The organism is Ruegeria sp. YTSC192 (assembly GCF_059609705.1).
This window is the reverse complement of sequence record NZ_JBXWMG010000003.1, coordinates 55,887-163,960: the sequence shown is the minus strand read 5'-3', so window position 1 is coordinate 163,960 and position 108,074 is coordinate 55,887. Positions and strand designations below refer to the sequence as shown.

The window sequence follows — 108,074 nt, the reverse complement described above, 5'->3', positions numbered from 1 at the left end:
TCGAACGGGTCCTTATCATCGCTCTTTGAGGCAAATGGATCAATTTCAGGGATGCTCTCAAACATTTGCTTTTGGCACTCCATTACTTCCAACATCGCAGCATAGGTGCCGCTGAGCTTCAAAGTTGCTATGCTTTTCCCTTCGTAGCCGATGTCCACGACAGACAACCGCATAAACTCATCAATAAACTCTGATGCCTGTCCATTTTCAAATGGAACTTGCAAAGAAAGGAATGGGGATTCGCCAATCCAGAACCCATTCGCCTCACCTGTCCATGGCGTTCGGCTACCAAAGGTAGCAGTCAGGTCATAGAGCTTTCCAGACTCAATAGAGCGCCAGTCTGTATTACCAATCATAAGTGCAAAAGCCTGCTCAGACGGGAGTATTTGACCGCGTAGATAGGTGCCACCTTCGTAGGCCGTAACCATGAAACAGCCATCGCCTGTAGTCCTATCAACCGCAATGTGCCATCCCTTTACGTCGTCTCGCCAGACTATTGTCTCTTCAGCATCTACAGTTGAGGCAATCAATGACAATTGGAGTGCAGACACAGCGGTAGCCAAACAAGCCCAAATAGAAAACCGTCTCATATCAAACCTTTCAACAACTCTCGCAATCATGCCTAGCCAACAAGCGCAAAGCAACACTGCCCCCTCGCGAAGTGTAAATGTGCATATCGACACCAATTGCCGATTTTACCTTGCAATTGGTGACCTATTGTCGAAACTCGATACAAGTTATCCAGTTTTGTTGTTCTCGGAGGCTTTTTATGAGGCGTTTGCCGCTTCAACAAACTTGTGAAAGCCTGCCAAGCCACCAACGGCTGAAATCCAAGCGCATTTCATGCTATGTAGCCCAAATCGTTCACCCTGACTTTCCCGCAGATTGACCAAAAGACAGCCAATCAACATGATGCTACATAGCATGTGATTGAAATCATTGGCTGTGGATTTTGCGCCGATCCCGTGCTGCCCGCTTTCTACAACCCTCAGAGCAATACTTGGCATCTACCCTGAGAAAGTCGGGCAATTCATCACCCCACCGACGACAAACCCATGTGCCTTGCTTAAGGGAAATGGTCTTGGGAGCCTGGTGTCGATGCACTCAATGAGCTGGCCGAGAACGTTCGCGACAAACCATCCGCTTAGAATATTTATGAAAACGGAGGAATAGCCCTGCGGCGAACAGTGCTTAAATTAGCCTTTGCGGAGCCTCTGAGCTATAACCGTAAGAGTGGCTATCGAACCGCTAGAACCACCTTTCCCTTCAAGGTGTTAGCGGATTTTTCATCCCGAAAGTACGAGATGGTGGGCGACCCTGGAATCGAACCAGGCGTGCGTCTCCGCGAGGGAGTTACAGTCCCCTGCCACACCTTGCGGCCTGTCGCCCACTGTCAGGCGTTGCACCTGACGTGGAGGCGTGATTACTAGCGCACCAAAGGAGCGTCAACAGGAAAATACCGCTTTGACGCAGGAAATCGAATACCCGGCCCGGAGGTCAATAAAATGAAGAAACCCAAGTGGGTCGTGGAAAAGGAACAGGCGCGTAAGGCAGCGGCTGCAGAAACTGTTTGGCTGTTTGGTCTGCACGCTGTGCGCGATGCGCTGATGAACCCAAAACGGCAGAAGCTGCGCCTGATTGTGACCCGAAATGCGCGCGACAAACTGGCAGAAGCCATTGCTTTTGCAGGGATTGAGGCCGAGATGGTCGACCCGCGCAAGTTCAACGCGCCGATTGATCAGGGATCGGTCCATCAGGGCGCAGCGCTTGAGGTCAAGCCGCTGGAATGGGGCGGCTTGGCGGAAAACTGTATCGGCCGTGAACACCCGCGTGTGATCTTGCTGGATCGGGTGACGGACCCGCATAATGTGGGGGCGATTCTACGCTCGGCCGAAGTGCTGGGTGCCAGCGCTGTGATTGGCACACGGCACCATTCCGCGCCCGAGACAGGCGCGCTTGCGAAAACCGCAAGCGGCGCTTTGGAGCGTCAGCCCTATTTGAGGGTCCGCAATCTGGCAGATGCGATCGTTGAACTGCAGAACATGGGCTTTCTGGTGCTGGGCCTGGACGGTGAGGCCGAAGATACGATCGAAGCCGCCATTGGGGATCAACGCGATCATCCGGTTGCGTTGGTGCTGGGTGCAGAAGGCCCCGGGCTTCGACAAAAGACCAAGGAAACCGTCGACAAGTTGGTGAAAATTGACGCAGCCGGAGGTTTTGGGTCCTTGAACGTCTCAAATGCAGCGGCGATTGCCCTATATGCCTCTCGGTACACAGGATAGGAGCGCATCATTTCTGGCCCATCGAAAATCGCTACTTGTTGTTATTGCGGGACCCGAGCGGCGCTTGTCCTGAAGGGAAAGCAACGGCATGAGCTGAGCTGTTCCAACTGCGGCGCGCCGTTGCATGACCTCAAGATGCTGCCCAAGCGCAAGGTGACCGAAAGCGCGCCTAAGAAACATGCTGTGTCCCACACCGCCTTGCCAAAATCCAAGCGCAAGAAAAAGAAGAAAACGCTGTTTTCGCGCGTGATGGATGAGGCCTGGGATGTGATCGAGGATATCTTCGACTGATCCTCGTGCCATGGGTTGATCACAACCGCGTCATCTGGGGTGTCTCGCCACGCAAAACATTGCAGATTGAGATGTTGAGTCCATGATTCCGTTGTAACTATGCCAATCCGCCACGCTCTCATTGGCGCACTAAGCGCCACTATTCTCGCTTCTGCCGCGATTTCGCAGCCCATGCCCGTGTATTTCGCGCCCGAGGGGGCTGCGATGGCGGGATACGATCCAGTGTCCTATTTTCAGGGCGACACACCCGTACAGGGCCGTCCCGAGATTTCCGTGACGTGGAAGGGGGCGGAATGGCATTTTGCATCCCTCGAAAACCGCGCGCTGTTTGAGGCGAACCCGCGTGCTTTTGCGCCTCAGTTCGGTGGGTATTGTTCCTATGCGATGGCAAAAGGCATCCTCAAGGGAACCGATCCGGGGGCCTGGCAGGTCGTGGATGGGCGCCTCTACTTGACGTTTTCGCCGGAAATCAAGCAGAGATGGCGTCAGGATCAGGCAGAATACATCCATCAGGCTGAAGGAATCTGGCCTGAGATTCTGTACTTGGAATAGGCCAATCTCCGCCGTTTGTGAAAAGTCATCACAAAAACGAGCGCACCCTCTTTTTTTTATCCAAAACATGCCTAAATGTCACAGTGACCGCGGAACGGAACTGCCGCGGGTCATTTCACTGTCCCTCGTTCCAACAACTGGCGCCCAAGGTTTCTTGGGCGCTTTTTTCTTTGTCAGCCCTCGCATAGGGTGGCGGTATGACTGACTATTCTGATGAGTTCCTGAAATCCGTTCTGAAGCGCACCAAGACCGTTGCCGTGGTCGGGGTATCCATGAACGAGGTACGCCCCAGTTTCTACGTGGCCCGGTATTTATCGCTGAAAGGCTATACTGTCATCCCGGTCAATCCTGGCCATGCGGGAAAGCAACTGTTCGGCCAGACCGTGCGCGCCAGCCTGTCAGACATCACAGAAGATGTTGATATGGTGGATATCTTCCGCCGTTCCGAGGCCGTGCCTCCGATCGTGGATGAGGCGCTTGAGGCGTTCCCGTCCTTGCGCACCATCTGGATGCAGATCGGTGTTGAACACACCGAGGCCGCCGCCAAGGCGGAGGCGCGCGGCGTGGATGTGGTGATGAATCGCTGCCCAAAGATCGAATATCAGCGCCTGTTCGGAGAGCTGCGCATGGGCGGCTTCAGCACCGGAATCATTTCATCCAAGCTATAACGTCACTGCGCCTGGTAGGGTTTGAGGCGCGCCACCTGCTCTTGCCTGCGCTTTTCCAGAACAACCTCACGCGGGACCCAGTCATATCTTGTGTCTTCCGGCAGCGGCGACCAGAACAGAACTCCGCCATAGCGCCACGGATCCAGTACGACGCCGTCATACAGTGACTCTCCCCGCGCGCTGATGATGGCAGTGCTGTGATCGATTCGCAGTGGATTGTCGGCGTTGGCGATGGCGCGATGCATGTCCAGGGTTTGGAAGTTCTCTTGCTTCAACCGCCGTTCGATATCTTCGGCCCAGTGCCAGCATAACCCACGCGGGCGCAGGCCCTTGTTGACCTTAGCATTGTGGATCAATGGAGGGTCGGTGATCTCATATTCCTGCGCCAGCTGCGCAGTGTAAGAATATGCTATGCGGGCGGCTCGGTTGGCCTCAGCCGGGTCGATATCGGGGCCGAGGCTTTGGATTTCCGAGGCAAGCCGCTGAACCTCGTCCCCTGTGGGCGGTGGCGGGGCTGCACATGCGCCCAACGTCACGAGGGCCAGAACGCAGGCCAAAGCTCTGATCATTGTGATGTCCCTCGACCGATAGACCGTGAAACATGATCATAGAACCGCTTCGGCGCGGACGGAAGACTGAGCTTAGCTTTTGGGGCGTGCGGCCTTTTCGGCAATACCGCTTACGCCTTGACGCCGCGCCAGCTCCGCCAGCACATCATCCAGCGCAACGTCGCGCGCGGCCAGCATGACCAGCAGGTGATACAGCACGTCGGCGGCCTCGGACGTAAGCCCGTCTTTGTCATTCTTGACGGCTTCGATGATGGCCTCAACGGCTTCCTCGCCGAACTTCTCGGCGCATTTTTCCGGGCCCTTGGCCAGCAGCTTTGCCGTCCAGCTGCTGTCAGGGTCCGCCCCTTTGCGCGCCTCGATTGTGGCGGCCAGATCGTGCAGGATGCTCATGTCAGCCTCATCGGGATGCCGGCGGCGACCATGTGTTCCTTCGCCTCGCGGATGGTGTATTCGCCAAAATGGAAGATCGAGGCCGCCAGCACGGCGCTCGCCCCACCTTCGGTAACGCCCTCGACCAGATGATCCAGAGTGCCGACGCCGCCCGAGGCGATCACTGGCACATCCACGGCATCGCTGATTGCGCGGGTCAGCGGCAGGTTGAACCCTGATTTGGTTCCGTCCCGGTCCATCGAGGTCAGCAGGATTTCCCCCGCACCTTTGGCAACCACGGTTTTCGCGAACTCGACCGCGTCAATGCCGGTGGGTTTGCGTCCGCCATGAGTGAAGATTTCCCATTTGCCGGGGCTGACGGTTTTGGCGTCGATGGCGCAGACGATGCACTGGCTGCCGAACTGGTCTGAAGTTTCAGCAATGACATCCGGGTTGGCGACAGCGGCCGAGTTGAAGCTGACCTTGTCCGCCCCCGCCAGCAGCAGGGCGCGCACGTCATCCTTGGTACGCACGCCACCACCTACGGTCAGGGGGACAAAGCACTGTTCCGCCGTGCGCCGCACCACGTCGAACATGGTGCCGCGGTTTTCATGCGTTGCGTGAATGTCCAGAAAACAGATCTCATCCGCGCCGGCGGCGTCATAGGCCTTGGCCGATTCCACCGGGTCGCCTGCATCGCGCAGACCCACGAAATTCACACCTTTGACCACACGGCCATCGGCGACATCCAGACAGGGTATGATACGGGTTTTAAGCATGCGCTTTCCTTTGTTGCCCGCACCCTTACCGGCAAAGCCCCGCCGATGCCAGACTTGTGATTGCCACCCCTCTCAAACCTGTGAAAACTGTCCCCAAATTCATCAGGAGATCAATAATATGCGAAACCTCATTCTGACCACCACCATCCTTTTTACAGGAGCAGTTGCCGCAATGGCTGAAGATATCATCAAAGTAGAAACCACTAAATCCGTGCCCGAGGCGCTGGATGCCATCGAAGCCGCTGTGGGCAACGCGGGCGCGACCGTCTTTGCGCGCATCGACCACGCAGCCGGGGCCGAAAAGGTCGGCACGCCGATCCCGCCCAATCAGGTGTTGATCTTCGGCAACCCGGCACTGGGGACGCCTGCAATGCAGATCGACCCGCGCGCGGGCCTGTTCCTGCCTTTGAAAGTGCAGGCCTATGAGGATGCGAACGGGCAGGTCTGGCTGGCCTATGAAGATCCAAAAGAGACGATGGATGATCTTGATGAGGTCGAAAATTCGCCCGTGATCGAGAAAATGCGCGGCGCGTTGAAGAAACTGACCTCGGCTGCGGCGCAGTAAGACGTTTAGCTCAGGGCGCGAATGGCCTCGGCCAGGTCAATCGCGCCATCATACAGCGCCCGACCCGAGATCGCGCCGTTCAGCTCAACTCCGCAATCGCGCAAGGCGATCAGATCATCCAAGGAGCTGACACCCCCAGAGGCAATGACCGGGATGGAGACGGCCTGGGCCAGTGCCGCCGTGGCTTCGATATTCGGGCCCTGCATCGCGCCGTCGCGGTTGATGTCGGTATAGATGATTGCCGCGACGCCAGCGTCCTCAAAGCTGCGGGCCAGATCGGTGACCTGCACGTCGGTTTCCTCGGCCCAGCCTTTGGTGGCGACCATACCGTTGCGGGCGTCGATGCCTACGGCGACCTTGCCGGGGAAAGCTTTTGCGGCCTCACGCACAAGATCAGGGTTTTCGACCGCAACGGTGCCCAGAATAACCCGCGCCAAACCCTTTTCGATCCATGTCTCGATGGTGGCCATGTCGCGGATGCCGCCACCCAGCTGAGCGGGCACATCGCAGGCCTTCAGGATCGCCTCGACCGGAGCGGCATTGACCGGCTCGCCCGCGAAGGCACCGTTCAGGTCGACAAGGTGTAGCCATGCACACCCGGCCTCAACAAAGGCACGGGCCTGCGCGGCCGGGTCTTCGTTGAAAACGGTGGCTTTGTCCATTTCTCCGCGCAGCAGGCGAACAGCGTTGCCGTCTTTCAGGTCGATGGCGGGATACAGGATCATGTCGGGCGGCCTTATCTGAATGTTACACGGGCGGCGTATCGCACAAGCGGGATAGCGACGCAAAGTCAATCTTGCCCGTAGCCCGACACCGGGCCAGAGTGAATCCAAATCAGGGAGGTTATCATGAAGAAACTTGCACTTTCGATTGCTTTTGCATCATTGGCCACTGGCGCGATGGCGGCAGATCCGGCGGATGGGCTTTGGAAAACACAGCCAGGCGACACAGGTGGGTACCTGCACGTGTCGATCGGCGAATGCGGCAGCGCAATTTGTGGCACCATCGACAGCGCCTTTGATGGCAATGGCGACCAGATACTCGACTATGAAAACCTGGGCAAACAGATCATCTGGGACATGGTTGCAGAAGGCAGTGGCAGCTATGATAACGGCAAGATCTGGGCCCCGGATCGCGATAAGACCTACAACTCCAAAATGACGCTGGACAGTCAAAACCAGTTGACGGTCAAAGGCTGTGTCGCAGGTGGATTGGTTTGCCGCGGGCAGACATGGACCCGCGTTCAGTAGCCCCTTAGGGCGCCCAAGTCAGGAAGTTGCCGATCATGCGCAGGCCAACATCCTGGCTTTTCTCGGGGTGGAACTGCATCCCAAGCATTGTGTCGCGGCCAACCACGGCCGTGACGTCCTGCCCATAGTCCACATAAGCCAGCCGCTGCGCCGGGTCCGCGACGCGAAAATGGTATGAGTGGACGAAATAGACGTGATCCCCGGATTTCACCCCGTTGAACACCGGATGGTCGCTGCCCAGAACCAGATCGTTCCAGCCCATATGCGGCACCTTGAGCGAGGTGTCCGAAGGCTCAATCCGCAGCACGTCCCCAGCGACCCAATCCAGGCCATCGGTTTCGGTATATTCATGGCCTTTCGAGGCCATCAACTGCATCCCGACGCAGATCCCAAGGAAGGGTCGGCCTTTCTGTTCAACCGCCTCGACCATCGCGTCATAGATGCCCTTGTGACCACGCAACTCGGCTGCGCAGGCCGGGAACGCTCCGTCGCCGGGTAGAACCAACCGGTCCGCGCGGGCGATGACATCCGCGTCCGAGGTCACAGCAACCTCACCCGCGTTCAGCTCTTTCGCCATACGCAGGAACGCTTTTTCAGCCGAGTGCAGGTTGCCGCTCTCGTAGTCGATGATTGCGGTAAGCATCTACAGCGCGCCCTTCGTTGACGGAATCGCATCCGCCTTGCGCGGGTCGGTTTCAACCGCATCCCGCAGGGCGCGCGCGACGGCCTTAAAGGCAGCCTCGGCGATGTGGTGGCTGTTGAAACCGTGCAGTTGGTCGATGTGCAGAGTGATGCCTCCGTGGGTGCTGAGCGCCTGAAAGAACTCGCGCACCAGTTCGGTGTCGAAGGTGCCGATCTTCTGGGTCGGCAGGTCCACGTTCCAGATCAGGAACGGGCGTGCGGACAGGTCCAGCGCACAACGCACCTGCGCGTCATCCATGGGCAAGTGACACTCGCCATAGCGGCGAATGCCCTTCTTGTCGCCCAATGCCTGCGTCAGAGCCTGACCCAGCGCGATGCCGGTGTCCTCGACCGTGTGGTGGTCATCGATGTGATAGTCGCCCTTGGCGCGGATCGTCATGTCGATCAGCGAATGGCGCGCCAACTGATCCAGCATGTGGTCAAAGAAGCCAACGCCGGTCTGGTTGTCATACTGGCCGGTGCCGTCCAGATTGACCTCAACCGAGATCTCGGTCTCGGCGGTCTGACGGCTGATCTTTGCGCTGCGCATGGGCGAATTCCTTTTGCTACAGGCGCGCTTATAGACGGGGTTGGGCGGATTGATCCAGAGGTCGTATCGCGATCACTTCAAACTGTTGCAGGGGATTGCACACAGGTCCGGGCCATGCCAGCCTGCCGGAAACTCAAGTCAAAAGGCCCGGCACATGTCCACCTGCGTTTTCATCCAGATCCGTTGTACACCCGGCACCACCTACAAGGTCGCCGAAGAGATCGCCCTGCGCGAGATTCACTCGGAGCTTTATTCCACAAGTGGCGAATATGACCTGCTGCTGAAGCTCTATGTCCCCGAAACCGAAGATGTGGGTCATTTCATCAACGAACACCTGCTGGTGATTCCAAACATCGAACGATCCTTGACCACGATGACATTCAAGGCGTTCTGAGCTGAATTTGAGATCATGGCGCCGTCGTGGCCCGCTTTCGAAAAACACCCGGGCCAATACAACCCGTCACGAATGCGCGGGCCGCGCATTTTCAATGAAATAGACCTGTGAGAAGGTTTGTATCTGGAGCGGGCGAGGCGATTCGAACGCCCGACCCTAACCTTGGCAAGGTTATGCTCTACCCCTGAGCTACGCCCGCATCAGATACATATTTTGGTCCGAAGACCTCTCAATGGAGCGGGCGAGGCGATTCGAACGCCCGACCCTAACCTTGGCAAGGTTATGCTCTACCCCTGAGCTACGCCCGCGCCGTTGAGTGAGGAGGGATGTATAAATTCCCGCGCGAGCCTGCAAGCGGAAAAAGACAAAAACCTGCAAAAATCTTTCGACGGAATTTCGAGGCTGATGCGTTCAAGGGGTAGTGAGGCTTACAAGGCGAAGGGACGCGTGATGAAATCAAGGGCTTTGGCAGAAATGAAGACGGCACTGTTGGCGGCGTTGATTGTTTTTGCATTCGTGCTTTGCCCGCCCAAGGATACTCCACTGGCCGAGGCCCCCTCCCCCATGTACGAGCGGCAGGATTTGGCGGGTTAATCAGTCTTGCCGAGTTACGCCAAAGAAGGAACCGCATTCCGCGCTGGCAGAGTTCAAGCTGCCCCCTGCGGAGGGGCTGCGAGCCTCGATTCCTTTAGGATGTCCCCTGAGGCCCCCATCCAATTTCCTGTTACAGCATTTACCGACGAAGGCGCAGGATGTAACACCGAAAAAGGGAGCCCGGAAAGAAAAGGACGAAGATGCAGGTTGTTATACACGCAGGCGTGGCCTTTTCCGACAATGACCAGTTGATTGAAACCCTGGGCGCGAACACTGCGGTGCTGAACCAGCAGCGGATCATCCCTTTGGATTTGGCGCAGGGTCGGCAGTTTGTGAAGGTCGCCTCGGATTCCATGACAACCGGGGTGCCGCTGCCAGAGGTCCTGATGGGGCTGAATGAGGTTCTTCCCGACCGCACAACCTGTGACCGCGTTGTCCTTTCCAGCGACAAGGTTTTCGGCCCCAGACGAACCGCGATTCTGCAAGGGCGGCTATATCCCTTTGCGGCAGAGCGGGTTGCGTTTCTGGACCGGGTTCTGGAGGCGGATCAGATTGAATTGTGTTTCGCGCTGGTGAACCCGGCCAGTTTTATCTCGAAACTGTTGATGTCGCTGCCGGAAGAGCGCCGGAAAGCCATTCTGGAGAGCACAGACCTGAGCAGCCTGAGCTGGCTGAACATGATCAACGATCTTCGGGAAGTGGCTCCGGCCGTTCAGATCACGCTCTGGGCCAATGAAGACACGCCGCTTCTCTGGGGCGATATCCTCAGAACGGTGGCCGGACTGCCGGACAAGGCGGCCCTGCAGCATGAATACGCGTTCCTTGCCTCGGTGCTGACGGATGCAGGCCGCGCAGAACTGACGCAACTGCTGGAACAAATAGCCTGGCAGGATCGGGATATGCTGCGGGAAAGTCTGACCCATCTGTTCGATGAACATGCCGATCCCGCGCAAATCGAGGAAGAACTGGAGATGCCGGGCTGGAATTCAGACGTGGTCAGCGCATTTTCCGAGATCTACGAACAGGATCTCGCGGCATTGCGGACCATGCCGGGTGTACAAGTGCTGCAGCCCTGACACGGGCTGCATCGCATTACATTCCAAGTGCTTCCTTGTACATTTCAAGAACCGCCTCTTCTTCGGCGATATCATCCTTGTCGCGCTTACGCAGAGCGACCAACTTGCGCATGACCTTGGTGTCGTAACCGCGTGCCTTGGCTTCGGCCATGACCTCTTTCTGCTGCTCGGCCAGATCTTTCTTTTCGGCATCCAGACGCTCGATCCGTTCGATGAACTGGCGCAGCTCGCCTGCAGTCACGCGATAGTTGGCGGCGGCCTGATCTTCGGTCATGTCTTCCATGTTGGTCTCTCCCAGAGGCTGAATTGCGGTGCCGAGATATCGGGCATGGTGCCGGATACATCGCCGGTGCGCGGGTCGCAAGCACCCAATCCCATGGGCGGGCTTGTCGACAGGCCCCTGATCCGCTAAGCGCAAAACCACGGCACCAGCAGAGGCAGGCAACCATGTTCGAAATCATCACCTGGGGCGGCGCCGCCCTGTCAGTGGCCGGTCTTGTCGGTCTGGTCTGGTGTATTCTGCGCGTGATGAAGGCCCGCAAAGCAGGCCTTTCTGATGACGAACTGCGCGCTGTTGTTCAGGGTGTTCTGCCCTGGAATCTGGGGTCGTTGTTTCTGTCGGTCATGGGGCTGATGCTGGTCATCCTTGGCATATCGCTGGGATAATCCGGGCGATCAAATCGGCAAATTGTCGAACCGCGCCTCCATGGCGTCCTCGCACAGGGCCGCATCCAGGAGACGTATGCGCGAAGGCACATGCATGCCCTGCTGACGCATGCGATCAACGATTTTGCTAAAACTGGGTTGTAGCGCCAACCGGGTATCCAGACTCGCGTCCTGAAGTTTTTGCTCCAGTTGCTGCGCTTCGAAATAAAGATTGCTCGTCATAAAATTGATCCTCCCAACTGTCAGTATCCCAGATATAGGTAACGCGGATGCGACACGAAGATGCTATCGGAAACGCGGGCGGTTTATTGCCCGCCAAAACGGCCTATTCGGCAATTCGACGTATCTGGGTTAAAGTTTAAGCGATTTTCATCTGTTGTGCCTTGACGGAGATCAAAAATCGAACTGGCCCTTGTATCACATTCTATTTTCCATATATGTTGTCCAGGTGGAGGAAGCCATGAAGCCAATAGTGAAAGCGTTCTTCGACGATCAGACCTTTACGGTCTCGTATGTCGTTCACGAAGACAGCAGCCGTGCCTGTGCAATTGTCGATAGCGTGCTGGATTTCGATCATGCCTCGGGTCAGACAGGGACGGCATCTGCCGACCAGATCATCGCCTATGTGCGCGCCAATGACCTGAAGACCGAATGGATTTTGGAAAGTCACGTACATGCAGACCACCTCTCGGCTGCGCCGTATCTGCAACAGGAACTGGGAGGCAAAATCGGGATCGGAGACCAGATCGTCGAGGTGCAAGAGACCTTCGGCAAAATCTTCAACGAAGGGACCGAGTTTCAGCGCGATGGCAGCCAGTTTGACGCCCTCTTCCGCGAGGGCGACAGCTTCCACATCGGTCAGATGCGGGGCGATGTGCTGCACACTCCCGGCCATACTCCGGCCTGCCTGACCTATGTGATTGGGGATGCCGCTTTTGTCGGCGATACACTGTTCATGCCCGATTTCGGCACCGCGCGATGTGATTTTCCGGGCGGCTCGTCCGAGGAGCTTTTTGCTTCGATCCAGAAAATCCTGTCTCTGCCCGATGAGACCCGCATATTCGTGGGGCACGACTACAAGGCTCCGGGCCGGGATGAATATGCGTGGGAAACAACGGTGGGCGAGCAAAAGGCATTGAACATCCATATCGGACAGGGTCGCAGCATCGAAGAGTTCGTGGAAATGCGAGACGCGCGCGATGCAACCCTTTCCAAACCCCGGCTGATTCTGCCGTCGCTTCAGGTCAATATGCGGGCGGGTCAGATGCCTCCGGCGGACGAGCAAGGCGATGTTTTTCTGAAATTGCCGATCAATAAGCTGTGACATGCACCACCGGAAAAGGATGAATTTGGAATGAACCCTGATTGGATATGGGGCCTGTGTGGCGGCGTTCTGATCGGCTGCGGCGCTGCGCTTTACCTGCTGGGCAATGGCCGGATCATGGGGGCCAGCGGCATTTTGGGAGGTCTGATCGACGGTCCGGCAAGGCGCGAGAAACTTGCGTTTGTTGTGGGGCTGATCGGGATGCCACTGATCCTGAGCCGTCTGATGAGCGAACGACCCGAAACGCATCTGACGGAAAATCTGGGCCTTCTGGTCGCGGCCGGGCTGCTGGTCGGCATCGGCACGCGGTTGGCAAACGGGTGTACATCGGGCCACGGGGTCTGTGGTATCTCTCGGTTTTCTCTGCGCGGGGTTGTTGCGACCTGCGTCTATATCGCAGCCGGAGCGGTGGTTTTGGCCCTGTTCCGCCATGGATTGGGGGTGATCTGATGCGGCTATTGATCGCTTTTGTTTCGGGCGCGCTGTTTGGCGCGGGGCTGTTGCTGTCAGGGATGACGGATACCCAAAAGGTTCAGGGTTGGCTGGATATCTTCGGCGCCTGGGACCCGACCCTGGCCTTCGTCATGGGCGGCGCGATTCTGCCCATGTTGGTCGCGTGGCGCATGACCAAGACCCGCCGACCGTTGACCGGCGGCACCTTTCCCGCCCCTGCTGCGGCCGAACTTGACCGAGGGTTGATCCTCGGTTCGGTCCTGTTTGGCGCTGGCTGGGCGTTGGTGGGCCTATGTCCCGGTCCGGCCATGGCAGCACTGTCCTATGGCGGGACCAGCAGCGCTGTCTTTCTGGTGGCGATGGCGGCAGGGATGCGCCTGGCACCGGGGCTTCGTGCGCAACTGGACAGGGCGGTCAGCCCGGCCTAATCAATTGCCATGGAGATTCGACCTATAACCCCCCGCTACGCCGTGTCGCCGCAGATCACTGTCGAGGACGTGCCCACCATTGCCGAGGCCGGTTTCGTCAAGGTTATCTGCAACCGACCCAATGCAGAGGTCCCCGAGATCATGCAATCCGATGCCATCGGCGACGCGGTCCGCGCTGCCGGGTTGGAATACGAGGTGCTGGAACTGACCCACCAGACCATGACACCCGAAAATATCACCCGGCAACGGGATATGGCCGAGAACTGCTCTGGCCCGGTGCTGGCATATTGCGCGTCGGGCACGCGTTGCTCGGTCGTTTGGGCTCTGGGTCAATGCGGCCAGATGAGTACGGATGAGATTCTGACTGCCACCACCAATGCCGGGTATCAGTTGGAGCAACTACGCCCCACTCTGGATCAACTGCGCAGCACGTCGGACTAGATCAGGCCTCTCTATCCTCCAGGCCGTCAAGGCCCGCCAATTGCGAGATTTCCGCGGCCATTCTATCAGGCTCAACAAGGCTCAGGTCCTCGTCGAACGGATCGCCAACCGGTAGAGCCGAGGCAAGGTCGATCGGATCCGTCGGGATGTTTACGTTTGCGTCAGTCTGGTCTTCGCTGGCGCTGGCCGGTCGGCTTTCTATGAACTCGGTAGATTCCAACGCATCCAACGCAGGCTGCGCTACGTTTTCATTCAACCGAACGGCACGCATTCCCCCTGACTGGCCCAAGCGCCCGACCGAGGCGCGGGTACGTTCGATCGTCAGGACCTCAGTCCGGTCCAGCCGCGCACCGGTCAGCGGCAACAGGCTCCCCTCTTCAAGCGCGGACAGATGCGCCAGTGGCAATTTCATGCGGCACACCACTGCGTTCAGTTCGGCCCGGACAACACCTGATGACTGCTCCAACCGAGGGCCGATATCGGCCTCCGGCTCGATCTCTGCCTCATCTGACGCAGGCGCATCAGGCAGCACAATCGTGATCCGGCCCTGACGCAACCCGCCTGCAAGGTCCACGGTCAGGTCAAAAACGCGGTAGCGGTCTGCCACCAGCGACAAGGTCAGCCCACGCAAATCCGCCGCTCGCGAGGTGTACTCATACCCCGCCAGACTCGGCTGATCCACCGCATCAACCAGACCGACGGCACGGCGCAGCGCATCCTCGACCAGCGGTGCGGCCATGGCGGCGTCTGTATCCGTAAACCCCCGCGCAACTGGTGCATCCGGTGCAACCTCACCAATGGTTTGGGTCTGAACGATGGCTGAAACGCAGTTCAAATCCAGACAGGCTGTTGCAACCCCATCAGGCCCCGTGAATTTCAGCAGCAACCAATCCTCGGCCAAGGTGGCCGCAAGGCCAGCCTGCGCCCGATCCGTCTGTTTTGCCCCGATAACAGCCAGCGGAAGATTCAAACGCTCACCCGCGGCCCGGGCAAAGCCCAGCCGCAATGCCCGCAGGATCGAGCGGGGTCGATCCCCCAGATCCCCCTGCCCCAATGACAATTTGCGCGCCAGAGCGGCGCCGGCCGTGTGTGCCATGGCTTCGGTACCATCCGATTTCTTGTCGTGAGTCTTGGTGTAACCCGGCAGAGGTTACGAACTTCTTTAAACCGAGCTATTGCGCCGCTTGCCGGTAGGCCAAAGGCAGGCTGACCCGGAACGCCGCACCGCCCTGCCCCGGCAGATAGGTGATATCACCGCCCAAACGGTGCATGATCTCGCGGCAGATCGCCAGACCCAGCCCGGCACCGCCAGCCTTGTCCCCTCCGACCCGCGCGAATTTTTCAAAGATCATCGACCGCGCCTGAGGTGGTACACCGCTGCCATTATCGATGAAGTCCACAACCAGCTGACCACCCACATCATGTGCCGAGATCGTCAGAACCCGTTCCTCGGCATCGCAATATTTCTGCGCGTTGGAAATGAGGTTGATAAACACCTGCCCCAAGCGATCCAGATCGGTTTGCAGGGGGATACGCTCGGATGCCTTGCTGCGACGTACGACGAGCTGTTGATCCGTTCCCGCCAATGCGCTTGAGATTGCCCGATCCAGAACCGACCGCAGCGTATCGTCGCTGACGTTCAACCTGACCTGACCGTTTTCCAGAACGCTGAGGTCAAGCAGATCGTCCAGCAGACGCGTCAGGCGCAGCGCCTCGTCGTGAATAATGGCGGCATAACGGGTCTGTTCTTTGCCGCTCAGCCCTTCGGTGTCGCGCATGATCTCGGAAAACGCCCGGATCGAGGTCATCGGCGTACGCAACTCGTGACTGACCTGGCTGAGGAAACTGTCTTTCTGCTCGGATATTTCGGTCAATTTGGCGTTGGCATCGCGCAACTGGCGGGCCGTGCGGCTGAGTTCGGCAGATTTCACCTCCAACTGGCTAGAGTATTCCAGCAATTGCGCCGATTCGTCGGCAACGGCCAAAAGGTCCTCGACTGAAACCGAGGCACCGCCCACGATCTGCCCGATCATCGCATGCGCCGTGGCCGCCCCTACTGAGCCGCTGAGTTCCCGTTCAAGCCGAGCCAGAAAACCGGGCGTCGGCTCGGGCATGGGCGAGCGCCCGCCCTGAAGCTCAGCCTCGCGCTGGAACAATTCCTGGGCAGGCGATGTGCCCAGAATGCGCTGCGTCATGATCATCAGGTCTTCGCTTTGCGCAACCGACCCGGTCCAACCGCGCGGTGCGACCGAGTGGTCAAAGACATTGACGAATTGCGCCCCCTGAAGCCGCTCCAGCGGGCTGGGAAAACTCAGCAGGGATGCGACGCAGAACACCACGGCATTCAGGGAAATCGACCACATCACGGAATGCACCATTGGGTCGATACCTTCGATCCCGAACAAGGCCTGAGGTCGCAACCATGCAATGCCAAATGGTCCGTTCAGCAGCACACTCTCGGGCATCCAGGCCGCCCCCATTCCGGGAAGAAGCAATGTGTAGATCCATAGAACAAAGCCCACGGTCAAACCTGCCAGGGCACCAGTTCTGGTGGCCCCGCGCCAGAACAATCCGCCGACCATCGCAGGCAGGATTTGCGAAATTCCACTAAAGGCCACCAACCCGATCGAGGACAGCGCCGTGCCTCCGCCAGACAGGCTGTAATAAAAATACCCAAGCGCCATAATCGCAGCGATCGAGATACGCCGTGCCATCAATACGATGTTGCGCACGTCACCGGGCACAGCCCCAACGCGCTCATGCGTGTTCAGCCAGATCGGCATTACAACGTGGTTCGACACCATCGTCGACAGGGCCATTGCCGTTACGATCACCATCGAGGTCGCTGACGAGAACCCTCCGATAAAAGACAGCATCGCCAGCCCGTCCTTGCCCTGAGACAACGGCACGGTCAGCACGAACAGATCCGGGTTGGACCCTTCCGGCAGCATATCAAGACCGACAACGGCAATGGGGACGACAAACAGGCTCATCAACAACAGATAGAGCGGAAAGGCCCAGGCGGCGGTGCGCAGATGGCCCTCGTCATCATTCTCGACCACCATGACCTGGAACATGCGCGGCAGGCATACAAAGGCGGCGGCGGACAGAAAGATAAAGGTCGTCCAGCGCCCGGCATCCACTTGCCACTTGCCGATTTCCGAAGCGTCGATACGCTCCATCATCGGGCCGAAACCACCCGCTACACCCCAGACGACGAAGATGCCGACAGCCACCAGCGCAAACAGTTTGACCACCGACTCGACCGCAATGGCAGTGACCACGCCGTGGTGGCGTTCATTGGCATCCAGATTGCGGGTGCCAAAAAGGATCGCAAACATCGCCAGCCCGGCCGCCACCCAGAACACGCTGGAGCCTTCGCGGTAGAGGCCCGAAGGGTCGGCCTCGGCAAAGATCGAGAAAGACAGGGTTATCGACTGCAATTGCAGCGCGATATAGGGCGTGCCGCCAATCACGGCCAGAATCGTGACGCATACCGCCAGTGTATTCGACTTGCCATAGCGCGAGGACAAAAGGTCCGCGATTGAGGTCACGCGCTGGCTGCGCCCGACCCGCACCAGTTTGCGCAGACCCCACCACCAACTGATCATCACCAGCGTCGGCCCGAGGTAGATTGTCACGAACTCCAACCCCGACCGCGCGGCATTGCCGACCGCGCCGTAAAAAGTCCAGGCTGTGCAATAGATCGACAGGGACAGCGTGTAAATCAACGGGGAACGCAGCCATTTACCCCGCCCTGCTGCCGCCATCCTGTCTGCGGCAAATGCCACGCCGAACAGAAGAACGACATAGCCCAGACAGACCAGAATCAGAACGTTCAGCGTTGCCATCAGCCTGCGTCCGCCTCAGAGCTGTCATCCGCGCCGGTGCGGCGGGCAACGAAGCCAAAAAACAGGCTGACCAGAATCAGACCGATCCAGCAGGCGAAGATGTAGAAGATGGCTGAAGACAGCGGCACACCGCCGGTTCTAGATTCGGCGTCTGGCCACAGAAGCGGCAACACCAGAAGCGCGCCGCCCAGAAATGGCAGTAGCCGAGCCGAATCCGCCAGCCTGCGCCGGCGATAGCTTTGCCGTTCCAGAAACAACGAGGGCCGCGCACCGCGCGACGTGCGGTCCTGACCCTCGGGCGACGTCATAACTGCGTCGCCTGTGCATGCAAATCGCGTACAGCGGTCAGCACCTCGGCGTTGGAAAACGGTTTGGTCATGAAGCGGCTGACACCCGCATTCTCGGCCATCTCACGATCTCTGGACTGCCCGCGAGCGGTCAGCATCAGAACCGGCAGGTCCTGCATGTCGTCCAAGGCGCGCAAATCGCGCAGAATGTCCATCCCGCTCTTGCCCGGTAGCATCACGTCCAGAATCACCAGATCGGGCTCTGCGCCCCGGATCACCTGAAGCGCATCCGCACCATCGCCATGTGTCTCGACTTGCCACCCCTCGCGAGTCAGCAAGAACCGGATGGCCTCGGCGATGTTCGGCTCATCCTCAATCAACAGAACCTTACGGCTCATTTGTGTATATCCTCCCGATGACTGGCCTCCACCCCGGAACCGGTCAACGCCAGATTAAGCGGTTGTTCGGGAAACTGTCAAAAGCCTTCGCTGAGAATTGACGGCTCGCGACGAGACCGGCAATCGCCGCTTGGGCAAATCCGGCAGCTTGGTCCGACCTGTATCGCCGTCGCATTCGGTTCGGCATCGGCCAGCGGCAGTATCAGCATGGCCGCGCGATACGATGGTTCCTGATCGTAGCCGGACAGGCCATGCGGCCAGGCATAAGCGTGGCATTCGAACATTGCAGCGGCCCGCCCTTGCTGCGCAACTTGCCGTCTGATCGGAACCAGAGGCCGGTTTAACGCGGAATACATCGGCCAATGGGGGCAGGCCTCGCCATGGCGTGGCAGTGACAGGCCGGGAACGGGCTTCAGAAACAGGATGCTGCCCGAGCCGTCGCAAATCACCAGCCCCACCGGTCGGTTCAGCACCTCGTCCGGCAGGCTGGCCAAGCGCCGGAACACTGTCGGCAGATCAACCGAGAATTGCTGCGCCAGCTCCAGAGGGTTCGGATCACCTTCGCCCAACACGGTCTTGAGCGCGTCAAGCGGCATGGCTTTGGCATCCACCTCACTCTGTTTTAACCATTCCTCTGCAAGGCTGCGCGCGGCAGAGGTGTTCAGCCCCTCAAGGTCAATACCCTCAGCCCCTTGCCCGGTTTCAAGTTCGGGAAAGCTGTAGCCGCGTCTTTCAAGAAACACCTCGACCTCTTCCAGCGGCGCCCCACGTGGATCTTTCGACTCGTCGCTTTCGTCCAGATAGGTCACCAACGCCTTGGAGCTGTCGGCCAGACGTTCAGCATCTTGATGAAGGTTCTGGTGGAATCGGTCCTGCCACTCGGCGTCGATATCCTGCGCGTCGGCCAGAATCGCTGCGGTTGACCGAATCGCCGCCGCGGTCGACAGCACCTCGTGCATCGAGGCCGCCAGATGCGGGTCATGGGTCAGCCGGTCCGACAGGGTTTCAACGGTCCGCTCCAACGACACCACACGGCGATGCATCTGCGCCAAAACCCCCGACCAGCCGGGAAAACGGCCTGCAAACTCCTCCAGCGTTTCAATTTCGGCCTGCTGGCCAACCGCGTCAGCCGCCGCTTCGCGCAGAGCCGAGATCAGGGTCGCTTCGATCCCTTGTGTCAACATCGAAGGTTCAACCGACAGCGCCCCGGCGATATTGACCAGCAATTTCCCCCCGATCCGGCGGCGGTTATGTTCGATCAAGTTCAGATACGAGGCCGAGATCCCCACCTGACGCGCAAGTTCAGCCTGCCTCAGACCCGCGATCTGCCGCCGTTCGCGGATCCGGCTGCCCGTCAGCAAATCACGCATGATCAAGGTCCTCAGTCACGTTTAGCTATCTCTGGTTGGTCGTATTTTCAGTTTATTCTATCAATTTCTTGATGTTATGCACCAGTTTTCAGATCGCCTTAACAAGATTGACAGTGTTCGGCATGCGACCTTCCTGCGCGAAACGCTTCGCCCCTTCTCATTTCCTGCATTTACCGCCACCATACAGGGATGAGCGACCCAGCTTTTGAATATGCACCCATCGGTCTTGTCGAATTGGAAAACCGCATCATCCGGCGGTGCAATTTGCAATTTGCGCGCACCTTTGGCGGGGATGAGGCCGAATACAACAACATGCCCCTGCTACATCTCTACCCCTCGGTCGCGGATTGGGAAAGAATCGGACAACGCAGCCTGCAGGTGATGCGCGATACCGGCTACTACACCGATGAACGGGTGATGCGCCGCCGGAACGGAGACCTGTTCTGGTGTCGGGCACGCGGACGCTCGCTTACCCCAGACGACCCGTTTCGCCATGGAATCTGGAGCTTTTCCGATATCTCGGAGGAACGCCCGCTGGTCGAACTAACCGTGCGCGAGCGAGAAGTGGCAATCCTTTCTTGCCGTGGTCTGTCCGCCAAGGAAATCGGGATGGAACTGGGCCTGAGCTATCGCACAATCGAAGCCTACCGCGCCCGGCTACTGGAAAAATTTGGCGCCCGGAAGCTGTCCGAGTTGGTTGCAAAACTGTCCGGCATGCCATTGTAGGCTCTATCGCCTGTGATAAACCCACCAAACCTCCTGTTTTCAACTTATAACGACGCTTTTCATGACTGCTTGCTTGGCTTATAACCCTGCGTAATCAGATCGAAGCCCGCGTAAATACAGACGGGCCAAAGGGGAACCTTCGAGGATACTCATGAAAGATACCAAACACGAAGCGGATGTGGCGTTCATCAAAGCCTTGGCCGAACTGCTGCGCGAAAACGACCTGACCGAGCTGCAGGTCAAACGCGAATATGGCGAGGAAGACAGCCTGAACGTGCGCGTCAGCCGCGCCGTGCAAACAGTTGCCGCACCGGTTCAGGTCGCCGTTCCGGCCCCTGCTGCTGCTCCGGTTGCTGCTGCCCCTGCTGCCGCCGCTGCGGCGCCGGCTACTGAAACGGACGATCCGGCCAGGCATCCGGGCGCTGTGACTTCGCCCATGGTTGGCACGGTCTACATGCAGCCCGAACCCGGCGCGCCGTCCTTCGTCTCGGTCGGGGCGTCTGTTTCCGAAGGCGACACGTTGCTGATCGTCGAGGCGATGAAAACCATGAACCACATCCACGCGCCCAAATCGGGCACCGTGAAACGCATTCTGGTCGGTGACGGCGACGCGGTGGAATTTGGCACCCCTCTGGTCATTGTTGAGTAAGGCGGGCCCATGTTCGACAAGATCCTGATTGCCAACCGAGGCGAGATCGCCCTGCGCGTCATCCGCGCTGCCCGCGAGATGGGGATTAAGACGGTCGCCGTCCACTCCACCGCGGACAGTGACGCGATGCATGTGCGCATGGCAGACGAATCGGTCTGCATCGGTCCTCCGCCCAGCCCGCAAAGCTATCTGTCCGTCCCCGCCATCATCTCGGCCTGTGAGATTACGGGCGCGCAGGCGATCCACCCCGGCTATGGCTTCCTGTCCGAAAACGCAGAGTTCGTGCAGATCGTCGAAGATCATGACCTCACCTTCATCGGCCCCACCGCCGAGCACATCCGTGTCATGGGCGACAAGATTACCGCCAAGGACACGATGAAAGCGCTTGGCGTGCCTTGCGTTCCCGGTTCCGACGGCGGCGTTCCGACGCTGGAAGACGCCAAGCGGATCGGCGAAGAGTTCGGCTATCCCGTCATCATCAAAGCCACCGCAGGTGGCGGCGGACGCGGCATGAAAGTCGCGATGAACGCGGATGAGATGGAAAGCGCCTTCATGACCGCACGGGCCGAGGGCAAGGCCGCCTTTGGCAACGATGAGGTCTATATCGAAAAGTACCTCACCACGCCGCGCCATATCGAGATTCAGGTCTTCGGCGATGGTAAAGGCAAGGCGGTCCATCTGGGCGAGCGTGACTGTTCACTGCAGCGTCGCCACCAGAAGGTTTTCGAAGAGGCTCCGGGCCCCTGCATCACCCCCGAGGAACGCGCCAGGATTGGCAAAGTCTGTGCGGATGCGGTCGCCAAAATCAACTATATCGGCGCGGGCACGATCGAATTCCTGTACGAAAACGGAGAGTTCTATTTCATCGAGATGAACACGCGTCTGCAGGTGGAACATCCCGTCACCGAGGGTATCTTCGGCGTCGATTTGGTGCGCGAACAAATCCGCGTGGCCTCGGGCCTGCCGATGTCGTTTGGTCAAGATGATCTTGAGATCAACGGCCACGCGATTGAGGTTCGAATCAACGCTGAAAAGCTGCCCAACTTCTCACCCTGCCCCGGCAAGATCAGCGCATATCACGCACCCGGTGGTCTGGGTGTGCGGATGGATTCGGCGCTTTACGATGGTTATTCGATCCCGCCCTACTACGATTCGCTGATTGCCAAGCTAATCGTTCAGGGCCGCGACCGGGCTGAAGCTCTGGCCCGTTTGGAACGCGCCTTGGGCGAGTTGATCGTAGACGGCATCGACACCACAGTGCCGCTGTTCCACGCGCTGTTGCAGGAGCCGGACATTCACAGCGGCGACTACAATATCCACTGGCTGGAGCATTGGCTTGCGGAGAATTTGGCCGACTAACCCCATTGGGCCGGTTGGCATACGCCGCCCGGCCCTTGGATGTTTCTTATGAGCCTGTCACCAGAACTTCTGCTGCATGGCTATTCTATCGGCATCTTCCCGATGGCCGAGCATCGCGATGACCCGGACCTGTTCTGGGTTGATCCCAAATTCCGCGGGATTTTCCCGCTGGACGGCTTCCACATCTCGCGCAGCCTTGCAAAGCGGATACGGCGATGCGGCTTCACCGTCTTGATCAATCAGGATTTCGCAGGAGTCGTCGATGGATGCGCCGACCGTGCGGACACATGGATCAACGCCGAACTGCGTGACCTGTATCAACGATTGCACGCCACAGGCCACGCGCATTCCCTGGAAGTATGGAAGGACGACCAGCTTGTCGGTGGCGTTTTCGGGGTGACTCTGGGGGCTGCGTTCTTTGGCGAGAGCATGTTCTCGCGTCGCACCGACGCATCGAAAATCGCGTTGGCCTATCTGGTGGACCGGTTGAGGCTGACTGGGTTTCAGCTGTTTGATACCCAGTTTCTGACCGCGCATCTCGCCTCACTCGGCGCGATTGAGGTTCCTCGAATTGAGTACAGAAACGCGCTGGAAGAAGCCATTGGCGCAAGCGCAGACTTTGCGGCCGAAGTGCCTCAATCCGCTGATGGGGTAATACAGCGGATAACCCATACGTCGTAGCGCGAATGATCCAAAGCATTCAACGCCGGAGAGGTCGCGATCATCCAGCCGTCAAACAGCTGCTCGGCCTTGCCCTGTTCCCAAATGGTCAGGAAGGCAAACGCATCCCCTGTCGGGTTGTCGACCGGATAGCGGCAATCTCCCAAAGCGACATCCAAACCGAAGACAGCCTGTGTTTGACCGCTCTGCAGCTCAACATCAACGGTCTGACCGTTGACTTTATCCAGGCCGCGCAACATCGCGCCGGGTCCGGACTGAACCATTTGCTGGGCCGTCGCAGACGTCGCCGCCAGCGCCAACGCAAATGCCAGAGCGCGCATCATTCGCCGCCGTCTCCGGCGACGAACTTCACCAGCAACGAGATCAGACTGACCGCGCCCTGCGTATCTTCGATCTGGTCGCCGGGCTCAAAATAAAACGGGGAACCGCCGGGCATCACCTCGACAAAGTTACCCCCCAACAGCCCCTCGGACGAAATAACGATGGCACTGTCATCAGGCACCAGGACGCCATCCGCGACCGAAAAGGTCGTGTCAGCTCGGTAGGTGTCAGAGTTCAAGGTCACATCAGTGACGGTCCCGATTTTGACACCCGCAAGGCGCACATCGGTACCAACATTGACCCCTTCCAGCGACCGGAAGGACGCCCCAAGTTCATACCCTGCACTGCCCTGCGACAAGCCAGTGGATTGGCTGGCATAAACTCCAAACGCGACGGCGCAGGCCAAGACGGCACCGCCGACAAATACTTCGGTCCAATTGTGGGTCGACATTGCTCGCCTCGTCTTATTCCGGGCTCCAGGCCTCGTAGTCTTTGCGCTCAACAGGCTCCGCCCGGCGCAATGACCCCGCCGGGGTGTATGCAAGTGCGGTGCCTGTCAGGTTCTCCTGATGTGGTTTTTCCCAGGCCTTGTGCGCCAGCGGTTTATCTGTCGGCGGCTCATCCCAGGTCCGGTGGAGCCACCCGTGCCATTCGGGATCAACCCTGCTGGCCTCGGCCTCACCGTTGAAAATCACCCAGCGTTTGCTGTCGTCAGCGGTTCTGTAGAAGACGTTGCCTTCATTGTCCTCGCCAACTTTAACACCTTTACGCGCGGTGAAAATCTGCGTGTTCAGGGTTGCCCCGTTCCACCAGGTTACGGCCCGCAAAAGAGTGTTCAGGATGCCCATGATCCGCCTCCGGCAATTCGGTCCCGAGAAGGTATGACCCAAAGGCGCGCCAAGGTCCAGTACCCGCCGCGCGACTGCGTCACTGCGGCAATAATGCGGTCACTTCGATCTCAATCCGGTATTTGGGGTCGATCAAACCGCATTCAATCATCGTCGCGGCTGGAGGGTTCGGTCCAAAAACCTCGGACAACACAGGCCAGCACGGCTCGAATTCTGTCCGGTCGGGCAGCATGTAGGTCACACGCACTACGTCCGAAAAACCTGCGCCAGCTTCTTCCAAGGCCTTTCCGATGACATCCAGAGCTGATCTGCATTGATCTACAACGCTCTCACCCTGTCCTACAGTGCCGGAAACGTGAACCCACCCTCCGGCCACCACGGCACGGCAATAGCCGACTTTCCCTTCAAATTCCCCACCTGACGAAATACGCTTGATTGCAGTCACGGCTCAATTCTCCGAGGCTTGGGCTTCTTTGCTATTAGCGAGGCTCTGCCTCGCGCTCCGAGGTATTTTTGGCCAGATGAAGTACAGGATCCTCTATTCATCTGGCTGAAAATATCCCGGGGGAGGCGCCTGAAAGGCGGCGGGGGCAGCGCCCCCTTCACCCTTAGCCGGCAGACGCTGATTCCGGTACTGCATCGGCATAGATAATCAACGGCTGGGAATCAGAGGTCACGGCCTCGTCGTTGACCACCACTTCGGTCACATTCTTGAGGCCCGGAAGTTCGAACATCGTGTCCAGCAGGATATCTTCGAGGATCGAACGCAGCCCCCGAGCGCCGGTTTTACGTTCGATTGCTTTCTTCGCGATCGCCTTCAATGCCTCATCGGTAAAGGACAGATCGGCGTCTTCAAGCTCGAACAGACGCTGGTATTGTTTGACCAGAGCGTTTTTGGGCTTGGTCAGGATGGTGACCAAAGCATCCTCATCCAGGTCCTCCAACGTGGCCAGAACTGGCAGACGACCGACGAATTCCGGGATCAACCCGAATTTCAGCAAGTCTTCCGGCTCAAGGTCCTGGAATATTTCGCCAACGCCCCGTTCGTCATTGTCGCGTACGTCAGCGCCAAAGCCCATTGCCGAGCCTTTGCCGCGTTGCGCGATGATCCTATCCAGACCGGCAAACGCGCCGCCACAGATAAACAGGATATTGGTGGTGTCGACCTGAAGGAACTCCTGCTGCGGATGCTTCCGGCCACCCTGAGGCGGAACCGACGCCACGGTACCTTCCATCAGTTTCAGCAGCGCCTGTTGTACACCCTCACCCGAGACGTCACGAGTGATAGACGGATTTTCAGACTTACGCGTAATCTTGTCGACTTCGTCGATATAGACGATGCCGCGCTGCGCGCGTTCAACATTGTATTCACTGGCCTGAAGCAGCTTCAGAATGATGTTCTCGACGTCCTCACCTACATAGCCAGCTTCGGTCAGCGTAGTGGCATCCGCCATGGTGAACGGCACATCCAGAATACGCGCCAGCGTCTGGGCCAGCAGCGTCTTGCCGCAACCGGTCGGGCCGATCAGCAGGATGTTCGACTTGGCCAGCTCAATATCGCCGCCCGCTTTCTGGGCGTGGTTCAGACGTTTGTAGTGGTTGTGGACCGCAACCGACAGAACCCGTTTGGCAGTCGCCTGGCCAATCACATAGTCGTCCAGAACTTCACAGATGTCCTTGGGCGTCGGCACCCCGTCCGAGGATTTCAGACCGCTGGCCTTTGTCTCCTCACGAATGATGTCCATGCACAGCTCGACGCATTCATCACAGATGAAAACGGTCGGGCCTGCGATCAGCTTGCGCACCTCATGCTGGCTTTTTCCACAAAAGCTGCAGTAAAGCGTGTTTTTGCCGTCACCGCCTGAATTCGTCGCCATGATCTACCTTTCGGGCTTCGTCCCTGCGCCCCTATCACCGGGGCGCGCTTGCGCATGTTCGTGCAGCTTAGGCCAGCGCTCTGGCGGCTACAATCTCAAATTGACCCCGCACTTGGCGCGCGGGGGGTGTTTTTTAGGCCTCTTCCGTGTTCATCTTGGCACGGTTTTCAACGATCTCGTCGATGTGACCCCAATCCTTGGCCTCTTCCGGACTCATGAAGTTGTCACGATCCAGAGCCTTTTCAACCGCCTTCTTGGTCTGACCCGTGTGACGCACGTAGATGTCATACAAGCGATCTTTCAGTTTTTGCGTCTCGGCCGCGTGGATCATGATGTCGCTGGCCTGGCCCTGATATCCGCCGCTGGGCTGGTGAACCATGATCCGGCTGTTGGGCAACGAGAAGCGCATTCCCGCCTCGCCACCAGCCAAAAGAACCGACCCCATCGAGGCCGCCTGACCGATGACCAATGTCGAACATTTCGGCTTGATATACTGCATTGTATCATAAATCGACAAACCACTGGTCACCACGCCGCCGGGCGAGTTGATGTACATCGAGATTTCCTTGTTCGGGTTTTCCGCCTCAAGGTGCAGCAACTGCGCGACGATCAGATGGCTCATCCCGTCGTGAATCGGTCCGTTGATGAAGATGATCCGCTCTTTGAGCAGGCGCGAGAAAATATCATAGGCGCGCTCCCCACGGCTGGTCTGCTCAACGACCATGGGCACGAGCGTATTCATATAGGTATCTACTGGATCGAACATTCGGAACCTGCCTGCTTTGCTATGGATCGGGACAATATCCCAACAAGAGTTACCCGAGTCTTAGTGTCGCCACCGGGGGGCTGCAAGGGGGGCCGACAAGAACGACCCAGCAAACTGTTCACGGGATACACCGCTGCGCGCTCCTTATGCTCTCGCAGCAGTTCAGCCGACAGCGGCGTTTGCTACGCCGCTTATCTGATCACGGTATTTTGATTCATGCATATGCTCTCAAAAGTGCAATACAGGCAAACTGGATGCGTGCGTCCGAAAAGAAGTTGAAGGCTGGCACCAGCCTCAGCGGGATCGTAAGGAACGAAGTTAGAATGGCACTCCCCCAAATGACCCAGGACACCCCTACTGCTGAGCTTGAGCGCATGGTTGAAAACGCGTCGCGCGCGGCGAATTTTCTGAAGGCGATCAGCCACGAAGGGCGTCTGATGATCCTGTGCCACCTGGCCTCGGGCGAAAAATCCGTCACCGAGCTTGAGACCCTGCTATCCGCCCGTCAGGCCGCCGTATCGCAGCAATTGTCACGCTTGCGGCTTGAGGGGCTGGTGACGCCGCGTCGGGACGGCAAAGCGATCTACTACCGTCTGGCAGATGATCGGTCACGTCGTATGCTGGACACTGTCTATGAGCTGTTCTGCAGCAACGACACCGGGCGTTAGCAGCTTTTCCGGCAGCCCGTGCAACAAAGCTGCGGGCTTGCAAAAGTGCTAGCCCTGTCAGTGAGATAGTGCTACCGAATGCGCGATCGAGCATGAAGGAGAAAGACATGATCCGCGTAATTCTGATTGGCCTGAGCCTGTTTGTACTGACCGCCTGCGAAACCGCCAAAGGGGCAGGCAAAGACATCGAAAACGCGGGCGATGCGATCCAGAACGCGGCATCGGACGTGCAGGAAAAGCTGTAATTTAAAGCCCACCGGCTTTGGCGCGACTGAGGTTGCGCCAACAGCAGACCGCCCTTTTGGGGCGAACTGCAGTGCTGAAACTGAGAAGCGCCCCGACCCGGACGAGGTTACCTACTACCCTGCCGCTTTCACAATCGGGCGGCAGCCGTACCCCCTACAGTCCGACCGGGCCGGGAACGCTTCAGTTCACCTGACGTTCCAGAACGGTGCTGTAGGTCGTTCCTCGACGCAGGCTACGGAAATCTGCGTAGATTTTGCCATCCTGATACCGCGCATCGATCAGGGCGTTCACGCCAATCTCGGGGTTGGCCGAGCTTTCGACAATGCTGATGCGCGACGGATCATCCAGGCTGATGGTTCCCGTGGCATCCAGCATACGCCACTCGCCTGCAGCGGTGGATCGCCATTTGCTGGGTCCCCAGAACACGTTGTCTTTCTGCTGCTGGATATCCAGCACCCATTCCGCATTGTTGAACCGGGGCGCGTCACCGGTTGTGGTCCGGTTCGGTCCAACGGCGGTGTAGCTGCCCATCCAGGTACCGCGCAGGTCTGGCGTGGTCTCTGCCATGGAAGCAGTGGCAAGGCTGAGGCTCGTGGCCAGAGCAGCTGCCGAGGCGGTCATGAATCTGGTCATGGTCTGATCCCTCCCTGAGGTTGCGGCCATCCGTGGCCTGTTCAACAGATTGGAAGGCGCAGGACCGGGTGCAACCTTTCTGAAAAAACCTTCATCAAGCGTTCATGCTGTGTTTGATCACACAGCCCGCTTTCCACACTATACATCCGGCGTCTCACTCGGTAAGGAGTGCCCTTCGACGATCATCCGCGTATAAGACGCTCTGAGGGTGACCGCAGCATCCCAAAGAGCCGAGCCATGAAACAGACACTTCAAGACGCCCTTGATCGCAAAGGGTATGACACGCTGACACCTGTCCAAACCGCCGTATCCGCACCCGACTTGCAAGGTCGCGATATGTTGGTTTCGGCGCAGACCGGATCAGGGAAAACGATTGGCTTCGGCCTTGCCATCGCTCCGACCGTTCTGGGCGACGCGGATGTCTTTGATAAGGCTGGCGCGCCTTTGGCGCTGGTCATCGCACCGACGCGCGAATTGGCGATGCAGGTCAAACGTGAACTGGCGTGGCTCTATGCGGATGCAGGGGCTTTCATCGCGTCCTGTGTCGGCGGCATGGATATGCGAGACGAGCGGCGGGCGCTGGCCCGTGGCGCGCATATCGTGGTCGCAACGCCGGGCCGCCTGCGCGACCATATCATGCGCGAGTCGATTGACCTGACCGCTGTGCGCGCCGTGGTATTGGACGAAGCCGACGAAATGCTCGACCTAGGCTTCCGCGAAGATCTTGAGTTCATTCTGGAACAGACCCCATCCGAGCGTCAGACCCTGCTGTTTTCCGCGACGGTTCCGCGCGCCATCGCCTCTCTTGCCGCCCGCTACCAGCGCGATGCCGAGCGTGTCAGCACCGTCAGCGAGCGTACGCAACATGCCGATATCGAATATCGCGCGATGAATGTGGCCCCGCGCGATGGTGAGAACGCAATCATCAACGTGCTGCGGTTCTACGAAGCCCCCAACGCCATCATCTTCTGCAACACTCGCGCCATGGTCAGCCGTTTGACGGCGCGGCTGTCGAATCGTGGATTCTCGGTCGTGGCCCTGTCCGGAGAGCTGACACAAAGCGAACGTTCGAACGCGCTGCAAGCCATGCGCGATGGGCGCGCCCGCGTCTGTGTGGCGACCGATGTGGCCGCACGCGGCATCGACCTTCCGAACCTTGATCTGGTGATCCACGCGGAACTGCCGAACAGCCATGAAACGCTGCTGCACCGCTCGGGTCGAACCGGACGCGCCGGGCGGAAAGGCGTCAGCGCGCTGATCGTGCCGCCCGCATCATTCAAAAAGGCACAACGCCTGCTAAAATTCGCCAAACTGACCGCGGATTGGGGGGTTGCGCCCTCGGCCGATGAGGTTCAGGCGCAGGACATGCAGCGGATGTTCAGCTCGGATGATTGGACCGTGGATGTGACCGAGGGCGAAAGTGGTCTGGTTGATGATCTGGTTTCGCGCTTTTCACCGCAGCAACTGGCAGCTGCCTATCTGCGTCAATACGGGCGCAAGCATTCTGCCCCGGAGGAACTGAGCGACACGCAAGAAGCTGCGCCAAAGCCGAACGTTCCCTTTGGCCCAAGCGTGTGGTTTTCACTGTCGGAAGGACACAATGAAAACGCCTCACCGCGCTATCTGCTGCCCATGTTGTGCAAGGCCGGTAAGCTCACCAAGACCGATATCGGGGCGATCCGCATTGCCGACACCGAAAGCTATATCGAGATTCGCGAAAGCAGCGTTGAAGGTTTCCTGAAGGCCATCGGCCCCGAGATGACGGTCGAAGGCACCAAGACCCTTGTACAACTCGACACGCCGCCCGCCCTTTCGGGCGCTGGCCGCAAAGGTCCCAAGCGTGACTTCAAAGGAAAGAAACGTCCAGAACGCCACGAACGCCCGGCCCGCGCGGCTGAGCCTCAGCCCGCAAAACCGCGCCGGAAACCGGCCGAGAAACCCAAGCCCGAAACGCGGACCAAACGTGATGAGGCGCCCTCGGGCGATCAGCACAAGAAACCTGCGCGCCGTCCGAAAGGCCCGCCTCCGCCCAAGAGCAAGCCAAGCAGCAAGAAAAACCGCGCGCGTGCGGCTGCGGCAAAGGGCGGGAACGCGGTACCCAAGCGGAAAAAATAAAACCGCCACGGCGCGCGTGGCAGGTTTTGCAAGCGAAGAAATCTGATTTCTATGGCATACTGAGTATCGGCACCTAGCCACCGCCGAACCCAATATGATGTCGCTACGGTTCTTTCGATTCCGGTCGAAAGCTAAAAGGGAAACCGGTGAAAAACCGGCGTTGCCCTCGCAACTGTAGGCGCAGAGTTCGGCTGATTACGCCACTGAAAGCGTGTTTTCGGCAAGGGCCTGATTTCAGGCGGCCCGATCTGGCCCGTATCCTCGAGGCTGGCCAACGCTTTCATTGTTGGCGCACCTAACTGTCGGCTCAAAAGAACAGGGCGGGGAAAATCCCCGCCCTTTTTCCAAAATACTGATCTTTGACCGGATTAGCTGCAGTTCAGCGGCACCGCAAAGCCCGAGCTGCGATCGGACGAACCCTTGCGGTATACATCTCCGGCAGGCAGGCAACCTGTGAAACGCTCGGTTTCATTGCCAAAGACCGAGCCCACGGAATTGTCGACCCGAACGCTGTTGGTGCGGGTCCGAACCACGCCGAACAGGGTGCCATTCACTTTCACCGTGCTCAGATACAGGTTCTGGCTGCTTCCTGACAGTTCGACTGCGTTGGCTGGCGACTGGCCGCCATTTTCGATGGCAACACCTGCAATCTTTTCAATCTCGACCTTATCGGACAGGATCGAGACGGTGGGCAATTCGGCCAGCTCGGCGGGGACATTGGTCGCAGGTGGCACAAAGGCAACGGCACCCGGAACATCGGACACCGTACGCGGTTCACCATCAATCCCGGTGAACCCGACACCTTGGCGGTCAAAGGGGTCCTCACAAGCCGCGAGGGTCAAAACGGCGATTGTCGGTAGCAAGATTTTTTTCATGACGGTCAACATTTTGTGGCGATTTGCTAAACCGTAGCGGTAGCGAGATGCAAAAAGCAAGCCGCGGCAGGTGCGAAGGGGCTTGGCGCTGATGCGTCCCTGCAACGGACCTGTTCCTGTCACATGGCGACACTGGTACATGCATCGCAAAGAAAAAGGGCTCTGACACTGCAGAACCCTTTTTGAATTGTCCAATTGGAACGGCAGATTACTTGATCTTGCCTTCCTTGTACTCGACATGTTTCCGAACGACCGGATCGTATTTACGAATGGTCATTTTCTCGGTCATTGTACGCGCGTTTTTCTTGGTCACGTAGAAGTGGCCCGTGCCCGCGGTCGAGTTCAGGCGGATCTTGATTGTCGTCGGCTTCGCCATGGTTATCTCCTGCGTCCGAAAAGGCAGGGCCTTCCGGTTGAATTCCTATGAGCGTGCGCTTTTACTCCGTCGCGCGCCCGAGTCAACCGGATTCCGCAAGCGAGGCGCACAAAAGCTGAGTTGCGCGCCCGCAGCGGATTTGGCGCAATCACGGTTTCGTGATATAATCGCGCAATTCGGACAACCCAGAAGCCGGCACCAAGCCCGGCCTTCGAGGTACGCAGATCAGGCGCGACCCTACAACGGCAGACTACGTTTAAGCGTGTTTGGGGGTTAATCATGACAGAATGGAAACTGCAGGCCGAAGAGCTGGCCAATTGTAACTGCAACTTCGGCTGCCCATGCCAATTCAGTGTTCTACCCACCCACGGCAATTGCGAAGCCGTCGTGGTCTTTGATATCGAATCCGGCCACTACGGCGACACAGATATTGCCGGTGTGCGGGCAGCAGGCGTGTATTCCTGGCCCGGCCCGATCCATGAAGGCAATGGCCAAATGCAATTGATCATCGACGAAAGCGCCTCTGCCGATCAGCGCGCCGCGTTGCAGGCGATCATGTCTGGTGAAGACACCGATGAAATGGCGACCATGTGGTACGTCTTCAGCGCAATGGCGCCCAAGAAACACGACACCCTTTTCGTCCCAATCGAACTGGACTGGAGCCGCGAAGACCGCACAGGTCATGCGAATGTGACAGGTGTGTTCAATGTAAAGGTCAGACCGATCCCCAATATCGTGACAGGGGACCCGCATCGCGCGGCGTTCCATCTGCCCAACGGGTTCGAGTACCGCACCGCCGAGGCGGCTTCGGGCTCGGCCCAGACCACGGGCGCGGCGATCAGCGTTGCCTTTGATGCGACCCACGCGCATCTGGCACATCTCAACATCTCGGGACATGGGGTTCTGGGCCCGTAGGCAAGGCTTCCCATGACTGAACACTCTCCTCAGCTCCGAGTGCTCGATCAGGTGCTTCGGCATGACCGCGGCGTTGTTCTGGTCTGTGTCGCGCTGATTATTCTGGCTGCGTCGTGGTATACGATTGCCGGGGTCGGCATGAACATGACCGCCGTGGACATGACCCGGATGGCCCGCCCAATTGGCAACCCAATGCAGATGGCAACTGAGGTACATTGGACGCCGCTCTATGCCGTGCTGATCTTCCTGATGTGGTGGGTGATGATGATCGCGATGATGACACCCAGCGCCGCCCCCACTGTTCTGCTGTTCATGGCGTTGAAACGGGTCGGGCCGGACAAGGCCAATGCGGCGCGGCTGAGCCTGTTTTTTCTGGCCGGCTATATGGTGGCCTGGGCCTTGTTCAGTGTGCTGGCGACCGGTGCACAATGGCTGCTGGAAGGTGTTGGACTGTCCGATGGCCCTATGATGACCATCCGTTCTCGGACGGCGGCCGGGTGCGTTATGATCGCAGCGGGGCTGTACCAACTGTCTAGCCTCAAAACCGCCTGTCTGCGCCACTGCCGTAGCCCGGCGCGTTTTCTGGCCGACCATAACAGACCTTATGCCTATGGCGCCTTCCGCACCGGCGCGCTGCACGGGGCTTATTGTCTGGGCTGCTGCTGGGCCTTGATGCTGCTGCTGTTCGTGGGTGGAGTGATGAACCTCTATTGGATTGTCGGCGTCGCCATTTACGTCGCGTTGGAGAAGCTGATGCCGCGCGCCATGTGGCTGGTGCCTGCAACCGGTGCGGCGCTGATCATTCTCGGCGTCTGGCTGGTAGCCGTGCCTTAGCGGGCCTCGGATCGGATTTCAGGCCAAAGGACCGGCCCAATCAAAGGTCCCTCAACTTCAGTCAGGAGGCATCCATGTCTATTTTCATCACCTATGCATCATACTCACAAAAAGGCGTTAAGGGGATGGTCGGCAAACCATCCGATCGGACGGACGCCGTAAAAGCACTATTGAAGAAGGTCGGTGCCAAGCTTTTGGCGTTCTACATCACGACGGGGGATAACGACGTGGTTGTTATCAGCGAAGCACCAGATGAGACGGACGCAGTTGCGGTGGGTATGGCGGTCGCCGCCTCGGGCGCGGTATCCAAAATAGAAACCGCAAGGGCCTGGAAAGCGAAGGACTTCGTGGCGGTTCAGAAGAAGGCTGCGAAACTGGTCGGGGCCTATACGCCGCCCGGAAACTGACAATAGGATACGCGCGGAGGGCCTGTAAGCCGGATCTTGTTCCGGGGTTGCCCCCTTCGATGACCATTCCTCTAGGCCGCGCATTGCTGCGCGGCTCAAGCTGCCAACCCGGTCCCTCTCGGCCAAGACGCGCTTAGCGGTGGTATCGGCAGACGCCGACCATCCCGCGCGGGGACCCTATTTGGCATTGCTCCCGGTGGGGCTTGCCGTGCCGCCGCTGTTGCCAGAGGCGCGGTGGGCTCTTACCCCACCGTTTCACCCTTACCTTTGACCGAAGCCGCAGGCGGTCTGATTTCTGTGGCGCTTTCCGTCGGGTTGCCCCGCCCGGGCGTTACCCGGCACCGTTGCCTTGTGGAGTCCGGACTTTCCTCTCGGGTCTTGCGACCCCAGCGGCCATCCGGCCCTCCGCGCAGAGGGGTGGGTATGCTGTGTTCCCGGTCGCGTCAAGGGGGGATGAGACGGAGGAAGGGGCCAGCCCCTTCTTGGCCTGTGGCCAATTCATCCCCGAGGTATTTTGGGCCAGATGAAGAGCGGATCAGGTCGCGCGTGGGGCGGGTTTGAGCACCTTGAAGTCAGCAGGAGAGAGTGGACCTGCGCCCCAAGGGCGGTATCGCAGGCGGATGGTGGCCAGAAGCGTTTCGTTCGGAACATCCGCAGTGAAGCCTGCGGCGCGGGCCAATGTGCGAAAGTTGTCGTACGAAGTGTCTGCTGGGGCGGTTTCTGCTCCACTTGTCGCAGCCAGCCCCTGACGCGCGAGCCGCTGCCAGTCGAACTTGGCTCCGGGGTCGCTTTTTCGGCCGGGGGCCATGTCGGAATGGCCGATCACGCCCCCAGGCGGAATCGCCCAGCGCGACATGATCTGAGGCAGGAGGGTCTCCAGCGTTGCCATCTGCAAATCCGAGAAAGGGTGTGCGCCGCTATTGTCCAGCTCGATCCCGATGGAGCGCGAATTGATGTCGGTCTGACCCTGCCACTCGCCCGCTCCTGCGTGCCATGCCCGGTCCTCTTCGCGCACCATCTGCCACAGTGTGCCGTCAGAACCGATCAGGTAGTGTGCTGAGACCTCGGCTTGTGGGTCGCAAAGACGCTCCAGTGCCGCCTGAGCGTTTTCCATGGCGGTGTAGTGCAGGACAATCAGCGTCGGTGTCAGGCCGTCACGGCGGGGGCCGAAATTCGGCGTAGGGTGCCAGATCGGCGCAGGCTTAGTTACTGATGGCACTGCGGAACGGGCTCGGGTCCCAGCTGCAAGCATAGCCGTCGCCATCCGGGTCCAGCCCTTTGCGGTCGCGCTGTGGCCCTCCGTTCGACAGGAAAGCGATCTGTGCCTGGTCGGACGAAGGGAATTGTGCGCAATTGCGCTGTGCTTTGGCCTGCAGGTTGAACCCCGCGCGGCTGTAAAGCTGGGTGCCCACCGGGTTAGATGTGCTGAGCGCGTATTGCACGATGTTGGGCTGCCCGTCGGTGCCGCGTTCGGGAACGGCTGTGGGGGCGACTACTTCGTAGGTCTGGCGGTTCTGTTCGATACGGGCAGCGTCGGATTCGATGCTGCGGCGCTCGGACACGGCTCCGAAATCCTGTTCGTCGGAGATGCCGGTATTGCCAGGCACTGGGGTGACATTTGGCTGCGCCGATGTGCCGGCCAAAGCCGCCGCCGTCTGATTGGCGATGTCGGCATTGGCACCGGTCGCAACCGGTAGGTTCGACGTCGAATCCGGGGCGTCCAGAGCCTGTTCCGAAACATCCACCGGGGCAAGCAGCGGGTTCACGACATTCCCCTGCCCGGATAGTTGGGCATCACGCTGGGCCTGATACTCGGGCGTGTTGAAATCGGTTCCGCCAATCGGTGTGACCGTATCACAGGCGGCGATCAGCGAGATCGCCGCGATGAGAGGCAAAGAGCGCATGCTGCGCCTCCGTGTCTGATGTCTTTCAGGCCCGAGACTTACCACCATTTCGACGGTTTTGCCACAAAACCGGCGGCGTTTTCCAAAGCATAGGCGGTATTGAGCAGGTCGCCCTCGTCCCAGGGCCTACCGATCAGTTGCAGACCCAGTGGCAGCCCTTGTTTATCAAGCCCTGCAGGCACCGAGACCCCCGGCAGACCGGCAAGGTTCACGGTCACGGTGAAGACATCGTTCAAGTACATTTGTACGGGATCGGCCTCGGTCATCTCGCCCAGACCGAAGGATGCGGATGGGGTAGCCGGGGTCAGAATCGCATCGACACCGGCAGCGAAGACATCCTCGAAGTCCTTCTTGATCAGGGTGCGGACCTTGCGGGCGCGGTTGTAGTAGGCGTCGTAGAAGCCAGCCGACAGCACGTAAGTGCCAACCATCACGCGGCGCTGCACCTCGTGACCAAAGCCCTCGGCGCGGGTTTTCTCGTACATCTCGGTGATGCCGTCGCCCTGCGCCAGTTGCGCACGGCGGCCATAACGCACACCGTCATAGCGGGCGAGGTTCGAGGACGCCTCGGCAGGCGCAATCACATAGTACGCAGGCAACGCGTATTTTGTGTGCGGCAGCGAGATATCGACGATCTCGGCCCCTGCGTCTTTCAGCATCGCCGCACCATCAGCCCAGAGCGCTTCGATCTCGGCGGGCATACCGTCCATGCGATATTCTTTCGGGATACCGATCTTCTTGCCTTTGATATCGCCGGTCAGCATCGCCTCGAAATTCGGGACCGCCAGTTCGGTGCTGGTCGAGTCCTTCGGGTCGTGGCCACACATCGCTTCGAGCATGATCGCCGCGTCGCGCACGTTCTTGGTCATCGGACCGGCCTGATCCAGCGAGGAGGCAAAGGCCACAATGCCCCAGCGCGAGCAACGGCCATAGGTCGGCTTGATACCGGTGATGCCAACAAAAGCGGCAGGCTGGCGGATCGAACCGCCGGTATCGGTGCCGGTCGCGGCCAGACACAGGTCTGCCGCCACAGCCGAAGCCGAACCACCTGACGATCCGCCCGGTGTCAGTTGCGCGTCGTCATTGCCACGACGCCACGGGCTGACCGCGTTGCCGTAGACCGAGGTTTCGTTGGACGAGCCCATGGCGAATTCGTCCATGTTCAGCTTGCCCAGCATAACAGCACCAGCATCAACCAGTTGCTGAGACACGGTGGATTCGTATTCGGGCTTGAAACCTTCCAGAATTTTCGATGCCGCCTGCGAGGGCACGCCCTTGGTGCAGAACAGGTCCTTGATGCCGATCGGCAGGCCGCACATCGAGGGCGCATCGCCGCCCTTGATCCGCTCATCCGCAGCCTTGGCGCGCTCCAGCGCGATCTCGGGCGTTTTGTGGACAAAAGCGTTCAGCGCGTCGGCGTCATCAATGGCCTTCAGGCAGGACTCGGTCAGTTCAACCGAGGTCACGTCACCCTTGCGCAGCGCATCGCGAGCCTCGGCCAGGCTCAGTTTGTTCAGATCGCTCATGTCTTACTCCACCACTTTGGGGACTGCGAAAAAGCCTTCGCGGGCGTCAGGGGCGTTGGCCAGAACCTTGTCCTGCTGGTTTCCGTCGGTGACCACATCCTCACGACGTTTCAGGCGCATCGGCTCGACCGAGACCATCGGCTCGACGCCTTCGACATCCACTTCGTTCAGTTGCTCAATGAACCCAAGGATGGTGTTGAATTCGGACGCCAGCGCGGGCAGCGCGTCGTCCTCGACCTTGATCCGGGCCAGTTTGGCCACCTTGGCGGCGGTGCTTTGGTCAATCGACATCGGAAAACCTCATATGCGTTAGGGGGCATTTACCCGTCCGGGGTCCGGGTCGCAAGAGCGCGATAGGGTCTACCCTGGCATCATCTGACATGGCCTCTTTTCCATTTTGCATACCTCCCATGCAAAAAAGTAAACCGTTTAGTTCATTTTTACTCTTGAAAAACTAAACTGAACTGTTCATTTCTATTCCACGGCACAGCCAAAACCCGGAGTAGAGACAATGAAACCCTTCCTGATTGCATTTGTAGTGGCCACCACTGTTGTCGCGTCGCAAGCACAGGCTTTTGGCCCGACAATGAATACTCTGACACCTGATCTGACCTTTCCCACAGCTGCCCCCGAGGTTGTCAGCCAAGATCAGATTAAGACGAACAAGTGATAGACCCCCTGCCCCGGGTCGGGCGATTAATGCCCGGCCCGGTTGGCTACAATTGACTACTGCTCTTTTCGACGCGACCCGCTACGGTAGACCGAGTGATGCGCCGAACCGTAAGGTTGGTTCGGCAAGAACCAACGGAGCAGAAGATGAGCGCGCGCAAGCAAGCCGTTCTGGACGCGATCGACGCGGCCAACAGGCAAGACCCCAACATCGAAAACGGACAACCGGTCGAGCTGATCTATGGCCAGCGCATGAGCGCCGAGATGGACAGGCTGTTCCCTGACGCCTCGGACAAGTTGCAGATTGCCGCCCGCGGGCAACATGTTGAACGCTGGAAGCTGGCGCGCAGTGAATACCCCGAAGGTCGCGCCGGATATCTGGCGTGGCGCAAGGCGCAGGGTGTCCATCACGCTGAGGTTGTCATGGGCCTGATGCAGCAGGCCGGGTACGACGCGGAAGACATCGACGCGACCGGGCGCATGCTACGCAAACAAGGCATCAAGCGCGATGATGAGGTTCAGGCGCTTGAGGATGTCATCTGTTTCGTGTTCCTGAAATGGTATTTTGCGCCTTTCGCAGCAAAACACTCGGCCGAAAAGATTCAGAGCATTGTCGAAAAGACCGCCCGCAAGATGTCAGCCGAAGGCCGCGCGCGGGTTCTGCAGGAATTCGATCTGCCCGAAAACCTGGCCGCGGCCTTTCAGGACTGAGACGCGCGGGTCATGTGCCTGCGATAGACCTCGATCATCCAGCCCAGCATGGTTGCGTTCAGGATGTGCCACATGAAATGCGTGCCAAGCGGGAGCTGAATGCATAAAGGCTCATCCAAAGCGCGGAAGGTGATCGAGGCGATCAGGATAAACGCGCCAATTGCTAACCCTCGGGCCGTTTCCGGCGTGCGATGGCGCAGCAGGAAGGCATAGATCAGAATCAGCAGCGGCACCGGCGCATATACCGCCGACCCACCCAACCCCGGCACCAGTTGAAACAGCGGTAGGGTTGCGGCGGCGTAGGGGATGAATAGCGCGGTCACTATCGTGGCGGGCAGCGGACGCATCTGCCAGACGTCCCGATTGATCGCAAAGATATAGACCAGAATATACAAAAGGATCGGCGCGACATCGGCCATCGCAGCCCAGACCTGCGCGTGGGTGTGAAACAGATAGCTGCCGATCCCGATCATGGCGACAATCACAACCAGCAGCACCGCCAGAGGCATCCCCTGCCCGCGCACCCTACGCCACATGATGAAAGCTGCGATCAGGAACGCAGCGTTGGTCACCGCGTTGATCGGCTCGGCCCAATAGGCGGGGGTCAGGCGTTCGCAATACCCATCAATTTCCTGAAACCAATCCATGAACTTTTACATAACGGATGCTAGTGTGATGCCAATAGGCATCGCAGGAGGATTTCTCATGAACATCATTTGGTTGGGCCATGGCAGCTTTCGCATTGAAACCGAAGGTCAGGTGCTGCTGGTCGATCCTTGGCTGACCGGCAACCCGTCACTGCCCGAAGATCAGCATGATGCAGCCGTTGAAGGTGCCACGCATATCCTTCTGACCCACACGCATTTCGACCATGTCGTCGACATCCTGCCCTTGGCCAAACACCTGAAGGTGCCGGTTGTCGGTCAATACGACCTCATGGGCTATTGGGCCGAGGCCGAAGGGATCGAGACCATAGGCTTCAACAAAGGTGGAACGGTCAATCTGAATGGCATCAAGGTCACCATGGTGCCAGCCTCGCACAGCTCGACCTTCTCGACCCCGGACGGGCTGCGCACCGGCGGCAGTGAGGTCGGCTTCATGATCGCAGCCGAGGGGCGCATGCTTTATGTCTCGGGCGATACCGATGTCATGGCGGATATGGATTGGATGGGGGATTACTATAAACCCGATATCGGCATTCTGTCGGCGGGCGGGCACTTCACCATGGATATGAAAGCCACCGCCTATGCCGCCAAACGGTATTTCAATTTCAAAACGGTGATTCCCTGCCACTACAAAACCTTCCCCATACTTGAGCAATCCGCGCAGACACTGATCGACGGCCTGCCCGGCGTGGACGTGATCGAGCCTGAAGTTATGAAAGCGATCTCGCTCTGATGCCGGCGTCAGATTTCAGCGCGCAGGAATACGCGGACCGTCTGAGCAAAACCCGCGCAGCGATGAACGCGCGCGGGATTGAGACCCTGCTGATCACCGACCCGTCCAATATGGCCTGGCTCACCGGGTATGACGGTTGGAGCTTCTATGTCCCGCAGATGGTGATCCTGCCCGCACAAGGCGCGCCGCTCTGGTGGGGACGCACGCAGGACAAGGCCGGTGCCGCGCAGACCACGTGGCTTGATCCCTCCGACCTGCTGGACTGGCCGGAAGAACACGTCCAACACCCCGATCACCATCCCGTCGACGCTCTGGTTCTCGCGCTGCGTGACCGGGACTGGACCCGAGGGCTAGGCGTCGAGATGGACAATTACTACTACTCCGCCGCAAGCCACAGCATTCTTGAACGCGCCTTCGGCGAAACGATCGACGCCACGGGTCTGGTGAACTGGCAGCGTGCGGTCAAAAGCGATGCCGAGATCGACATGATGCGCAAAGCAGGCCAGTTGACCGCGCATATGCACGGGGTGCTGCGCGAGGCGTTTTGCGAAGGCCTGCCCAAGAACCAACTTGTCGCCCAAGTACAGGCCGCAGGCATCGCAGGCCTGCCTGGTTTGGCGGGAGACTACCCGGCGATTGTGCCGATTGCTCCGTCAGGGCGCGAAGCATCGGCGTCGCATATCACCTGGAATGACAGGCCTTTGGCGCGCGCCGAAGCCACCTATTTCGAAATCTCCGGCTGCTACCGGCGCTATCACTGCCCCGCCAGTCGCAGCCTGTTTCTGGGCGATCCACCGGATGACATCCGCCGGGCCGAAGCGGCGGTTCTGAAGGCGATTGAGGCCACTCTGGCAGCCGCCCGCCCCGGCACAACATGCGAGGAAATCGCCACCTGCGTCTATGACAGTTTCGCCCGCGCCGGATATGAAAAGGCCAACCGTACCGGCTATCCCATCGGTCTCAGCTACCCGCCCGATTGGGGCGAACGCACAATGAGTCTACGCCCCGGCGACACCACGGTATTGCAGGAAAACATGACGTTTCACTTAATGCCGGGACTGTGGACTCCGGACTGGGGGCTGGCGATAACCGAGAGCTTTGTAGTGACGCCGGAGGGCGGCCAACCGCTGGCCGATATCCCGCGTGAGATGGTAGTAAAACCTTAACCGCGTTGGCTCGCGAAAAAGCGCCTGAGCAGATCGGCCGCCTCGTCGGCGGCGATGCCGTCATAAACCTCGGGCTTGTGATGGGCCTGCGGGTGCGCAAAAACCCGTGCGCCATGGGCGACGCCACCTGATTTCGGGTCGGATGCCCCATAGTAGATGCGGCGTATGCGTGCTGCCGCCAAAGCTGCGGCGCACATCGCGCAAGGCTCCAACGTTACATAGAGGTCATGACCGGGCAGCCTTTCCGAGCCCGCCTCGGCACAAGCGACGCGCAGCGCCAGTATCTCGGCATGGGCGGTCGGATCGTTCAGCTCCCGTGTGCGATTCCCGGCAGAGGCTACAACCCGACCATCAGGCGCGACGATCACCGCGCCGACAGGAACCTCCCCCCGATCGGCGGCCGCCCGGGCCTCGGCCAGGGCCTCGTCCATATGTGATTTGAACACCATACCTCTGACTGCCCCAGAAACCTGCCTTTCGCAAGCGGGCGGGATGGGGTATGGCCCTGCCATGAGCAACACCCCTCCTCCCGGCGACCGGATCGCCAAAGTCCTGGCCCGTGCTGGCGTTGCCTCGCGGCGCGAGGCTGAACGCATGATCGAAGCAGGCCGCGTCAGTGTGAACGGCAAAGCCATCAACAGCCCGGCCCTGAACGTGACCGGCAAAGACAGGATCACCGTCGACGGCAAACCGGTTTCGGAACCCGAACCCTCGCGGCTTTGGCTGTATCACAAGCCGACCGGTCTGGTGACCACGACCAAGGACGAAAAAGGCCGCGCGACGATCTTTGACGAATTGCCAGAAGGTATGCCTCGGGTCATGTCCGTTGGCCGGTTGGACCTAAATTCCGAAGGGCTGTTGCTGCTGACCAATGATGGCGGCATCAAACGCAAGCTGGAACTTCCCTCAACCGGTTGGCTGCGCAAATATCGCGTTCGGGTGAACGGACGCCCCAAGGACGAAGATTTCGCCCCCCTGCGCAAAGGTCTTGTGATCGAAGGCGAACGGTTTCAGCCCATGACCGTCTCGCTGGATCGTCAGCAGGGCGCGAATGCCTGGCTGACCATCGGCCTGCGCGAAGGCAAAAACCGCGAGATTCGGCGCGCAATCGAGGATATCGGCTTTGCCGTGAACCGCCTGCTGCGCGTGTCCTACGGGCCCTTCCAACTGGGCGACCTGAAACCGGGTGAGGTTGAAGAAGTCCGCCGCCGCGTGATGCGCGATCAGCTGGGACTGGATGGGGATGAAAAGCCCGAAGGAACAGCGAAACGCGCGACCCGACCGCAGCGAAAACGCCCTCCGATCGGCAAGAAACCCCGCAAGTGATGCGGGTTTGACAACCTTCCCCCTAGCGCCAAGCCCTCGTATCCCCTAAATTTTCTGTGAATGCTGCTATTTGGGGGGCTGAATGTCCGGGAGCGGAGTGCAAAAACTGGCCTATGCGGCCCTTCTGGTGCTGCTATTCGGCGTCTGCACCGGCCTTCTGGGGGGTCTGTAGCCATGGCCAAACGGTTTGGCGGCAAATACAGCCCTCAGGGTGAGGATTCGCCGGATAGCCCGCTGCCGCGCGGTCAGTTTGACAATGCTCGGGTCGAGCCTGCGGGCGCGCGGGCGAACATCCTGTTCATCCCCGCGATCCCTCTGGTCTTTTTGTCGCTGAATGACGGCGCCATTGGCATGACCATGGGCCTTGTTGCTGCTGGCCTTCTGACCGCCGCCGCGTTTTTGCTGCGCGAAGGGTTGCGGGCCGAGGCCGCCTATAACGCCCGCAAAACCGCGCGTCGCCCGGCCTTTCCTCGAAAGATATTCGCAAGCGTTCTGACCGGGCTTGGGGCTGCGCTCGCGTCCTACCGGACCGAGTTTCTGGACGCCGAGACCGCAGCGCAGGCAAGCCTTGTGGCCCCGATCCTGTTTGGTGCCGCCGCCGCGACCCTGCATTCCGTATCTTTCGGCTTGGACCCCATGAAAAACAAAGGGATGGAGGGCATAGACACGTTCCAGCAAGACCGTGTCGCCCGCGTCGTCGACGATGCCGAAAAGCACCTGGCCGAGATGACGGATGCGATCAAACGGGCCGGAGATCGCCGGATCGAGGCACGTGTCGAACGATTCCAAGACACTGCCCGCGATCTGTTCCGCACGGTTGAAGAAGACCCGCGCGATCTGGCGGGCGCACGGAAGTATCTGACCGTCTATCTGCAGGGCGCACGCGATGCGACGGTTAAGTTCGCGGATGTGTATGCCCGCACCCGCGACGGGCAGGCCTTGGCAGACTATTCGGCCCTATTGGATGATCTGGAACAGAATTTCGCCGCGCGTACGCGCAAAATGCTATTGGATGACCGTAGTGATTTGACGGTCGAAATCGACGTGCTGCGCGAAAGACTGCAGCGCGAAGGCGTCCGGCTGGACTGACCGGCCCTTCTTATTTGAGCGAGGAACACCCCTATGTCCGACGAGATCAAAAACAAAGCGGTTGAGGCCGAAACACTGGTACAAGAGGTCACCGCCGTGGCCTTGCCTGAACCGCAGGCCGAGGTCGTCTCGCTAGAAGAGGCCGATGAACCCGTCAGCGCCGAGATCCGCAAGCGGATGGATGAGATCGATATGGGCAACACCAATTCGATCGTCGCCTTCGGCTCGTCCGCGCAGGCCGAATTGCAAGAGATCAGCCAAGCCATGCTTGCAGATGTGCGCAACAAGGATGTTGGCCCCGCAGGCGACAGCCTGCGCAACATCGTCACCACGATCCGGGGGTTCTCGGTCAGTGAGCTGGACGTGCGCCGCGAACGCAGCTGGTGGGAGAAACTGCTGGGCCGCGCCGCGCCCTTCGCCAAGTTCACCGCGCAATACGAAGAGGTTCAGGGTCAGATCGACCGTATCACAGACGATTTGCTGTCCCACGAACATACTCTGTTGAAAGACATCAAATCGCTGGACCTGCTCTATGAAAAAACGCTGGGGTTCTATGATGAGCTGGCGCTTTACATCGCTGCGGGCGAGGAAAAGCTGACCGAGCTGGACAGCCACGACATCCCCGATAAAGAGGCCGAAGTTCAGGCAGCCCCCGAAGATCAGCAGGTCATGAAAGCGCAAGAGCTGCGTGACATGCGCGCCGCACGAGACGATCTGGAACGCCGGGTGCATGACCTGAAACTGACCCGGCAGGTGACGATGCAGTCGCTGCCCTCGATCAGGTTGGTTCAGGAAAACGACAAATCTCTGGTGACGAAGATCAATTCAACCTTGGTCAACACGGTTCCGCTGTGGGAAACCCAGTTGGCGCAGGCCGTCACCATCCAGCGCAGCGCCGAAGCCGCCGCTGCCGTGCGCGACGCCAATGATCTGACCAACGAGTTACTGACCTCGAACGCGGCCAACCTGCGCGAGTCCAACAAGATGATCCGCGAAGAGATGGAGCGCGGCGTGTTCGACATCGAAGCCGTCAAACAGGCCAACGCTGATCTGATCGGGACGATCAATGAAAGCCTGGCGATAGCAGATGAAGGCAAAGCCAAACGTGCAGCCGCCGAAGAAGAGCTGAAGAAAATGGAGACTGAACTGCGCGACACGCTGGCAGCAGCCAAAGCACGGCGTGACGGGACCGGCGACAATGCCGGAACGGCTGTTCCGGGATAAGGTGGGCTGGGCGTGCGGCCTTTGAACCGGTTCAAATCAGGCCTTGGTGTTCTGGGCCTGCTGGCGCTTGCGGGGTGCGAAGAGGCGCTGACCTCTTCCGTCGTTCCCCAGGTGCGGCCCTCGGCCCCGCCGCCTGCGGCGAATGCCTACGTGCCGCCGACTGCGGCAAGTCAGGACCTTGCGCGTTTCTATCAACGGATCGAACGGGACCTGCTGACCCGCGGCCTGCTGCGCACCGATGGCGGTGGGCCGGATACCCCCTATGACGCCGACGATCTGAGCCGAAATTTCGAGGCCATCGCTTTCTACAGCGAGTATCCTGATCACACTGTCTCGCTCGGATCGCGGCAGACGGATGGGCAACTCAGCCGATGGTCGGGACCGGTTCGCATCCAGACCGAGTTCGGCCCCTCGGTCCTGCCCGCAACACGCACCAGTGACGCGGATCAGGTCCAGTCCTACACTGCAAGGTTGGCCAAACTGACCGGCCACCCGATCTCGACCGTCAGTCGCAAGGCCAATTTTCACGTGTTCTTTGCCGGCAAGGATGACAGCGCCTATGTTGTCACGCGCCTCAAGGAACTGGTGCCCAATATCAGTCAGGCCTCTCTGGATCTGGTCGCCAACCCACGCGCGAGTTTCGACTGTTTTGTGTTCGCCTCGGCCACCAGCAGTGATCCGAACAAATACGTGCGCGCGGTGACACTGATCCGGTCGGAACTGCCCGATCTGGTGCGGCGCAGTTGTATTCACGAAGAGATTGCACAAGGGCTGGGCCTGTCAAATGACAGCCCCTACGCGCGGCCTTCGATCTTCAATGATGATGACGAATTTGCCTTGCTGACAAGTCATGATGAGAAACTACTGACAATGCTCTATGATCCGCGTCTTTCGCCCGGAGTGACGGTCGATCAGGCCCGCCCCGTGGTGCGGATCATTGCGCGCGAATTGATGGGGCAGCCGCTTTGACCCCAAGGACAGGAGAACCCAAATGGGAATTTTCGACTTTCTGACCGGAGAATTTATCGACGTCATTCACTGGGTCGATGACACCCGAGACACCATGGTCTGGCGGTTCGAACGCGAAGGCCATGAGATCAAGTATGGTGCCAAGCTGACGGTGCGCGAAGGTCAGGCGGCGGTATTTGTGCATGAAGGGCAGTTGGCAGATGTGTTCACGCCGGGTCTTTATATGCTTGAAACCAACAACATGCCGATCCTGACGACTTTGCAGCACTGGGATCACGGGTTTCAGTCGCCCTTCAAGTCCGAGATTTATTTCGTCAACACGACACGGTTCAACGATCTGAAATGGGGCACCAAGAACCCGATCATGCTGCGCGACCCGGAATTCGGACCAACCCGCATTCGGGCCTATGGCACCTATACGGTGCGGGTGAAAGACCCGGCGAAATTCCTGGTCGAGATCGTCGGCACCGATGGTGAGTTTACCATGGACGAGATCAGCTTTCAGGTCCGCAACATCATCGTGCAAGAGTTCAGCCGCGTGATCGCCGGATCCGGTATTCCGGTTCTCGACATGGCGGCTAATACGGCCGATCTGGGCAAACTGATTGCAGCCGAAGTCTCGCCTGTGTTGGATGGCTATGGGTTGGAGATGCCTGAGTTCTACATCGAAAACATCTCGCTGCCGCCTGCGGTAGAGGCCGCGTTGGACAAGCGTACCTCGATGGGGCTGGCTGGTGATCTGGGCAAGTTCACCCAGTATTCCGCCGCCGAGGCGATGACGGCTGCGGCCAACAACCCCGGTCAGGGCGGCGGCATGGGCGCGGGTCTTGGCATGGGAATGGGCATGGCGATGGCCAATCAGATGGCGAACATGGCAGCGGGCCAACCGAGCGGACCGTGGGGATCGCCCGCCCCCGCTGCCCCGCAGCCGACAGCGCATGTGGCCCCGCCGCCTCCGCCCCCCGTTGAGCATGTGTGGCATATCGCGGTAGACGGTCAGACTAGCGGGCCATTTTCCAAAGCCAAGATGGGGCGCATGGCCACCGAAGGGGAACTGACCCGCGACACCCATGTCTGGACCGCAGGTCAGGACGGCTGGAAAAAAGCGGGTGAGGTGCAGGAGTTGGCGCAACTGTTCACGATCCTGCCCCCGCCTCCGCCAGGTTCGTAAGCGATAACAGGCGGGCAGATGACCGAAGAACACCGCTTTCCCTGCGACCAATGTGGCGCGGACTACCGATTCAATCCCGGCGATGGCACATTGACCTGTGACCATTGCGGCCACTCGGAACCCATCGGCTCAGGACCCTGGGGCGGCGCAAGCTTGCGCGAGCTTGATTTCGACGCCGCCATCACCGACCGCCTTCCGGAAAGCGAGATTGAGGAAACGCGGGTTCTGTCCTGTCCGAACTGTGCCGCGCAGGTCGAGTTTGACCCGAATACCCACGCCGCGGAATGTCCGTTCTGTGCCACTCCGGTAGTGACGGATACGGGCATCAATCGGCATATCAAACCCAAAGGCGTATTGCCTTTTGCGCTGGATGAACGATCCGCCCACAAGGCGATGGGGGATTGGCTGGGTCGGCTTTGGTTCGCGCCGAACGGGTTGAAGGACTATGCGCGCAAGGGTCGAAAAATGCAGGGCATTTATGTGCCCTACTGGACCTTCGACGCAGACACCAAATCCAGCTATCGCGGGGAGCGCGGCACGGTTTATTACGAAACGCGCACCGTCATGCGCGACGGGAAGCGCGTGCAACAACAAGTCGCCAAAGTGCGTTGGAGCCCGAAATCCGGTCGCGTTGCGCGGTTCTTTGATGACGTTCTGGTGTTGGCCTCACGCTCGCTGCCCAAGAAATACACCGACGCGCTGGAGCCTTGGGATCTGCCGGCGCTTGAACCCTACCAGCCGCAATATCTGGCGGGGTTCCGGGCCGAGGCGTATTCGGTCGAGCTGCCCGATGGGTATTCTGAGGCGCGGGCACATATGGCGCGGGTGATCGAGCGCGACGTGCGTTTTGACATCGGCGGCGACCGGCAGCGCATTCATGCGGTGGACACGGATGTGCGCGATGTGACGTTCAAGCATATTCTGCTGCCGGTCTGGATGGCTGCCTATAAATATCGCGGGCAGACTTATCGCTTTGTGGTCAACGGACGGACCGGGCGGGTACAGGGGGAACGGCCGTGGTCTGCGATCAAGATAACCATTGCGGTGATCCTCGGCCTGCTGGTGGCGGCTGGCGTGGGATACGTGATGGCAACGTCGCAAGGGTAGCGTTGCCAGAACCCGCGTTACCTCAGGTTTTCCCGCAATGCGGGCAAGACGCCAGATGACAAGCGGACCAGCGGCGGTTAAACCAACCGCTGAACGCATGCGACATGAGGGGGAGCGATGCGCGCGGTCTTGCAACGGGTCTCAAGGGCGTCGGTCTCGGTGGATGGCGCCGTTGTCGGTCAATCAGGGCCGGGCCTGATGATTCTCGTATGCGCGATGCAAGGTGACAGCGAAGAGATCGCCTCTAAACTGGCGGCGAAAATTTCCAAGCTAAGAATCTTCAAGGATGAGGCCGGTAAAATGAACCGGTCTGTTGTGGACATTGGCGGCTCGGCCCTGGTTGTCAGCCAGTTCACCCTTGCTGCGGATACGACCAGCGGCAACCGCCCCGGCTTCTCGCAAGCCGCTGCGCCCGAAGTCGGGAAACACCTTTATGAAGCCTTTGCCAAGAACCTCGCCGCGTGTGGAATTGCGGTTGAGACAGGGCAATTCGGGGCCGACATGGCCGTTGAGCTGGTCAATGATGGGCCAGTGACAATCTGGATGGAGACTTGATGGCCCGCGCTGAACAGGCCATCGCACTCTGGCAAGCCGGAGTCGCGGCAGTGGACGGATACGCGGCGACCCGAAAAGCTCTGTCCGGCGTTGCAAAACCGGATCGCATTCTGGCCGTTGGCAAGCCTGCCGCGGCAATGACCCGAGCGGCATTGGATCATTTCGGAGACATCCCTGCGCTAGTGGTCACCAAGGACGATCACGGGCGCGACCTGCCCAAAGGTGTAGATTTGATCGAGGCTTCTCATCCCGTCCCGGACAGCCGCAGCCTGGCAGGCGGCAAGGCACTGCGCCTTGCGGTTGAGTCTATGCCGTCCGAGGCGCATCTGCTGCTGTTGGTGTCGGGTGGCGCGTCCTCACTGGCCGAAGATCTGATCGACGGCAAATCGCTTGCGGATCTGGGGGCGTTGAACAAAAAGCTGCTGTCCGAGGGGCTTGATATCGCCGCAATGAACGCGGAACGGCGCAAGATCTCAAAGGTCAAGGGCGGAGGATTGCTGTCCCGATTCACGGGCCGACAGGTCACGGTTCTGGCGATCTCGGACGTGCCGGGGGATGACCTGAGCGTCATCGGCTCGGGCATCGGTGCCCTGCCTGAACAGATCTCTTTCAAAGCCGAAACGCAGATCATCGCCTCTAACGCTCATGCTCGTGCAGCGGCCACCGAAGCGGCTGAGAACGCGGGTCTGTCCGTGCTGGCCAATGAAGAGGCTCTGCATGACGATTATCTGGCTGTCGCCACCGCACTCGGTGAGAAGCTGCGGCAGATGGGATCAGGCGTCATGGTTTTCGGCGGCGAGCCGACTGTGGTGCTGCCCTCCAACCCCGGACAGGGTGGGCGCAATCAGGCTCTGGCCCTGGCACTGGCGCATGAGATCTCGGGCCTTGAAGATATCACGGTCGTGGTCGGAGGAACCGACGGGACGGATGGCCCAACCAACGCGGCGGGCGGGGTCGTTTCCGGTGCCACATGGAACAAAGGCGCTGATGAGGCGCTGGCTGCCGCCAATAGTGGGGCCTTTCTGGATAATGCGGATGCTTTGCTGGTGACCGGGCCAACAGGAACCAATGTAATGGACCTTATTGTCGCAATTCGGGACTAGAATGACGTATTCTCCCGATAGAAACCGAGGCAACCAATGGATCATTTTCGACTTAGCGAAGGATGCACAAACAGGACGCTATGACCTTTCCAATAAACGAGGTATCGTCAGGCAAGGCCAATTTGCGAGTTGGAATTCCACTTGCCCGACCCGCTGAAATGCGTCAACTTTGACTCACGCGTCAATAAAAAGCCCAAAAATGGGCGAACACAATCAACTGGGAGCTTCTGAATGAACGAACAACTCACTCACATGTCCAAAGAGGTGACGGCAGGAAAACTGACCCGCCGCGAATTCATGGGCAAAGCCGCCGCTCTTGGCGTATCAGCGGCCATGGCCAGCACGATGTTTGCCGACGCGGCCCGTGCAGCCGGCCCGAAAAAGGGTGGCGATCTGAAATTCGGCCTACAGGGCGGCGAATCGACCAACTCGCTGGACCCGGCAACCTATGCAAGCTCGGTCCCGTTCCAGAACGGCAAACAGTTCGGCGACCAACTGGTCGAAGTTGCTCCTGACGGCACGATCGAACCACGCCTGGCTGAAAGCGTCGAAGGCAGTGCAGACGCCAAGGTCTGGACCTTCAAGCTGCGTCAGGGGGTCGAGTTCCACAACGGCAAGACCATGACCAGCGAAGACGTGCTGAAAACCATGCAGCGCCACTCGAACGAAGACTCCAAGTCCGGTGCATTGGGCATCATGAAGGGCATCGAGTCGATGAAGGCCGATGGCGACAACTTCCAGGTCACTCTGACCGAACCGAATGCCGACCTGCCCTATCTGATGGCCGACTATCACCTGATCGTTCAGCCCGATGGCGGCATGGACAACCCGGGTGCCGGTATCGGGACCGGCCCGTATAAGCTGGAAGTGGACGAGCCTGGTGTCCGTCACCTGTTCACAAAGTACGAAAACCATTGGAACAGCGATTTCGGTAACTTCGACAGCGTCGAAGTGGTTGTCATCAACGACGCAACTGCCCGGACAGCCGCGCTGCAATCGGGTCAGGTTCACGCCGTCAACCGCGTCGAGCCCAAAGTTGCCGACCTGCTGGGCCGCGCGCCCAACCTGACTGTCCATTCGACCGCCGGTCGTGGCCACTATGTGTTCATCATGCATTGTGACACGGCTCCGTTCGACAACAACGAACTGCGCACGGCTCTGAAGTACGCCATCAACCGTGCGGATCTGGTCGACAAAGTCCTACGTGGCTATGGCTCGATCGGGAACGACATGCCGATCAACGCGGCCTACCCCCTGTTCGATGAAACCATCGAACAGCGTGAGTTCAGCGTTGAAAAAGCGGCCGAGCACTACAAGAAATCCGGTCACGATGGATCGCCGATCATTCTGCGCGTTGCAGATGGCGCCTTCCCCGGTGCTGTGGATGCGGCGGCGCTGTTTCAGCAAACCGCTGCTCAGGCAGGTATCCCGCTGGAAATCAAACGCGAACCCAATGATGGCTACTGGTCGGAAGTGTGGAACGTTCAGCCGTTCTGTGCCTCTTACTGGGGTGGTCGCCCCGTCCAGGACCAGATGTACTCGACTGCTTACCTGTCAAGCGCAGACTGGAACGACACGCGCTTCAAGGTTCAGGCATTCGACGACATGTTGTTCGCAGCGCGCGCCGAACTGGATTCCGAGAAACGCAAGGGTATCTACAGCCAGATGGGCCAGATGGTCCGCAACGAAGGCGGCCTGATTTGCCCGATGTTCAACGACTTTGTCGAAGGCATCAGCAACCAGCTGGACGGTTGGGAATCAGATCCAACGCAAGAGATGATGAATGGCAACATCTCGCGCAAGATGTGGTTCGTGTAACTCGGGCAACGGATAATGCATCCTATCATCAAACTGGTTTCCCAGCGCCTTGCGCTGGGACTCCTATTGCTGCTCGGCGCTTCGGCTCTGATTTTTGGCCTGACCGAAGCCCTTCCCGGAGACGCCGCGCAAGCCGTCCTGGGGCAGTCCGCAACCCCTGAGGCCCTCGCCAACCTACGCGAAGAGATGGGCCTTAACCGTCCCGCCCTGACCCGCTATTTCGAATGGCTGGGTGGCATCGTGCAAGGCGATCTGGGGCAATCCCTGACCAATAAACTCGATATCTCCGAGAGCATCGGAAAACGCCTCGGCAATACGCTGTTCCTTGCTTGCGTCGCTGCGATCGTCTCTGTTCCGCTTGCGATCTTCCTGGGCCTTCTGGCCGTCCGGTTCCGCAATCGCTGGCCGGATAAACTGATCTCGGCGATTACACTCACCACCGTTTCAATCCCCGAGTTTCTGATCGGTTATGTGGTGATCTACTTTATCTCGGTCCAATTGGGCTGGTTCTCATCCTTGGCGATGATCAACGATTCCATGTCTTTCGGGCAAAAGTTGAACGCAATCGCGCTGCCGGCTTTCGTTCTGACACTGGTGGTTCTGGCGCAAATGATGCGCATGACCCGCGCGGCCATTTTGAACCTCATGCAGTCAGCCTATATCGAAACAGCCGAACTTAAGGGCCTGAGCACCTTTCAGGTCATTGCGCGCCATGCTTTTCCCAACGCGATTTCCCCGATCGTGAACGTTGTGATGCTGAATCTGGCCTATCTGGTGGTCGGCGTCGTCGTTGTCGAGGTGGTGTTCGTCTATCCCGGCATGGGGCAATATCTGGTGGATGCCGTGACCAAGCGCGACGTGCCCGTCGTGTTGGCTTGTGGCGTGGTGTTCGCGGCCGTCTATATCGGCCTGAACATGGTTGCCGATATCGTGTCGATCCTTGCCAACCCAAGACTGAGGCACCCGAAATGATAAAGAACATTCCTCTTTCGGCACTGATTGGCCTCTTGTTCACCGGCGCTTATTTCTTTGTGGCCATCGCGGCCCCCCTGATTGCGCCTTATGGAATGGCAGAAGTTGTCGGTGATGTGTGGGAACCTGCCAGCGCCGAGCATCTTCTGGGTACGGACAATATCGGACGCGATCTGCTGACCCGCATGATCTATGGCGGGCGCACAACGATCTTCATCGCCGCTGCGGCCACGTTGCTTAGCTTTCTGACTGGTACGTCGCTGGGTCTGCTGGCCGCCGTTCTGGGCGGATGGGCGGATCAGGCGATCAGCCGGACCGTTGACCTGATCATGTCGATCCCGACCCTGATCCTGGCACTGGTCATTCTCGCCATCGTTCCGGTGACCGTTCCGATCCTGATTCTAGTGATGGGCCTGCTGGACGCAACCCGCCCCTATCGACTGTCGCGCTCGGTCGCGGTGGACATCAACGTGATGGACTATGTCGAGGCCGCAAAGCTGCGCGGTGAAGGCCGTGCATGGGTTATCTTCCGGGAAATCCTGCCCAACGCTCTGTCGCCGCTGGTGGCCGAGTTCGGGCTGCGGTTCATCTTCATGGTTCTGTTCATCTCGACCCTGTCCTTCCTGGGCCTGGGCGTACAGCCGCCACTGGCGGACTGGGGCGGTATCGTGAAGGAAAACAAGGACGGCATCGTCTATGGTATCGGCGCAGCGCTTTACCCCGCTGTGGCAATCGCGACGCTGGCCATCTCGGTCAACCTGGTGGCTGACTGGGTTCTGAACCGTACAACTTCGCTGAAAGGAGGCCGGGGATGAGCGACGATATCCTTCTCAAGGTCCGCGGCCTGAAAATCGGGGCAACCGTTTATCCCCCGGGTGAGAAACCCCATGACATCGAAATCGTGCACGGGGTCGATTTTGACCTTGAACGCGGCAAGGTGCTGGGGCTGATCGGTGAATCCGGCGCTGGCAAATCCACCATCGGTCTGGCCTCGATGGCCTATGGCCGGGGTGGCGTGAAGATCACCGGCGGCGAAGTCTGGGTAAACGGGCGCGATATCCTCAAGACATCTCATGGAGATATCCGCAAGCTGCGCGGAGGTGAGGTCACCTATGTGTCCCAATCCGCTGCCGCGTCGTTCAACCCTGCCAAAAGGATCATGGATCAGGTCGTCGAAGCGGCGGTCGAGCAAAAGAAATTCACCCGCAAACAGGCCGAGGCCCGCGCGCGTGAACTCTTCGCTAAGCTGGGCTTACCGGATCCGGACAATATCGGAAGTCGCTACCCGCACCAGGTTTCCGGTGGTCAGCTGCAACGCTGCATGACTGCGCTGGCCCTGTGCCCCGAGCCTGATCTGGTGGTATTCGACGAACCAACTACGGCCTTGGACGTGACCACCCAGATCGACGTTCTGATGGCGATCAAGGAGGCCATTGCAGATACCGGCGTTGCGGCTCTCTACATCACCCACGATCTGGCGGTTGTGGCGCAGGTCAGCGACGACATCATGGTGCTGCGCATGGGCAACACGGTCGAATACGGCAACACCGATCAGATCATCAACAACCCGCAGGATGACTATACCAAGGCCCTGGTCTCGGTCCGATCTATCGAGCACGAAGAGAAGAAGCCAACCGCAGAGCCGGTTCTTCAGGTCGACGGTATTACCGCACGCTACAAGGGTCTGAACTTCGATGTTCTGCACAACGTCAATGTTGAGCTCCATCCGGGGCAGACTTTGGCGGTTGTGGGCGAATCCGGCTCGGGCAAGTCCACGTTGGCGCGTGTGATTACCGGCCTGCTTCCACCGCGGGATGGTGAGATCACCTTTGCCGGGCGCAAGCTGTCCCCCGATCTGGCCGGACGCACGCGCGAAGACCTGCGTGAGCTGCAGATGATCTATCAGATGGCGGACACGGCGATGAACCCGCGTCAGACCGTCGGTACGATCATCGGCCGCCCGTTGGAGTTCTACTTTAACATGCGCGGCTCCGAGAAGCGCAAGCGGGTCATCGAACTGCTGGACGAAATAGAACTGGGCGTGAAGTTCATGGATCGTTATCCGGCGGAACTATCCGGCGGACAGAAACAGCGTGTTTGCATCGCGCGGTCATTGGCGGCCAAGCCCAAGATGATCATCTGTGACGAGGTCACCTCGGCCCTCGATCCACTTGTGGCTGACGGCATCCTGAAACTGCTGCTGGACCTGCAGAAGATCGAGGATGTGGCCTACCTGTTCATCACCCACGATCTGGCGACGGTCCGAGCGATCAGCGACAGCATCGCGGTGATGTATCAGGGCCGTGTGGCGCGCTACGGCTCGAAGTCTCAGGTGCTTAGCCCACCATTCGATGACTACACAGACCTGCTGCTCAGTTCGGTCCCCGAGATGGAGCTTGGCTGGCTGGAAAAAGTCGTTGCCCACCGCAAGATGGAGGCGGCGGGGAACTGATCCCTGCCCCAACCAAAGCTATGAAATCCCGGCACTTGTCACAAACAGGTGTCGGGATTTTGCTATTCGGGGCCGGAATAGGCAGCCCAAGCGCAAAAAATCTTCTAGGGTCGCCTGAAACACTCTCGAAAAGGGTCAGATCATGGACCGCAAACTCCTCCTTATCATTCTGGACGGCGTCCCTTGGCGCAACTTCCGCCGGTTGTTTGGCAACCTCGAAGGCTGGGTCGACAGCGGAGAGGCCCGCGTGTGGAAACTCCGCTCGGTCCTGCCGTCGACTTCGGCCAGTTGCTATGCTTCGATCCACACCGGCGTGACCCCGCAGGAACATGGCTGCACCGGCAACGGCAATGTCTTCCGCCTAAGCCACAAGGACGTGTTCAGCCAGGTCCGCGAGGCCGAGGGCGTGACCGGAGCCGTCACACACAGCTATTGGTCGCAGTTCTTCAACCGGCATCCATTCGACTATGTGCGCGATGTGGAATATGACGAGCCGGACAGCAAGACCATCAACCATGGCCGGTTCCACAGCATGACCGGCTATGGCAAAGCCAACCAAATGACGCCCTGCGACGTCGATCTGTTTGCCACACTGACGAACCTGTGCCTGCGCCATGGGCTGGACTATGGCATCCTGCACACTTGCACATTGGACAGCATGGGTCATCGTTTCTTCCACGATTGCGAGGAAATGGACCACGCCTGTTTCGTAGTGGACGAGATGCTGGCCCCCTTCATCTCGAACTGGCGCAAACTAGGCTATGAGGTCATCGTCACTGCCGATCACGGGCAGGACGAGCGCGGCCACCACGGCGGGCGCAGTCCGCTACAGCAGGAAACGGCCCTGTATTACTTCGGCGACGCCCAAGGCCCCGAGGCCGATACGGTGATCGACCAGCTACAGCTGGCACCTACCATCCTGACCCGTATGGGCGCGCCGCTTGCGGACACGATGAAGGCCAAGCCCTTCCTGAGCTGATAAGAGTATTTAGCAATCTCATTCGGCGACAGGAATGTCCTGAACAGGACAGGGCATTCCTTTTCTATACTGGACCCGAGATGGGTTAGTCGTAGGACCATATCCCCTGCCCCAGCGCCTCAATTGCGATGGAAATCCGTTCAAAACTATCAGCAGCGCGCTTGACCGAGTTTCGGGCGCGCAGATAGCCGTGGACAAGGCCCGGTTCGTTGATCCACTCGGCCCGTCCTCCTGCAGATTGGATCGCGGCACAATAGTCTGATCCATCATCCCTGAGAGGGTCGCAATCGGCGGTGATGACAACGGTTGGTGGCAAGCTCGAGAAGTCGGTGTCCTGAAGCGGGGCAAAGGTTGGATCACCGCTCGGGGCTGGCCCCCCGCATCTGACCGTTTCGTAGAACTTAATTTCCTGAAGTGTCAGCAAGGGGGCATGCGCGTGTTCGATATACGAGCCTTTGGACGTATCACCGCCCAGCCCGGGGTAAATCAAGACCTGCCCCAAGATGTTCTCTAGCCGTCCCCGCGCGTGGTGAGAGACAGATGCGGCCAAGTTGCCCCCTGCACTATCCCCGGCCAGGATCAGCGGGTCGCCAAACTCGGTCGCCGCCCAGTTAACAGCGGTCCAACAATCCTGAAACTGGGCCGGATGCACGTGTTCGGGACACAGGCGGTAATCGACGGCGATGACCCTGTATCCGGTCTGGGCGCAAATCTCGGCGCAGACATCATCATGGCTGTCCACCCCCCCAACGACGAAACCGCCGCCATGGAAATAGACGACGGTTCGTGTCGGCTGCCCTGCAGTGTAAAGGCGGATCGGTACACCATCGGCAGACAGATCCTGCACCTCTACCCCTGCGGGTCGCGGCTGGCGAAAGTCCTGACACATCGCGTCATAGACCTTGCGTTGGTCTTCAATCGACAGATCCACCGCATCGTCCGGATAGCTTTCGGCCGTGCGTCTTATGAACGCCCAAGTTTCCTCATCAATCAGACGTTCATAATCCATGTTCCCTCCCGGTTAGGCTGCCCACTCCCACGGCCGGGTGTACGCGCCCAGCACTTTGCTGACATCGTCCTCGGATGTGCCGTTCGCGTCAAGCTGTGCGACAAGGCCGCGCTTTTTGTCGTCAATGACCGAAACAACACGCGCGTCAACGCCAGCTTGCTCAAGCGCGCCATTGTAGATCCGGGTGATCGCGTGCTTGCGCAGATCAGGCTTGAACACTTTGCCAACCGCGGTCTTGGGCAATTCGGTCAGGATCGTCATGTGCTTGGGCTGAGCCGCGCGCTCATGAACATGGACCTTGCAGAACTCCAGCAACGCCTCTTCGGTGACCGAGGCCCCATCGACCAGTTCCACAAAGGCGCAAGGCACCTCACCGGAATGGGCGTCGGGCTGACCAATGGCACCTGCAAAGGCCACGGCCTCATGCCCCAGCAAGGCCTCTTCGATCTCGGCGGGATCGATATTGTGCCCGCCGCGAATGATCAGGTCTTTGGCACGGCCCGTGATCCACAGATAGCCGTCCTCATCAAAGCGGCCCAGATCGCCTGTGCGCAGATACTTGTCGTAGTGGTACAGGTTCTCGTTCTTGTCGGTCTCGGTATAGGTGTTACCCGCAAATACACCGGGGTTTGAAACGCAGATCTCGCCAATCTCATCCACTGCGCATTCCTTGGGGCCGTCCGGGCTGTCCATCAGGATTTTGACATCCGTATAGGGGAAGGGAATCCCGATCGAGCCAATCTTTTTCTCGCCATCCACCGGATTGCACGAAACCAGACAGGTGGCCTCGGTCAGGCCGTAGCCTTCGACGATGGTCACGCCTGTTGCCTCTTCAAAGCGTCGGAACAGTTCCACCGGCAACGGGGCCGAGCCCGAGAACGCCGTTTTCACCGAGGAAATATCGGCATCCACCGGGCGCTGCATCTTGGCCGAGATCGCCGTGGGCACTGTGATGATGAAACTAACCTTCCACCGTTCGATCAGCTTCCAGAAATTGTCGAATACGCCGTCGCCGCGATAGCCCTGAGGCGTCGGGAAGATCACATGCGCCCCCGAGGACACAGCCGCCATCATGATCACATGCACGGCAAAGACGTGGAACATCGGCAACGGGCACATGATGACGTCGTTTTCATCAAACAGCAACGTATTGCCCAGCCAGCCATTGTAGATCAGGCCCGAATACTTGTGCTGCGCCACCTTCGGCATACCAGTCGTACCGCCTGTGTGGAAATAACAGGCCACCCGATCCTCGGTGCTGTCTGCGAAGCTCAGTGTTGTGGGCTGCTTGGCCAGTTCCTGATTGAAGTTTTTATAATCCGCATGCGCCAGCTTTTCCTTGTCGCCCATTTTGGGACGCAGGAAGGGGACAATCCACGATTTCGGCGGCGTCAGATAGCGGTTCAGGTCGATCTCGAGGATGGTGTTGACCTTGGGTGCATGGCGCACGGCCTCTTCCACCTTCTGCGCCACATCCGTTTTCGGGAAGGACTTGAGCGTGACGACAACCTTGGCTCCCGTCTCGCGCAGGATGGCGGCGATCTGTTCCGGTTCTAGCAGCGGGTTGATCGGGTTCACGATGCCAGCAACGGCGCCGCCCATCAGGGTCACCAGCGTCTCGTTGCAATTTGGCAGGACATAAGCCACCACATCGTTTTCACCGATCCCGAGCGAGCGAAACAGGTTCGCTGCCTGATTTACCTGCCCCAGAAGGTTGGACCATGTCAGCGTTTCAGCCTTGTCATTCGGACCTGAAAACAGCTGAAAGCTGACGGCGCTATGGTTTGGAAACTTCTCTGCTGTGCGCGATAGCAGCTGGTGGAACGTCACCGGCAGGTCGCGGTCCTCCCACGTCATTTCCTGTTCAATACGCGCTTTGTCTTCCTTGCCAACAAAGGCCATGTGGCTCCTCCCCGTGATTTATTCTCCCGCGCGCCACACGCGGAGTGATCTTACCTCAGATGGGATCACAACCTTGGCGGCGCAAGCAAGGGCTTAGCGAGGGAAAAGTTGAAAATGTAGAATGACGCTGCGGCGAAACAGCGATTGCCGGAGCGTCACTTTATTCCGCAGCGACGCCGTCAGTGAACTGAAGACGGGCCAAACGGGCGTAAAGACCCCCTTGCGCCACCAGATCGTCATGCGTGCCTTGGGCGACAATGCGACCGGCCTCCAGCACCACAATGCGGTCCGCCTTTTTCACGGTTGCTAGCCGGTGCGCCACGATCAGGGTCGTGCGTCCGGCGCGCATCTGATCCACCGCGCCCTGCACAGCCCGTTCGCTTTCCGCATCCAGCGCCGAGGTCGCCTCGTCGAGCAACAGAACAGGCGCATCCCGCAAAATGGCGCGGGCAATGGCTATCCGTTGTTTCTGCCCGCCGGACAACATCACACCCCGCTCGCCAACGAAACTGTCATAGCCTTCGGGCAGGGCCGCGATGAAATCATGCGCGGCAGCGGCGCGCGCGGCGGCCTCGACCTCGGCGTCAGAGGCATCCAAACGGCCAAAGCGGATATTGTCACGAGCCGAGGCGGCAAAAATAACCGGATCCTGCGGCACCAACGCCATATGCTGGCGGAAGTCTGCCCGGTTCAGGTTTTGCAGGTCCATCCCATCCAGCATCACGCGCCCCGAATTCGGGTCGTAGAAGCGCTGGAGCAACTGAACCACAGTTGTTTTACCCGCGCCCGAGGGGCCAACGAAGGCAACCGTCTCGCCTGGATTGACCTGCAGGCTGAGCTTGTCCAGCGCCACCACATCGGGCCGCGCAGGATAGCGGAATGTGACCTCTTCAAACCTGATCTCTCCGCGCACCGGTTGCGGTAGCGAATTTGCCTGAGACGGGTCGATCACCGTGTCTTCGGCATTTAACAGCTCAACCAACCGTTCAGTGGCGCCGGCGGCGCGCTGAAGTTCGCTCCAGATCTCGGACAGGGCGGCGACGGACCCGGCCATGATGACCGAGTAGATGACGAACTGGATCAGAACCCCTTCGGTCATGACCCCGTTGCGCACGTCATTGGCCCCCATCCAAAGCACCCCAACGATGCCCGAGAAGACCAGAAAGATAACGATGACCGTCAGAATGGCCCGCGTCTGGATACGCCGCAGCGAGACGACATACGAGGTCTCGGTCATGTCGCCGAACTGCTGGCGGCTTGCGTGTTCGTGGGTGAAGGCCTGCACGGTCTGCACCGCCCCCAGCGCTTCGCCCGCGTTGCCCGAAGAGGCTGCGATCCAGTCCTGATTCTCGCGGCTAATGGCGCGCAGCCTGCGCCCCAGCACCAGAATTGGTACCACGACAGCCGGGATCAGCAGCAAAACCAGCGCCGTCAGCTTGGCCGAGGTCAGCAGCATCAGCACCAATCCCCCGACAAACATCAGAAGGTTGCGCAGGGCAATCGACACGGATGATCCGATCACCGATTGTATCAGCGTCGTGTCGGTGGTGATCCGGCTGAGAACCTCTCCGGTCATGATGCGTTCATAAAATTCGGGGCTCATGCCGATGACGCGATCAAAGACGGCCTTGCGGATATCGGCGACGACGCGTTCCCCCAGACGGGTGACAAGCGCGTAGCGGATGCCTGTGCCCACGGCCAGTATACCGGCGATGCCCAGCGCGGCCATGAAGTACCAATCCAGCAGTTCCCCGTCCTGAATGCGGAAATTATCCACCACACGGCGTACGGCCAAAGGCAAGGTCAGCGTCATGCTGGCGGTCAGGACCAGCGCCAGCGTTGCCCCAAGCATCAACAGCCGATAGGGCTTCATGAACGGCCAAAGCGACGCCAGAACGCCCAGCTTTTTCGAGCCCGCCCTATCTTCGCTGGCGCCCGGCGCGGATGCGGTGGTCGTGCTGGCTGTCTGTCTCGCCATGTGCGGCCCTTGTGTCTTCAATGTGTCTTCAATGCTGAGTTGCTGTTTCTTGGCGATACTGGCCCGCAGGGTCAAGAAGCCGCGCGCAAAATGCCTAAAGGACCGGGCCATTTGACGCAGAGATGTAAGGCTGAGTTGGAGCGGGTAGACGGAATCGAACCGACATAGCCTGCTTGGAAGGCAGGGGCTTTACCATTAAGCTATACCCGCTCAGCGTTTGGGTTGAGTAATCCAAGCATCTGGGGGCGTCAAGAACCGAAATCGCGCCGGGCATGCATTTCCTTGGGGCGTGTCGGTCAGATATCCTCGCCCGGCGGCTCTAGCGCGCCGCCCGGTTCCAGCAAGGCCCGCTCGGACAGCCATGGGTTCAGCTCAAGGGCCGCGGTCAGAGCAGATCGGGCCTCATCCAACCGCCGCAGACCCAGCAATGTCAGGGCACGGCCGCTCATGGCTGCAATGTGATTTGGGGAAAGCTCCAGCGCCCGATCCAGATCAACCAAAGCCGAAAGGAAGTCTTGCCGCAGGAAATTGACGAAGGCACGTTGGTTGTACCCTTCGGCATAGTCAGGGCAGTAGATCACCAGTTCATCGAGCTCCTGCAAGGCCCCAAGCAGATCCGATGCTTCTCGCCGCGCCATGCCACGATCCAACAGCGTCTGAGCGCGCAAATCGGGCGCGTCGGTCCAAAGCTCCCACATCTGGCTGGAGATCCCACGCGCCTCGGTTTGTGACTCGGCCTGCTGAATTTGCGCAATCAGCGCGCCCATCCCTGCCGAATGATCCGGTGCAGACGGGCAAGATTGCGCCAAAGCGGGCGCTGCAAGTAAAAGGGCAATGACAGGAGCTATGAACATGCGGGTCATAGACCAAGTGTGGCGCGCAATCCGCTTTGGTCAAGTTTCGTGGTCGATGCCGCCCAGCAAACCGGTTTCCTTCACTGCCTCCATCGCAACAAAGGTCGAGGTATTGGCCACATGCGGCAGGGATGAGATCTTCTCGGCCAGCACCGCGCGGTATTCCGACATGGACCCGGTGCGCACCTTCAGCAGATAGTCGAAATTCGACGCGATCATATGGGCTTGCTCGATCTCGGCGATCTTGCGGACGGCGGCATTGAACTCGGCCAGTGCTTTTTCCCGCGTGTCGGTCATCCGCACCTCGACAAAAGCCACGTGATCCAGCCCCAACCGGATCGGATCCAGCATTGCCCGGTATCCTGTAATAACACCATCTGCCTCAAGCCGCTTCAACCGCGCTTGAGTCGGAGATTTCGACAACCCGATCCGCCGCGCCAGATCCGCGACCGAGATGCGCCCATCTTCGGCCAGAGCCTGCAGAATCGCGCGATCAAAGCGGTCGAGGTTCGGAAAGTCCATTTGCATCGCCATACCGTCTAAAATCAGTTCATTTGACCTTTGTATGTCAGAACTCGGTCCGTTGTCCCGGTAAAATGCGCATATACTGACAAGAACGCCCGGAGGAACCATGTCTCACAGCCTGCGCACATCCATCGACACCCACACCTACGCCGATCAATCGACCGTTCTACAGGCGCTGACCGACCAGGCTGCCCTGTCCGAGGCGGACCGTCGCGCCATCAGCGACGCAGCCGCCCAGTTGGTCCGCGATATCCGATCCAGCACCTCGCCCGGCATGATGGAGGTGTTTCTGGCCGAATACGGCCTGTCTACTGACGAAGGCGTCGCGCTGATGTGTCTGGCCGAAGCGCTGCTGCGGGTGCCTGATGCGGATACGATTGATGCGCTGATAGAAGACAAGATCGCGCCTTCGGATTGGGGTAAACACTTGGGACAGTCCTCATCCTCGCTGGTCAATGCCTCAACCTGGGCCTTGATGCTGACCGGTAAGGTACTGGATGAGGGCAAGGCCTCGCCCGTCGGTGCCCTGCGCGGGGCGATCAAGCGTCTGGGTGAGCCGGTCATCCGCACCGCTGTTGGACGCGCGATGAAGGAAATGGGGCGTCAGTTCGTTCTGGGAGAGACGATTCAATCGGCCATGGAGCGTGCGCGCAGCACAGAGGCCAAAGGCTACACCTACTCCTACGACATGCTGGGCGAAGCGGCCCGGACCGACGCCGATGCCGCCCGCTATCACCTGTCCTATTCACGCGCCATCGCCGCCATTGCCGAGGCGTGTACCCATGACGACATCCGGGCCAACCCCGGCATCTCGGTCAAGCTGTCCGCCCTGCATCCGCGCTATGAACTGGCGCAGGAGGCGCGGGTCATGGATGAGCTTGTCCCCCGCCTGCGCGCGCTGGCACTGCTGGCCAAAGCTGCAGGTATGGGTCTGAACGTGGATGCCGAGGAAGCCGACCGGCTGTCCCTTTCCCTGCAAGTGATCGAAGAGGTCATGGCCGAGCCTGCTTTGGCCGGTTGGGATGGGTTCGGCATCGTCGTGCAAGCTTACGGCCCGCGCGCCGGGCTGGTTCTGGATACGCTCTACGATATGGCCCAGCGCCATGATCGCAGGCTGATGGTCCGGCTGGTCAAAGGCGCCTATTGGGATACCGAGGTCAAGCGCGCGCAAGTCGAAGGCGTTGAGGGATTCCCGGTCTTCACCCATAAGGCCGCGACCGATGTCTCGTATATCGCGAACGCCCGCAAGCTGTTGGGCATGACCGACCGGATCTATCCGCAATTTGCGACACACAACGCGCATACCGTCAGCGCGATCCTGCATATGGCCGAGGGGCAGCCGTTCGAGTTCCAGCGCCTGCATGGGATGGGCGAAACGCTGCACGGGCTGGTTCTGGACACCCACAAAACCCGCTGTCGCATCTACGCGCCGGTTGGGGCGCATCGCGATTTGCTGGCCTATCTGGTCCGGCGTCTGTTGGAGAACGGCGCGAACTCGTCCTTCGTGAACCAGATCGTGGATGAGGACGTGCCGCCGGAAGAGGTCGCCATTGATCCGTTCACTGCGATTGGAACACCGCCCCCACCCCTGCCCACCGGGCCAGAGCTGTTTCAGCCCGAGCGCCCGAATTCCAAGGGCTTTGATCTGCACCACACGCCGACCCTCGACCGGATTGAGGCCGCACGCGACCCGTTTCGGGCTGTTAAATGGCGCGCGGGGCCTTTGCTGTCCGAGAATGCGAAACCCATGCCCGAGGAACAGGTGGCCAACCCCGCCCACCCTCAGGACGTACCCGGTACCGTTGCCGCGACCAGTGCTGCGGATGTGGAACTGGCTCTGGCCTCGGCCAGCCCGTGGCAAGCCCCGGCAGAGCAACGCAGCAAAACCCTGAACGCGGCTGCCGATCTGTACGAGGCCCATTTCGGCGAATTGTTCGCCCTGTTGGCACGCGAGGCTGGGAAATCCCCGCCCGATGCGGTTGCCGAGCTGCGCGAAGCGGTCGATTTCCTGCGTTACTACGCTGCCAACATTCCCGATACCGAACCCGCCGGGACTTTCACCTGTATCAGCCCGTGGAACTTCCCTCTGGCGATTTTCACCGGGCAGATATCTGCGGCTCTGGCGACCGGTAACGCCGTCCTTGCCAAGCCCGCACCGCAGACACCTCTGATCGCGCACCGGGCGGTGCAGTTGCTGCATGAGGCCGGAGTACCCCGCGATGCATTGCAACTGCTGCCCGGCGGGCCAGAGGTTGGGGCCGCGCTGACCTCGGATGCGCGCGTCTCGGGCGTGGCGTTCACCGGGTCGACGGCGACGGCGTTGAAAATCCGCTCGGCCATGGCACAGAACATGCGACCCGGCACACCTCTGATCGCTGAGACAGGTGGTTTGAACGCGATGATCGTGGACAGCACGGCGCTGCCGGAACAGGCGGTGCAATCCATTATCGAAAGCGCGTTTCAATCCGCTGGCCAGCGCTGCTCGGCCCTGCGCTGTTTGTACCTGCAAGAGGACATCGCCGAGGATGTGCTGACCATGCTCAAAGGCGCGATGGACGCGTTGCAGGTCGGTGATCCGTGGCTGATCTCAACCGATTGCGGGCCGGTCATTGATGAGGCCGCGCGTCAGGGGATCGCAGATCACGTCGCGAAAGCCCGTGCAGAAGGGCGCGTTCAGAAAGAACTCAACACGCCGCCCGAAGGGACATTCATTGCCCCCACCCTGATCGAAATCGGCAGCATCGCCGATCTTGAGCGTGAAATATTCGGCCCGGTTTTGCATGTCGCCCGGTTCAAAGCGCAAGAGATCGATGCGGTGATCGCCGATATCAACGCCACTGGCTACGGGCTGACCTTCGGCCTGCACACCCGCATCGACGACCGTGTCCAGCATGTGACCGAGGCGATCCATGCGGGCAATGTCTATGTCAACCGCAACCAGATCGGCGCCATCGTGGGATCTCAGCCCTTCGGGGGCGAGGGGCTTTCGGGCACTGGCCCCAAGGCGGGTGGACCGAACTACATGGCCCGGTTCTGCGCGCCGGATCGTCAGTGCACCTCAGAGACATGGCAAGCAACTGCGGATTTGCCCGCGCCGAAAGGGCAGTCCGCACCGGTTCGCACCCAAACCCTGCCCGGCCCAACGGGGGAATCAAACCGGCTGTCTGAATTTGCGCGGCCTCCGCTGTTGTGCCTTGGTCCCGGCGAAACCGCCGCGCGCGCTCAGGCGGACGCGGTTCTGGCCTTGGGGGGCACGGCGATAGAGGCGACGGGCATGCTCGACTTGCATCGCCTGGAAAACCTGGCCGACTTCGCGGGCGTGCTGTGGTGGGGAGACGAGGAAACCGCCCGTCAGATCGAACAGCATCTGGCGCGGCGCGACGGGCCAATCCTGCCCCTGATCCCCGGCCTGCCGGATCGCACGCGAGTGCTGGCGGAACGCCATGTCTGTGTCGACACAACGGCGGCGGGCGGCAATGCGGCACTGTTGGGTGGTGCGGCATAACCTGACCTTGACGCTGGGCGCAGAAACGCCCAGCGTCGCGCCATGTTTCCGATCCGAGATCACAACCCCTCGGGGCGCACGCCCTATGTTGTCTACGCCCTGATGGCGGCGAATATCCTGATCTTCGTCAGCTATGTCGGGATCATGGACAACCCACGGGTGCTACAGCAGTTCTATTTCGACTATGCGATCATTCCCGCACGCAGCGCCGAGGGGCTGGCGCCCGAGACCTTCGTGACCTCGATGTTCCTGCATGGCGGCTGGATGCATCTGGCGGGCAACATGCTGTTTCTGTGGATATTCGGCGACAATCTGGAAGACGAAATGGGCCACCTGCCCTTTCTGCTGTTCTACTTTGTCGCCGGGATCGGAGCAGGGCTGATCCATGTGATCACCGCACCCGACTCGGTGGTGCCCACAATCGGGGCCTCCGGGGCGATTGCGGGCGCGATGGGCGGGTACCTGTTGCTATTCCCCAAAGCCCGAGTGGATATTCTGCTGATCCTGATCGTCTATTTTAGGGTCTTTACCGTCCCGGCCTTCGTTATGCTGGGGGTTTGGCTGGCCCTGCAGTTTTTCGGCAGCATTTCCAGCAATCCCGACGAAGGCGGCGTTGCCTATTGGGCCCATACCGGTGGGTTCATTGTCGGGCTGGTTGTTTGTATCCCGATCTGGCTGAAACGCGGAGGGCCCGCGTACTGGAATCGCACGCACGGCCACCCACCTCATCCCGAGACGAAATACAGGCTGTCGCAATCGCGGATCCCGCGCGTGCCGCGCAGATAATGGCGTTTAGCCCCGGATTACCTTGGCAAAGCTGTCAAAGATTGGCTCGTTGGCACAGATGACCTCACCATCTTCCAGAATGCTGCCTTCAGGGTTCAAGGGCTGAATCAGACCACCGGCCTCTTTCACGATGATGATTCCGGCGGCCAAGTCCCAAGCGTTCAGGCGGCGCTCCCAAAAACCCTCGTAACGACCAGCCGCCACATAAGCCATGTCGAGCGCGGCTGCGCCCCAGCGGCGCACGCCGGCACATGCGGGCATCAGGCGCGCCAGATCCTGCAGCGTGGCAGGCAGGTCCGAGCGGCCACCGAAGGGCAAACCGGTCGAGAAAACAGACTCGATCATGCGGTGACGGCCCGAGACACGGATGCGCATATCGTTCATCCACGCGCCCTCGCCTTTTTCGGCAAAGAACATCTCGTCCTTGGCGGCGTCGTAGATCACACCGGCGACGATCTTGCCCTTATGCTCCAGCGCGATCGAGATCGCCCAGTGCGGCAACCCGTGCAGGAAGTTGGTGGTACCGTCCAGCGGATCTACGATCCAGCGGCGGGTTGGGTCCTCACCGTCAATCGCGCCGCCCTCTTCGGCCAGCCAGCCATAGGTCGGGCGCGCGCCCAGCAGTTCCTCTTTCAGGATCGCCTCGGCGGCGATATCGGCCTTGGACACGAAGTCGCCCGCACCCTTCATCGACACCTGCAGGTTCTCGACTTCACGGAAATCCTTGACCAGAGACCGCCCCGCCTTGCGCGCGGCTTTGATCATGATGTTGAGATTTGCACTGCCAACCATTGTGAAAAGGCTCCTGTCCGGTCAAACCGCGCGTATACTGATGCAATGCGCCCTTGCCAAGAGGAATGATGCGCATAGCAGACCCAAGCGAAACGCCGTTACTGCGCCTGCAACTTCCGCGCCTCGTCCCGCGCCAGTTCGACCAGTTCCTGCACAAAGGGTTTTTCCAGATCCTCAGTGCGGACAGCGGCATAGAGACGACGGGTGATCCCCTCTTTCGTCAGCGGGCGGGTGACATAGTCCGAGTTGTATTTGACCTCACGCACGACCCAATCCGGCAGGACAGAAATCCCCCGGTTGGAGGCCACAAGCAACAGGATCACGGCGGTCAGTTCGACCTGCCGGATGCTGGCCGGTTCAACCCGCGCCGGGATCAGCAACTGGCTGAACACGTCCAATCGCGTACGCTCGACCGGATAGGTGATCAGGGTCTGACCGCGAAAATCCTCGGCCTCGATGAAGTCTTTCCCGGCCAGAGGATGCGAAGATGCAGCGACAAACACCGGGTTGTAATCGAACAACTCTACAAACTCGACACCCGGCAGGTCTTCGGGGTCGGAGGATACCACCAGATCAACCTCTTCCTTCTGCAAGGCGGGCAGCGCGTCAAACGCCAAACCGGGGCGAATATCCACGTCGACATCGCCCCAGGATTTCCGAAAGGACTCCAACACCGGAAACAGCCATTCGAAACAGGCGTGGCATTCGATCGCGATATGCATCCGTCCCGTGCGGCCGTCACGCAGGGATGAGAACTCATGCTGCGCGGCCTCGACCTGAGGCAGAATCTGTTCGGCAAGCCGTAACAGCCGCAGCCCCGCCGCCGACAGCTTCATCGGTTTCGACCGACGCAGGAACAATTCGACCCCGGCCTGATCCTCCAACCCTTTGATCTGGTGGCTCAGCGCCGATTGGGTGATGTTCAGCTGATCCGCCGCACGCGCAAGGCCACCACAGTCGTGGATCGCCTTGATGGTGCGCAGGTGCCGGAATTCGATATGCATTTGAAGTAGGACTCATGTTGTTCTTGAAGAATATGAGTTTGTCTCACAATGTGCGGCGTGCGACAAGAGCCTCAATTGATCCTGAGAGGCTGCTATGACCCAACCTGAAATCTCATTCGAGTTTTTTCCACCCAAAACGTTGGAGGCCTCATTCCGGCTGTGGGATACGGTGCAGACGCTGGCCCCTCTGGAGCCCCGGTTCGTTTCGGTCACCTATGGCGCAGGCGGCACGACGCGTGAATTGACACGCGATGCCGTGGCGACCTTGCACAATTCATCGGGCCTGCCGGTTGCGGCGCATTTGACCTGTGTGGATGCTTCGCGTCAGGAAACGCTGGATATAGCAGACACCTTCGCCCGCGCCGGTGTAAAGAACATCGTCGCATTGCGGGGCGATCCGCCTAAGGGTCAGGACAGGTTTGTCCCTCACCCCGAAGGTTTTGCCAACTCGGTCGAATTGATCGAGGCGTTGGCCGAGACCCGGAAGTTCAACATTCGCGTTGGCGCCTATCCCGACATTCACCCCGAAGCACGTGATACGCGGGCCGATATCGACTGGCTCAAGGCCAAGCTGGATGCGGGCGCCGATGAGGCCCTGACGCAGTTTTTCTTCGAAGCCGAGACCTTCTTCCGGTTCCGTGATGCCTGTGCCAAAGCCGGGATCGACAAGCCGATCGTGCCGGGCATCCTGCCGATCGAAAACTGGAAAGGCGCGCGCGCCTTTGCCCAGCGTTGCGGCACACGGGTACCTGACTGGGTCGATCAAGCCTTTGAAAAAGCCCTGCGCGATGACCGCGAGGATCTGCTGGCCACGGCCCTGTGCACTGAGCTGTGTTCGGATCTGCTGGAGGGCGGTGTGGACAAGCTGCACTTCTACACCCTGAACCGGCCCGAACTGACCCGCGACGTGTGTTTCGCCCTTGGAATCACGCCAAAGGCTGAACTGCAGAACGTCGCCTGATCCCTTTTCGGCATCTACAACATGCCCGCGCCATCCCGAAGCGCGGGCATTTTTCTTTGCCAGCGGGACAATGCCTCGACGGCCAGACTATTGTCCCCTGCAACTACTTCAATCTTGAGAAGAATTTGACAAAATCGTGACCATACTCAAACTGGTCCCGTGTACGTTAATGAGTGTTTTTGAGTATGAAACCTGTCGATAAGATCGCAGCGCGAAACAGCGCGCTGGCAGACCTTGGGCTGTCGCCCTCTGCCAGTTCCGACGAAATCCGCGAGGCTTGGCGCAAAATTGCCTTCCGGGCGCATCCCGACCACATGCCGGGGGATTGCGGGGATTTCTCGCGCGCCAAGACTGCCTATGACTATCTGCGCAAACAGGGGCTGGGCGCAAAAAGCGCATCGGGGCCGCAGATGCCGAAACGGCCCCGTCTCAAAAAGCGCGTGATCGAGTTGCCGCCCGAAGACATCGCCATCTGCAAATCGATGCTAAACCCGACGCAAGCGTTGCCGCATTTGACGGATGCGGCTATGGCTCGGGACGCAGATGTCGAAACGGCCGCATCAGACCATGTACCCGATGCCGTCGGTTGTTATGGCCGCCACCTGACCTTTTTCGTGGCCACGCCGGTTACCGAAGGGGCGAACCGTATCGCGCTTCCAACCTCGGTGCTGAGCAACAGACGGCATGCCGAAACCGAGATTCTGAGTTTCAAGTCCAACAACACCGGCCCGGGTGAGGTGGTGATTCCTGACACCATTTGCGAACGCAAGTTTCCGGGGGCCAAAAGTGTCCGTATCCGGTTCGAAGCCGATCAGCACATGATCGATGAATTCTGGCTGGCTGGATAGTCAGTCAGAAAAAAGCCCGGCTCCGTGGGGGGAGCCGGGCTTGATTTAATTCACCATATTGTTTGCGCGGTCAGTTGCTGACCGGACCTTCCGAGGTGAATTTCGGGATCACGCTGGTAGACGCGTCCGTGCTTTCGATACCGGGCCAGTTGCCTTCGGCCAGGTTGATGTTGCCGGGGATATCCTCTTCGAAGAAGCCTACAACAACGTCGGTGATGTTCAGGTACAGCTTGTCATCGACGATGCGCCACAGGTTCGGGTTTGCCGGAACCTTACCGCCCTTGGAGACGCCATAGGCGCAGTGCCCGTCGTACTGAGGGGCGTAGTAGGCCGGGTTCTCAAGGAACTTGTCGCGGTTCTCTTCCGATGCAAAGGCCCAGGTTGCGCCGTTGTATTCCGCCGTGATGTCGGCATTGCCACGCACACCCTTGGGCTGCGAGGTTCCTACCGGTGCCTGATCAAGGCCGCGATATGCAACGACATCGTAGCCAGAGACCGCAAATCCGGTTCCGTCGACATACTGGGGGCCTGCAAAGGCTGGAAATGCAAAAGCCATGGCCGCAGCAAAAGTCAGGGCAAAACGTTTCATGTGGTCATTCCTTTTCATGTTTCGGGGGTGCCGTTTGGCTGACACCACTGACAATAGGCGATTCTGAGACGCTTCGCAGGCCCGCTCGCGCCGGTGTGACCTTCAACGGGATTTCGTGAGAGAATTATTACAGTTTCCCGCACCAAGCGGGGTTGGACTCGGGGAATTGCAACATTAGCTGTTAGCGCATCGGCTTTGCAGCCCTGCGATTGGCAAGAAAGGCATCAGATGAGCGATCAATCCACTTACACTCCCCCAAAGGTCTGGACATGGGACAGCGAAAGCGGCGGACGTTTCGCCAACATCAACCGCCCCATCGCCGGAGCGACCCACGACAAGGACCTGCCCATTGGCCGTCACCCCATGCAACTGTATTCGCTGGCAACGCCCAATGGCGTCAAAGTGACCGTCATGCTCGAAGAACTTCTGGCACTGGGTCATGAAGAGGCCGAGTACAATGCGTGGCTGATCAATATCGGCGAAGGGGATCAGTTCAGTTCGGGCTTTGTCGAGGCGAACCCGAACTCGAAAATCCCGGCATTGTGGGATCGGTCGGGCGACAAACCGGTGCGTGTGTTCGAAAGCGCCTCGATCCTGTTCCATCTCGCTGAAAAATTCGGAGCGTTCCTGCCCGCGTCGGGCCCTGAGCGGACCGAAGTCATGAATTGGGTGTTCTGGCAGATGGGCAGCGCGCCGTATCTGGGCGGTGGGTTCGGCCATTTCTACGCCTATGCGCCCGAGAAATGGGAATACCCGATCGACCGCTTTGCTATGGAGGCCAAGCGCCAGCTGGATGTGCTGGACCGTCAACTGGCCGAAAACACCTATATCGCAGGCGAGGACTACTCGATCGCGGATATGGCGATCTGGCCGTGGTACGGGCAACTGGTTCTGGGACGTCTTTATGATGCAGCCGAGTTCCTGGATGTCTCGTCCTATGAGAACGTGATGCGTTGGACCAAAGCGATTGACGCACGTCGGGCCGTACAGCGGGGCCGCATGGTCAACCGACCGTTTGGTGAACCGCACACGCAGCTGCATGAACGCCACGAAGCAAGCGATTTCGAAACCCGCACACAGGACAAGCTGGAAGCGGCGGCGGACTAAACAGTTTCGGCGCGGTGCTGGAAACTGTACCGCGCCGCTTCTACCTCAGGATCGGCGGGGTCTCGGGATCGCTGCCGGGCGCAGGTCGGGTCAGGTCGCGGGCTTCGGGTTGCGGCAGGTCGAACCGCAAACCAACCTTCGCCAAAGACGCGGCAGCGGGGGCGTCGGGCGCAAAAAACCCGACATCCATCGCTCCGGCTTCGATCCCCGAAAAGGTCAGCGCCTCGGACGCGGCCTTGGCCAGCGCCGATTGCGCCCCGTCAACCGCCCCGACAAAACCCAGCAAGTGACCTGAAGCCCCGGTTTCGGATTTGGTGCCAACCAGATAAGCCGCCTGCGCCAGACCAACCGCAGTTGAAAGCTTTGTATCCAAGGCACTCAACAGGGCTTCCGGCAAGCCGGTCGGAGGCAAAAACTCGGCCAGTTTCTCTTCGATCTCGGCGGGCGCATGGTTCAGCGTTGTCGCCAGCCAGCCCAGCGCCTCGGACGGGATCAGCATCGAGGATGGCGCGACCTCGAGGTTCAGGCCCAGCCCGATCCCCTGCCCCGCCAGCATCGACGACAGGATACGCCCCGAAAGCGCGGCGTAGGGTACGGGTCGTCCGGCAAACTGCGCCAGCCGGTCCTCGCGATCAAAGGCCAGAACAAAGCGTCCATCGGCCACATCGAACAGCTCGGGCGAGATATTCTCGCCCTGTGCCTCTTCGGTCAGCATCAGGAACAGCTCACTGTCGGCCAGCCGCTCAAAAAAGCGGAGCCGCGCAGCATCGTCCTGCGGCGTGGCCTCCATCGCGGTATGCGCTGCGTCAAGCGCCGTTGTTTCAGTCATTCAGAACCTCTTGCACCCGTGCCCGCAAGGCCGGCAGCAGGTCGGTCTCGAACCACGGGTTTTTCTTGATCCATGCCGTATTGCGCCAGGACGGATGAGGCAAGGCAAAGATGTGCGGTGCGTGGTCCCGCCAGTTGCGCACCGTCTCGGTGACCGAACTGCGCACCCCAAGATGGTACTTATGCGCGTGCCCCCCGACCAACACTGTCAAAGGGACCGGCCCAAGCGCCTCAACGACCCGGTCATGCCAGGTTTTGCGACACAAAGCGGGCGGCGGAAGATCCGCCTTGCGGTCATCATATCCGGGAAAGCAAAAGGCCATCGGAACAATCGACAGACGATCGCGATTGTAGAACACCCCTTCGTCGATTCCCAACCAATCGCGCAGACGGTCCCCAGACGGGTCCGTGAATGGCCGCCCCGATTCATGAACCCGCGCGCCCGGAGCCTGTCCCGCAACCAGAATCGGAGCGCCCGCGCGGAACCATACGACAGGGCGCGGCGCATGCTGCGTCGCGGTTTGCGCAAACTCATCCGCACATAGCCGACAGGCCGAGATTTCATTTTGCAGATCGCTCATAACCGCTGTCTTGCCCCGAATTCGTGAGTATCAGGGGAAGATAGCCACCGTTCAACACGTCGCCAAAACATCTTTTCGTGTTGATGCTTGCCATGATGTGATCTGCAGTTTGTGAAGGTGCATTGAACATTTGTTTCATAATTCGACATAATGTAGCCAACATGAAACGGTAGGCTTCGCATCCGAACGCCCACCGAAAAGAGCGATCAAACCAAGGGATTGAGCAGCAGGCCAAGCATGCTTGAGTTCGAGAATGTCAGTAAATCCTTCTGGACGGGGACGCGCCGCAAGGTGATCCTCGACCGGGCTTCGTTCCGCGTCGAACTCGGAACTTCGTTGGGTATTCTGGCACCGAACGGGACGGGAAAAACCACACTGATCAACATGATGGCGGGTTTGGAAAAGCCCGACGAAGGCGTCATCCGGCGCGAGTGCAAGGTATCCTTCCCGATGGGGTTTACCGGTGGCGTCTCCTCGAAGATGTCCGCTTTGGAAAATGCCCGCTATATCGCCAATATCTACGGTATGGACCCCGACTACGTCGAATCCTACTGTAGCTGGCTGTGTGGTCTTGGAGAGTATTTCAATCAGCCTCTGGCCACCTATTCGTCGGGTATGAAAGGCAGATTCACCTTTGCGCTGATGTTGGCGCTGGACTTTGACATGTACCTGATTGATGAGGGGATGCCCGCGTCCACGGATGTGGAATTCAACCACAAGGCCGGCGCCATCCTGCAGGAAAGGCTGCGCACAACGACACTGGTCATCGTATCGCACAGCCCCGCGACGCTGGAGAAATTCGTAAAACAGGCGGCCGTTCTGATGGACGGTCAGCTGCGCATGTTTGAAACCTTGGAAGAGGCAAAGCAGTTATATGACTACGAAACCCAAGGTTAGAAAATACAACTGGCGACACAGGGCGCAATCGGGCACCTCGCCCGAGGCCCGCTCGGACGCGATGGCGCGCATCCGCAGCGCCACACAGGCCGCTTCAGACGAAAAGCAGCCCGGAACCGAGCTGGACGATATCAAGCGCGAAGGCCTGACCGGTCGGCAATTGCGCATCGCCCGGCGTCTGGCCAGCAAACACGGGCTGGCGGCGACCTCGGACTATGACGCAGTGCGCCTGCTGCGCAAAAAAGGCATTGATCCATTCCGGCGCAGCAATCTGCTGGAGCTGGCCTCGACCAATGCTTCGGCGAAAACGGAAAGTGACGAAACGGCCCCTGTCCAGCTGCCGCAACCGGTGAGAGAGGCCCCTCAGACCCTGCCCGGACCCGAGATGAGCCCGGCCGAACGGCGCGACCGTGAAATTGGTCAGATCCAGAAGGACATCGCGCTGCGCCGAAAGAAGAAACTGGCGGCGCTGTTCGCGCGGCTCGCGGTGTTCGTCTTTCTGCCTACATTTGTGGTCGGCTACTATTTCTACCGGATTGCAACGCCGATGTACGCCAGCGATTCGGCTTATTCGATTCTGCAGGCCGATGGTGGCGGCGGAGCGATTGGCGGATTGCTGAGCGGGACCCAATTCGCAACCGCGCAGGATTCGGTTTCTACTCAGGAATTTCTGGAATCCAAGGATGCTCTGGAACGTCTGGAGACAGACATCGGCTTTTCCCATATCTTCAAACAGGAATGGATCGACCCAATCCAGAGGCTGCCGGAAGACGCAAGTTTGGAAGATACTTACAAGCTCTTCAGGCGGATGGTGACCATAGGCTACGACCCAAGCGACGGGATCGTACGAATGGAAGTTGCCGCACCCGAGCCTGACACTGCCGTCGAACTGTCCCAACTTCTGATCTCCTACGCGGAAGAGAGAATCAACAGCCTGTCCGGTCTCAAGCGCGAGGATCAGATGCGCGATGCGCGGGAAGGGTTCGAGGCGGCCCAAGCCGAGCGGCGCAACGCACAGGAAGCACTGATCGAATTGCAGCTTCAGGGTGCCTTGCTGGACCCTGAAAACGTCATCGCGGGTCTGCGTGGTCGGATCAATGAGATCGAGGTCGCCATTCAGGACAAAGAGCTTGAACTGGCCGCCCTACAGGACAACCTGCGTCCCAATCAGGCCAAGGTGGATGGGGTCAAAGCTGATATCGCCCGGCTGGACGTTGTCCTGGCAGAGTTGAACGCCAAGATGCTGGACGCGTCGGCAGGCGAAAACTCGCTGGCGCGTTTGAGCGTCCGAATTCAGATGGCGCAGGCCGATCTGGCGGCGCGTGACATGATGCTGCAAACGGCAATGCAGCAAATGGAAACCACGCGGTCCGAGGCGAACCGCAAAGTGCGTTACTTGACGGTGTCGGTGAACCCCGTCGAAGCACAGGACCCGGCTTATCCAAGGAAGTTTGAAAATACGATTTTGGCTTTCCTGTTGTTTGCTGGTATCTACCTGATGATCTCGCTTACCGCGTCGGTCCTTCGTGAACAGGTATCCTCGTAAGACACATGAAACATGTAAAAATCTCCGATCTGACGGTCGGCAATGACCTTCCTCTGACCATCATCGCCGGCCCTTGCCAGCTTGAGTCAGCCGACCATGCCCAGATGATTGCAGGCGCCATGAAAGAAGCCTGCGACGCCGCTGGGGCGCAGTATGTATTCAAGGCGTCTTATGACAAGGCGAACCGCACCTCATTGTCGGGCAAACGCGGCATGGGGATTGATGCGGGGCTTAAGGTTCTGGATGACATCCGCCGCACCATGGGCATTCCGGTGCTGACCGATGTCCACACCGAAGCCCAATGCGCTATCGCGGCCGAGGCCGTCGATATTCTGCAGATCCCCGCTTTTCTGTGCCGCCAGACCGATATGCTATTAGCGGCAGGAACTACAGGCAAGGCTGTAAACGTCAAAAAAGGCCAGTTTCTCGCCCCTTGGGAAATGGGCAACATCGTCGACAAGGTCGAGAGCACCGGGAACCAGAATATTCTGTTGACGGAGCGCGGAACCTCGTTCGGGTACAACACTCTGGTGGCCGACATGCGTGGCCTGCCGCAAATGGCAAAGACAGGTTATCCGGTTGTGATGGACGCAACGCATTCGGTGCAACAGCCGGGTGGCAAGGGTGGGTCCTCGGGTGGGCAGCGCGAATTTGCGCCGGTGATGGCCCGCGCCGCCGTATCGCTGGGGATCGGTGCGGTGTTCATTGAAACCCACCAGGACCCGGACACAGCACCGTCTGATGGCCCCAACATGATCCCGCTGGATCAGATGCCTCATCTTGTTGACACATTGATGCGCTTCGATGCGCTGGCCAAAGCGAACCCGATTCAGATTTAACGATTGAGACCAGTTATGACCAAACCTATTCCCGAGGTGACCCCAAACACCTGGAGCTTTCTGCGCGACCCGATGATCAAACCCACCGGGTTCCGCGAATATGATGCGCGCTGGAAATACCCGGATGAGATCAACCTGCCGGGCATGACCGCGCTTGGGCTGGGCATTGGTACTCAGATGCACAAACGCGGCATCGCGCCGGTCATTGCAGTTGGCAATGACTATCGCGACTATTCTCTGGCCATCAAGAACGCGCTGATCCTTGGCCTGATGCAGGCGGGTATTCAGGTAAAGGACATCGGCCCTGCCCTCAGCCCAATGGCCTATTTCGCGCAATTCCATCTGGATGTTCCGGCGGTGGCGATGGTCACCGCCAGCCACAACCCCAACGGCTGGACCGGGGTCAAGATGGGCTTTGACCGCCCGCTGACCCACGGCCCGGACGAGATGTCCGAGCTGCGCGATATCGTGCTGAATGGCGAGACAGTAGCGCGCGAGGGCGGCTCTTACGAATTCGTCGACGGCGTGAAAGAGGCCTATATCGACGATCTGGTCGGCGATTTCAAAATGTCCCGCCCGCTCAAGGTCGTCTGCGCCACGGGCAACGGCACCGCCTCGGCCTTTGCGCCCGAAATCTTTGAGCGGATCGGTGTTGAGGTCGTGCCAAGCCACACCGAACTCGACTACACGTTCCCGAACTACAATCCGAACCCCGAAGCCATGGAGATGTTGCATGACATGGCCGACGCAGTGACATCCAGCGGTGCCGATCTGGCGCTGGGATTTGACGGTGACGGCGATCGCTGCGGTGTGGTCGATGACGAGGGCGAAGAGATTTTTGCCGACAAGGTCGGTGTCATCATGGCGCGCGATCTGGCCAAGCTGCATCCCGGCGCAACCTTCGTGGCCGACGTGAAATCCACGGGCCTGTTTGCCAGCGACCCAGAATTGCAGGCCCTCGGCGTCAAGGCAGATTACTGGAAAACCGGCCACAGCCATATGAAACGCCGGGTCAAAGAGATCGGGGCCCTCGCAGGGTTTGAGAAGTCAGGCCACTACTTCCTCGCCGAACCTGTTGGTCGCGGATATGACTGCGGGATGCGCGTTGCGGTGGAAATCTGCAAACTGATGGACCGCAACCCGGATCAACGCATGTCTGACCTGCGCAAAGCTCTGCCCAAAACATGGTCCACTCCGACAATGTCGCCCTACGCAGCCGATACCGAGAAATACGATATCCTGCAGCGCCTCGTGGACAAGCTGGTTGCCAAGGCCGACGCGGGTGAAAGTCTCGCCGGCCGCGCCATCAAAGAGGTCGTTACCGTCAACGGCGCGCGCGTCATTCTGGACAATGGAAGTTGGGGTCTGGTGCGGGCCTCATCGAACACCCCCAATCTGGTGGTTGTCTGCGAAAGCAGCGAAAGCGAAGCAGAGATGCGGGCGATCTTTGCCGATATCGACGCTGTGATCCGGACCGAGTCCGGCGTCGGCGACTACGACCAGACGATCTAAAGGAATGGGGCGCCGATGCGCGCCCCGATCAATCCCCTCCGAACAGCTTGAGCAAGCCTTTCTTGGCCTCTTCCTCTAGCTTATCCTTCAACGCATCTTCGATCTGATCGGTGTCTGTGATACTCGTGTCCAGCTCTGATCCGACCTTTTCCAGAACCTTGGTTTTGGCGTCGTTCTCCAGATCTTTCAGCTTTCCTTCTGCCGCCGCCTCGATGACCTTTGTCAGGTCCGGGCGGATCGAAGGGTCGCTCCACGGGCCGACGATGCGCACAGGCACGGCGATCCCTTCGCCTGAGTTTGCGCGCAGGGCAACCGGCGTGAACAGATAATCGATATCGCGCGCGCCGACCCCGACACGCCCCGCGCCATCCGCCCTGAAATTATCCAGCGACATAAGCAGGTCGTTGTTCGTCAGATTGCCGCCATCCATCGTGAAACTGGCCGTCAGGCTGTTGAACACCGTGGTCCCTCCGGACCCTTCGCCGCGGCCCATCAGCCGATTCAGATCGAAGCCGGAGATCACTCCTTTCCCAACGGCAATATCGCCCTTGCCGGACAGTGACCGCATGATCGCATCTTCGGTCTGCCCCACGCCCAGAAACTCCAGCGAGGCCGAGGCCGTACCTGTCAGCCGTTCTATGCCTCCGAGCGTTGACAGCGCCTGTTTCACGTCGATTCCTTCGGCTTTGAAATTTCCACCGACGGACAGGCCGTTGCGATTGTTGGCTACCACCTGACCGTTCAACTGACCGGAAAACAGGGTCGCTGGTTGCATTTTCAGAACTGCACGCGATCGGTCGAGGTTGAGCGTCAGGTCGCTTTGCCCAAGGGTCATGTCCGGCACCGCGATGGAGGTTGCCGTCAGTCGAATCGACCCATTCGCCAAGCCCAGCGCCGACGCGTCGATGGGTGTCGTCGACCAGCCGTCGCTGGCAGAAGCCCCTCCACCACTGGAACCCGTCTCGACAGTGTCTGCGAAGGTCGAAAAATCCAGATCGCCAGCCCTCAACCGGGCGGTGATCTGCGGAGGGTCTGAAATCACGATATCGGCCTCGCCATCAAACCGGTTGTGATCCAGCACGGCGGTCATGTTCCGCAAAGCGATGCGACCGTCCCGCGTATAGGTCATCTGTCCCGATACATCCGCCACGCGCCCCAATCCATTGGGCACCGCCACGCCTGCCTGCCCGAAGGCGGCCAGCATAGCGTCTGTACTACTGGTCTTGACCTCGGTTTTACCGTCCATCTCTCCTTCGATGGTGACGCGCCCGTTGAACGTGATCCGCCCGCCCGGCGCTGTCATCGACAGCTCCAACGGTGCCGCAGTACCCGAGGCAAAACCGGGCAGGTCAGGTAGTGTCAGACCCACCTGAACGGTACCACCGGGAACGGCCATATTGGCCTCCATGATCATCGGGGCCGTGATATCCGGCCATTGCGCCGAAAGGTTAACATCCCGGAAATTCCACTTGGTCGCGCCGTTTTCGATGAAGATCAGGCGCGCATTGCTCAGCTCTAGCTGGTCGAGCGTGATCGGTTGCGTAGCCTGAGGCGCGGGCGCTGTTCCTGCGCCAGTACTGGGTGCAGCGCTGGGTGCCGTCAGTTCCCAGTTGCCGCGCCCGTTGGCATATTCCAACCGCAGAACAGGGCTGTCAGCAAAGACCCGCTTGATCCGGATGTCGCCCGCCCAAAGTGCCGCCGCATCCACACCGAAAGACAGGCTTTCGGCACTCAGCATCGGCTCGGACCCCGCCCAATCAGCGTTACCAAAGGTGACTGGCCCGGTTTCAAGGCCAAGAACCGGCCAGAATGAGATTGAAACATCGCCCGAGAAGGTCAGGTCTCGCCCCGTTTCCGCCTTGACCTGTTCGGCCAGAAGATCGCCCAGCTTGTCACCGGGCATCAACAAAAGCGCGCCCACGACAAGGCCCACAACGGCCACCAAGATGAACAAGATACGTATCAGCCATTTCATCGAACTGCTCTCCGCCTTTTTTTGGCTTGTGTTTGGGGTATCATTCAAACCCATGGTCGCATTTGCAAGGGGAACCAATCCAAACTATACGCGGCCGCATGAGTAGCAATCCGCCAAACCTCCGCCCCGACCTTGCCCCGTCTGCCCGGATCACCGACACGCCGCGTTCAGGCCAGCCGACCATCGGCATGGTCTCATTGGGCTGCCCCAAAGCGCTTGTCGACAGCGAACGCATCCTGACCCGGCTGCGCGCCGAAGGGTACGGCATTTCGCCTGATTATTCCGGGGCTGATGCCGTGATTGTGAACACTTGCGGGTTTCTGGACAGTGCCAAGGCCGAATCTCTGGACGCCATCGGCGAGGCTCTGGTCGAAAACGGCAAGGTCATCGTGACCGGCTGTCTGGGGGCCGAGCCGGACTATATCCGGGAACACCACCCGCGCATCATGGCGGTCACCGGCCCGCATCAATATGAGCAGGTTTTAGATGCCGTGCATGTGGCGGTGCCGCCTGATCCGGACCCGTTCGTGGACCTGCTGCCTGCCAGCTCGGTGCAACTGACACCGCGGCACTATAGCTATCTCAAGATTTCCGAGGGCTGTAACCATAAGTGCAAGTTCTGCATCATCCCCGACATGCGCGGCAAACTCGCCAGCCGTCCGGCCCATGCGGTGCTGCGCGAGGCCGAGAAACTGGTCGACAATGGCGTGCGCGAGTTGCTGGTGATCAGTCAGGATACTTCGGCCTATGGGTTGGACCGGAAATACGATGTGAACCCGTGGAAAGATCGCGAGGTGCGCAGCCACATCACCGATCTGGCGCGCGAGTTGGGGCAGCTCGACGCCTGGGTCAGGCTGCACTATGTCTACCCCTACCCGCATGTGCGTGAGTTGATCCCGCTGATGGCGGATGCAGGCTGCAATGTGTTGCCCTATCTGGACATCCCCTTTCAGCACGCCCACCCGGATGTCCTGAAGCGCATGGCCCGTCCGGCGGCAGCCGCCAAAACACTGGATGAGATCAAAGCCTGGCGCGAGATCTGCCCGGACATCACTCTGCGCTCGACCTTCATTGTTGGCTATCCGGGCGAGACCGACGCCGAATTCCAGACCCTGCTGGATTGGATGGACGAGGCGCAATTGGATCGCGTCGGCTGTTTTCAGTACGAAAACGTCGACGGCGCGCGCTCGAACGATCTGCCCGATCATGTGGCCCCCGAGGTCAAGCAGGACCGATGGGACCGTTTCATGGAAAAGGCACAGGCGATCTCCGAGGCCAAACTGGCCGCCAAAGTCGGTCAGACCCTTCAGGTCATCGTGGATGAGGTCGACGACGAGGCCGCGACCTGCCGAACCAAGGCCGACGCGCCCGAGATTGACGGCAACCTGTTCATTGATGAGGGGTTCGAAACCCTCAACCCCGGAGACCTCGTGACGGTCGCAGTCGATGAAGCCGGTGAATATGACTTGTGGGGCAAACGGGTTTGATCACCCCCAACCCTATGATCTGAAAGCTACAAAACAGGTAGGGCAAGCGTGAGCCGAGTTTATTGGCGCTTGCCCACCATAGCCGCGATGCTGAACCCCACACAGTTTGGAGGGTTTCATGTTTCGGTTTCCGGCGATTTCATCTCATTTCAAAATCTTGGCGGTGGCGGCCATGGTGCTGGCGCCTCCGGTGGCGGCACAGCATGCGCATGGCGGCTCGGTCAAGATCTTGTCGGGCGGTGGCAGCAAACTGGTGTTTCACAAACGCAGCAAGCACTATGTTCACCGGCATCACGCGGCTCCGGTCGTTAAACACAGGTCCAAACGCGCCAAACCTGCCCTTCATCCGCGTCGAAAACTGGTTCTCAGGCATCACAGGCCACGGCACCTGAAACACAGATCGTTTGGTCTGCGTCACAAGATACATCGCAAGTTTCGCTAAACCTCTATAGCGTTTCGGGTTAGATCAGACCGATCAGCGCCACGACCCAGGCAATCCCGGCGGCAATCGCTGTCAAGGCAACGGCTGCACTTGCGGCGTCCTTGGCCTGCCCAGCCAGCGGGTGATGGTCGGTCGAGGTAAAGTCTACCGCCCTTTCGATGGCCGTGTTGAACAGCTCTGCCACAAGAACCAAAACACCCATGACAAGGATCAACGCACGCTCGGCCCCGCTGATGGGGAACCAAATAGCAAGCGTTGCCGAGATCAGATTGGCATACCCCCAGACCCGAAAAGAATACTCATCCCGCCAGGTGACAGCCAATCCCTGCCAGCTCCAGATGGTGCGGTCCTTGAGGCGGGAAAAGAATTTGAGCATGAGTCCTCGGGTGATTGCTGTCGTGCCGTTCTGAAGGGTTGCGGCGCGCTGTGCAATGGGTAAGAAAAAACCGCCCCAAGGGCGGCATCCACTCCGTCGGATGTGCAGACGGCCCACACCGGGGCCGCCTGCAAAGACTTTACTGGGTAACCGGGTTGCAGACGGTCTGACCTGCTTCGGTTGTTGCCAGATCATACCCGCCCGGGCAGCTTGGCGTGCCAGCTTTGTCATAGCTTGGCTGAACAAATACTGGGGTCGGTTCTTCCTGCTGCGCGCAAGCAGTCAGGACCAGAGCAAATGCACCAATGGCGGCAAACTTCAGTTTCATGTCCATCATTCCTTTATTACTTTGCTGATATTGCCCAATTTTCGGGGCCAGAATCAGAATACGGGCTGGCCGCCAATCTGGCAACAGAATCAATCACGAATCCGTGTAACACAGCGATTCCATGCCTGCGCAACCCGTTTTCTGCGATCCGCAAGCAAAGACGGGCTACCTTTTCGGGAACATAACCCTAGACTTGTTTGAGACATCAGCAAAAGGACGGAGTAGCCACATGTCTCAGCCCCCGATCATCGCCCAGAACGCGCCCATTCCCGTCGAGGTCGAAGAAGGAAAAAGCTATTTCTGGTGCTCTTGCGGCCAGTCCAAGCGCCAGCCTTTCTGCGATGGCTCCCACAAAGGCAGCACGTTCGAGCCGGTCAAATACACTGCTGAAGCCAGCAAGAAAGTGTTCTTCTGCGCGTGCAAGCACACCTCCAAGCAACCCCTGTGCGACGGGTCGCATTCCAAGCTCTGATTGTCAGGTCAGGTCCTGAGGCCTCAGGCCTGTTCGGTCTGCACGGTCTTGAGCGCGGCAAATTTCGCACGATTCGGACAGGTCCGCCGCGTGTCCGCACCTGCGACCTGCCGATCCATCCATTCTGGGCAGTCTTGCGCAGAGGCGCACCCTCGGCAGAACTGGATCATCTCGGCCCAGTCCTGTTGGCTCAGCTTGCCAGACCGGTGCGCCTCAACAAGGTCCGTGCCGGTTGTCTGACCCATGCGCAGGACCAGACGAACATGTGTCATGATGCTTCCCAGATGCGGCATACTGCCAACCGGCTTTAGGGCATAAGCTTATGCAGCAGGTCTTTGTTGCGGCAATAGTCCGGGGTGCGGCTCAGATAGGATGCCTGAGATAGCAGAGCCTGACAATTGCTCGGGTTGGGACAATCGGTACAACGCAGCACCGCATCCGAGAGTTGATCCATGGACACATCGCCCCTGATCGTGGCTTCCTCGAGATCGACATCCAGCATGTTCGCCATGTCGTCCACCAAACCGGCATGCAGTCGCAGTGATTTCAGGCTGGGCATGTTGCGTCCTTTCCCTGTCGCGCTGACAAACAGGGTAACAAGCATGGGGCAAAGGACTTTGATTCAGGTCAAGTCGGGGTACTGATCCGATCCAGATAGGCGCGTGTGGCGTCCTGAACCCGGCGGAAGCGATCTCCGCCCAGCTTTTTGCCGCCATACCAGCGGGTGACGATGATCACGTGATTGCGCAATCCTTCACGCTCCAACATGCGCAGGATCACCATGCCGGCACCGCTTTCTCCATCGTCCGCCTTAAGCCCGCCCGTCGGCAAAACCGCCGCCCATGTATTGTGCGTGGCCTTGGCATAGCTTTTGTCCGAACGCAGCGCGTCCAGCACCGCATCAATCTCGGCCCGCGATTCGACATGCGCGCCCGAGACCGCGTATTTCGAGCCCCGATCCGTCAGGACGACCCCCAACCGCAACACATCTGTCATTGGGTCAATCCAAGTTGTCGGGCCGTTTGCTGAACGATTTGAACCCGCTTTGCGTTAGGCGGATGTGTGCTGAGGAACCTGTCACCGGGATCCGGGATGCGGTCGAAATACTTGGCACCGACCAGAGGGTTATATCCGGCATTGTAGGTAATGATTGTGCCCAGTTGATCGGCCTCAAGCTCGAAGGTTTGAACATAGGCCTGCACACCCACCTTGGCACCCAGTTTCTGCGCCTGCTCAATCTCGGCATCGCTGCCGCCGCGCAGCCGCGCCAGATCTCCGAATTTCGCAGCACTGGCACTGGCGTTTTCGCTTTGACGGGCGATGTGTCTCAGAACGTGATGCGCCGCCTCATGGCCCATGACAAAGGCCAGCTCATCCGCGTTCTGGGCCGACTGGATCATCGAGCGGGTGAAAATGATCACCGGTTGCTTTTTGTCGTCCAGCGTCTGAAACGCATTCGCCGGAGCCTTTGGGTTCAAGTCCACCAGAATCCGGAAATCACAGTTCTGCCCCCGAGAGGCGCTCAGACACTGCGCGCGTGCCTCGTCACCGATTACCCGGCTAACCTCGCGGAAAGTCTCAACCGTTATGGGCGCGTCCGAGGCCTCCCACTCGGCGACGGACTGCTCACGCAGGGTTTCCGCGCTACATGCCGCCAGAAACAGTGCAATCACCAGAAGAATGAGTCGACGCATCACGTTTCCTTCACGCGGTCAGGCCCTGAGGGGAACATAGCGCGCGCATGACGGCACGACCATACCCGGAACGCGCCCAAACGGCTTGCATTGCGAGGCGGTCGCGCGCACTCTGAGTGCATGTTTTCGATTGAGCATGAATTCGACTCGACGGTGATTACTCTGGTGGATGAAGGCGACAAGCCTTTACATGAGGACGTTGTCATCAACAGCTTCGCGGAATGCGTGACGTTGGAGCAATTCGATCCCCGTACCGGTGAGGTCCAGAAAATCACGCTGTCGCCTGAACAGGTACGTGATCTGGCGGCCGCGCTGGACCTGCCTGAAGGTGTCTATCAGATTCGCGAAACGCAGGATCAAGAGTCCTAAAGCGCGCATGGACGGCGACCCGTCGATGTCTTAGATATCCCAAACGTAGCCATTCAGCCCCCTTTTCCGCAGGCACCGACCGGGCGGAAAAGGCCCAGCGACCTTGTCCAGCCCCTTGAAACCCAAGCCGTGGCAACCAAAATACAAACCGCTGATGTAAAGGAAGTTAACATATGTCCCTGAAAAACCCCGCCGCGCTGGAATTTCTGCAGGTGCGCCGCTCTCGCCCTGCAAAAACGCTGATCGCTCCGGCTCCGACGCGGGATGAGCTGTTGCCGCTGCTGACCGCAGCCGCGCGCAGCCCTGATCATGGCAAGCTTGAGCCTTGGCGGTTCATTGTGTTGGAAAAGGGCGCAATGGCGCGTCTGGCCAGACTGACCGAGGAATGCGGCGCCGCTTTGGGCAAAAGCCCCGAAGACATCGCCAAGGCGCGCAGCCAGTTTGATCTGGGACATCTGGCCGTGGCGGTGATCGAGGTCCAGAAACCGTCCGAGAAAATCCCGGCCATCGAACAGACCTATTCGGCAGGTGCGGTCTGTCTTGCGCTGCTCAACGCCGCGCTGGCCGCAGGATGGGGCGCCAATTGGCTATCCGGCTGGCAGACCCATGACCGTGCCTTCTGCCAAAAGGCATTTGGGCTGGCCGACAATGAACGCGTCGCGGGCCTGATTCACATCGCCACCGAAGGCACCACCCCACCCGAGCGCCCTCGGCCCGATGTTGCAGCCATGACGGAATGGGTCACGGAATGATCATCCTCAACGCGTTTTTTGCAGCGCTGGGTCAGATCGGAGACCCAAAATTCCGCTCTGTCCTGTTTCGGGGCATCGGGCTGACAATCCTGTTGCTGATCCTCGCCTGCGCGGGCGCGATCTGGTTCATCAATTCGCTGTCCGGTAACGAGATTTCACTGCCTTTCGTCGGCACGGTTCCGTGGTTGAACGACGTGCTGAATTACTCGGGCATTTTTCTGGTGCTGGTGTTGCCGGTGTTCCTGATGGTGCCGGTCGCCTCGGCCATCACCTCGATCTTTCTCGAGGACGTGGCGCAGGCTGTTGAGGACAAGCACTATCCGACCCTGCCCAAAGCCCCAAGGATACCGGTATCCGAGGCCGTCATGGATGGGTTGGCCTTTATGGGTGTGCTGATCCTGGCCAATATTTTCGCACTGATCCTCTACGCGATCTTTCCACCCTTCGCGCCCTTCATTTTCTGGGCGATGAACGGATTTCTGCTGGGACGGGAGTACTTTACGCTGGCCGCTATGCGCCGCTTGGGCCGTGATGGGGCGCGTAAGCTACGCGCCAAACACGCCACCACCATCTGGGCGGCAGGAACGCTTATGGCAATCCCGCTTTCCGTTCCTTTGGTGAACCTGGTGATCCCGATCCTCGGGGCGGCCACGTTCACCCATATCTATCACAAGCTTTCGGCCAACTGAGGTCAGCGCGGCTCCAGCTGGTTCAACCAGTCGAAGTCGCGCACCGAAATCGCGCCCGACAGGATGATCCCGGCTATGATCGCCCACAAAACGATCGAAATGCCGGTGGTGATCCACATCTTCTTTTTCATGTGATGCTCTTCCGGCGCACCCGCATGGGTGCCCGGAACGATATCCCCCAAGTCGCCCTGCGTCTTGATACGAATAGGCAGAACGATCAGCAGCGTCATGAACCAGATGACGGCAAACAGAACCAAAGCAGCAGTGATAGTCATGTCAGGCCCTCCGGGCTGGCGTTAGACCTGTTCCAACTCAACCAGGCAACCGTTGAAGTCTTTGGGATGCAGAAACAGCACTGGTTTGCCGTGGGCACCGATCTTGGGATCGCCCGAGCCAAGCACACGCGCGCCGGTTTCCTTCAGGTGGTCACGGGCAGCGATGATATCGTCGACCTCATAACAGACGTGGTGGATGCCTCCGGCGGGGTTCTTTTCCAGAAACCCGTTGATCGGGCTGTCATCACCCAGCGGGTACAGAAGCTCGATCTTCGTGTTGGGCAGTTCGATGAAGACAACCGTCACACCATGATCGGGTTCATCCTGAGGCGCACCCACCTTGGCGCCCAGCGCATTGCGGTATTGATCCGATGCGGCCTCAAGGTCCGGAACGGCGATGGCAACGTGGTTCAGGCGTCCAATCATGATAGTCTCCTCTGTCCTGCGTTGCCTGGGTTATGGGGGCTGCCCGGCCAAAGAACAAGTGCGCCAAATTGCCCGTTAACCCTGTGTTAGCCAGAAGTTCCTAGCGTGAGGCATCTGCTGGATAGGAGAGCTGCCATGGACGATTCGGGACCATTGACCACCATTGCCACACCCACCGCGACCCAGCCGTTGCGGGGACAGACCATTCTGGTTGTCGAAGACAGCCGGTATTCCTGCGACGTGATCCGCCTGATGTGCTTGCACAGCGGCGCGCGGATCCGGCGTGCAGATTGCCTGAAATCGGCCCGACGCCACCTGCAGATCTATCGCCCCTCGATCATCGTCGTGGACATGGGGCTGCCAGATGGCTCGGGCGCTGATCTGATTGTCGAACTGACGCGGGCCACGCCTCGGATCGGTGTGATCCTTGGCATGTCCGGCGATGATTGCACGCGCGAACAGGCGATGCAGGCCGGGGCAGATGGGTTTCTGGATAAGCCGATCAAATCCATGGCCTTCTTTCAGAAAACCATTCTTGAGCTGCTGCCCGAAGACCGCCGCCCCAGCGAACTCCATGCGGTCCGGGATGAGCAGATCCATCCTGACCCCCTCGCCTATCAGGACGACATGGCCCATATCGCAGATGTTCTGGCCGGGCCGAATGATCACCGCACATTGGACTATGCAGCCCAGTTTCTGGGCAGCGTCGCGCGCGAGGCCAATGATCTGGTCCTGATCAAGGCGGCAAAAGACCTTGCCGCTTCGCGCTCTGAGGGGACGCCGATCACCGCCCGTGCAGCGCAGGTTGCCGGGATCGTTCAAAACCGATTGCAGCAGAAAGAGGCTATCTAAATTGATCACCGCCTATTTCATCACCGCATCTTTGTTGTGTTTGTGGATATACCGACAGGCGCGCAGCTCGGCTCGGGCCATTCGGGCGAAACGGGTCGGGGTAGCCAATCCTCTGGACTAGGGCGTTTCAGGTCTTACCGGAATCACCAAGTGACATGAATGTCCCGAGAACGCTGAAAGCGTGGCAGGGTATTCGTGTCCCAGGTTTAGCCCGAAACGTTATAGGGCGTTTCAGGTTTCAACTTAAGGACTTGGCGCATCCAATGTCCTTAGAATACCACAGGCATAGCCAGGTATTGGTGCTTCGGGTCAGAACCGGGATATCACCTTATCCTTGATCCCGATGATTTGTGTGATCGGGTGTTTCGCGGCGATTGCATAGTTTCGCCCCCCAAACGCAAACCGCCCGCTTGAAGCGGGCGGCTGTTGTTTAATCCTGAGGGATGATACGAAGCCCCAGCTCCATCAACTGGTCCGAGCTTGGATCGGACGGCGCATCCATCATCAGATCTTCGGCACGCTGGTTCATCGGGAACATCATGACCTCGCGGATGTTGGCCTCGTCGGCCAGCAGCATCACGATCCGGTCGATGCCCGCCGCGCAACCACCGTGCGGCGGCGCGCCGTAGTGGAACGCGTTGAATAGGGCCCCAAAGCGAGATTTCACTTCGTCCTCGCCATAGCCTGCCAGCTCAAAGGCTTTCAGCATGATTTCCGGCTTGTGGTTCCGGATCGCGCCCGAGACCAGCTCATACCCGTTGCAGGCCAAATCGTACTGATAGCCGCGCACGTCCAGAGGATTGCCGTTCAGCGCCTCCATACCGCCCTGCGGCATCGAGAACGGGTTATGTTCAAAATCGATAGCGCCGGTTTCTTCGTCCTGCTCGTAGATCGGGAAATCCACGATCCAGGCAAAGGCAAAGCGATCTTTTTCGGTCAGGCCAAGCTCATCACCGATCACGTCGCGGGCTTTACCAGCGACCTTTTCAAAGGCTTTCGGCTTGCCGCCCAGGAAGAACGCCGCGTCGCCGACACCCAGACCCAGTTGCTGACGGATCGCCTCGGTGCGCTCGGGGCCGATATTCTTGGCCAGCGGGCCCGCAGCCTCCATCCCTTCGCCCTGATCACGCCAGAAGATGTAGCCCATCCCCGGCAGACCTTCTTTTTGGGCAAAGGCGTTCATACGGTCACAGAACTTGCGGCTGCCACCGGTCGGCGCCGGGATGGCGCGAATTTCGGTGCCTTCCTGCTCCAACAGCTTTGCGAAGATCGCAAAGCCAGACCCGCGGAAGTGGTCAGAGACGACTTGCATTTTGATCGGGTTCCGCAGGTCGGGCTTGTCGCTGCCATACCACAGGGCTGCGTCCTTGTAGGAAATCTGAGGCCAGTCCTGATCGACCTTGCGGCCACCACCGAACTCTTCGAACACACCGGTCAGAACGGGCTGGATCGTGTCGAACACGTCCTGCTGCTCAACAAACGACATCTCGAGGTCAAGTTGGTAGAAATCGGTGGGCGATCTGTCGGCGCGCGGGTCTTCATCACGGAAGCACGGCGCGATCTGGAAATACTTGTCGAATCCCGACACCATGATCAGCTGTTTGAACTGCTGCGGCGCCTGCGGCAGCGCGTAGAACTTACCCGGATGCAGACGCGAGGGCACAAGGAAGTCACGCGCGCCTTCGGGCGACGAGGCGGTGATGATCGGCGTCTGATATTCACGAAAGCCCTGATCCCACATACGGCGACGCATCGAGGCCACTACGTCCGAGCGCAGGGTCATGTTCTGCTGCATCACTTCGCGGCGCAGGTCGAGGTAGCGATAGCGCAGGCGCGTCTCCTCGGGGTATTCCTGATCGCCGAATACCATCAACGGCAGCTCATCAGCCGCGCCCAGCACTTCCAACTCACGCACGTAAACTTCAATCTCACCGGTGGGCAGCTTCGGGTTCACCAGATCGGCGGCCCGCGCTTTTACCGTGCCGTCGATGCGTATACACCATTCCGAGCGCACTTTCTCGAGCTCGGCAAAGGCCGCGCTGTCGCCGTCGCACAGCACTTGTGTTACTCCGAAATGGTCGCGCAGGTCGATGAACAGCACACCGCCATGATCTCGGACACGATGCACCCAGCCGGACAGGCGGACGGTTTCACCGACATTGGCGGCGGTCAGTGCGGCGCAGGTGTGGCTGCGATAGGCGTGCATGGAATATCCCTTCGGGCGCAGAATTCGTCGCGCCGATACACCCTGTCAGGCTTGGAAAGTCAAGGCGGGTCGCGCCGTCAAAACGGCCTTTGAACGTTGCCGGAATAGAAATACACGCCCAGACCAACGGCAAAGATGATATTCCCCGCAATCGCGTGCAGCAGCACCGCGTAGAAGAAGGACCCTCGATTGCGATAGGCCCAGCTGAACAGCAGGCCGCCGACAAAGGTCATGACGGCGACGATCCAGCTCCAATACATCAGATGGGCGAAGGAAAAGACAGCCGCGTTCAGAAGATCGGCCCTGCGACCCTCGGGCAGGATCGCGTGGTAGCGACGGTAAAACAGTGGGCGGAACAACAGCTCTTGCGGCAGCGCAGACAGGAGCGGATAGCCGACCCAGATGAACGCCAGCATTTCGGGTCGGTGTTTCAGCAGGAAAAAAGCAGCATCCGGGCGGGTCAGGTAGATCAGCGCGGTGCAGAACAGTGCTGTAAAAGCCGCGAAAGCGGCCAGTTCGCGGACCGACCAGTTTGCCCAATTGTAGCGCAGCTCGGCCCATTGGAAGCCCGGCGTGACATGCAAGAGGAGGACGCCCAGACCGGTGAATGCGAACAAAGCCGGGAACATCCAGTCGGGTGGGAACAGGACAGCGATCAACAGCGGAGCGGCAACAAAGAACGCGCCAAACTCAAGCCACAAACGCCCCAAGGCGACCGGGTGATGATCCAACGCACTGTCGTTGCTCATAGCTCCACCAGCCTTGCAGGGATGAGACCACGTAGAGAGTTACCCATGTATATCGCCTTGGCGGATTTCAGATCGGTCATGGTCAGTACAGCCTCGGCCCAGTCGTTTTCCAACAGCTCTTCACGCAGAATGCCCGGTAAAAGACCGCAAGACACAAGAGGCGTAAGCCTGCGCCCGTCCGGCATTTCAACGAACAGGTTGGTGATGGTTCCTTCGCACAGTTCGTCGCCCTCGTTGAGGAACAGCACCTCATCAATGCCTTCCGGCAGAGAGGCCCGGGCAGTGTCATAGACAGCGCGGCGCGTGGTCTTGTGCTGCAACCATATATCGCCTGAATTCAGCCGAAGCGGAGAAATCCCCAGCCGCCAGATCGGAGGGTTTTCGCCCAACGCCGCGGTGGTCAGGTCAAAGCCCCCGTCGACATCCATGGTCAGCCTGCACCGCAACGGGGTTTTGCTGGCAACGACCGACAGAACCCTGACCGCCGCTGTACGATCGAAGGGCAGCGCCAAAGCCCTTGCCGTGCGCGCCATGCGGTTCAGATGCCGGTCACATCGCAAGAAACCCTCATCGGGGTGGAACCCAAGCGTTTCGATCAGACGGAAATCAGGCTCAACTGGTGGGCGAAGCGGGCTTTCCATAGGGCTTCCTCGTATTCAGATGGGGCTGTGCTGTCCCATACCACGCCGCCGCCGACGTTCAGGGTGGCCTTTCTATCGTCCACCATCAGCGTGCGGATGGCTACGTTGAACTCCGACCGGCCATCCGGTGCGGCCCAGCCAATTGTTCCGCAATAGATATCGCGCGCCCAGGGCTCCAGCTCGGACAGGATCTCCATCGCGCGGATCTTCGGTGCGCCTGTGATCGAACCACAGGGGAACAGAGCCTTCATGACGTCGGACAGTCCGGCCCCGACCTGCAGCTGCGCCCGCACCAGCGAGACCATCTGATGCACCGTGGCATAGGTTTCGACCTTGAACAGTTCGGGCACGTGAACCGAACCGGGCAGCGCCACGCGGCTGATATCATTGCGCAGGAGGTCAACGATCATCAGGTTCTCGGCCCGGTTTTTCTCATCCGAGGACAGGAAATTGCGACGACGGGCATCCTCGGCCATGTCTTCGCTGCGGGGCTGGGTGCCCTTCATCGGCCGCGTTTCGATCTGTCCGGCCTCATCCGTGCGGAAGAAAAGCTCGGGCGAGCGGCTGAGGAGGTCCGGCAGGCCGTCCTGTTGCACCAGCGCTCCGTGGCCGACCGGCTGGCCGGATGTCAGCGCTGCGTAAAGCGCCGCGCTTTCTCCATCAACCGTCAGATCAATCGGGAAGGTCAGGTTCGCCTGATAGATATCCCCTGCCCCGATGGCATCATGCACCGTTTCGAAGGCCTGAGCATAGCGGGCTTCATCCCAACGTGGCTGAAACGCAGATACGCCGCAGTCGGCCTTGGGTAACGCGCTTTGATCCGGCGCATCGTAGACTCCGAAACATAGCAGCGGCAGTTTGCGATCATTCGGCAGCAGGCCAAGCAGCCGAGGTTCCAACACATAGCCCAGCTCGTAACTGGCATAACCGGCCAGCCAACTGCCCGCCGCGCGCGCGTCGTCAAGGGCCGCCAACGCCTGTGGCACCTCGTCCGCGGCATCCGCCCGGATGATGTGGGATGGCCGGTCGAACCGGGTTCCCGGACCGGCAGGTCCCTGATCAAAACGAATACGCAAGTGCATCCTCATTGGCCGTGATGCGCGATATAGAGAATACTCTGCCAAGGGAAGGGGGGGAAAGCGGCAATTTCGCCTTCGTTTCCGATACCTCTTGCACCTTTTCACGCGGTCCCTATAACGCAGGACAATTTGGGCGCTGGGGCGGTGCCCTGACTCGCTGACAATCAAAGGAACAAGGCCATGCCGAGAAGAACCGACATCCAGTCGATCATGATCATTGGGGCGGGCCCCATTGTTATCGGACAAGCCTGCGAATTTGACTATTCCGGCGCTCAGGCTTGTAAAGCGCTGCGCGAGGAAGGCTACCGGGTCATTCTGGTCAACTCGAACCCCGCGACGATCATGACCGATCCGGGTCTGGCCGATGCCACCTATATCGAACCGATCACCCCCGAAGTTGTCGCCAAGATCATCGAGAAAGAGCGCCCCGATGCCCTGCTGCCCACGATGGGCGGTCAAACCGGTCTGAACACCTCGCTCGCGCTGGAAGAGATGGGCGTGCTGGACAAGTTCGGCGTCGAGATGATCGGCGCCAAGCGCGACGCCATCGAAATGGCCGAAGACCGCAAATTGTTCCGCGAGGCGATGGACCGGCTGGGTCTTGAAAACCCTAAAGCAACCATCGTGACCGCCCCCAAGCGTGAAGACGGCTCCACCGATCTGGACGCCGGTGTGCAAATGGCGCTGGATGAGCTGGAAGAGATCGGCCTGCCCGCCATCATCCGCCCTGCCTTTACTCTGGGCGGCACCGGTGGTGGTGTGGCCTATAACCGTGAGGATTATATCCACTTTTGCCGCTCGGGCATGGATGCCTCACCCGTCAACCAGATCCTCGTCGATGAAAGCCTGCTGGGCTGGAAAGAATACGAGATGGAGGTGGTGCGCGACACTGCCGACAACGCCATCATCGTCTGTTCCATCGAAAACGTGGACCCGATGGGCGTGCATACCGGTGACTCGATCACTGTGGCCCCTGCCCTGACGCTGACCGACAAGGAATACCAGATCATGCGCAATGGCTCGATTGCCGTTCTGCGCGAGATCGGGGTCGAGACAGGTGGCTCGAACGTACAGTGGGCGATCAATCCCGAAGATGGCCGCATGGTCGTCATCGAGATGAACCCGCGGGTATCGCGATCATCCGCTCTGGCCTCCAAAGCGACCGGTTTCCCGATTGCCAAGATCGCCGCCAAGCTGGCCGTCGGCTACACGCTGGACGAGCTGGACAACGACATCACCAAAGTCACGCCCGCGTCGTTCGAGCCGACCATTGACTATGTCGTCACAAAGATCCCGAAATTCGCCTTCGAGAAATTCCCGGGATCTGAGCCTTACCTGACCACCGCGATGAAGTCGGTGGGTGAGGCGATGTCTATCGGCCGCACCATCCACGAATCGATGCAGAAGGCGCTGGCCTCAATGGAATCGGGCCTGACCGGCTTTGACGAAATCGAAATCCCCGGCCTGAACGTCGGCGTTTGGGAAGAAGCGGACGACAAGGCTGCCGTGATCAAGGCGATCAGCCAGCAGACGCCTGATCGTCTGCGTACCATTGCACAGGCGATGCGTCATGGTCTGAGTGATGACGAGATCTTCGGTGTCACCAAGTTCGATCCGTGGTTCCTGGCCCGTATCCGCGAGATTATCGAAGCCGAGCGTCAGGTCCGCAAAGACGGCCTGCCAGTGACCGAAGACGGCATCCGCAAGCTGAAAATGCTGGGCTTTACGGACGCGCGTCTAGGCAACCTGACCGGTCGGAATGAGGACAACGTCCGTCGCGCCCGCCGCAATCTGGGTGTGACCGCCGTCTTCAAGCGCATCGACACCTGCGCCGCCGAATTCGAAGCGCAGACGCCTTACATGTACTCGACCTACGAAGCTCCGATGATGGGTGAGGTCGAATGCGAGGCGCGGCCCAGTGATCGCAAAAAGGTCGTCATCCTCGGCGGCGGCCCGAACCGGATCGGTCAGGGCATCGAGTTCGACTATTGCTGCTGTCACGCCTGTTTCGCGCTGACCGAGACGGGGTATGAGACCATCATGGTCAACTGCAACCCCGAGACAGTCTCAACGGACTATGACACCTCTGACCGGCTGTATTTTGAGCCCCTGACCTTTGAACACGTCATGGAAATCCTGACGAAAGAGCAGGAAAATGGCACGCTGCACGGCGTCATCGTTCAATTCGGCGGTCAGACCCCGCTGAAACTGGCGAACGCGCTGGAAGAGGAAGGTATTCCGATCCTCGGCACCACGCCGGACGCGATTGACCTGGCCGAAGACCGTGAACGTTTCCAGGCGCTGGTCAATGATCTGGGCCTGAAGCAGCCGAAGAACGGCATCGCCTCGACCGATGAACAGGCGTTGGAGATTGCTGACGATATCGGCTTTCCGCTGGTTATCCGCCCTTCCTACGTTCTGGGCGGCCGCGCGATGGAAATCGTGCGCGATATGGATCAGTTGCGCCGCTATATAAACGAGGCCGTCGTGGTATCGGGCGACAGCCCCGTGCTGCTGGACAGCTATCTGGCTGGCGCGGTGGAACTGGACGTGGACGCTCTGTGCGATGGTACCGACGTTCACGTTGCGGGCATCATGCAACATATCGAAGAGGCCGGCGTCCACTCGGGCGACTCGGCCTGTTCGCTGCCGCCCTATTCGCTGTCGAAAGAAATCATCGGGCAGATCAAGGAACAGGCATTCAAACTGGCCAAAGCGTTGAACGTGGTCGGCCTGATGAACGTCCAGTTCGCGATCAAGGATGATGAGATCTACCTGATCGAAGTCAATCCGCGCGCCTCTCGTACCGTACCTTTTGTTGCCAAAGCCACTGACAGCGCTATTGCGTCCATCGCCGCGCGGGTCATGGCGGGTGAGAAACTGGCGGATTTCCCGAAACGCCCGCCCTACAAAACCGTGGACGATACCAAGATCGCTGACCAGATGACACTGGCCGATCCCGACATGCCATGGTTCTCGGTAAAAGAGGCCGTACTGCCATTCGCCCGCTTCCCTGGCGTCGACACCATTCTGGGCCCGGAAATGCGTTCGACCGGTGAGGTCATGGGCTGGGATCGCGACTTCCCGCGCGCCTTCCTGAAGGCGCAGATGGGGGCTGGTATGGTTCTGCCCTCGGCGGGCCGTGCTTTCATCTCGATCAAAGACGCCGACAAAACTCCTGCGATGCTAGAGGCTGCACAGGTTCTGGCAGAACAGGGTTTCTCGCTGGTCGCCACACGCGGCACACAGTCGTGGCTGGCAGAACAGGGCGTGGCCTGTGACATAGTCAACAAGGTCTATGAGGGCCGCCCGGACGTGGCGGACATGCTGAAAGACGGTCAGGTGCAGTTGGTCATGAACACTACCGAAGGCGCACAGGCGGTCGAAGACAGCAAGGCGATCCGGTCGATCGCTCTCTATGACAAGATCCCCTATTTCACCACCGCGGCAGCCAGCCATGCGGCAGCGTTGGCAATTAAGGCGCAGGCCGAAGGGGATGTTGAGGTGAAATCGCTGCAGGGCTGACCTGCAGCACCAGATAAAAAGTAAAACCCCCGGTCGCTGACCGGGGGTTTTTCGTTTAAGCAGCGATCGCGTGCCGCTTCTCATCTCGCTTGAAGAACAGCAGGTAGAAGACCGGGGCCGCGACCATGGTCAGCACCGTGGCAAAGGCCAGCCCGCCCATGATCGTGACCGCCATCGAGACAAAGAACGCATCGGTCAGCAGCGGGGCCATCCCAAGGATCGTCGTAATCGCCGCCAGCATCACCGGCCGCAGACGCGAAACGGATGCTTCGATGATCGACTCCTGTAGGGGTTTGCCCGTTGCACGGACCAGATCAATCTCTTCGACCAGAACGATGCCATTCTTGATCAGCATCCCCGACAGGCTGAGCAGACCCAGAAGAGCCGTAAAAGTGAACGGCAGTCCGGTGCCTAGCAAACCGATCACCACGCCATTCACCGACATTGGCACCAAAAGCCAGATAATGACCGGCTGGCGGATCGCATTGAACAACAGGACCGAGATCAGCACCATGATCAACAGGCTCAGCGGCAATTGCCTGCCAAGGCTTGCCTGGGCATCGCCCGAGTCCTCGAACTCGCCGCCCCATTCCATGCGATAGCCGGGTGGCAGATCCATCTCTTCGATCGTTGCGCGCACCTCGGAATGCACCTGCGCTGCGGTCACATCTGGCGGGATATCCGCGCCAACAGTGATCGTAAGAACCCGGTTGCGCCGGTGAACCTCGGTGTTGAGCAGCTGGTATTCGAACCCATCCACCATCTGCTCGATGGGCACGAATTGGCCCGACTGATCGGAATATACGACCTGATCGACGATCGAATAGTCACCCTCTGCAGGGCGGCGCAGTATGATCGGGATCAGGCGGTCGCGCTCGCGCAGGACGCCCCCGGTGATGCCGTCGGTCGAGAATTGCAGCGTGGCCGCAATATCTTCACGCGAAACACCGGCTGTCTGCGCGCGTTCGGTTGCGTAGATCGGTTGCACCGCCAACTCTTTCTCGCGCCAGTCATGGTGGATGTTGAGCGCGTTGGGCGTAGCAGCGGCCATGCGTTGAACCGCTTCGTCCGCCAACTGCCGCAGCACGGCTGGGTCGCTGCCCGAAAAGCGGGCTTGAATCGGGGTGCCTCCACCCGGACCAAAGACCAGACGTTTGGTGCGAAATTCGCTTTCTGGGAACTGAGCCATCCCAAAGGCCTCAAGTTCGGCCTGAAGCGTTGGGATATCCTCCAGCGTTTCCGACCGAATGATCATGTGACCGTAGCTCGGGTTCGGGTCCTCAGCGCTATAGGTCAGCATGAAACGGGTCGCGCCCTGTCCGACAAATGTGGTGACGGACACCACATCGTCACGTTCCGCCAACCAATCCTCAACCACGGCCATATCCGCTGAGGTACGCGAGATTGGTGTGCCTTGAGGCAGCTTGTAGTGGACAAAGAACAGCGGCGTATTCGAGTCCGGGAAGAATTGCTGCTTCATCAGGCCAAAGCCCGCATAACAGGCCACCGTTACAGCGATCAGCCCGGCCACAACGAGCCAGCGGAACCGCAACGCCCAGCGCAGGATCGCACCATAGACACGGAACAGAAGGCTGCCATAGGCGTCAACCTCACCCTCTTTGCCCTGTTTGAAGAAGTAGTGCGCCAACATCGGGGTAACTGTGATTGCCAGAACCCAGCTGAGCAGTAACGAGATCCCGATAACCGCAAAGAGCGAGAACAGGAACTCTCCGGTCGCATCGGGGCTGAGACCGATACCTGCAAAGGCCATGATGCCGATAACCGTCGCGCCCAACAACGGGATCTGCGTTTTTGAAGCCACCTCATCCGCCGCATCGCGCGAGGATTTGCCGCGCAGCATCGCGATCTGCATGCCCTCGGCCACGACAATAGCATTGTCCACCAGCATCCCCATCGCAATGATCAAGGCACCCAGCGAGATCCGCTCCATCTCAATCGAGAACAGCGCCATGAACAGCAGTGTCCCGACGACCGTCAGCAGCAATGTCGACCCAACCACGATGGCGGCGCGCCAGCCCATGAAAAGGCCCAGAACCGCAACCACGATGATCACAGACATAGCCAGGTTCACTAGAAAGTCGTTTGAGGCTTGCTCGACCACCACATGCTGCTGGTAGATGGGCAGGATTTCCACACCAAACGGGATTTGCGTGTCCAGTTCGGCGAATTTGGCATCCGCGCGTTTGCCGACTTCGACGATGTTCTCGGCGGCCGAACCGGCAATGCCCAGCGTAAAGGCCTCGGTCCCATCGAAGCGGATCATGATATCCGGGTCGGTCTGACGGGCGCGGTAGACGTTGGACATGTCAAACAGGTTGATCACCTGCCCTTGCGAGCCGACCGACAATCCGGCGATAGCCGATACACTATCCGAGCCTTCGGCGGTCAGAATGGCGGTGCGGTCGTTCTCGGACCGAACCGAGCCCGAGGCATTGACCGAATCCGCATTGGCAACCGCCTCATTGATGGCTTGGAACGGGACATTCTGGTTCACCGAGATGGCCAAGTCCGGTTCGATAAAGATCGCCTCTTGCGGCAGGCCCTGCACCTCGACATCGGCAACGCCGTCGACCGTTAACAGCTCACGCCGCAGAAACGTCGCCAGTTCGTGCTTTTCAGCGTCCGAGAACCCCTCGGCCGTGACGGCGTAGAACAAACCGAACACGTCGCCGAAACCGTCGTTAACGAAGGGCTGGTTTACGCCGGATGGCAGGCCCCGCGCCGCGTCGCCCACCTTGGCCCGCAGGCGGGTCCAGATGGCGGGCAATTCGCTGCCGTCATAGGTGGATTTGATCTCAACCTCGATCAGGGACTGCCCCGGTTGGTTCAACGAGGTGATCGTATCAACCTCACCCATCTGCTGGATCGCCGATTCCAAAGGCTCGGAGACCTCCAGCGCCACCTGCTCGGCTGTCGCACCGGGGTATTGCGTGACGATGACCGCGTTTTTGATTGTAAAGGCCGGGTCCTCCAGACGCCCCAGGGAAAGGAAGCCCCAGATGCCGCCAAACAGGGCAATCAGGATGATCAGCCACGTATAAAGCGGCCGGTCGATAGATGCGCGTGCAATTCTCATCCGCCCGCCCCTTAGTTCGAGAAGCCGGTGAAGCGGCGCACGCTCTGGCCGTCCGTCAACGCCGAACCGCCCGCGACAACAACCTCATCGCCGTCTAACAAGCCGGTCAGAACACGGACTTCGCCGGTCTGCGTTGGTTCGACGGTTACGGGTGCAAGGCGTACCGTACCCTCGTCCGCGCCAGCCGGAGAAAAGACCATCACGCCCAGCGCGTCATCCGAGCCAGTAACGATGGCTGACGCTGGTAGAACGATCCCCGTGCGGCCATCCCTGACATGCACGTTCACCGACACGGACGAGCCGGGCAGAATCTGTAGCCCCTCAGGCGGGGTCAGACCGAACTGAATGCGGAAAGTTTGCCCAACGCTGGAAGTCTCAGCATCGAATTCGCGGATTTCCAGCGGGAAGACTTCGTCGCTTACGGGAAATTTGGCCGTGATCGTGATGTCATCCTGCTGTCCCGAGCGTTGGAACAGGATCTCGGGGACGTCCACCTCGATCCGCAGTTCCGACATATCGTGAATACGCACGATCGGAGTCCCCGCCGACACTGTGGTAAAGGCCTCAACTGCGCGGCTGGACACAAGCGCGTCGAACGGCGCCGTCAGCGTTGCGTGTTCCAGCTCGTATTCCGCGTCGCGCAGCGCGATCGCGGCCAGCTGCGCTTCGGTTTCGGAATCATCGACTGCCACTTGGCTGGCGGTAGTGCCGCGCAACCGCGACAGGCGCGCAACAGTGCGGTCGGCCTGTTCTTTCTGCAAGCGGGCGCGATCCAGCCTGAGTTCGAACGGTTCCTGATCCAGACGGGCAATCAGACCGTCCTTCGGAATGACGAACCCTTCGGTGACAGGCATCTCAACAATCTGCCCTGCAACCTGAAAGGCCAGATCAACGGTCTGACGCGCAGCGACGCGGCCAAAAAACTGACGCGTGAAGCCCGGCGCCGTTTCCTGCACCTGCATCAGCTTGACCGGTTTCGCGGTCTCTTGCGCGACAAGCGGCGTCGCCAAAACGGCCAATAGAAGGCCCAGAGAAGTCAGCTGTTTCATTTCTTCAATCCCTTGGGAATTCCCGTTTTCAGTACGTTGTCACGAATCTTGCTCGCCATCCGGGCGAACTCGGCTGTTTCTTCTGCGTTCAGGCCCGAAGCCTTGTGAAACAGATCTCCGGCCGCTGACACCAGCATATCACGCGCGCCCTCGCCCTGTTCGGTCAGCACCAGCAACCAAGCACGGCGATCGTTGGGATCGCGCTGGCGCGCCAGATAGCCGGCTTCTTCCAGAGCATCCGCAGTGGCCGTGATGGTCGATGGCACACTCAGCATGTCCGCCGCCAGTACACCCATCCGTTTGGGTTCATCCAGCTTGATCAGCATATGACATTCCGGGTGGCTCAGGTCGGTTTCGATGGTGCCGAAGGTCTCTTCGAGTTTCCAGTAGAGGGCATAGACGCCCATGATCGCCTGAATTTCAGGGCTCAGGCGGCCAAGCCTGTCGCTGATACTGTCTGACATGAAAGAGACTCCGAAAGGTCATTGCGGGCCATATACTTCAAAATATGAACTATTCAACATCTGAAGTTGCGATTCATCTTCTGGCCGAGTTTCCCTCGGGTCATCAAGACTTGATCAAATGTCCTTGTGACTGCATTTTGGGCAAACCCAAAACGTTCAGGACCAGCCATGTATATCCCTGCGATCACCGGTACAGGCGTTTACACGCCCGAAAACGCCATCACCAATGCCGAGTTGGTAAAAGCCTTCAACGCCTATGCCGACAAGGTAAACGCAGAGAACGCCCAGGCCATCGAAGCCGGGCAGATGGAACCGATGCAACATTCGTCCGAAGAGTTCATCGTCAAGGCGTCAGGCATCGAAAGCCGCTATGTGATGGACAAATCCGGTATATTGAACCCCGACAGCATGCATCCCGCTTTGCGTCAGCGCAGCGATGACGAGCCGGGGATCATGACCGAAATGGCAGTGGATGCCTGCAACAAGGCGCTGGCGCAGGCCGGTCGGACAGCGGCAGATGTCGATCTGGTGATCTGCGCGGCCTCGAACCATGAACGCGCCTACCCGGCCATCGCCATCGAGATACAGCAGGCTTTGGGCATCAGTGGCTTTGGGTTTGACATGAACGTCGCCTGTTCCTCGGCCACGTTTGGCATTCAGGCGGCGGCGGATATGGTGCGGTCGGGTTCAGTTCGGTCCGCATTGGTCGTAAACCCCGAAATCTGCTCGGGCCATCTGGAATGGCGCGACCGGGATTGCCATTTCATCTTCGGCGACGTGGCCACGGCCACCTTGATCGAACGCATCGAAGACGCGCAAGGCCCGCATTTTGAGGTCCTGTCGACCCGCTGCGCCACAAGTTTTTCCAACAATATCCGCAATAACAACGGCTTTCTCCGCCGCTCGCGCCCTGATGGGATGATCGACCGGCGCGACATGCAGTTCATGCAGAACGGGCGCAAGGTCTTCAAGGAAGTGCTGCCCATGGTCAGTCAGCATATCAAGGATCACATGGAGGCCGAAGGCATCGTCAGCGACGACCTGAATCGCTTGTGGTTGCACCAGGCAAATAAGACCATGAACGATTTCATCGGCAAGAAGGTTCTTGGACGCATACCCGAGGCGGGTGAGCAGCCCAACATCCTGCAGGACTATGCCAACACATCCTCAGCCGGGTCGATTATTGCCTTTTCCAAATACTCGGACGATCTGGAGGATGGTGATATCGGACTGATCTGCTCGTTCGGGGCGGGGTATTCGGTGGGATCCGTCATCGTGAAACGGAAATCCTGAACCGGACGGGGTTAGTCAAACCACCACCTAACGGCGCGATAGTGCGAGACTTTGCAATCGTTGGATTTTGACAAAACCGCCCAAAGGCGCTTTGTGCCAGTTTTCAGCTTACGCTTTCTTCTTCGAGATGCAGCTTCATCTCGATCAGTACCTGCTGCAAAAGGCTGGTTTCCTTCAGCAGGCGCTTGGCTTCGTTGACGGTGATGATCCCGTCTTCGATGGCGGCCTGATACTCGGTCATCAGCATGGCGAACCGCTGGCTCAGGGCGATGACATCGGCGTTCACGCCACCTGTGCGCGGGGCGTCCGTGTTGCGATCCCCGTAAGACAGGGTGATGTTCTTCAGGTCCGCCAGCGCCGAGGTGACATGCGGATAGTTGGCCGCATTTTCAAGCCGCGCGACCGCGTCGACGGGCATGAACCGATCAGCATGTTCTGAATTGTCCGAATAGTAGCGGCCCAGCGTCGCCTTGGATTTGCCCGTGATCTCGCACGCGGCTTCGATCCCTACATCTTTCACCAACGCTTCGGTGTGTTTCTTTAGATATGCCCCGATATCTGCCATATTTTTACCTTTGTTACCTGCACGCGCCGCCCCTTCTATTCGTTTTGGGGGAAAGCGTAGGGAAATTTCCCATAACTGAATCATAATTGAAATGCCATAAATTGACTATCCCTCAGATATGCGGGGGATTTTGTGAGTGAGTGGCGGCCGTTCAGTGCCGGTAATGAGTAATCGTGAGGCACTATTGTTCAGCCTCACTCCGTTTTGGTCACATGTTGACCGATGGCGTCGCTGTTGCATGCGCAAGGTTCCATCCCCAAAGAGCATCTGCTCGGCCTCTGCAATGGCAACGGCGGCGTCACTTCTTCTCATCAGGCGATTGATGTCTTGTCGGATTGGCGCCGGCGATTTAGACCCGCCGCATGGCAAAACTGTATTTCAATTACTCGACCATGAATGCGGGCAAATCGACCGTATTGCTGCAGGCCTCGCACAACTACCGTGAGCGCGGCATGAAGACCTATCTGATGACCGCCGCCGTGGACGGGCGCGATGGTGTGGGGCGGATCGCCTCGCGCATCGGGATTTCCGAGCAGGCCGATACGTTCCGCCCTGATGATAACGTCTTCACAATGATCGAAACGCGCCAGAAGGCCGATCAGATTGCCTGCGTCTTCGTGGATGAGGCCCAGTTTCTGTCCGAGGATCAGGTCTGGCAACTGGCCCGCGCTGTGGATGATCTGAAAGTGCCAGTGCTGGCCTTTGGGTTACGGGTGGATTTCCAGGGCAAGCTCTTCCCCGGCTCAGCCGCTCTGCTGGCCTTGGCGGATGAGATGCGCGAGGTCCGCACCATTTGCGAGTGCGGACGCAAGGCCACAATGGTGATTCGGCAGGACGAAAATGGCCGCGCCATCACCGAAGGCGCGCAGGTTCAGATCGGCGGGAACGAGACCTATGTCTCGCTCTGCCGCAAACACTGGCGCGAGGCGGTCGGCGACTAGATCCCTTTGCGTTTTAGACCGGATTCGGCAAGTCGTGCCCGGCGACGAAGGCCGCCACGTTATCCAAAGCCATGTGCCCCATGCCGGTCCGCACCTCTTCGGTGGCGGTGCCCAGATGCGGCAGCAGGGTAACGTTCTGCATCTCGCGCAGCGCCTGCGGTACGACCGGTTCGAACTCGTAGACATCCAGCCCGGCCCCGGCGATCTGACCCGATTGCAGCGCGTTGACCAGAGCCGCCTCATCCACCACTTCACCCCGTGCGATATTCACCAGAATGGCTGAGGGGTTCATGGCCTCAAGCACTGCGGCATTGATCAGATGGCGCGTTTCTGCCCCGCCCGGAACCGCCAGAACCAGAAAATCGACCGAGGCCGCCAATACCGAAAGATCGGGGATATATTCAGCGTGATACTCAAGCTGTTTGGCACTGCGGGACTGATAGGCAACCTGCATGCCAAACCCGAAGTGACAGCGCCGCGCGATGGCCTGACCGATGCGGCCCATGCCGACGATGCCAACACGCTTACCGGTGACATGATGCCCCAGCATCTGCGTGGGATGCCAACCCTGCCAGTGATCAGCCCGCAGCAGTCGCTCTCCCTCACCCGCGCGGCGCGCGGTCGAAAGCAGCAAGGTCATGGCGATGTCTGCGGTCGCATCCGTGACCGCTCCGGGTGTGTTGGTCACAGCAATGCCCAAGGCGCTTGCGGCCCCGACATTGATGTGATTGTAGCCGACGCCAAAATTGGCCAACAGCTTGCAACGCGGATCAGGCACTTTGGCGAACACCTCGTCCGAGAACAGGTCGCCCAGAGTTGGCACAACCACGTCATAGTCCTGCAACGCCCGCACCATCTCAACCTCGGAAAGCGGGGTGGTTGCGGGGCGAATCTCAACATCGAACTCGGCAGCCGCTCGCGTTTCGATTGCGGCGGTCATGGGGCGCGTGATCCAGAGTTTCATCAGTGCATCCTTCCGCCGATAGGAACTTTCCCATCGGGGCCGATCAACACGATCTCACCGTTTTCATCCGGCAGACCAAGGACCAGAACCTCGGACATGAACTTGCCGATCTGGCGTGGCGGGAAATTGACCACAGCCATCACCTGTTTGCCGATCAGCGTCGACGGATCGTAATGCGCGGTGATCTGGGCCGAGGTTTTGCGCTCGCCAATCTCACCGCCGAAATCGATCCACATCTTGATCGCGGGCTTGCGGGCTTCGGGATAGGGCTCGGCGCGGATGACCTCACCGACGCGGATGTCGACTTTCATAAAGTCGTCAAACGAGATTTCACTCACGACCCAACTCCTTGGAGCGGTCAGTTGCAGCCTGTACGGCGCGGTGCAACAGGTTCGGGAAACCGTCCGCTTCGTGCATCAGAACCTCTAGCGCGGCCTGTGTCGTGCCATTGGGCGAGGTCACGTTGACCCGCAGTTGCGAGGGGTCTTCCTCGGCCGCCATCGCCAAGGCACCGGCGCCTGCAACCGTGGATTTCGCCAGTTTCATGGCCAGCTCATGCGGCAGACCCTGCGCCTGCCCTGCGGCGGCCAGCGTTTCAATCAGGTGGAACACATAGGCCGGGCCAGAGCCGCTGACGCCGGTGACCGCATCTATCTGAGCCTCGTCCGACAGACGCACGGTTTCACCAATCGCCGACAGCAGATTTTCCGCAAGGTCCAGATCGTCGCCGGACACATGTGCATTGCCGATCATCGCCGTGATACCCTGACGGATCGCCGCCGGTGTGTTCGGCATGGCCCGCACAATCGGGGTGCCTTCGCCCAACACTTCCTCAAACGTGGCAATCGAGGTGCCCGCTGCAACGGAAACGAACAGGCTGCCACCACCACCGAGGGCCTGAATTGCGGGCAGCGCCTCACCCATCATTTGCGGTTTGACAGCAACCAGCACGACTGCGGGGGATTCGGGCAGTGGCGTGTTGATGTTGACGCCTTGCGCTTTCAGCCAGTCCGAGGGGTAAGGATCAATCACCCAAACGGAAGCGGCGGGTAGGCCGTGATCCAGCCAACCCGCCAACATCGCGGACCCCATCTTTCCGCATCCCAATAACACAAGGCCCTGCTCGGCCACGCGTGACATGTCCATCTGTGCCCCTCCCCTTTTCAACGGTTCAGGGCAAAGGTTTACGCGCGGCCGTATGCCTCTGCAATGGCGACTTGCATCGCATCTTCCGGATCGCGATTGCCCCAAGTGACCAGCTGAATCGCCGGGTAGTAGCGCTCAGCGCTCATCACTGCGGCGGTGATCATCGTGTCGATCTGATCCGGGCTTGCGGTCTGCCCACCGGCCAGAACCAGGCCGTAGCGATAGACCATCAGCTTCTGGTTCGCCCAATAGGTAAACGCGCCCGCCCAGCACTGATCATTCATCTTGTTGAGCAGCTCATACAGCTGGCTCTCACGCTCGGACGGAGGCTCCATCTCGAACGAGCAAACCATGCGCAGCGTTTCGTCATAGTTGGACCAGGCCAGCGTGATCGAATAAGTCCGCCACTGCCCTTCGACAGCCATGGCAATCTGATCGTCGCCGATGCGGTCAAAATCCCAGTCGTGATGTTCGGCCAGATGTTCAACAATATCGATTGGATGAAGGTCTTCTTCGAGAAACTGCTCGGAAAGGGCCATAATGCCACCTCACTACTCTCTAGCATTTCGGGGCTGGCAGCGCCCCAGCGCTAGTTGCCTGCTCTACAAGCCGGGCTTCCCCCATATGCCTGTACTAAATATGGTGCGCCGCGAGAGGGTGTCTGGCAACCCCATTTCTTGGGGATAACAGCAATAAGTTGTGGACAGTCAGCAACGACGATCAAAATGTTGGCATCTTCTGCAGCTTTATCTTGATTAATTTCTGCAAGGCGGCATGATACACGGCACCGCACAATCCGACCTCGGATTGCGCGGCGTTAATCTTGTCTCAAAATTCTGGATATGGGCGTTACTTGTCCAGTTTCGCCTCAAGCGCGGCGATGCGCGCCTCAAGCGCGGCGTTTTCTTCGCGGGCCTTCTGGGCCATGGCGCGCACGGCGTCGAATTCTTCACGCGTGACGAAATCGCGGTCGGCCAGCCAACGGTCGATCATCGACTTCATCGCATTCTCGGCCTCTTCGCGTGCGCCCTGCGCCACACCCATGGCGTTGGTCATCAGCTGTGAAACGTCGTCGAGGATCTTGTTGCGGGTTTGCATGGCTTTTCTCCGAAATCGCGGTTCTACCCTATATGGGGAAGGATTGGCGCAGGCTCAAGGTTGACTTGCCCTGCAAACCCCGGGCAATGAGACGCATATGCAGGCTGTTCTGAATTTCCCCGATCTGTCGCCCGAGCTGTTCTCGATCTCGTTGTTCGGGATGGAGTTTGCGCTCAGGTGGTATGCACTGGCTTATATTGTCGGCATCCTGATTGCCTGGCGTCTGGCGGTGATGGCCCTGCAGCGTCCGGCCCTTTGGCGCAATGAGACGCCACCCATGAAGCCCGAGCAGCTGGATGACCTGCTGACATGGATCATCATTGGCGTCATTCTGGGCGGCCGGCTGGGCTTTGTGCTGTTTTATCAACCGGCCTACTACCTGTCGCATCCGGCGGATATCCTGAAGGTGTGGCAAGGTGGCATGGCCTTTCACGGCGGGCTGCTGGGGGTGATTGTCGCCTCGTACCTCTATGGTCGCCGTCACAACATTCCGACCCTGTCGCTGGGCGATCTGGTGGCCTATACCGTCCCGCCCGGCCTGTTGCTGGGGCGGCTTGCCAATTTCATCAACGCCGAACTTTGGGGGCGACCAAGCGAGCTGCCTTGGGCCGTCATCTTTCCCGGCTTTGCGGCGCAGGACTGCCCGGGCGTCGTGGCCGGCATGTGCGCCCGTCACCCTTCGCAGCTATACGAGGCGGCGCTTGAGGGTGTCCTATTGGGCGCAGTCCTTTTGTGGCTGGCCTATCGGCGCGGCGCGTTCCGGAAACCCGGCCTGATCATGGGC

At 59.3% G+C, this 108,074-nt stretch carries 122 protein-coding genes, 4 tRNA genes, 1 other RNA gene and 1 riboswitch (2 of these 128 cut by a window edge); of the genes, 61 read left to right on the top strand and 66 right to left on the bottom strand.

Translation table 11 applies throughout. The features are described 5' to 3' along the window. Both AC2FD8_RS06360 and AC2FD8_RS06355 read right to left on the bottom strand, forming a co-directional pair. A protein-coding gene (locus AC2FD8_RS06360; protein ID WP_496854598.1) for a hypothetical protein crosses the window boundary here: on the bottom strand, positions 1-428 show its 5' portion. It extends 4 nt beyond the left edge of the window; only the first 428 of its 432 coding nucleotides appear in the window; its start codon is at positions 426-428; the stop codon falls past the left edge of the window. Between the two features lie 877 nt (positions 429-1,305). Then, positions 1,306-1,389 (bottom strand) — tRNA-Tyr (locus AC2FD8_RS06355). Between the two features lie 116 nt (positions 1,390-1,505). On the opposite strand from AC2FD8_RS06355, the gene rlmB reads away from it, so the two are divergent. The 4 genes from rlmB to AC2FD8_RS06335 all read left to right on the top strand — a co-directional run bounded on the left by rlmB (position 1,506) and on the right by AC2FD8_RS06335 (position 3,793). Continuing rightward, complete coding sequence (rlmB, locus tag AC2FD8_RS06350; protein ID WP_496854596.1) at positions 1,506-2,282, top strand: 23S rRNA (guanosine(2251)-2'-O)-methyltransferase RlmB; 777 nt, start codon at positions 1,506-1,508, stop codon at positions 2,280-2,282. 9 nt (positions 2,283-2,291) lie between these two features. After that, a complete protein-coding gene (locus AC2FD8_RS06345) occupies positions 2,292-2,573 on the top strand; it encodes a hypothetical protein (protein WP_496854878.1) in 282 nt (93 codons plus the stop codon). A gap of 171 nt (positions 2,574-2,744) precedes the next feature. Beyond that, entirely contained in the window at positions 2,745-3,125 is a 381-nt protein-coding gene (locus AC2FD8_RS06340; RefSeq protein ID WP_496854594.1) for a YHS domain-containing (seleno)protein, read from the top strand. 197 nt (positions 3,126-3,322) lie between these two features. Next, positions 3,323-3,793, top strand: a complete 471-nt coding sequence (locus AC2FD8_RS06335) for a CoA-binding protein (protein WP_496854592.1) — start codon at positions 3,323-3,325, stop codon at positions 3,791-3,793. 2 nt (positions 3,794-3,795) lie between these two features. On the opposite strand, the gene AC2FD8_RS06330 is transcribed toward AC2FD8_RS06335, so the two are convergent. The 3 genes from AC2FD8_RS06330 to hisF form a co-directional block, all read right to left on the bottom strand. Beyond that, positions 3,796-4,362, bottom strand: a complete 567-nt coding sequence (locus tag AC2FD8_RS06330) for a hypothetical protein (RefSeq protein WP_496854590.1) — start codon at positions 4,360-4,362, stop codon at positions 3,796-3,798. Between the two features lie 72 nt (positions 4,363-4,434). Next, positions 4,435-4,752, bottom strand: coding sequence for a phosphoribosyl-ATP diphosphatase (locus AC2FD8_RS06325; protein ID WP_496854588.1), 318 nt, complete (start codon positions 4,750-4,752; stop codon positions 4,435-4,437). Then, positions 4,749-5,510 carry an imidazole glycerol phosphate synthase subunit HisF gene (gene hisF, locus AC2FD8_RS06320; protein ID WP_496854586.1) on the bottom strand — a complete coding sequence of 254 codons (762 nt, stop codon included), beginning with the start codon at positions 5,508-5,510 and terminating at the stop codon, positions 4,749-4,751. Before hisF ends, AC2FD8_RS06325 begins: the two co-directional genes overlap by 4 nt. Positions 5,511-5,628: 118 nt before the next feature. Here hisF and AC2FD8_RS06315 point away from each other — a divergent pair, with 118 nt between their 5' ends. Then, a complete protein-coding gene (locus AC2FD8_RS06315; protein ID WP_496854584.1) occupies positions 5,629-6,075 on the top strand; it encodes a DUF302 domain-containing protein in 447 nt (148 codons plus the stop codon). Between the two features lie 5 nt (positions 6,076-6,080). Here AC2FD8_RS06315 and hisA read toward each other — a convergent pair whose 3' ends face one another. Next, a complete protein-coding gene (gene hisA, locus AC2FD8_RS06310) occupies positions 6,081-6,800 on the bottom strand; it encodes a 1-(5-phosphoribosyl)-5-[(5-phosphoribosylamino)methylideneamino]imidazole-4-carboxamide isomerase (RefSeq protein ID WP_496854582.1) in 720 nt (239 codons plus the stop codon). Positions 6,801-6,923: 123 nt separating this feature from the next. On the opposite strand from hisA, the gene AC2FD8_RS06305 reads away from it, so the two are divergent. Beyond that, the gene (locus tag AC2FD8_RS06305) at positions 6,924-7,325 is read left to right on the top strand and encodes a DUF2147 domain-containing protein (RefSeq protein ID WP_496854580.1); all 402 of its coding nucleotides are present in this window, start codon (positions 6,924-6,926) and stop codon (positions 7,323-7,325) included. 4 nt (positions 7,326-7,329) lie between these two features. On the opposite strand, the gene hisH is transcribed toward AC2FD8_RS06305, so the two are convergent. Together hisH and hisB are read right to left on the bottom strand one after the other, a co-directional pair. Continuing rightward, positions 7,330-7,968, bottom strand: coding sequence for an imidazole glycerol phosphate synthase subunit HisH (gene hisH / locus AC2FD8_RS06300; protein ID WP_496854578.1), 639 nt, complete (start codon positions 7,966-7,968; stop codon positions 7,330-7,332). Continuing rightward, a complete protein-coding gene (gene hisB, locus AC2FD8_RS06295; RefSeq protein WP_170374919.1) occupies positions 7,969-8,556 on the bottom strand; it encodes an imidazoleglycerol-phosphate dehydratase HisB in 588 nt (195 codons plus the stop codon). 154 nt (positions 8,557-8,710) lie between these two features. On the opposite strand from hisB, the gene AC2FD8_RS06290 reads away from it, so the two are divergent. Further along, positions 8,711-8,950: an Lrp/AsnC family transcriptional regulator gene (locus AC2FD8_RS06290; protein ID WP_496854576.1), complete on the top strand. Its 240-nt coding sequence runs from the start codon at positions 8,711-8,713 to the stop codon at positions 8,948-8,950. Between the two features lie 124 nt (positions 8,951-9,074). On the opposite strand, the gene AC2FD8_RS06285 is transcribed toward AC2FD8_RS06290, so the two are convergent. Together AC2FD8_RS06285 and AC2FD8_RS06280 are read right to left on the bottom strand one after the other, a co-directional pair. Beyond that, positions 9,075-9,149 (bottom strand) — tRNA-Gly (locus tag AC2FD8_RS06285). Between the two features lie 34 nt (positions 9,150-9,183). Next, positions 9,184-9,258: transfer RNA gene (locus AC2FD8_RS06280), tRNA-Gly, on the bottom strand. 4 nt (positions 9,259-9,262) lie between these two features. Between AC2FD8_RS06280 and AC2FD8_RS06275 the strand changes: the two genes are divergently transcribed. Together AC2FD8_RS06275 and AC2FD8_RS06270 are read left to right on the top strand one after the other, a co-directional pair. Beyond that, positions 9,263-9,544, top strand: a complete 282-nt coding sequence (locus AC2FD8_RS06275) for a hypothetical protein (protein ID WP_496854574.1) — start codon at positions 9,263-9,265, stop codon at positions 9,542-9,544. A 200-nt stretch (positions 9,545-9,744) separates the two neighbouring features. Further along, on the top strand, positions 9,745-10,620 hold the full coding sequence (locus tag AC2FD8_RS06270) for a cytochrome P450 family protein (RefSeq protein WP_496854572.1): 876 nt from the start codon (positions 9,745-9,747) through the stop codon (positions 10,618-10,620). A gap of 16 nt (positions 10,621-10,636) precedes the next feature. Here AC2FD8_RS06270 and AC2FD8_RS06265 read toward each other — a convergent pair whose 3' ends face one another. Beyond that, the gene (locus AC2FD8_RS06265; RefSeq protein ID WP_170374913.1) at positions 10,637-10,903 is read right to left on the bottom strand and encodes a DUF2312 domain-containing protein; all 267 of its coding nucleotides are present in this window, start codon (positions 10,901-10,903) and stop codon (positions 10,637-10,639) included. 164 nt (positions 10,904-11,067) lie between these two features. Here AC2FD8_RS06265 and AC2FD8_RS06260 point away from each other — a divergent pair, with 164 nt between their 5' ends. After that, positions 11,068-11,286 (top strand): hypothetical protein, encoded by a 219-nt coding sequence (locus AC2FD8_RS06260; protein ID WP_496854570.1) that lies wholly within the window; start codon positions 11,068-11,070, stop codon positions 11,284-11,286. 9 nt (positions 11,287-11,295) lie between these two features. On the opposite strand, the gene AC2FD8_RS06255 is transcribed toward AC2FD8_RS06260, so the two are convergent. Then, positions 11,296-11,508: a hypothetical protein gene (locus AC2FD8_RS06255; RefSeq protein ID WP_496854568.1), complete on the bottom strand. Its 213-nt coding sequence runs from the start codon at positions 11,506-11,508 to the stop codon at positions 11,296-11,298. 238 nt (positions 11,509-11,746) lie between these two features. Here AC2FD8_RS06255 and AC2FD8_RS06250 point away from each other — a divergent pair, with 238 nt between their 5' ends. The 4 genes from AC2FD8_RS06250 to AC2FD8_RS06235 are packed head-to-tail and all read left to right on the top strand — an operon-like array spanning position 11,747 to position 13,932. Beyond that, positions 11,747-12,610: an MBL fold metallo-hydrolase gene (locus AC2FD8_RS06250; RefSeq protein WP_496854566.1), complete on the top strand. Its 864-nt coding sequence runs from the start codon at positions 11,747-11,749 to the stop codon at positions 12,608-12,610. A gap of 30 nt (positions 12,611-12,640) precedes the next feature. Then, positions 12,641-13,060 (top strand): YeeE/YedE family protein, encoded by a 420-nt coding sequence (locus tag AC2FD8_RS06245; protein WP_496854564.1) that lies wholly within the window; start codon positions 12,641-12,643, stop codon positions 13,058-13,060. Further along, the gene (locus tag AC2FD8_RS06240; RefSeq protein WP_496854562.1) at positions 13,060-13,491 is read left to right on the top strand and encodes a DUF6691 family protein; all 432 of its coding nucleotides are present in this window, start codon (positions 13,060-13,062) and stop codon (positions 13,489-13,491) included. The genes AC2FD8_RS06245 and AC2FD8_RS06240 overlap by 1 nt, the downstream gene beginning before the upstream one ends. Positions 13,492-13,500: 9 nt before the next feature. After that, a complete protein-coding gene (locus tag AC2FD8_RS06235; RefSeq protein ID WP_496854560.1) occupies positions 13,501-13,932 on the top strand; it encodes a protein tyrosine phosphatase family protein in 432 nt (143 codons plus the stop codon). Between the two features lies 1 nt (position 13,933). Here AC2FD8_RS06235 and AC2FD8_RS06230 read toward each other — a convergent pair whose 3' ends face one another. From AC2FD8_RS06230 to AC2FD8_RS06210, 5 genes are all read right to left on the bottom strand, one after another. Further along, positions 13,934-15,028, bottom strand: a complete 1,095-nt coding sequence (locus tag AC2FD8_RS06230; protein WP_496854558.1) for a FliM/FliN family flagellar motor switch protein — start codon at positions 15,026-15,028, stop codon at positions 13,934-13,936. Between the two features lie 76 nt (positions 15,029-15,104). Continuing rightward, the gene (locus AC2FD8_RS06225; RefSeq protein ID WP_496854556.1) at positions 15,105-17,783 is read right to left on the bottom strand and encodes an ATP-binding protein; all 2,679 of its coding nucleotides are present in this window, start codon (positions 17,781-17,783) and stop codon (positions 15,105-15,107) included. Further along, positions 17,783-18,091: a hypothetical protein gene (locus AC2FD8_RS06220; protein ID WP_496854554.1), complete on the bottom strand. Its 309-nt coding sequence runs from the start codon at positions 18,089-18,091 to the stop codon at positions 17,783-17,785. The genes AC2FD8_RS06225 and AC2FD8_RS06220 overlap by 1 nt, the downstream gene beginning before the upstream one ends. Then, positions 18,088-18,468, bottom strand: coding sequence for a response regulator transcription factor (locus AC2FD8_RS06215; RefSeq protein ID WP_496854553.1), 381 nt, complete (start codon positions 18,466-18,468; stop codon positions 18,088-18,090). Before AC2FD8_RS06215 ends, AC2FD8_RS06220 begins: the two co-directional genes overlap by 4 nt. 77 nt (positions 18,469-18,545) lie before the next feature. Next, a complete protein-coding gene (locus AC2FD8_RS06210) occupies positions 18,546-19,838 on the bottom strand; it encodes a helix-turn-helix domain-containing protein (RefSeq protein ID WP_496854552.1) in 1,293 nt (430 codons plus the stop codon). Positions 19,839-20,027: 189 nt separating this feature from the next. Between AC2FD8_RS06210 and AC2FD8_RS06205 the strand changes: the two genes are divergently transcribed. The 4 genes from AC2FD8_RS06205 (at position 20,028) to aat (ending at position 23,253) form a co-directional block, all read left to right on the top strand. Then, on the top strand, positions 20,028-20,564 hold the full coding sequence (locus tag AC2FD8_RS06205) for a LuxR C-terminal-related transcriptional regulator (protein ID WP_496854551.1): 537 nt from the start codon (positions 20,028-20,030) through the stop codon (positions 20,562-20,564). A 151-nt stretch (positions 20,565-20,715) separates the two neighbouring features. Next, complete coding sequence (accB, locus tag AC2FD8_RS06200) at positions 20,716-21,213, top strand: acetyl-CoA carboxylase biotin carboxyl carrier protein (RefSeq protein WP_496854550.1); 498 nt, start codon at positions 20,716-20,718, stop codon at positions 21,211-21,213. 9 nt (positions 21,214-21,222) lie between these two features. Then, positions 21,223-22,572, top strand: a complete 1,350-nt coding sequence (gene accC, locus AC2FD8_RS06195) for an acetyl-CoA carboxylase biotin carboxylase subunit (RefSeq protein WP_496854549.1) — start codon at positions 21,223-21,225, stop codon at positions 22,570-22,572. A gap of 48 nt (positions 22,573-22,620) precedes the next feature. Then, a complete protein-coding gene (gene aat, locus AC2FD8_RS06190; RefSeq protein ID WP_496854548.1) occupies positions 22,621-23,253 on the top strand; it encodes a leucyl/phenylalanyl-tRNA--protein transferase in 633 nt (210 codons plus the stop codon). Here aat and AC2FD8_RS06185 read toward each other — a convergent pair. The 6 genes from AC2FD8_RS06185 to AC2FD8_RS06160 form a co-directional block, all read right to left on the bottom strand. Then, the gene (locus AC2FD8_RS06185; protein WP_496854547.1) at positions 23,208-23,576 is read right to left on the bottom strand and encodes a DUF2155 domain-containing protein; all 369 of its coding nucleotides are present in this window, start codon (positions 23,574-23,576) and stop codon (positions 23,208-23,210) included. The two genes, aat and AC2FD8_RS06185, sit on opposite strands and share 46 nt — an antisense overlap. Further along, complete coding sequence (gene mlaD, locus AC2FD8_RS06180; RefSeq protein WP_496854546.1) at positions 23,573-24,025, bottom strand: outer membrane lipid asymmetry maintenance protein MlaD; 453 nt, start codon at positions 24,023-24,025, stop codon at positions 23,573-23,575. Before mlaD ends, AC2FD8_RS06185 begins: the two co-directional genes overlap by 4 nt. Before the next feature lie 13 nt (positions 24,026-24,038). Then, positions 24,039-24,422 carry an NADH:ubiquinone oxidoreductase subunit NDUFA12 gene (locus AC2FD8_RS06175; protein WP_496854545.1) on the bottom strand — a complete coding sequence of 128 codons (384 nt, stop codon included), beginning with the start codon at positions 24,420-24,422 and terminating at the stop codon, positions 24,039-24,041. 79 nt (positions 24,423-24,501) lie between these two features. Then, complete coding sequence (locus AC2FD8_RS06170) at positions 24,502-24,867, bottom strand: RidA family protein (RefSeq protein WP_496854544.1); 366 nt, start codon at positions 24,865-24,867, stop codon at positions 24,502-24,504. 163 nt (positions 24,868-25,030) lie between these two features. After that, positions 25,031-26,299, bottom strand: coding sequence for an ATP-dependent Clp protease ATP-binding subunit ClpX (clpX, locus tag AC2FD8_RS06165; protein WP_496854543.1), 1,269 nt, complete (start codon positions 26,297-26,299; stop codon positions 25,031-25,033). Between the two features lie 133 nt (positions 26,300-26,432). After that, entirely contained in the window at positions 26,433-27,065 is a 633-nt protein-coding gene (locus AC2FD8_RS06160) for an ATP-dependent Clp protease proteolytic subunit (RefSeq protein ID WP_496854542.1), read from the bottom strand. Between the two features lie 323 nt (positions 27,066-27,388). Between AC2FD8_RS06160 and AC2FD8_RS06155 the strand changes: the two genes are divergently transcribed. Beyond that, positions 27,389-27,733 carry an ArsR/SmtB family transcription factor gene (locus AC2FD8_RS06155; protein ID WP_496854541.1) on the top strand — a complete coding sequence of 115 codons (345 nt, stop codon included), beginning with the start codon at positions 27,389-27,391 and terminating at the stop codon, positions 27,731-27,733. Between the two features lie 107 nt (positions 27,734-27,840). Beyond that, complete coding sequence (locus tag AC2FD8_RS06150) at positions 27,841-27,978, top strand: entericidin A/B family lipoprotein (RefSeq protein WP_496854540.1); 138 nt, start codon at positions 27,841-27,843, stop codon at positions 27,976-27,978. 181 nt (positions 27,979-28,159) lie between these two features. Here the strand turns inward: AC2FD8_RS06150 and AC2FD8_RS06145 are convergent, their stop codons facing one another. Next, on the bottom strand, positions 28,160-28,612 hold the full coding sequence (locus tag AC2FD8_RS06145; protein WP_496854539.1) for a hypothetical protein: 453 nt from the start codon (positions 28,610-28,612) through the stop codon (positions 28,160-28,162). Between the two features lie 237 nt (positions 28,613-28,849). Here AC2FD8_RS06145 and AC2FD8_RS06140 point away from each other — a divergent pair, with 237 nt between their 5' ends. Continuing rightward, positions 28,850-30,727, top strand: a complete 1,878-nt coding sequence (locus tag AC2FD8_RS06140; protein WP_496854538.1) for a DEAD/DEAH box helicase — start codon at positions 28,850-28,852, stop codon at positions 30,725-30,727. An 89-nt stretch (positions 30,728-30,816) separates the two neighbouring features. Next, a riboswitch (cobalamin riboswitch) is annotated at positions 30,817-31,017 on the top strand. A 78-nt stretch (positions 31,018-31,095) separates the two neighbouring features. Here the strand turns inward: AC2FD8_RS06140 and AC2FD8_RS06135 are convergent. Then, positions 31,096-31,602 (bottom strand): hypothetical protein, encoded by a 507-nt coding sequence (locus AC2FD8_RS06135; RefSeq protein ID WP_496854537.1) that lies wholly within the window; start codon positions 31,600-31,602, stop codon positions 31,096-31,098. 208 nt (positions 31,603-31,810) lie between these two features. After that, complete coding sequence (rpmG, locus tag AC2FD8_RS06130; RefSeq protein WP_037309480.1) at positions 31,811-31,978, bottom strand: 50S ribosomal protein L33; 168 nt, start codon at positions 31,976-31,978, stop codon at positions 31,811-31,813. 279 nt (positions 31,979-32,257) lie between these two features. Between rpmG and AC2FD8_RS06125 the strand changes: the two genes are divergently transcribed. The 3 genes from AC2FD8_RS06125 (at position 32,258) to AC2FD8_RS06115 (ending at position 34,134) form a co-directional block, all read left to right on the top strand. Then, a complete protein-coding gene (locus AC2FD8_RS06125) occupies positions 32,258-32,893 on the top strand; it encodes a DUF1326 domain-containing protein (protein ID WP_496854536.1) in 636 nt (211 codons plus the stop codon). A 12-nt stretch (positions 32,894-32,905) separates the two neighbouring features. Then, on the top strand, positions 32,906-33,727 hold the full coding sequence (locus AC2FD8_RS06120) for a DUF2182 domain-containing protein (protein ID WP_496854535.1): 822 nt from the start codon (positions 32,906-32,908) through the stop codon (positions 33,725-33,727). Positions 33,728-33,801: 74 nt separating this feature from the next. Then, positions 33,802-34,134, top strand: a complete 333-nt coding sequence (locus AC2FD8_RS06115; protein ID WP_496854534.1) for a GYD domain-containing protein — start codon at positions 33,802-33,804, stop codon at positions 34,132-34,134. A gap of 9 nt (positions 34,135-34,143) precedes the next feature. Here AC2FD8_RS06115 and rnpB read toward each other — a convergent pair. From rnpB to gatC, 5 genes are all read right to left on the bottom strand, one after another. Further along, positions 34,144-34,543, bottom strand: an RNA gene (gene rnpB, locus AC2FD8_RS06110) — RNase P RNA component class A. A gap of 126 nt (positions 34,544-34,669) precedes the next feature. Continuing rightward, complete coding sequence (locus tag AC2FD8_RS06105; RefSeq protein ID WP_496854533.1) at positions 34,670-35,386, bottom strand: N-acetylmuramoyl-L-alanine amidase; 717 nt, start codon at positions 35,384-35,386, stop codon at positions 34,670-34,672. Further along, entirely contained in the window at positions 35,337-36,038 is a 702-nt protein-coding gene (locus tag AC2FD8_RS06100; protein WP_496854532.1) for a hypothetical protein, read from the bottom strand. Before AC2FD8_RS06100 ends, AC2FD8_RS06105 begins: the two co-directional genes overlap by 50 nt. A 38-nt stretch (positions 36,039-36,076) precedes the next feature. Then, positions 36,077-37,564: an Asp-tRNA(Asn)/Glu-tRNA(Gln) amidotransferase subunit GatA gene (gatA, locus tag AC2FD8_RS06095; protein WP_496854531.1), complete on the bottom strand. Its 1,488-nt coding sequence runs from the start codon at positions 37,562-37,564 to the stop codon at positions 36,077-36,079. A 3-nt stretch (positions 37,565-37,567) separates the two neighbouring features. After that, positions 37,568-37,855, bottom strand: a complete 288-nt coding sequence (gatC, locus tag AC2FD8_RS06090) for an Asp-tRNA(Asn)/Glu-tRNA(Gln) amidotransferase subunit GatC (protein ID WP_170325838.1) — start codon at positions 37,853-37,855, stop codon at positions 37,568-37,570. A 220-nt stretch (positions 37,856-38,075) separates the two neighbouring features. Here gatC and AC2FD8_RS06085 point away from each other — a divergent pair, with 220 nt between their 5' ends. Continuing rightward, positions 38,076-38,234 (top strand): hypothetical protein, encoded by a 159-nt coding sequence (locus tag AC2FD8_RS06085; protein ID WP_496854530.1) that lies wholly within the window; start codon positions 38,076-38,078, stop codon positions 38,232-38,234. 146 nt (positions 38,235-38,380) lie between these two features. Next, entirely contained in the window at positions 38,381-38,944 is a 564-nt protein-coding gene (locus tag AC2FD8_RS06080; protein WP_496854529.1) for a DUF4202 domain-containing protein, read from the top strand. Here the strand turns inward: AC2FD8_RS06080 and AC2FD8_RS06075 are convergent. Next, entirely contained in the window at positions 38,935-39,591 is a 657-nt protein-coding gene (locus AC2FD8_RS06075; protein ID WP_496854528.1) for a ceramidase domain-containing protein, read from the bottom strand. The genes AC2FD8_RS06080 and AC2FD8_RS06075 overlap by 10 nt on opposite strands. Positions 39,592-39,649: 58 nt before the next feature. On the opposite strand from AC2FD8_RS06075, the gene AC2FD8_RS06070 reads away from it, so the two are divergent. Continuing rightward, entirely contained in the window at positions 39,650-40,342 is a 693-nt protein-coding gene (locus AC2FD8_RS06070) for a metal-dependent hydrolase (protein WP_170678296.1), read from the top strand. Then, entirely contained in the window at positions 40,342-41,508 is a 1,167-nt protein-coding gene (locus AC2FD8_RS06065) for a M24 family metallopeptidase (protein WP_496854527.1), read from the top strand. The genes AC2FD8_RS06070 and AC2FD8_RS06065 overlap by 1 nt, the downstream gene beginning before the upstream one ends. On the opposite strand, the gene AC2FD8_RS06060 is transcribed toward AC2FD8_RS06065, so the two are convergent. Beyond that, complete coding sequence (locus tag AC2FD8_RS06060) at positions 41,505-41,957, bottom strand: nucleoside deaminase (RefSeq protein ID WP_496854526.1); 453 nt, start codon at positions 41,955-41,957, stop codon at positions 41,505-41,507. The two genes, AC2FD8_RS06065 and AC2FD8_RS06060, sit on opposite strands and share 4 nt — an antisense overlap. Before the next feature lie 61 nt (positions 41,958-42,018). Here AC2FD8_RS06060 and AC2FD8_RS06055 point away from each other — a divergent pair, with 61 nt between their 5' ends. The 13 genes from AC2FD8_RS06055 to AC2FD8_RS05995 all read left to right on the top strand — a co-directional run bounded on the left by AC2FD8_RS06055 (position 42,019) and on the right by AC2FD8_RS05995 (position 56,273). Beyond that, positions 42,019-42,834, top strand: coding sequence for a pseudouridine synthase (locus AC2FD8_RS06055; protein ID WP_496854525.1), 816 nt, complete (start codon positions 42,019-42,021; stop codon positions 42,832-42,834). Positions 42,835-43,008: 174 nt separating this feature from the next. Continuing rightward, a complete protein-coding gene (locus AC2FD8_RS06050) occupies positions 43,009-43,923 on the top strand; it encodes a 5-bromo-4-chloroindolyl phosphate hydrolysis family protein (protein ID WP_170678291.1) in 915 nt (304 codons plus the stop codon). A 33-nt stretch (positions 43,924-43,956) separates the two neighbouring features. Beyond that, positions 43,957-45,147: a toxic anion resistance protein gene (locus AC2FD8_RS06045; RefSeq protein WP_496854524.1), complete on the top strand. Its 1,191-nt coding sequence runs from the start codon at positions 43,957-43,959 to the stop codon at positions 45,145-45,147. 12 nt (positions 45,148-45,159) lie between these two features. Then, positions 45,160-46,116 (top strand): DUF2927 domain-containing protein, encoded by a 957-nt coding sequence (locus AC2FD8_RS06040; protein ID WP_496854523.1) that lies wholly within the window; start codon positions 45,160-45,162, stop codon positions 46,114-46,116. A gap of 22 nt (positions 46,117-46,138) precedes the next feature. Further along, the gene (locus AC2FD8_RS06035) at positions 46,139-47,287 is read left to right on the top strand and encodes an SPFH domain-containing protein (RefSeq protein WP_496854522.1); all 1,149 of its coding nucleotides are present in this window, start codon (positions 46,139-46,141) and stop codon (positions 47,285-47,287) included. Positions 47,288-47,305: 18 nt separating this feature from the next. Next, complete coding sequence (locus AC2FD8_RS06030) at positions 47,306-48,394, top strand: TFIIB-type zinc finger domain-containing protein (RefSeq protein ID WP_496854521.1); 1,089 nt, start codon at positions 47,306-47,308, stop codon at positions 48,392-48,394. A gap of 117 nt (positions 48,395-48,511) precedes the next feature. After that, entirely contained in the window at positions 48,512-48,949 is a 438-nt protein-coding gene (gene dtd, locus AC2FD8_RS06025) for a D-aminoacyl-tRNA deacylase (RefSeq protein WP_496854520.1), read from the top strand. After that, positions 48,949-50,052, top strand: coding sequence for a glycerate kinase type-2 family protein (locus AC2FD8_RS06020; RefSeq protein ID WP_496854519.1), 1,104 nt, complete (start codon positions 48,949-48,951; stop codon positions 50,050-50,052). Before dtd ends, AC2FD8_RS06020 begins: the two co-directional genes overlap by 1 nt. A gap of 231 nt (positions 50,053-50,283) precedes the next feature. Beyond that, positions 50,284-51,870 carry an ABC transporter substrate-binding protein gene (locus AC2FD8_RS06015; RefSeq protein WP_496854518.1) on the top strand — a complete coding sequence of 529 codons (1,587 nt, stop codon included), beginning with the start codon at positions 50,284-50,286 and terminating at the stop codon, positions 51,868-51,870. A 15-nt stretch (positions 51,871-51,885) separates the two neighbouring features. Continuing rightward, the gene (locus tag AC2FD8_RS06010; protein ID WP_496854517.1) at positions 51,886-52,842 is read left to right on the top strand and encodes an ABC transporter permease; all 957 of its coding nucleotides are present in this window, start codon (positions 51,886-51,888) and stop codon (positions 52,840-52,842) included. Further along, a complete protein-coding gene (locus AC2FD8_RS06005) occupies positions 52,842-53,657 on the top strand; it encodes an ABC transporter permease (RefSeq protein ID WP_496854876.1) in 816 nt (271 codons plus the stop codon). The genes AC2FD8_RS06010 and AC2FD8_RS06005 overlap by 1 nt, the downstream gene beginning before the upstream one ends. Then, a complete protein-coding gene (locus tag AC2FD8_RS06000; protein ID WP_496854516.1) occupies positions 53,654-55,294 on the top strand; it encodes an ABC transporter ATP-binding protein in 1,641 nt (546 codons plus the stop codon). Before AC2FD8_RS06005 ends, AC2FD8_RS06000 begins: the two co-directional genes overlap by 4 nt. 142 nt (positions 55,295-55,436) lie before the next feature. Further along, the gene (locus AC2FD8_RS05995; protein ID WP_496854515.1) at positions 55,437-56,273 is read left to right on the top strand and encodes an alkaline phosphatase family protein; all 837 of its coding nucleotides are present in this window, start codon (positions 55,437-55,439) and stop codon (positions 56,271-56,273) included. 85 nt (positions 56,274-56,358) lie between these two features. On the opposite strand, the gene AC2FD8_RS05990 is transcribed toward AC2FD8_RS05995, so the two are convergent. The 6 genes from AC2FD8_RS05990 to AC2FD8_RS05965 form a co-directional block, all read right to left on the bottom strand. Next, positions 56,359-57,282 (bottom strand): alpha/beta hydrolase, encoded by a 924-nt coding sequence (locus AC2FD8_RS05990; RefSeq protein ID WP_496854514.1) that lies wholly within the window; start codon positions 57,280-57,282, stop codon positions 56,359-56,361. A gap of 12 nt (positions 57,283-57,294) precedes the next feature. Next, a complete protein-coding gene (locus AC2FD8_RS05985) occupies positions 57,295-59,184 on the bottom strand; it encodes an acyl-CoA synthetase (protein ID WP_496854513.1) in 1,890 nt (629 codons plus the stop codon). Positions 59,185-59,344: 160 nt separating this feature from the next. Next, complete coding sequence (locus AC2FD8_RS05980; protein ID WP_496854512.1) at positions 59,345-61,162, bottom strand: ABC transporter transmembrane domain-containing protein; 1,818 nt, start codon at positions 61,160-61,162, stop codon at positions 59,345-59,347. Positions 61,163-61,298: 136 nt separating this feature from the next. Beyond that, positions 61,299-61,372: transfer RNA gene (locus tag AC2FD8_RS05975), tRNA-Gly, on the bottom strand. A gap of 86 nt (positions 61,373-61,458) precedes the next feature. Further along, the gene (locus tag AC2FD8_RS05970; protein ID WP_496854511.1) at positions 61,459-62,025 is read right to left on the bottom strand and encodes a tetratricopeptide repeat protein; all 567 of its coding nucleotides are present in this window, start codon (positions 62,023-62,025) and stop codon (positions 61,459-61,461) included. Positions 62,026-62,055: 30 nt separating this feature from the next. After that, the gene (locus AC2FD8_RS05965; protein WP_496854874.1) at positions 62,056-62,544 is read right to left on the bottom strand and encodes an Lrp/AsnC family transcriptional regulator; all 489 of its coding nucleotides are present in this window, start codon (positions 62,542-62,544) and stop codon (positions 62,056-62,058) included. A gap of 103 nt (positions 62,545-62,647) precedes the next feature. Between AC2FD8_RS05965 and putA the strand changes: the two genes are divergently transcribed. Both putA and AC2FD8_RS05955 read left to right on the top strand, forming a co-directional pair. Beyond that, positions 62,648-66,046, top strand: a complete 3,399-nt coding sequence (gene putA / locus AC2FD8_RS05960; RefSeq protein ID WP_496854510.1) for a bifunctional proline dehydrogenase/L-glutamate gamma-semialdehyde dehydrogenase PutA — start codon at positions 62,648-62,650, stop codon at positions 66,044-66,046. A 42-nt stretch (positions 66,047-66,088) separates the two neighbouring features. Further along, positions 66,089-66,832: a rhomboid family intramembrane serine protease gene (locus AC2FD8_RS05955; protein WP_496854509.1), complete on the top strand. Its 744-nt coding sequence runs from the start codon at positions 66,089-66,091 to the stop codon at positions 66,830-66,832. Between the two features lie 6 nt (positions 66,833-66,838). On the opposite strand, the gene AC2FD8_RS05950 is transcribed toward AC2FD8_RS05955, so the two are convergent. Both AC2FD8_RS05950 and AC2FD8_RS05945 read right to left on the bottom strand, forming a co-directional pair. Then, positions 66,839-67,624 (bottom strand): inositol monophosphatase family protein, encoded by a 786-nt coding sequence (locus AC2FD8_RS05950; RefSeq protein ID WP_496854508.1) that lies wholly within the window; start codon positions 67,622-67,624, stop codon positions 66,839-66,841. Positions 67,625-67,722: 98 nt separating this feature from the next. Continuing rightward, on the bottom strand, positions 67,723-68,628 hold the full coding sequence (locus AC2FD8_RS05945; RefSeq protein WP_496854507.1) for a LysR family transcriptional regulator: 906 nt from the start codon (positions 68,626-68,628) through the stop codon (positions 67,723-67,725). 94 nt (positions 68,629-68,722) lie between these two features. Between AC2FD8_RS05945 and metF the strand changes: the two genes are divergently transcribed. After that, positions 68,723-69,589: a methylenetetrahydrofolate reductase [NAD(P)H] gene (gene metF, locus AC2FD8_RS05940; RefSeq protein WP_496854506.1), complete on the top strand. Its 867-nt coding sequence runs from the start codon at positions 68,723-68,725 to the stop codon at positions 69,587-69,589. A 185-nt stretch (positions 69,590-69,774) separates the two neighbouring features. Next, entirely contained in the window at positions 69,775-70,437 is a 663-nt protein-coding gene (locus AC2FD8_RS05935) for a J domain-containing protein (RefSeq protein WP_496854505.1), read from the top strand. Positions 70,438-70,507: 70 nt separating this feature from the next. Here AC2FD8_RS05935 and AC2FD8_RS05930 read toward each other — a convergent pair whose 3' ends face one another. Further along, positions 70,508-71,026, bottom strand: a complete 519-nt coding sequence (locus tag AC2FD8_RS05930; protein WP_496854504.1) for a YHS domain-containing (seleno)protein — start codon at positions 71,024-71,026, stop codon at positions 70,508-70,510. Between the two features lie 228 nt (positions 71,027-71,254). Between AC2FD8_RS05930 and yghU the strand changes: the two genes are divergently transcribed. Continuing rightward, positions 71,255-72,133 carry a glutathione-dependent disulfide-bond oxidoreductase gene (yghU, locus tag AC2FD8_RS05925; protein ID WP_496854503.1) on the top strand — a complete coding sequence of 293 codons (879 nt, stop codon included), beginning with the start codon at positions 71,255-71,257 and terminating at the stop codon, positions 72,131-72,133. Between the two features lie 40 nt (positions 72,134-72,173). On the opposite strand, the gene AC2FD8_RS05920 is transcribed toward yghU, so the two are convergent. Both AC2FD8_RS05920 and AC2FD8_RS05915 read right to left on the bottom strand, forming a co-directional pair. Next, the gene (locus tag AC2FD8_RS05920; RefSeq protein WP_496854502.1) at positions 72,174-72,962 is read right to left on the bottom strand and encodes an SseB family protein; all 789 of its coding nucleotides are present in this window, start codon (positions 72,960-72,962) and stop codon (positions 72,174-72,176) included. Next, positions 72,955-73,542: a uracil-DNA glycosylase family protein gene (locus tag AC2FD8_RS05915; protein ID WP_496854501.1), complete on the bottom strand. Its 588-nt coding sequence runs from the start codon at positions 73,540-73,542 to the stop codon at positions 72,955-72,957. Before AC2FD8_RS05915 ends, AC2FD8_RS05920 begins: the two co-directional genes overlap by 8 nt. Positions 73,543-73,779: 237 nt before the next feature. Here AC2FD8_RS05915 and AC2FD8_RS05910 point away from each other — a divergent pair, with 237 nt between their 5' ends. Genes AC2FD8_RS05910 through AC2FD8_RS05895 form a run of 4 tightly spaced genes read left to right on the top strand, consistent with a single transcriptional unit; the run spans position 73,780 to position 78,336 of the window. Then, positions 73,780-74,439 carry an ABC transporter ATP-binding protein gene (locus AC2FD8_RS05910; RefSeq protein ID WP_496854500.1) on the top strand — a complete coding sequence of 220 codons (660 nt, stop codon included), beginning with the start codon at positions 73,780-73,782 and terminating at the stop codon, positions 74,437-74,439. Continuing rightward, on the top strand, positions 74,417-75,985 hold the full coding sequence (locus AC2FD8_RS05905) for a KpsE/RkpR family capsule polysaccharide export protein (RefSeq protein ID WP_496854499.1): 1,569 nt from the start codon (positions 74,417-74,419) through the stop codon (positions 75,983-75,985). The genes AC2FD8_RS05910 and AC2FD8_RS05905 overlap by 23 nt, the downstream gene beginning before the upstream one ends. 5 nt (positions 75,986-75,990) lie before the next feature. After that, positions 75,991-76,824: a 3-deoxy-8-phosphooctulonate synthase gene (gene kdsA / locus AC2FD8_RS05900; protein ID WP_496854498.1), complete on the top strand. Its 834-nt coding sequence runs from the start codon at positions 75,991-75,993 to the stop codon at positions 76,822-76,824. Positions 76,825-76,839: 15 nt separating this feature from the next. Continuing rightward, a complete protein-coding gene (locus AC2FD8_RS05895; RefSeq protein ID WP_496854497.1) occupies positions 76,840-78,336 on the top strand; it encodes a phosphomannomutase/phosphoglucomutase in 1,497 nt (498 codons plus the stop codon). A 28-nt stretch (positions 78,337-78,364) separates the two neighbouring features. Here the strand turns inward: AC2FD8_RS05895 and AC2FD8_RS05890 are convergent, their stop codons facing one another. Further along, positions 78,365-80,311 carry an AsmA family protein gene (locus AC2FD8_RS05890; RefSeq protein ID WP_496854496.1) on the bottom strand — a complete coding sequence of 649 codons (1,947 nt, stop codon included), beginning with the start codon at positions 80,309-80,311 and terminating at the stop codon, positions 78,365-78,367. Positions 80,312-80,409: 98 nt separating this feature from the next. Between AC2FD8_RS05890 and rimO the strand changes: the two genes are divergently transcribed. Together rimO and AC2FD8_RS05880 are read left to right on the top strand one after the other, a co-directional pair. Beyond that, the gene (gene rimO, locus AC2FD8_RS05885) at positions 80,410-81,798 is read left to right on the top strand and encodes a 30S ribosomal protein S12 methylthiotransferase RimO (RefSeq protein ID WP_496854495.1); all 1,389 of its coding nucleotides are present in this window, start codon (positions 80,410-80,412) and stop codon (positions 81,796-81,798) included. A 118-nt stretch (positions 81,799-81,916) separates the two neighbouring features. Further along, the gene (locus tag AC2FD8_RS05880; RefSeq protein WP_496854494.1) at positions 81,917-82,240 is read left to right on the top strand and encodes a hypothetical protein; all 324 of its coding nucleotides are present in this window, start codon (positions 81,917-81,919) and stop codon (positions 82,238-82,240) included. Between the two features lie 19 nt (positions 82,241-82,259). On the opposite strand, the gene AC2FD8_RS05875 is transcribed toward AC2FD8_RS05880, so the two are convergent. Continuing rightward, positions 82,260-82,616, bottom strand: coding sequence for a diacylglycerol kinase (locus tag AC2FD8_RS05875; protein ID WP_496874289.1), 357 nt, complete (start codon positions 82,614-82,616; stop codon positions 82,260-82,262). A 139-nt stretch (positions 82,617-82,755) separates the two neighbouring features. After that, a complete protein-coding gene (locus AC2FD8_RS05870; RefSeq protein ID WP_496854492.1) occupies positions 82,756-82,944 on the bottom strand; it encodes a hypothetical protein in 189 nt (62 codons plus the stop codon). Positions 82,945-83,173: 229 nt separating this feature from the next. Here AC2FD8_RS05870 and AC2FD8_RS05865 point away from each other — a divergent pair, with 229 nt between their 5' ends. Beyond that, a complete protein-coding gene (locus AC2FD8_RS05865) occupies positions 83,174-83,416 on the top strand; it encodes a CDGSH iron-sulfur domain-containing protein (RefSeq protein ID WP_496854491.1) in 243 nt (80 codons plus the stop codon). A gap of 23 nt (positions 83,417-83,439) precedes the next feature. Here the strand turns inward: AC2FD8_RS05865 and AC2FD8_RS05860 are convergent, their stop codons facing one another. From AC2FD8_RS05860 to AC2FD8_RS05845, 4 genes are read right to left on the bottom strand one after another with little or no spacing between them, the layout of a single operon-like run. Then, positions 83,440-83,709, bottom strand: coding sequence for a DUF6455 family protein (locus AC2FD8_RS05860; protein WP_496854490.1), 270 nt, complete (start codon positions 83,707-83,709; stop codon positions 83,440-83,442). 14 nt (positions 83,710-83,723) lie between these two features. Further along, the gene (locus tag AC2FD8_RS05855; RefSeq protein WP_496854489.1) at positions 83,724-84,020 is read right to left on the bottom strand and encodes a DUF6455 family protein; all 297 of its coding nucleotides are present in this window, start codon (positions 84,018-84,020) and stop codon (positions 83,724-83,726) included. A gap of 23 nt (positions 84,021-84,043) precedes the next feature. After that, positions 84,044-84,412 carry a YigZ family protein gene (locus AC2FD8_RS05850; RefSeq protein WP_496854488.1) on the bottom strand — a complete coding sequence of 123 codons (369 nt, stop codon included), beginning with the start codon at positions 84,410-84,412 and terminating at the stop codon, positions 84,044-84,046. Beyond that, the gene (locus tag AC2FD8_RS05845; protein WP_496854487.1) at positions 84,409-85,110 is read right to left on the bottom strand and encodes a M48 family metallopeptidase; all 702 of its coding nucleotides are present in this window, start codon (positions 85,108-85,110) and stop codon (positions 84,409-84,411) included. The genes AC2FD8_RS05850 and AC2FD8_RS05845 overlap by 4 nt, the downstream gene beginning before the upstream one ends. 120 nt (positions 85,111-85,230) lie before the next feature. Here AC2FD8_RS05845 and AC2FD8_RS05840 point away from each other — a divergent pair, with 120 nt between their 5' ends. The 3 genes from AC2FD8_RS05840 to AC2FD8_RS05830 all read left to right on the top strand — a co-directional run bounded on the left by AC2FD8_RS05840 (position 85,231) and on the right by AC2FD8_RS05830 (position 86,920). Beyond that, positions 85,231-85,479 carry a DUF8831 family protein gene (locus AC2FD8_RS05840; protein ID WP_496854486.1) on the top strand — a complete coding sequence of 83 codons (249 nt, stop codon included), beginning with the start codon at positions 85,231-85,233 and terminating at the stop codon, positions 85,477-85,479. A 173-nt stretch (positions 85,480-85,652) separates the two neighbouring features. Continuing rightward, positions 85,653-86,231 carry a nitroreductase family protein gene (locus AC2FD8_RS05835; RefSeq protein ID WP_496854485.1) on the top strand — a complete coding sequence of 193 codons (579 nt, stop codon included), beginning with the start codon at positions 85,653-85,655 and terminating at the stop codon, positions 86,229-86,231. Next, complete coding sequence (locus AC2FD8_RS05830) at positions 86,228-86,920, top strand: EI24 domain-containing protein (protein WP_496854484.1); 693 nt, start codon at positions 86,228-86,230, stop codon at positions 86,918-86,920. The genes AC2FD8_RS05835 and AC2FD8_RS05830 overlap by 4 nt, the downstream gene beginning before the upstream one ends. Before the next feature lie 2 nt (positions 86,921-86,922). Here AC2FD8_RS05830 and AC2FD8_RS05825 read toward each other — a convergent pair whose 3' ends face one another. Beyond that, positions 86,923-87,195 (bottom strand): DUF1467 family protein, encoded by a 273-nt coding sequence (locus tag AC2FD8_RS05825; protein ID WP_170374730.1) that lies wholly within the window; start codon positions 87,193-87,195, stop codon positions 86,923-86,925. A 21-nt stretch (positions 87,196-87,216) separates the two neighbouring features. Continuing rightward, entirely contained in the window at positions 87,217-87,621 is a 405-nt protein-coding gene (mce, locus tag AC2FD8_RS05820; protein WP_496854483.1) for a methylmalonyl-CoA epimerase, read from the bottom strand. Between the two features lie 135 nt (positions 87,622-87,756). Here mce and AC2FD8_RS05815 point away from each other — a divergent pair, with 135 nt between their 5' ends. Further along, a complete protein-coding gene (locus AC2FD8_RS05815) occupies positions 87,757-88,473 on the top strand; it encodes a response regulator (protein WP_496854482.1) in 717 nt (238 codons plus the stop codon). Positions 88,474-88,903: 430 nt separating this feature from the next. On the opposite strand, the gene aspS is transcribed toward AC2FD8_RS05815, so the two are convergent. The 4 genes from aspS to AC2FD8_RS05795 all read right to left on the bottom strand — a co-directional run bounded on the left by aspS (position 88,904) and on the right by AC2FD8_RS05795 (position 93,151). Next, the gene (aspS, locus tag AC2FD8_RS05810) at positions 88,904-90,679 is read right to left on the bottom strand and encodes an aspartate--tRNA ligase (protein ID WP_496854481.1); all 1,776 of its coding nucleotides are present in this window, start codon (positions 90,677-90,679) and stop codon (positions 88,904-88,906) included. 77 nt (positions 90,680-90,756) lie between these two features. Continuing rightward, positions 90,757-91,428, bottom strand: coding sequence for a CPBP family intramembrane glutamic endopeptidase (locus tag AC2FD8_RS05805; protein ID WP_496854480.1), 672 nt, complete (start codon positions 91,426-91,428; stop codon positions 90,757-90,759). Then, entirely contained in the window at positions 91,425-92,069 is a 645-nt protein-coding gene (locus AC2FD8_RS05800; RefSeq protein ID WP_496854479.1) for an aminotransferase class IV family protein, read from the bottom strand. Before AC2FD8_RS05800 ends, AC2FD8_RS05805 begins: the two co-directional genes overlap by 4 nt. Next, positions 92,024-93,151, bottom strand: a complete 1,128-nt coding sequence (locus AC2FD8_RS05795) for an aminodeoxychorismate synthase component I (protein ID WP_496854872.1) — start codon at positions 93,149-93,151, stop codon at positions 92,024-92,026. The genes AC2FD8_RS05800 and AC2FD8_RS05795 overlap by 46 nt, the downstream gene beginning before the upstream one ends. Positions 93,152-93,328: 177 nt before the next feature. Between AC2FD8_RS05795 and carB the strand changes: the two genes are divergently transcribed. Beyond that, on the top strand, positions 93,329-96,673 hold the full coding sequence (gene carB / locus AC2FD8_RS05790; RefSeq protein ID WP_496854478.1) for a carbamoyl-phosphate synthase large subunit: 3,345 nt from the start codon (positions 93,329-93,331) through the stop codon (positions 96,671-96,673). Positions 96,674-96,728: 55 nt separating this feature from the next. On the opposite strand, the gene AC2FD8_RS05785 is transcribed toward carB, so the two are convergent. From AC2FD8_RS05785 to AC2FD8_RS05775, 3 genes are read right to left on the bottom strand one after another with little or no spacing between them, the layout of a single operon-like run. Next, a complete protein-coding gene (locus AC2FD8_RS05785; RefSeq protein ID WP_496854477.1) occupies positions 96,729-99,770 on the bottom strand; it encodes an efflux RND transporter permease subunit in 3,042 nt (1,013 codons plus the stop codon). A gap of 11 nt (positions 99,771-99,781) precedes the next feature. Next, positions 99,782-100,819, bottom strand: coding sequence for an efflux RND transporter periplasmic adaptor subunit (locus AC2FD8_RS05780; RefSeq protein WP_496854476.1), 1,038 nt, complete (start codon positions 100,817-100,819; stop codon positions 99,782-99,784). Then, positions 100,816-101,283: a MarR family winged helix-turn-helix transcriptional regulator gene (locus AC2FD8_RS05775; protein WP_496854475.1), complete on the bottom strand. Its 468-nt coding sequence runs from the start codon at positions 101,281-101,283 to the stop codon at positions 100,816-100,818. The genes AC2FD8_RS05780 and AC2FD8_RS05775 overlap by 4 nt, the downstream gene beginning before the upstream one ends. A gap of 168 nt (positions 101,284-101,451) precedes the next feature. On the opposite strand from AC2FD8_RS05775, the gene AC2FD8_RS05770 reads away from it, so the two are divergent. Next, on the top strand, positions 101,452-102,576 hold the full coding sequence (locus AC2FD8_RS05770; RefSeq protein WP_496854474.1) for a beta-ketoacyl-ACP synthase III: 1,125 nt from the start codon (positions 101,452-101,454) through the stop codon (positions 102,574-102,576). A 103-nt stretch (positions 102,577-102,679) separates the two neighbouring features. On the opposite strand, the gene AC2FD8_RS05765 is transcribed toward AC2FD8_RS05770, so the two are convergent. Next, positions 102,680-103,141 (bottom strand): hypothetical protein, encoded by a 462-nt coding sequence (locus AC2FD8_RS05765; RefSeq protein WP_170480426.1) that lies wholly within the window; start codon positions 103,139-103,141, stop codon positions 102,680-102,682. A gap of 362 nt (positions 103,142-103,503) precedes the next feature. Here AC2FD8_RS05765 and AC2FD8_RS05760 point away from each other — a divergent pair, with 362 nt between their 5' ends. Beyond that, the gene (locus AC2FD8_RS05760) at positions 103,504-104,082 is read left to right on the top strand and encodes a thymidine kinase (RefSeq protein WP_496854473.1); all 579 of its coding nucleotides are present in this window, start codon (positions 103,504-103,506) and stop codon (positions 104,080-104,082) included. Between the two features lie 13 nt (positions 104,083-104,095). Here the strand turns inward: AC2FD8_RS05760 and AC2FD8_RS05755 are convergent, their stop codons facing one another. From AC2FD8_RS05755 to AC2FD8_RS05735, 5 genes are all read right to left on the bottom strand, one after another. Continuing rightward, positions 104,096-105,046: a 2-hydroxyacid dehydrogenase gene (locus AC2FD8_RS05755; protein ID WP_496854472.1), complete on the bottom strand. Its 951-nt coding sequence runs from the start codon at positions 105,044-105,046 to the stop codon at positions 104,096-104,098. Continuing rightward, positions 105,046-105,384 carry a tRNA-binding protein gene (locus AC2FD8_RS05750; protein WP_496854471.1) on the bottom strand — a complete coding sequence of 113 codons (339 nt, stop codon included), beginning with the start codon at positions 105,382-105,384 and terminating at the stop codon, positions 105,046-105,048. Before AC2FD8_RS05750 ends, AC2FD8_RS05755 begins: the two co-directional genes overlap by 1 nt. Next, the gene (gene proC / locus AC2FD8_RS05745) at positions 105,377-106,192 is read right to left on the bottom strand and encodes a pyrroline-5-carboxylate reductase (protein WP_496854470.1); all 816 of its coding nucleotides are present in this window, start codon (positions 106,190-106,192) and stop codon (positions 105,377-105,379) included. Before proC ends, AC2FD8_RS05750 begins: the two co-directional genes overlap by 8 nt. Positions 106,193-106,230: 38 nt before the next feature. Continuing rightward, the gene (locus AC2FD8_RS05740; protein WP_496854469.1) at positions 106,231-106,731 is read right to left on the bottom strand and encodes a type III secretion system chaperone family protein; all 501 of its coding nucleotides are present in this window, start codon (positions 106,729-106,731) and stop codon (positions 106,231-106,233) included. A gap of 310 nt (positions 106,732-107,041) precedes the next feature. Next, positions 107,042-107,290 (bottom strand): accessory factor UbiK family protein, encoded by a 249-nt coding sequence (locus tag AC2FD8_RS05735; protein ID WP_050604795.1) that lies wholly within the window; start codon positions 107,288-107,290, stop codon positions 107,042-107,044. A gap of 97 nt (positions 107,291-107,387) precedes the next feature. Here AC2FD8_RS05735 and lgt point away from each other — a divergent pair, with 97 nt between their 5' ends. Continuing rightward, a protein-coding gene (gene lgt, locus AC2FD8_RS05730; protein WP_496854468.1) for a prolipoprotein diacylglyceryl transferase crosses the window boundary here: on the top strand, positions 107,388-108,074 show its 5' portion. The gene runs 201 nt beyond the window's last position; 687 of the gene's 888 nt are visible here — the first part of the coding sequence; the start codon lies at positions 107,388-107,390; its stop codon lies beyond the right edge, outside the window.

Coding starts and splice junctions, on each gene's coding strand:
- rlmB (WP_496854596.1), top strand. CDS start 1,506: ATGAAGAAACCCAAGTGGGTCGTGGAAAAGGAACAGGCGCGTAAGGCA.
- AC2FD8_RS06340 (WP_496854594.1), top strand. CDS start 2,745: ATGCCCGTGTATTTCGCGCCCGAGGGGGCTGCGATGGCGGGATACGAT.
- AC2FD8_RS06335 (WP_496854592.1), top strand. CDS start 3,323: ATGACTGACTATTCTGATGAGTTCCTGAAATCCGTTCTGAAGCGCACC.
- AC2FD8_RS06330 (WP_496854590.1), bottom strand. CDS start 4,362: ATGATCAGAGCTTTGGCCTGCGTTCTGGCCCTCGTGACGTTGGGCGCA.
- AC2FD8_RS06325 (WP_496854588.1), bottom strand. CDS start 4,752: ATGAGCATCCTGCACGATCTGGCCGCCACAATCGAGGCGCGCAAAGGG.
- hisF (WP_496854586.1), bottom strand. CDS start 5,510: ATGCTTAAAACCCGTATCATACCCTGTCTGGATGTCGCCGATGGCCGT.
- AC2FD8_RS06315 (WP_496854584.1), top strand. CDS start 5,629: ATGCGAAACCTCATTCTGACCACCACCATCCTTTTTACAGGAGCAGTT.
- hisA (WP_496854582.1), bottom strand. CDS start 6,800: ATGATCCTGTATCCCGCCATCGACCTGAAAGACGGCAACGCTGTTCGC.
- AC2FD8_RS06305 (WP_496854580.1), top strand. CDS start 6,924: ATGAAGAAACTTGCACTTTCGATTGCTTTTGCATCATTGGCCACTGGC.
- hisH (WP_496854578.1), bottom strand. CDS start 7,968: ATGCTTACCGCAATCATCGACTACGAGAGCGGCAACCTGCACTCGGCT.
- hisB (WP_170374919.1), bottom strand. CDS start 8,556: ATGCGCAGCGCAAAGATCAGCCGTCAGACCGCCGAGACCGAGATCTCG.
- AC2FD8_RS06290 (WP_496854576.1), top strand. CDS start 8,711: ATGTCCACCTGCGTTTTCATCCAGATCCGTTGTACACCCGGCACCACC.
- AC2FD8_RS06270 (WP_496854572.1), top strand. CDS start 9,745: ATGCAGGTTGTTATACACGCAGGCGTGGCCTTTTCCGACAATGACCAG.
- AC2FD8_RS06265 (WP_170374913.1), bottom strand. CDS start 10,903: ATGGAAGACATGACCGAAGATCAGGCCGCCGCCAACTATCGCGTGACT.
- AC2FD8_RS06260 (WP_496854570.1), top strand. CDS start 11,068: ATGTTCGAAATCATCACCTGGGGCGGCGCCGCCCTGTCAGTGGCCGGT.
- AC2FD8_RS06255 (WP_496854568.1), bottom strand. CDS start 11,508: ATGACGAGCAATCTTTATTTCGAAGCGCAGCAACTGGAGCAAAAACTT.
- AC2FD8_RS06250 (WP_496854566.1), top strand. CDS start 11,747: ATGAAGCCAATAGTGAAAGCGTTCTTCGACGATCAGACCTTTACGGTC.
- AC2FD8_RS06245 (WP_496854564.1), top strand. CDS start 12,641: ATGAACCCTGATTGGATATGGGGCCTGTGTGGCGGCGTTCTGATCGGC.
- AC2FD8_RS06240 (WP_496854562.1), top strand. CDS start 13,060: ATGCGGCTATTGATCGCTTTTGTTTCGGGCGCGCTGTTTGGCGCGGGG.
- AC2FD8_RS06235 (WP_496854560.1), top strand. CDS start 13,501: ATGGAGATTCGACCTATAACCCCCCGCTACGCCGTGTCGCCGCAGATC.
- AC2FD8_RS06230 (WP_496854558.1), bottom strand. CDS start 15,028: ATGGCACACACGGCCGGCGCCGCTCTGGCGCGCAAATTGTCATTGGGG.
- AC2FD8_RS06225 (WP_496854556.1), bottom strand. CDS start 17,783: ATGGCAACGCTGAACGTTCTGATTCTGGTCTGTCTGGGCTATGTCGTT.
- AC2FD8_RS06220 (WP_496854554.1), bottom strand. CDS start 18,091: ATGACGTCGCCCGAGGGTCAGGACCGCACGTCGCGCGGTGCGCGGCCC.
- AC2FD8_RS06215 (WP_496854553.1), bottom strand. CDS start 18,468: ATGAGCCGTAAGGTTCTGTTGATTGAGGATGAGCCGAACATCGCCGAG.
- AC2FD8_RS06210 (WP_496854552.1), bottom strand. CDS start 19,838: ATGCGTGATTTGCTGACGGGCAGCCGGATCCGCGAACGGCGGCAGATC.
- AC2FD8_RS06205 (WP_496854551.1), top strand. CDS start 20,028: ATGAGCGACCCAGCTTTTGAATATGCACCCATCGGTCTTGTCGAATTG.
- accB (WP_496854550.1), top strand. CDS start 20,716: ATGAAAGATACCAAACACGAAGCGGATGTGGCGTTCATCAAAGCCTTG.
- accC (WP_496854549.1), top strand. CDS start 21,223: ATGTTCGACAAGATCCTGATTGCCAACCGAGGCGAGATCGCCCTGCGC.
- aat (WP_496854548.1), top strand. CDS start 22,621: ATGAGCCTGTCACCAGAACTTCTGCTGCATGGCTATTCTATCGGCATC.
- AC2FD8_RS06185 (WP_496854547.1), bottom strand. CDS start 23,576: ATGATGCGCGCTCTGGCATTTGCGTTGGCGCTGGCGGCGACGTCTGCG.
- mlaD (WP_496854546.1), bottom strand. CDS start 24,025: ATGTCGACCCACAATTGGACCGAAGTATTTGTCGGCGGTGCCGTCTTG.
- AC2FD8_RS06175 (WP_496854545.1), bottom strand. CDS start 24,422: ATGGGCATCCTGAACACTCTTTTGCGGGCCGTAACCTGGTGGAACGGG.
- clpX (WP_496854543.1), bottom strand. CDS start 26,299: ATGGCGACGAATTCAGGCGGTGACGGCAAAAACACGCTTTACTGCAGC.
- AC2FD8_RS06160 (WP_496854542.1), bottom strand. CDS start 27,065: ATGTTCGATCCAGTAGATACCTATATGAATACGCTCGTGCCCATGGTC.
- AC2FD8_RS06155 (WP_496854541.1), top strand. CDS start 27,389: ATGGCACTCCCCCAAATGACCCAGGACACCCCTACTGCTGAGCTTGAG.
- AC2FD8_RS06150 (WP_496854540.1), top strand. CDS start 27,841: ATGATCCGCGTAATTCTGATTGGCCTGAGCCTGTTTGTACTGACCGCC.
- AC2FD8_RS06145 (WP_496854539.1), bottom strand. CDS start 28,612: ATGACCAGATTCATGACCGCCTCGGCAGCTGCTCTGGCCACGAGCCTC.
- AC2FD8_RS06140 (WP_496854538.1), top strand. CDS start 28,850: ATGAAACAGACACTTCAAGACGCCCTTGATCGCAAAGGGTATGACACG.
- AC2FD8_RS06135 (WP_496854537.1), bottom strand. CDS start 31,602: ATGAAAAAAATCTTGCTACCGACAATCGCCGTTTTGACCCTCGCGGCT.
- rpmG (WP_037309480.1), bottom strand. CDS start 31,978: ATGGCGAAGCCGACGACAATCAAGATCCGCCTGAACTCGACCGCGGGC.
- AC2FD8_RS06125 (WP_496854536.1), top strand. CDS start 32,258: ATGACAGAATGGAAACTGCAGGCCGAAGAGCTGGCCAATTGTAACTGC.
- AC2FD8_RS06120 (WP_496854535.1), top strand. CDS start 32,906: ATGACTGAACACTCTCCTCAGCTCCGAGTGCTCGATCAGGTGCTTCGG.
- AC2FD8_RS06115 (WP_496854534.1), top strand. CDS start 33,802: ATGTCTATTTTCATCACCTATGCATCATACTCACAAAAAGGCGTTAAG.
- AC2FD8_RS06105 (WP_496854533.1), bottom strand. CDS start 35,386: ATGCTTGCAGCTGGGACCCGAGCCCGTTCCGCAGTGCCATCAGTAACT.
- AC2FD8_RS06100 (WP_496854532.1), bottom strand. CDS start 36,038: ATGCGCTCTTTGCCTCTCATCGCGGCGATCTCGCTGATCGCCGCCTGT.
- gatA (WP_496854531.1), bottom strand. CDS start 37,564: ATGAGCGATCTGAACAAACTGAGCCTGGCCGAGGCTCGCGATGCGCTG.
- gatC (WP_170325838.1), bottom strand. CDS start 37,855: ATGTCGATTGACCAAAGCACCGCCGCCAAGGTGGCCAAACTGGCCCGG.
- AC2FD8_RS06085 (WP_496854530.1), top strand. CDS start 38,076: ATGAAACCCTTCCTGATTGCATTTGTAGTGGCCACCACTGTTGTCGCG.
- AC2FD8_RS06080 (WP_496854529.1), top strand. CDS start 38,381: ATGAGCGCGCGCAAGCAAGCCGTTCTGGACGCGATCGACGCGGCCAAC.
- AC2FD8_RS06075 (WP_496854528.1), bottom strand. CDS start 39,591: ATGGATTGGTTTCAGGAAATTGATGGGTATTGCGAACGCCTGACCCCC.
- AC2FD8_RS06070 (WP_170678296.1), top strand. CDS start 39,650: ATGAACATCATTTGGTTGGGCCATGGCAGCTTTCGCATTGAAACCGAA.
- AC2FD8_RS06065 (WP_496854527.1), top strand. CDS start 40,342: ATGCCGGCGTCAGATTTCAGCGCGCAGGAATACGCGGACCGTCTGAGC.
- AC2FD8_RS06060 (WP_496854526.1), bottom strand. CDS start 41,957: ATGGTGTTCAAATCACATATGGACGAGGCCCTGGCCGAGGCCCGGGCG.
- AC2FD8_RS06055 (WP_496854525.1), top strand. CDS start 42,019: ATGAGCAACACCCCTCCTCCCGGCGACCGGATCGCCAAAGTCCTGGCC.
- AC2FD8_RS06050 (WP_170678291.1), top strand. CDS start 43,009: ATGGCCAAACGGTTTGGCGGCAAATACAGCCCTCAGGGTGAGGATTCG.
- AC2FD8_RS06045 (WP_496854524.1), top strand. CDS start 43,957: ATGTCCGACGAGATCAAAAACAAAGCGGTTGAGGCCGAAACACTGGTA.
- AC2FD8_RS06035 (WP_496854522.1), top strand. CDS start 46,139: ATGGGAATTTTCGACTTTCTGACCGGAGAATTTATCGACGTCATTCAC.
- AC2FD8_RS06030 (WP_496854521.1), top strand. CDS start 47,306: ATGACCGAAGAACACCGCTTTCCCTGCGACCAATGTGGCGCGGACTAC.
- dtd (WP_496854520.1), top strand. CDS start 48,512: ATGCGCGCGGTCTTGCAACGGGTCTCAAGGGCGTCGGTCTCGGTGGAT.
- AC2FD8_RS06020 (WP_496854519.1), top strand. CDS start 48,949: ATGGCCCGCGCTGAACAGGCCATCGCACTCTGGCAAGCCGGAGTCGCG.
- AC2FD8_RS06015 (WP_496854518.1), top strand. CDS start 50,284: ATGAACGAACAACTCACTCACATGTCCAAAGAGGTGACGGCAGGAAAA.
- AC2FD8_RS06010 (WP_496854517.1), top strand. CDS start 51,886: ATGCATCCTATCATCAAACTGGTTTCCCAGCGCCTTGCGCTGGGACTC.
- AC2FD8_RS06000 (WP_496854516.1), top strand. CDS start 53,654: ATGAGCGACGATATCCTTCTCAAGGTCCGCGGCCTGAAAATCGGGGCA.
- AC2FD8_RS05995 (WP_496854515.1), top strand. CDS start 55,437: ATGGACCGCAAACTCCTCCTTATCATTCTGGACGGCGTCCCTTGGCGC.
- AC2FD8_RS05990 (WP_496854514.1), bottom strand. CDS start 57,282: ATGGATTATGAACGTCTGATTGATGAGGAAACTTGGGCGTTCATAAGA.
- AC2FD8_RS05985 (WP_496854513.1), bottom strand. CDS start 59,184: ATGGCCTTTGTTGGCAAGGAAGACAAAGCGCGTATTGAACAGGAAATG.
- AC2FD8_RS05980 (WP_496854512.1), bottom strand. CDS start 61,162: ATGGCGAGACAGACAGCCAGCACGACCACCGCATCCGCGCCGGGCGCC.
- AC2FD8_RS05970 (WP_496854511.1), bottom strand. CDS start 62,025: ATGACCCGCATGTTCATAGCTCCTGTCATTGCCCTTTTACTTGCAGCG.
- AC2FD8_RS05965 (WP_496854874.1), bottom strand. CDS start 62,544: ATGCAAATGGACTTTCCGAACCTCGACCGCTTTGATCGCGCGATTCTG.
- putA (WP_496854510.1), top strand. CDS start 62,648: ATGTCTCACAGCCTGCGCACATCCATCGACACCCACACCTACGCCGAT.
- AC2FD8_RS05955 (WP_496854509.1), top strand. CDS start 66,089: ATGTTTCCGATCCGAGATCACAACCCCTCGGGGCGCACGCCCTATGTT.
- AC2FD8_RS05950 (WP_496854508.1), bottom strand. CDS start 67,624: ATGGTTGGCAGTGCAAATCTCAACATCATGATCAAAGCCGCGCGCAAG.
- AC2FD8_RS05945 (WP_496854507.1), bottom strand. CDS start 68,628: ATGCATATCGAATTCCGGCACCTGCGCACCATCAAGGCGATCCACGAC.
- metF (WP_496854506.1), top strand. CDS start 68,723: ATGACCCAACCTGAAATCTCATTCGAGTTTTTTCCACCCAAAACGTTG.
- AC2FD8_RS05935 (WP_496854505.1), top strand. CDS start 69,775: ATGAAACCTGTCGATAAGATCGCAGCGCGAAACAGCGCGCTGGCAGAC.
- AC2FD8_RS05930 (WP_496854504.1), bottom strand. CDS start 71,026: ATGAAACGTTTTGCCCTGACTTTTGCTGCGGCCATGGCTTTTGCATTT.
- yghU (WP_496854503.1), top strand. CDS start 71,255: ATGAGCGATCAATCCACTTACACTCCCCCAAAGGTCTGGACATGGGAC.
- AC2FD8_RS05920 (WP_496854502.1), bottom strand. CDS start 72,962: ATGACTGAAACAACGGCGCTTGACGCAGCGCATACCGCGATGGAGGCC.
- AC2FD8_RS05915 (WP_496854501.1), bottom strand. CDS start 73,542: ATGAGCGATCTGCAAAATGAAATCTCGGCCTGTCGGCTATGTGCGGAT.
- AC2FD8_RS05910 (WP_496854500.1), top strand. CDS start 73,780: ATGCTTGAGTTCGAGAATGTCAGTAAATCCTTCTGGACGGGGACGCGC.
- AC2FD8_RS05905 (WP_496854499.1), top strand. CDS start 74,417: ATGACTACGAAACCCAAGGTTAGAAAATACAACTGGCGACACAGGGCG.
- kdsA (WP_496854498.1), top strand. CDS start 75,991: ATGAAACATGTAAAAATCTCCGATCTGACGGTCGGCAATGACCTTCCT.
- AC2FD8_RS05895 (WP_496854497.1), top strand. CDS start 76,840: ATGACCAAACCTATTCCCGAGGTGACCCCAAACACCTGGAGCTTTCTG.
- AC2FD8_RS05890 (WP_496854496.1), bottom strand. CDS start 80,311: ATGAAATGGCTGATACGTATCTTGTTCATCTTGGTGGCCGTTGTGGGC.
- rimO (WP_496854495.1), top strand. CDS start 80,410: ATGAGTAGCAATCCGCCAAACCTCCGCCCCGACCTTGCCCCGTCTGCC.
- AC2FD8_RS05880 (WP_496854494.1), top strand. CDS start 81,917: ATGTTTCGGTTTCCGGCGATTTCATCTCATTTCAAAATCTTGGCGGTG.
- AC2FD8_RS05875 (WP_496874289.1), bottom strand. CDS start 82,616: ATGCTCAAATTCTTTTCCCGCCTCAAGGACCGCACCATCTGGAGCTGG.
- AC2FD8_RS05870 (WP_496854492.1), bottom strand. CDS start 82,944: ATGAAACTGAAGTTTGCCGCCATTGGTGCATTTGCTCTGGTCCTGACT.
- AC2FD8_RS05865 (WP_496854491.1), top strand. CDS start 83,174: ATGTCTCAGCCCCCGATCATCGCCCAGAACGCGCCCATTCCCGTCGAG.
- AC2FD8_RS05860 (WP_496854490.1), bottom strand. CDS start 83,709: ATGCCGCATCTGGGAAGCATCATGACACATGTTCGTCTGGTCCTGCGC.
- AC2FD8_RS05855 (WP_496854489.1), bottom strand. CDS start 84,020: ATGCTTGTTACCCTGTTTGTCAGCGCGACAGGGAAAGGACGCAACATG.
- AC2FD8_RS05850 (WP_496854488.1), bottom strand. CDS start 84,412: ATGACAGATGTGTTGCGGTTGGGGGTCGTCCTGACGGATCGGGGCTCG.
- AC2FD8_RS05845 (WP_496854487.1), bottom strand. CDS start 85,110: ATGCGTCGACTCATTCTTCTGGTGATTGCACTGTTTCTGGCGGCATGT.
- AC2FD8_RS05840 (WP_496854486.1), top strand. CDS start 85,231: ATGTTTTCGATTGAGCATGAATTCGACTCGACGGTGATTACTCTGGTG.
- AC2FD8_RS05835 (WP_496854485.1), top strand. CDS start 85,653: ATGTCCCTGAAAAACCCCGCCGCGCTGGAATTTCTGCAGGTGCGCCGC.
- AC2FD8_RS05830 (WP_496854484.1), top strand. CDS start 86,228: ATGATCATCCTCAACGCGTTTTTTGCAGCGCTGGGTCAGATCGGAGAC.
- AC2FD8_RS05825 (WP_170374730.1), bottom strand. CDS start 87,195: ATGACTATCACTGCTGCTTTGGTTCTGTTTGCCGTCATCTGGTTCATG.
- mce (WP_496854483.1), bottom strand. CDS start 87,621: ATGATTGGACGCCTGAACCACGTTGCCATCGCCGTTCCGGACCTTGAG.
- AC2FD8_RS05815 (WP_496854482.1), top strand. CDS start 87,757: ATGGACGATTCGGGACCATTGACCACCATTGCCACACCCACCGCGACC.
- aspS (WP_496854481.1), bottom strand. CDS start 90,679: ATGCACGCCTATCGCAGCCACACCTGCGCCGCACTGACCGCCGCCAAT.
- AC2FD8_RS05805 (WP_496854480.1), bottom strand. CDS start 91,428: ATGAGCAACGACAGTGCGTTGGATCATCACCCGGTCGCCTTGGGGCGT.
- AC2FD8_RS05800 (WP_496854479.1), bottom strand. CDS start 92,069: ATGGAAAGCCCGCTTCGCCCACCAGTTGAGCCTGATTTCCGTCTGATC.
- AC2FD8_RS05795 (WP_496854872.1), bottom strand. CDS start 93,151: ATGCACTTGCGTATTCGTTTTGATCAGGGACCTGCCGGTCCGGGAACC.
- carB (WP_496854478.1), top strand. CDS start 93,329: ATGCCGAGAAGAACCGACATCCAGTCGATCATGATCATTGGGGCGGGC.
- AC2FD8_RS05785 (WP_496854477.1), bottom strand. CDS start 99,770: ATGAGAATTGCACGCGCATCTATCGACCGGCCGCTTTATACGTGGCTG.
- AC2FD8_RS05780 (WP_496854476.1), bottom strand. CDS start 100,819: ATGAAACAGCTGACTTCTCTGGGCCTTCTATTGGCCGTTTTGGCGACG.
- AC2FD8_RS05775 (WP_496854475.1), bottom strand. CDS start 101,283: ATGTCAGACAGTATCAGCGACAGGCTTGGCCGCCTGAGCCCTGAAATT.
- AC2FD8_RS05770 (WP_496854474.1), top strand. CDS start 101,452: ATGTATATCCCTGCGATCACCGGTACAGGCGTTTACACGCCCGAAAAC.
- AC2FD8_RS05765 (WP_170480426.1), bottom strand. CDS start 103,141: ATGGCAGATATCGGGGCATATCTAAAGAAACACACCGAAGCGTTGGTG.
- AC2FD8_RS05760 (WP_496854473.1), top strand. CDS start 103,504: ATGGCAAAACTGTATTTCAATTACTCGACCATGAATGCGGGCAAATCG.
- AC2FD8_RS05755 (WP_496854472.1), bottom strand. CDS start 105,046: ATGAAACTCTGGATCACGCGCCCCATGACCGCCGCAATCGAAACGCGA.
- proC (WP_496854470.1), bottom strand. CDS start 106,192: ATGGACATGTCACGCGTGGCCGAGCAGGGCCTTGTGTTATTGGGATGC.
- AC2FD8_RS05740 (WP_496854469.1), bottom strand. CDS start 106,731: ATGGCCCTTTCCGAGCAGTTTCTCGAAGAAGACCTTCATCCAATCGAT.
- AC2FD8_RS05735 (WP_050604795.1), bottom strand. CDS start 107,290: ATGCAAACCCGCAACAAGATCCTCGACGACGTTTCACAGCTGATGACC.